Origin of the sequence: Collinsella sp. TM05-38 (genome assembly GCF_003466445.1) — a bacterium.
GTDB lineage: Bacteria > Actinomycetota > Coriobacteriia > Coriobacteriales > Coriobacteriaceae > Collinsella.
In genome coordinates, this window is the sequence record NZ_QSPM01000003.1 from 1 (window position 1) to 115,343 (window position 115,343).

The 115,343-nt window shown below is 59.1% G+C and carries 96 protein-coding genes (1 of these 96 running past the window's edge); 28 read left to right on the top strand and 68 right to left on the bottom strand.

Features of this window, described 5'->3' with window-relative positions:
* Nucleotides 1–225: 225 nt before the first annotated feature.
* The 6 genes from DXD49_RS01800 to fdrA form a co-directional block, all read right to left on the bottom strand.
* Nucleotides 226–414: a hypothetical protein gene (locus tag DXD49_RS01800; RefSeq protein WP_147347820.1), complete on the bottom strand. Its 189-nt coding sequence runs from the start codon at nt 412–414 to the stop codon at nt 226–228.
* 56 nt (nt 415–470) lie between these two features.
* Nucleotides 471–1,523, bottom strand: a complete 1,053-nt coding sequence (gene allD / locus DXD49_RS01805; protein ID WP_117794050.1) for an ureidoglycolate dehydrogenase — start codon at nt 1,521–1,523, stop codon at nt 471–473.
* A gap of 58 nt (nt 1,524–1,581) precedes the next feature.
* Nucleotides 1,582–2,943 carry a dicarboxylate/amino acid:cation symporter gene (locus DXD49_RS01810; RefSeq protein WP_233541720.1) on the bottom strand — a complete coding sequence of 454 codons (1,362 nt, stop codon included), beginning with the start codon at nt 2,941–2,943 and terminating at the stop codon, nt 1,582–1,584.
* A gap of 64 nt (nt 2,944–3,007) precedes the next feature.
* On the bottom strand, nt 3,008–4,258 hold the full coding sequence (locus tag DXD49_RS01815; RefSeq protein ID WP_117794052.1) for a dicarboxylate/amino acid:cation symporter: 1,251 nt from the start codon (nt 4,256–4,258) through the stop codon (nt 3,008–3,010).
* A gap of 40 nt (nt 4,259–4,298) precedes the next feature.
* A complete protein-coding gene (locus DXD49_RS01820) occupies nt 4,299–5,192 on the bottom strand; it encodes a DUF2877 domain-containing protein (protein ID WP_117794053.1) in 894 nt (297 codons plus the stop codon).
* A 9-nt stretch (nt 5,193–5,201) separates the two neighbouring features.
* Entirely contained in the window at nt 5,202–8,207 is a 3,006-nt protein-coding gene (gene fdrA, locus DXD49_RS01825; RefSeq protein WP_117794054.1) for a DUF1116 domain-containing protein, read from the bottom strand.
* A 235-nt stretch (nt 8,208–8,442) separates the two neighbouring features.
* Between fdrA and DXD49_RS01830 the strand changes: the two genes are divergently transcribed.
* The 3 genes from DXD49_RS01830 (at nt 8,443) to DXD49_RS01840 (ending at nt 12,615) form a co-directional block, all read left to right on the top strand.
* Nucleotides 8,443–10,068 carry a PucR family transcriptional regulator gene (locus DXD49_RS01830; RefSeq protein ID WP_117794055.1) on the top strand — a complete coding sequence of 542 codons (1,626 nt, stop codon included), beginning with the start codon at nt 8,443–8,445 and terminating at the stop codon, nt 10,066–10,068.
* Between the two features lie 14 nt (nt 10,069–10,082).
* Nucleotides 10,083–10,937: an alpha/beta hydrolase gene (locus DXD49_RS01835; RefSeq protein ID WP_117794056.1), complete on the top strand. Its 855-nt coding sequence runs from the start codon at nt 10,083–10,085 to the stop codon at nt 10,935–10,937.
* A 388-nt stretch (nt 10,938–11,325) separates the two neighbouring features.
* A complete protein-coding gene (locus DXD49_RS01840) occupies nt 11,326–12,615 on the top strand; it encodes an IS110 family transposase (protein WP_158564841.1) in 1,290 nt (429 codons plus the stop codon).
* Nucleotides 12,616–12,747: 132 nt separating this feature from the next.
* Here DXD49_RS01840 and groL read toward each other — a convergent pair whose 3' ends face one another.
* The 3 genes from groL to DXD49_RS01855 form a co-directional block, all read right to left on the bottom strand.
* Nucleotides 12,748–14,385 carry a chaperonin GroEL gene (groL, locus tag DXD49_RS01845; RefSeq protein ID WP_117734272.1) on the bottom strand — a complete coding sequence of 546 codons (1,638 nt, stop codon included), beginning with the start codon at nt 14,383–14,385 and terminating at the stop codon, nt 12,748–12,750.
* A 96-nt stretch (nt 14,386–14,481) separates the two neighbouring features.
* The gene (gene groES / locus DXD49_RS01850; RefSeq protein ID WP_022094351.1) at nt 14,482–14,775 is read right to left on the bottom strand and encodes a co-chaperone GroES; all 294 of its coding nucleotides are present in this window, start codon (nt 14,773–14,775) and stop codon (nt 14,482–14,484) included.
* Between the two features lie 380 nt (nt 14,776–15,155).
* Nucleotides 15,156–16,793, bottom strand: a complete 1,638-nt coding sequence (locus DXD49_RS01855) for an amidohydrolase (RefSeq protein ID WP_233502086.1) — start codon at nt 16,791–16,793, stop codon at nt 15,156–15,158.
* Nucleotides 16,794–16,961: 168 nt separating this feature from the next.
* On the opposite strand from DXD49_RS01855, the gene DXD49_RS01860 reads away from it, so the two are divergent.
* The gene (locus DXD49_RS01860) at nt 16,962–18,425 is read left to right on the top strand and encodes a M20 family metallopeptidase (protein ID WP_117734271.1); all 1,464 of its coding nucleotides are present in this window, start codon (nt 16,962–16,964) and stop codon (nt 18,423–18,425) included.
* 140 nt (nt 18,426–18,565) lie between these two features.
* Here DXD49_RS01860 and DXD49_RS01865 read toward each other — a convergent pair whose 3' ends face one another.
* From DXD49_RS01865 to DXD49_RS01915, 11 genes are all read right to left on the bottom strand, one after another.
* On the bottom strand, nt 18,566–19,804 hold the full coding sequence (locus DXD49_RS01865) for a zinc-ribbon domain-containing protein (protein WP_158550184.1): 1,239 nt from the start codon (nt 19,802–19,804) through the stop codon (nt 18,566–18,568).
* 149 nt (nt 19,805–19,953) lie between these two features.
* A complete protein-coding gene (locus DXD49_RS01870) occupies nt 19,954–20,976 on the bottom strand; it encodes a YitT family protein (protein WP_117734269.1) in 1,023 nt (340 codons plus the stop codon).
* Between the two features lie 207 nt (nt 20,977–21,183).
* Nucleotides 21,184–21,705 (bottom strand): Asp23/Gls24 family envelope stress response protein, encoded by a 522-nt coding sequence (locus DXD49_RS01875; RefSeq protein WP_117763490.1) that lies wholly within the window; start codon nt 21,703–21,705, stop codon nt 21,184–21,186.
* Between the two features lie 44 nt (nt 21,706–21,749).
* Nucleotides 21,750–22,127 (bottom strand): DUF2273 domain-containing protein, encoded by a 378-nt coding sequence (locus tag DXD49_RS09865; protein WP_233540326.1) that lies wholly within the window; start codon nt 22,125–22,127, stop codon nt 21,750–21,752.
* Entirely contained in the window at nt 22,120–22,665 is a 546-nt protein-coding gene (locus DXD49_RS01885) for a hypothetical protein (protein WP_147347821.1), read from the bottom strand. The genes DXD49_RS09865 and DXD49_RS01885 overlap by 8 nt, the downstream gene beginning before the upstream one ends.
* 166 nt (nt 22,666–22,831) lie before the next feature.
* Nucleotides 22,832–23,638, bottom strand: coding sequence for a YebC/PmpR family DNA-binding transcriptional regulator (locus DXD49_RS01890; protein WP_006234926.1), 807 nt, complete (start codon nt 23,636–23,638; stop codon nt 22,832–22,834).
* 165 nt (nt 23,639–23,803) lie between these two features.
* Complete coding sequence (locus DXD49_RS01895; protein ID WP_233541721.1) at nt 23,804–25,987, bottom strand: DUF6020 family protein; 2,184 nt, start codon at nt 25,985–25,987, stop codon at nt 23,804–23,806.
* Between the two features lie 85 nt (nt 25,988–26,072).
* Nucleotides 26,073–26,894, bottom strand: a complete 822-nt coding sequence (lgt, locus tag DXD49_RS01900; RefSeq protein WP_117794059.1) for a prolipoprotein diacylglyceryl transferase — start codon at nt 26,892–26,894, stop codon at nt 26,073–26,075.
* 109 nt (nt 26,895–27,003) lie between these two features.
* A complete protein-coding gene (locus tag DXD49_RS01905; protein ID WP_099432127.1) occupies nt 27,004–27,282 on the bottom strand; it encodes a NifU family protein in 279 nt (92 codons plus the stop codon).
* Between the two features lie 172 nt (nt 27,283–27,454).
* Nucleotides 27,455–27,979 carry a dCMP deaminase family protein gene (locus DXD49_RS01910; protein WP_117763487.1) on the bottom strand — a complete coding sequence of 175 codons (525 nt, stop codon included), beginning with the start codon at nt 27,977–27,979 and terminating at the stop codon, nt 27,455–27,457.
* A gap of 83 nt (nt 27,980–28,062) precedes the next feature.
* Nucleotides 28,063–28,917, bottom strand: a complete 855-nt coding sequence (locus tag DXD49_RS01915; RefSeq protein WP_233541722.1) for a type III pantothenate kinase — start codon at nt 28,915–28,917, stop codon at nt 28,063–28,065.
* 303 nt (nt 28,918–29,220) lie between these two features.
* On the opposite strand from DXD49_RS01915, the gene DXD49_RS01920 reads away from it, so the two are divergent.
* Nucleotides 29,221–30,924: an OPT/YSL family transporter gene (locus DXD49_RS01920; protein ID WP_117794060.1), complete on the top strand. Its 1,704-nt coding sequence runs from the start codon at nt 29,221–29,223 to the stop codon at nt 30,922–30,924.
* Between the two features lie 201 nt (nt 30,925–31,125).
* Here DXD49_RS01920 and DXD49_RS01925 read toward each other — a convergent pair whose 3' ends face one another.
* The gene (locus DXD49_RS01925) at nt 31,126–34,581 is read right to left on the bottom strand and encodes a CAP domain-containing protein (protein WP_117794061.1); all 3,456 of its coding nucleotides are present in this window, start codon (nt 34,579–34,581) and stop codon (nt 31,126–31,128) included.
* Nucleotides 34,582–34,888: 307 nt separating this feature from the next.
* Here DXD49_RS01925 and DXD49_RS01930 point away from each other — a divergent pair, with 307 nt between their 5' ends.
* Entirely contained in the window at nt 34,889–36,028 is a 1,140-nt protein-coding gene (locus DXD49_RS01930; RefSeq protein WP_117794062.1) for a DUF389 domain-containing protein, read from the top strand.
* A 210-nt stretch (nt 36,029–36,238) separates the two neighbouring features.
* Here the strand turns inward: DXD49_RS01930 and DXD49_RS01935 are convergent, their stop codons facing one another.
* From DXD49_RS01935 to DXD49_RS01990, 13 genes are all read right to left on the bottom strand, one after another.
* Nucleotides 36,239–36,604 carry a hypothetical protein gene (locus DXD49_RS01935; RefSeq protein ID WP_117794063.1) on the bottom strand — a complete coding sequence of 122 codons (366 nt, stop codon included), beginning with the start codon at nt 36,602–36,604 and terminating at the stop codon, nt 36,239–36,241.
* Between the two features lie 263 nt (nt 36,605–36,867).
* A complete protein-coding gene (locus tag DXD49_RS01940) occupies nt 36,868–37,665 on the bottom strand; it encodes an aminoglycoside N(3)-acetyltransferase (RefSeq protein WP_117763482.1) in 798 nt (265 codons plus the stop codon).
* Nucleotides 37,666–37,789: 124 nt separating this feature from the next.
* Nucleotides 37,790–38,749 (bottom strand): 3-hydroxyacyl-CoA dehydrogenase, encoded by a 960-nt coding sequence (locus DXD49_RS01945; protein WP_117794064.1) that lies wholly within the window; start codon nt 38,747–38,749, stop codon nt 37,790–37,792.
* 415 nt (nt 38,750–39,164) lie between these two features.
* Nucleotides 39,165–43,952, bottom strand: a complete 4,788-nt coding sequence (locus DXD49_RS01950; protein ID WP_117794065.1) for a 2-hydroxyacyl-CoA dehydratase — start codon at nt 43,950–43,952, stop codon at nt 39,165–39,167.
* 12 nt (nt 43,953–43,964) lie between these two features.
* Nucleotides 43,965–44,675 carry a TetR/AcrR family transcriptional regulator gene (locus tag DXD49_RS01955; protein WP_117794066.1) on the bottom strand — a complete coding sequence of 237 codons (711 nt, stop codon included), beginning with the start codon at nt 44,673–44,675 and terminating at the stop codon, nt 43,965–43,967.
* 238 nt (nt 44,676–44,913) lie between these two features.
* Nucleotides 44,914–45,039 carry a hypothetical protein gene (locus tag DXD49_RS09975; RefSeq protein WP_255413633.1) on the bottom strand — a complete coding sequence of 42 codons (126 nt, stop codon included), beginning with the start codon at nt 45,037–45,039 and terminating at the stop codon, nt 44,914–44,916.
* A gap of 470 nt (nt 45,040–45,509) precedes the next feature.
* Nucleotides 45,510–46,367, bottom strand: a complete 858-nt coding sequence (locus DXD49_RS01960; protein ID WP_117794146.1) for an HAD family hydrolase — start codon at nt 46,365–46,367, stop codon at nt 45,510–45,512.
* A gap of 114 nt (nt 46,368–46,481) precedes the next feature.
* The gene (locus tag DXD49_RS01965; RefSeq protein WP_158564842.1) at nt 46,482–47,744 is read right to left on the bottom strand and encodes an MFS transporter; all 1,263 of its coding nucleotides are present in this window, start codon (nt 47,742–47,744) and stop codon (nt 46,482–46,484) included.
* 99 nt (nt 47,745–47,843) lie between these two features.
* The gene (locus DXD49_RS01970; RefSeq protein WP_158564843.1) at nt 47,844–48,506 is read right to left on the bottom strand and encodes a TetR/AcrR family transcriptional regulator; all 663 of its coding nucleotides are present in this window, start codon (nt 48,504–48,506) and stop codon (nt 47,844–47,846) included.
* A 74-nt stretch (nt 48,507–48,580) separates the two neighbouring features.
* Nucleotides 48,581–48,919, bottom strand: coding sequence for a P-II family nitrogen regulator (locus DXD49_RS01975; protein ID WP_117794069.1), 339 nt, complete (start codon nt 48,917–48,919; stop codon nt 48,581–48,583).
* A 192-nt stretch (nt 48,920–49,111) separates the two neighbouring features.
* Complete coding sequence (locus DXD49_RS01980) at nt 49,112–50,389, bottom strand: ammonium transporter (protein WP_117794147.1); 1,278 nt, start codon at nt 50,387–50,389, stop codon at nt 49,112–49,114.
* Nucleotides 50,390–50,587: 198 nt separating this feature from the next.
* Nucleotides 50,588–51,607: a putative ABC transporter permease gene (locus tag DXD49_RS01985; protein ID WP_233539417.1), complete on the bottom strand. Its 1,020-nt coding sequence runs from the start codon at nt 51,605–51,607 to the stop codon at nt 50,588–50,590.
* Nucleotides 51,608–51,610: 3 nt separating this feature from the next.
* Nucleotides 51,611–52,168, bottom strand: coding sequence for an HD domain-containing protein (locus DXD49_RS01990; protein WP_117794070.1), 558 nt, complete (start codon nt 52,166–52,168; stop codon nt 51,611–51,613).
* A 228-nt stretch (nt 52,169–52,396) separates the two neighbouring features.
* On the opposite strand from DXD49_RS01990, the gene DXD49_RS01995 reads away from it, so the two are divergent.
* The 6 genes from DXD49_RS01995 (at nt 52,397) to DXD49_RS02020 (ending at nt 59,048) form a co-directional block, all read left to right on the top strand.
* A complete protein-coding gene (locus tag DXD49_RS01995; protein WP_117794071.1) occupies nt 52,397–54,178 on the top strand; it encodes a 1-deoxy-D-xylulose-5-phosphate synthase in 1,782 nt (593 codons plus the stop codon).
* Nucleotides 54,179–54,726: 548 nt separating this feature from the next.
* A complete protein-coding gene (locus DXD49_RS02000; protein WP_117794072.1) occupies nt 54,727–55,722 on the top strand; it encodes a glutamate ABC transporter substrate-binding protein in 996 nt (331 codons plus the stop codon).
* Nucleotides 55,723–55,860: 138 nt separating this feature from the next.
* Nucleotides 55,861–56,520 (top strand): amino acid ABC transporter permease, encoded by a 660-nt coding sequence (locus DXD49_RS02005; protein ID WP_006234894.1) that lies wholly within the window; start codon nt 55,861–55,863, stop codon nt 56,518–56,520.
* On the top strand, nt 56,517–57,350 hold the full coding sequence (locus tag DXD49_RS02010; protein ID WP_117794073.1) for an amino acid ABC transporter permease: 834 nt from the start codon (nt 56,517–56,519) through the stop codon (nt 57,348–57,350). Before DXD49_RS02005 ends, DXD49_RS02010 begins: the two co-directional genes overlap by 4 nt.
* Nucleotides 57,351–57,386: 36 nt before the next feature.
* Nucleotides 57,387–58,151 (top strand): amino acid ABC transporter ATP-binding protein, encoded by a 765-nt coding sequence (locus tag DXD49_RS02015; RefSeq protein WP_117794074.1) that lies wholly within the window; start codon nt 57,387–57,389, stop codon nt 58,149–58,151.
* Between the two features lie 87 nt (nt 58,152–58,238).
* Nucleotides 58,239–59,048, top strand: coding sequence for a gamma-glutamyl-gamma-aminobutyrate hydrolase family protein (locus DXD49_RS02020; protein ID WP_117734249.1), 810 nt, complete (start codon nt 58,239–58,241; stop codon nt 59,046–59,048).
* A gap of 98 nt (nt 59,049–59,146) precedes the next feature.
* Here DXD49_RS02020 and DXD49_RS02025 read toward each other — a convergent pair whose 3' ends face one another.
* From DXD49_RS02025 to DXD49_RS02075, 12 genes are all read right to left on the bottom strand, one after another.
* A complete protein-coding gene (locus tag DXD49_RS02025) occupies nt 59,147–60,766 on the bottom strand; it encodes an ABC transporter ATP-binding protein (RefSeq protein WP_117794075.1) in 1,620 nt (539 codons plus the stop codon).
* The gene (locus DXD49_RS02030) at nt 60,759–62,051 is read right to left on the bottom strand and encodes a radical SAM protein (protein ID WP_117794076.1); all 1,293 of its coding nucleotides are present in this window, start codon (nt 62,049–62,051) and stop codon (nt 60,759–60,761) included. Before DXD49_RS02030 ends, DXD49_RS02025 begins: the two co-directional genes overlap by 8 nt.
* Nucleotides 62,052–62,072: 21 nt before the next feature.
* Nucleotides 62,073–62,891, bottom strand: coding sequence for a hypothetical protein (locus tag DXD49_RS02035; RefSeq protein WP_117794077.1), 819 nt, complete (start codon nt 62,889–62,891; stop codon nt 62,073–62,075).
* Entirely contained in the window at nt 62,875–63,699 is an 825-nt protein-coding gene (locus DXD49_RS02040; RefSeq protein ID WP_117794078.1) for a hypothetical protein, read from the bottom strand. The genes DXD49_RS02035 and DXD49_RS02040 overlap by 17 nt, the downstream gene beginning before the upstream one ends.
* Entirely contained in the window at nt 63,696–64,421 is a 726-nt protein-coding gene (locus DXD49_RS02045; protein ID WP_117794079.1) for an ABC transporter ATP-binding protein, read from the bottom strand. The genes DXD49_RS02040 and DXD49_RS02045 overlap by 4 nt, the downstream gene beginning before the upstream one ends.
* A gap of 342 nt (nt 64,422–64,763) precedes the next feature.
* Nucleotides 64,764–65,093, bottom strand: a complete 330-nt coding sequence (locus DXD49_RS02050; protein ID WP_117794080.1) for a helix-turn-helix transcriptional regulator — start codon at nt 65,091–65,093, stop codon at nt 64,764–64,766.
* 8 nt (nt 65,094–65,101) lie between these two features.
* Nucleotides 65,102–65,662, bottom strand: a complete 561-nt coding sequence (locus DXD49_RS02055; RefSeq protein WP_117794081.1) for a hypothetical protein — start codon at nt 65,660–65,662, stop codon at nt 65,102–65,104.
* A gap of 230 nt (nt 65,663–65,892) precedes the next feature.
* Entirely contained in the window at nt 65,893–66,240 is a 348-nt protein-coding gene (locus tag DXD49_RS02060) for an Hpt domain-containing protein (RefSeq protein WP_233541728.1), read from the bottom strand.
* Nucleotides 66,241–66,272: 32 nt separating this feature from the next.
* Complete coding sequence (locus DXD49_RS09725) at nt 66,273–66,473, bottom strand: hypothetical protein (RefSeq protein WP_199568924.1); 201 nt, start codon at nt 66,471–66,473, stop codon at nt 66,273–66,275.
* Nucleotides 66,449–67,195 (bottom strand): HD-GYP domain-containing protein, encoded by a 747-nt coding sequence (locus DXD49_RS02065; RefSeq protein WP_199568926.1) that lies wholly within the window; start codon nt 67,193–67,195, stop codon nt 66,449–66,451. The genes DXD49_RS09725 and DXD49_RS02065 overlap by 25 nt, the downstream gene beginning before the upstream one ends.
* Nucleotides 67,165–67,584 (bottom strand): hypothetical protein, encoded by a 420-nt coding sequence (locus tag DXD49_RS02070; protein ID WP_147347822.1) that lies wholly within the window; start codon nt 67,582–67,584, stop codon nt 67,165–67,167. Before DXD49_RS02070 ends, DXD49_RS02065 begins: the two co-directional genes overlap by 31 nt.
* 55 nt (nt 67,585–67,639) lie before the next feature.
* Nucleotides 67,640–68,437, bottom strand: a complete 798-nt coding sequence (locus DXD49_RS02075; RefSeq protein ID WP_158557544.1) for an alpha/beta fold hydrolase — start codon at nt 68,435–68,437, stop codon at nt 67,640–67,642.
* Between the two features lie 175 nt (nt 68,438–68,612).
* On the opposite strand from DXD49_RS02075, the gene DXD49_RS02080 reads away from it, so the two are divergent.
* The 3 genes from DXD49_RS02080 to DXD49_RS02090 all read left to right on the top strand — a co-directional run bounded on the left by DXD49_RS02080 (nt 68,613) and on the right by DXD49_RS02090 (nt 71,457).
* The gene (locus DXD49_RS02080; RefSeq protein ID WP_117794085.1) at nt 68,613–69,389 is read left to right on the top strand and encodes a radical SAM protein; all 777 of its coding nucleotides are present in this window, start codon (nt 68,613–68,615) and stop codon (nt 69,387–69,389) included.
* Between the two features lie 116 nt (nt 69,390–69,505).
* Complete coding sequence (map, locus tag DXD49_RS02085; protein WP_117794086.1) at nt 69,506–70,393, top strand: type I methionyl aminopeptidase; 888 nt, start codon at nt 69,506–69,508, stop codon at nt 70,391–70,393.
* Between the two features lie 128 nt (nt 70,394–70,521).
* A complete protein-coding gene (locus tag DXD49_RS02090; protein WP_117794087.1) occupies nt 70,522–71,457 on the top strand; it encodes a D-2-hydroxyacid dehydrogenase in 936 nt (311 codons plus the stop codon).
* 251 nt (nt 71,458–71,708) lie between these two features.
* On the opposite strand, the gene DXD49_RS02095 is transcribed toward DXD49_RS02090, so the two are convergent.
* A complete protein-coding gene (locus tag DXD49_RS02095; RefSeq protein ID WP_233541723.1) occupies nt 71,709–73,094 on the bottom strand; it encodes a M18 family aminopeptidase in 1,386 nt (461 codons plus the stop codon).
* A gap of 161 nt (nt 73,095–73,255) precedes the next feature.
* On the opposite strand from DXD49_RS02095, the gene DXD49_RS02100 reads away from it, so the two are divergent.
* The 4 genes from DXD49_RS02100 to DXD49_RS02115 all read left to right on the top strand — a co-directional run bounded on the left by DXD49_RS02100 (nt 73,256) and on the right by DXD49_RS02115 (nt 77,657).
* Nucleotides 73,256–74,341, top strand: coding sequence for a carcinine hydrolase/isopenicillin-N N-acyltransferase family protein (locus DXD49_RS02100; protein WP_117763460.1), 1,086 nt, complete (start codon nt 73,256–73,258; stop codon nt 74,339–74,341).
* A 140-nt stretch (nt 74,342–74,481) separates the two neighbouring features.
* Nucleotides 74,482–75,561, top strand: a complete 1,080-nt coding sequence (locus DXD49_RS02105; protein WP_117794088.1) for a 6-phosphofructokinase — start codon at nt 74,482–74,484, stop codon at nt 75,559–75,561.
* A 393-nt stretch (nt 75,562–75,954) separates the two neighbouring features.
* On the top strand, nt 75,955–76,782 hold the full coding sequence (locus DXD49_RS02110) for a helix-turn-helix domain-containing protein (RefSeq protein ID WP_117794089.1): 828 nt from the start codon (nt 75,955–75,957) through the stop codon (nt 76,780–76,782).
* A 554-nt stretch (nt 76,783–77,336) separates the two neighbouring features.
* Entirely contained in the window at nt 77,337–77,657 is a 321-nt protein-coding gene (locus DXD49_RS02115; RefSeq protein WP_117734238.1) for a multidrug transporter, read from the top strand.
* Between the two features lie 116 nt (nt 77,658–77,773).
* Here the strand turns inward: DXD49_RS02115 and DXD49_RS02120 are convergent, their stop codons facing one another.
* A complete protein-coding gene (locus DXD49_RS02120; RefSeq protein WP_233541724.1) occupies nt 77,774–80,539 on the bottom strand; it encodes an ABC transporter permease in 2,766 nt (921 codons plus the stop codon).
* Nucleotides 80,540–80,544: 5 nt separating this feature from the next.
* Nucleotides 80,545–81,246 carry an ABC transporter ATP-binding protein gene (locus DXD49_RS02125; RefSeq protein WP_117743716.1) on the bottom strand — a complete coding sequence of 234 codons (702 nt, stop codon included), beginning with the start codon at nt 81,244–81,246 and terminating at the stop codon, nt 80,545–80,547.
* A 317-nt stretch (nt 81,247–81,563) separates the two neighbouring features.
* On the opposite strand from DXD49_RS02125, the gene DXD49_RS02130 reads away from it, so the two are divergent.
* A complete protein-coding gene (locus DXD49_RS02130; RefSeq protein WP_199412286.1) occupies nt 81,564–82,799 on the top strand; it encodes a chloride channel protein in 1,236 nt (411 codons plus the stop codon).
* A gap of 206 nt (nt 82,800–83,005) precedes the next feature.
* Here DXD49_RS02130 and DXD49_RS02135 read toward each other — a convergent pair whose 3' ends face one another.
* From DXD49_RS02135 to DXD49_RS02145, 3 genes are all read right to left on the bottom strand, one after another.
* On the bottom strand, nt 83,006–83,584 hold the full coding sequence (locus DXD49_RS02135) for a methylated-DNA--[protein]-cysteine S-methyltransferase (RefSeq protein ID WP_233503857.1): 579 nt from the start codon (nt 83,582–83,584) through the stop codon (nt 83,006–83,008).
* Nucleotides 83,585–83,987: 403 nt separating this feature from the next.
* The gene (locus DXD49_RS02140) at nt 83,988–85,013 is read right to left on the bottom strand and encodes an aspartate-semialdehyde dehydrogenase (protein WP_117743715.1); all 1,026 of its coding nucleotides are present in this window, start codon (nt 85,011–85,013) and stop codon (nt 83,988–83,990) included.
* A gap of 173 nt (nt 85,014–85,186) precedes the next feature.
* The gene (locus DXD49_RS02145) at nt 85,187–86,575 is read right to left on the bottom strand and encodes an aspartate kinase (RefSeq protein WP_117743714.1); all 1,389 of its coding nucleotides are present in this window, start codon (nt 86,573–86,575) and stop codon (nt 85,187–85,189) included.
* A 104-nt stretch (nt 86,576–86,679) separates the two neighbouring features.
* Here DXD49_RS02145 and thrC point away from each other — a divergent pair, with 104 nt between their 5' ends.
* Nucleotides 86,680–88,197, top strand: a complete 1,518-nt coding sequence (gene thrC / locus DXD49_RS02150) for a threonine synthase (protein ID WP_117635681.1) — start codon at nt 86,680–86,682, stop codon at nt 88,195–88,197.
* A gap of 203 nt (nt 88,198–88,400) precedes the next feature.
* Nucleotides 88,401–89,282 (top strand): homoserine kinase, encoded by an 882-nt coding sequence (gene thrB / locus DXD49_RS02155; RefSeq protein ID WP_006234874.1) that lies wholly within the window; start codon nt 88,401–88,403, stop codon nt 89,280–89,282.
* Between the two features lie 282 nt (nt 89,283–89,564).
* On the opposite strand, the gene DXD49_RS02160 is transcribed toward thrB, so the two are convergent.
* The 11 genes from DXD49_RS02160 to DXD49_RS02210 form a co-directional block, all read right to left on the bottom strand.
* On the bottom strand, nt 89,565–90,197 hold the full coding sequence (locus DXD49_RS02160; RefSeq protein WP_117635680.1) for a helix-turn-helix transcriptional regulator: 633 nt from the start codon (nt 90,195–90,197) through the stop codon (nt 89,565–89,567).
* Nucleotides 90,198–90,228: 31 nt separating this feature from the next.
* The gene (locus DXD49_RS02165; protein WP_117635679.1) at nt 90,229–90,912 is read right to left on the bottom strand and encodes a DUF3990 domain-containing protein; all 684 of its coding nucleotides are present in this window, start codon (nt 90,910–90,912) and stop codon (nt 90,229–90,231) included.
* Nucleotides 90,913–91,005: 93 nt separating this feature from the next.
* Nucleotides 91,006–91,596, bottom strand: a complete 591-nt coding sequence (gene yihA / locus DXD49_RS02170; protein ID WP_006234871.1) for a ribosome biogenesis GTP-binding protein YihA/YsxC — start codon at nt 91,594–91,596, stop codon at nt 91,006–91,008.
* A 39-nt stretch (nt 91,597–91,635) separates the two neighbouring features.
* Nucleotides 91,636–92,376, bottom strand: coding sequence for a 5'-methylthioadenosine/S-adenosylhomocysteine nucleosidase (mtnN, locus tag DXD49_RS02175; RefSeq protein ID WP_117635678.1), 741 nt, complete (start codon nt 92,374–92,376; stop codon nt 91,636–91,638).
* 78 nt (nt 92,377–92,454) lie between these two features.
* A complete protein-coding gene (locus DXD49_RS02180) occupies nt 92,455–93,573 on the bottom strand; it encodes a serine hydrolase (RefSeq protein WP_117794090.1) in 1,119 nt (372 codons plus the stop codon).
* A gap of 316 nt (nt 93,574–93,889) precedes the next feature.
* Nucleotides 93,890–94,708: a pyruvate formate-lyase-activating protein gene (gene pflA / locus DXD49_RS02185; RefSeq protein ID WP_117635676.1), complete on the bottom strand. Its 819-nt coding sequence runs from the start codon at nt 94,706–94,708 to the stop codon at nt 93,890–93,892.
* 188 nt (nt 94,709–94,896) lie between these two features.
* Nucleotides 94,897–95,751 (bottom strand): DegV family protein, encoded by an 855-nt coding sequence (locus DXD49_RS02190; protein WP_117743234.1) that lies wholly within the window; start codon nt 95,749–95,751, stop codon nt 94,897–94,899.
* A 445-nt stretch (nt 95,752–96,196) separates the two neighbouring features.
* Entirely contained in the window at nt 96,197–96,448 is a 252-nt protein-coding gene (gene grcA3 / locus DXD49_RS02195) for an autonomous glycyl radical cofactor GrcA3 (RefSeq protein ID WP_055252439.1), read from the bottom strand.
* Between the two features lie 85 nt (nt 96,449–96,533).
* Nucleotides 96,534–98,585 carry a formate C-acetyltransferase gene (gene pflB, locus DXD49_RS02200; RefSeq protein WP_117794091.1) on the bottom strand — a complete coding sequence of 684 codons (2,052 nt, stop codon included), beginning with the start codon at nt 98,583–98,585 and terminating at the stop codon, nt 96,534–96,536.
* Between the two features lie 468 nt (nt 98,586–99,053).
* Nucleotides 99,054–100,070 (bottom strand): 2-keto-3-deoxygluconate permease, encoded by a 1,017-nt coding sequence (locus tag DXD49_RS02205; RefSeq protein ID WP_117743238.1) that lies wholly within the window; start codon nt 100,068–100,070, stop codon nt 99,054–99,056.
* Between the two features lie 108 nt (nt 100,071–100,178).
* On the bottom strand, nt 100,179–100,928 hold the full coding sequence (locus DXD49_RS02210) for an SDR family NAD(P)-dependent oxidoreductase (RefSeq protein ID WP_117735728.1): 750 nt from the start codon (nt 100,926–100,928) through the stop codon (nt 100,179–100,181).
* Between the two features lie 250 nt (nt 100,929–101,178).
* On the opposite strand from DXD49_RS02210, the gene DXD49_RS02215 reads away from it, so the two are divergent.
* The 6 genes from DXD49_RS02215 (at nt 101,179) to DXD49_RS02240 (ending at nt 109,527) form a co-directional block, all read left to right on the top strand.
* Nucleotides 101,179–101,628, top strand: a complete 450-nt coding sequence (locus tag DXD49_RS02215; RefSeq protein WP_117735729.1) for a MarR family winged helix-turn-helix transcriptional regulator — start codon at nt 101,179–101,181, stop codon at nt 101,626–101,628.
* Nucleotides 101,625–103,991 carry an ABC transporter ATP-binding protein gene (locus DXD49_RS02220; RefSeq protein ID WP_117735730.1) on the top strand — a complete coding sequence of 789 codons (2,367 nt, stop codon included), beginning with the start codon at nt 101,625–101,627 and terminating at the stop codon, nt 103,989–103,991. Before DXD49_RS02215 ends, DXD49_RS02220 begins: the two co-directional genes overlap by 4 nt.
* Complete coding sequence (locus DXD49_RS02225) at nt 103,991–105,847, top strand: ABC transporter ATP-binding protein (protein WP_117735731.1); 1,857 nt, start codon at nt 103,991–103,993, stop codon at nt 105,845–105,847. The genes DXD49_RS02220 and DXD49_RS02225 overlap by 1 nt, the downstream gene beginning before the upstream one ends.
* A 567-nt stretch (nt 105,848–106,414) precedes the next feature.
* Nucleotides 106,415–107,446, top strand: a complete 1,032-nt coding sequence (locus DXD49_RS02230) for a 3-deoxy-7-phosphoheptulonate synthase (protein ID WP_117794092.1) — start codon at nt 106,415–106,417, stop codon at nt 107,444–107,446.
* A gap of 481 nt (nt 107,447–107,927) precedes the next feature.
* Entirely contained in the window at nt 107,928–108,578 is a 651-nt protein-coding gene (locus tag DXD49_RS02235) for a GNAT family N-acetyltransferase (protein ID WP_117794093.1), read from the top strand.
* A 757-nt stretch (nt 108,579–109,335) separates the two neighbouring features.
* A complete protein-coding gene (locus DXD49_RS02240; RefSeq protein ID WP_117743244.1) occupies nt 109,336–109,527 on the top strand; it encodes a hypothetical protein in 192 nt (63 codons plus the stop codon).
* A 36-nt stretch (nt 109,528–109,563) separates the two neighbouring features.
* On the opposite strand, the gene DXD49_RS02245 is transcribed toward DXD49_RS02240, so the two are convergent.
* From DXD49_RS02245 to ptcA, 5 genes are all read right to left on the bottom strand, one after another.
* A complete protein-coding gene (locus DXD49_RS02245; RefSeq protein WP_117743245.1) occupies nt 109,564–110,973 on the bottom strand; it encodes an APC family permease in 1,410 nt (469 codons plus the stop codon).
* On the bottom strand, nt 110,963–111,145 hold the full coding sequence (locus DXD49_RS09580; RefSeq protein WP_055252462.1) for a hypothetical protein: 183 nt from the start codon (nt 111,143–111,145) through the stop codon (nt 110,963–110,965). The genes DXD49_RS02245 and DXD49_RS09580 overlap by 11 nt, the downstream gene beginning before the upstream one ends.
* 467 nt (nt 111,146–111,612) lie before the next feature.
* Nucleotides 111,613–112,818: an agmatine deiminase family protein gene (locus DXD49_RS02260; RefSeq protein WP_117794095.1), complete on the bottom strand. Its 1,206-nt coding sequence runs from the start codon at nt 112,816–112,818 to the stop codon at nt 111,613–111,615.
* Between the two features lie 370 nt (nt 112,819–113,188).
* Complete coding sequence (locus DXD49_RS02265; protein ID WP_117794096.1) at nt 113,189–114,628, bottom strand: APC family permease; 1,440 nt, start codon at nt 114,626–114,628, stop codon at nt 113,189–113,191.
* A gap of 133 nt (nt 114,629–114,761) precedes the next feature.
* Nucleotides 114,762–115,343 carry the 3' portion of a putrescine carbamoyltransferase gene (gene ptcA, locus DXD49_RS02270; RefSeq protein WP_117794097.1) on the bottom strand. The gene runs 492 nt beyond the window's last position, so only the last 582 of its 1,074 coding nucleotides appear in the window; the start codon falls outside the window, past its right edge; the stop codon is at nt 114,762–114,764.

The following is a 115,343-nucleotide window of genomic DNA, read 5'->3' on the forward strand; positions in this document are numbered from 1 at the left end:
ACGGGGTTGTTGCCGAGGGCGTTGCCGCCGAGGGCGACGACGATGCGGTCGGGCTTACCGTACGGTTTACTCATATTATTTTCCTTTCGCTTAAGGGGTTTCTTAACCAGGGATTCAATGCAATTAATGCATTTACCATCCAAATGGTGACGGAGATTATCGGCATCGATATCGATCATACGAACGTGTGTCTCATAGGGGCACCAAGCGATATAGGGCGAAGGATTACAGCCCTCGATCAATTTCAGCTTTACTTGAGATTACGATGTTCACGCCTCCGATACGCTCGGCAATAAACTCCAGGGGCATCCTGTCGTAGATAGCCAAATTCCCCATCTGCATAATCGCGTCCTTGGAAATGTCGTTTGGAGCAGTCGCGCACGTATCCAGGATGACGATCTTTTTGTTATTCATAGCAAGAACCCCAAACAAGAGGCGGCGAGCACCGGAACCCGCCGCCTGCATTAAACCTACTCGGCAAAGCGGTTCTTATGGTCCCAGCTGTTGATATAGAGCTTGTCAGACACCAGATAATCGTAGATATCGTCGACGATCTCGATACCGCCTGCCTCTTGAGTTGCCTTGATGCGGAGCTGCGCGCGCTCGCCAGGGTAATAGACCTTGTCGAAACCGACGCCGGGCTTAACAGCGCCAAGCTCATCGAGCACTTCAGACATGTGCTCGCGGAAATTCTTATCGCCGCAGAAGAACTCGGGGTTGATGGCAACGTTAAGGTGACCGAGGCGGCGACCCTCTGAAAGGTCATGGTACATGGAGGACACATTCTTGCCTGCGGGAACGCCGAGCAACACGCCGGACAGAATATCGACCATCATCATGAGGCCGTAGCCCTTGGGACCCGCGATGGCGACGAGGGCGTTAACGAGATGCGGATCGGTCACGGGGCGACCGTCCTCGTCAACAGCCCAGCCCTCGGGAATGGAGCGCCCAGCGCTCTTGGCGTCAAGAATCTTACCCCACGCCTGGACCGTCGTAGCCATATCAAACTCTACGATGCGATCATCTGCCGTAGGGCACGCAAGAGCAATGGGATTCGTACCATAAAACGGCTCGGCGCCGCCATACGGGATGACCATGGGGTCAGACTGCGTGCAGCTCAGGCCGATCATGCCCGCCTTGGCAGCCATCTCGGTGTAGTATCCGATGGCGCCGGTATGCGAAACGTTGGCAACACCGACGAAGCCAATGCCATTCTCCTTTGCAAGCTCAATGGCTTTCTCCATACCCTGAATGGCAAACGGGTAACCGCAACCATTGTCGGCGTCCAGGATGCCTGTGCAGGGACCCGTCTGTTCCCAGGTCCACTTCGGGTCGATCGTCATGCCGCCCTTGGAGATGCGTTCGGTATAGTACTCAACACGCACCTCGCCGTGGCTATGCAGTCCACGCTCGGAGGACCAGGCGAGGACCTCTGCCTGAGCGTCTGCATGATCCTCGTGCATGCCTGCCGCCATAAACTTCTTCTTCATAAGGCCTTTGAGTTCTTCACGTGATACGAGCATGGGTAAAACCTCCTAAGAAAATGATTAATAGACGTTGATAGAAATTGATACGAACCAGTTATGCAGCCTGCTTAACGCCGTCAAAAATATCGCGATCGATACCGCCTTCTTCTTTTGCCGCAACAAGCAAGGCGCAGAAGACATCGGAGTTGACGTTGAGCGTGGTGCGGATGGCAGCAACGATATACTCGAGGCCACCGAGGATTGCCACTGCCTGCAAGGGCAGGCCAAGCGCCGGGATGAGCATCGTGAGCGAGATGAGGGTTGCGCCTGGGGCAACGGCGTTGGCAAGCGAAAGCAACCAGGAGATAACGCAGACCATAATCAGCGCGCTGCCCACAAACTCCATGTCATACATCTGGGAAACGAACACTGCCGTAACCGCCATATGCAAGGCGGAACCGTTGGAGTTCAAAGGGACGCCCAGAGGAAGAACGAGGTCGGCAATGTCGCGGCGCAGGCCGATCTTGTTCTTCGCATCCTCCATCTCCATGGGCAACGTCACTGCCGAAGAGATGGTGGCGGCTGCCATAACAGACATCGGAACCATCTTTTTCATCAAGGTCACGATGTTGAGCTTGCAGCGCACGCTCACGACGATGAACCAGGCAATCGTGAATACGAGGGTTGCCCCCGCAAGCACCAAGATGTACTTGCCGATTGCAAGGAGAACGTCGAATCCAAGAGCGCCCACCGACGAAGAGACATAGGCGAAGATTCCGATTGGTGCGATATTCATGACGATCTTGATGATCTGGAGCAAAATCTCATTGAGATTGAGCACCCAGCCGTAGACCGGACAAGATCCGTCACCGTTCTCGCGGACAAGAATGATCGCAATGCCAAAGAAAATGGAGAAGACGATGCAAGGAACCATGGAGCCCGATGCAATGGCACCGATGATATTGGATGGGACGAAATCGGTAATGGTCTGCGAGATGCTTACAGAAGTTGCCTCGAGGTCAGTCGTCGCAGATTGCACGAGGGCGGTCTGCGCAAGACCTGCGCCGGGCTTGAACACCACCGTGCAGAAAATGCCGAATGTCGCTGCAAGCAAAGACGAGACCAAAAAAGCGATCGTCGCGCGCAAACCGATGCCCGCAAGCTCTCTCTTGGACAAAGAGCCGATGGCGCCGATAATCTCGCACATCACAAAGGGAACGATGCCCATTTGAATCAGGCGGAAGAAGATGTTGCCGATAAACTGGATGTTTTGCATGGCCGGGCCGACAACAAGTCCCGCAACCACACCGGCAACCATAGAGACAACCATAGCCGCCGTAGGATTGTATTTAAATCGTTTGGTTTGACTCGATGTTTCACTTGCCATTGTTATCACTGTCCCTTGGGAAACCGCTCTTCCCCGTATAGGTGGATGGGATATGCTCAGAAGCAGGACGTTCTCATAGCGTTCTAGCAACCAGGCCTTTTAGGTCCGAGTGGGGACCGGAGCGCCTGCAGAACAGGTGCTCCATATGTACGAGTTAGTCCGTAGTGTCGAAAATCTCATGGTCGATGCCATCGGGGCCGGCAACGAGCATCGCAGCAAAGACGTCACCGTCGACGTTAAGCGGCGTGCGGGAGGCACCGGTGGGATACTCAAGGCCACCGAAGATACCGATAGCAGCCATAGGCAGATTGAGGGCAGGGACCATCATGGTAAGGGAAACCAGCGATGCGCCAGGAGTGGCTGCGTTCACGAACGCAATCATGGTGCAGATAACCCAAACGGTCAGAAGCTCATTGGGGCCAAAGTGAACGCCATACATCTGGGCGATGCACAGGGCGTCGACAGCCATATGGATGGCAACGCCGTTGGAATTCAGGGGCACACCGAGGGGCAGGAGAACGTCAACGATGTCCTCGCGGATACCGATGCGGTTCTTAGCATCTTCCATAGCGGTGGGCAGCGTAATGGCAGAAGAGATGGTGGTGAATGCCGTCACGGTCATGCGCAGCATCTTCTTCATGAGCTTGAACGGGCTCACGCGGCAATAGATCGGAACGACGATAAAGTAGATCGCGAACATGATGGCCATGCCGAGGAGCATGACGAGGAAGTACTTGCCCAGGGGCAGCAGAATGTCCATACCGAGCGTGCCGATCATAGCGGACACGTAGCAGAAGATACCGATGGGAGCAATCTTCATGACGGCGCGAATGATGTTGAGCAGCAGGTCGGAGACCTCACAGCACAGGTCATATGCCATGCACTCACCATCATGGGAGTGACGCCAGAAGCTGATAACCAGGCCAAAGGCAACGGCGAAAATGATGATCTGAATCATAGAACCGTTGGAAAGCGATGCCACGATGTTGTTACCAAAGAAGCCCGTGATGGTGTCCTGGATGGACATCATAGCGGTCGCCTCGCCGTCAAAGCTGGCGTTGGCAACAATCGAGGAGTTCTCGAGACCGGAACCAGGCTGCAGGGTAACGCCCAGGCTGACGCCGATTGCGGCGGCAATACCGGTCGTAACAATAAAGACGATGATTCCCTTGAGACCGATGCCCGAAAGTGTCTGCGGCGTCAAACCACCGACGGACTTGACGATCGTGCAGAGAATGAAGATGGGAATCGTCATCTGAATCAGGCGGAAGAAGATGTCACCGATAAACTGGACATTCTTCATCGGCTCTCCGACAACAAGACCCACGACAACAGCGGCGATCATAGAGATCAACAGCCAGACTGTAATGTCGATGCCCTTCTTTTTCTTAGTTTCAGCTGCCATTTCAGTTTCCTTTCTGTGATGGAACAACTACTTTCATGTATTAAAGCAGGCAACAAAACGCTGCCGCGAAGCCCAAAAGGCTGTCGGCTCCCGACGTATGGCCGACGTTCAGTACCGTTTCGATAAGCGCGGGCAAATCGTCCGACTTATCAGACTGAATCGCGTCAAGCAAATCGAGGTAATCCGCGTTCGTGTATCCCTCGCACATAGCCTCGAGGTACGCCTCGCTTACTCGCGTGGTCTTAGCGGGGGCCACATCGCGAACAGTGCGCACGTATAGATTCCAAGCATCCGGATACGTTGCCGAACATAGGAATCTCAGACCGGTACCGTAGCCACACAGAACGTCATCACCCGAAGGAGTGAGCCCCAGTCCTCTACCAACGAGGTAGTCAACCGCGGCCGTCATGGCGCGGCGGGCGGCACATGCTCGCGTCGACGAGGCAGCTTGCGCATCACCCGCCGCGCCGCACGAGCAGATCGCCGAATAGCGCGCGAGCTCAGCGAGCACGCGGCGCGATCTCGGTTCGTCGGGAAGGCCGCAACGCGCAGGAAGGTCGAGGGGTTCGAGCGCGTAGAAGAGAAGAGAATCGATACCCGCGAGTTCGCCCGAAGCAAACGCAGGCACATTGCATACTCGAGCGGGGGCAGCGCAGATATCGATCTCCCCTATTCCGCAGCACCCGTAGATACGGAGGACGCCATCGTGGAGCACGACGCGATCGCCGGGCTCCACCGATGTGCGAAGTCCTTCCATCTCATCGGAGGCGATCGAAAGGCCCAAGCACGAAAGCGGAGCATCGACAGACCCGACGTGAAGTAGAAAGCCGTCCATGTCGATGTTGAAGCTCGTCGCAAACGTGCTGTGCACGCTGCCCATCCGGCACCCTTCCAGACGCCTCAGGGCATAATCGCTCACCAGGGATGGAATCATGGGTGCCGCCTACTCGATACCGAGCTTGGCGCAATAGGCCTCAAGAGCCTGCTCGAAGCAAGCGAGCGGGGCACGAACCGTACCGGCGCCAACCTGGCCGATACCTGCCTTCTTGTGAGCGATACCGGTGTTGATGATCGGGGTGATGCCGGTGGCGACAACCTTGCGGATATCGATGCCCAGACAGGTACCCTTGAAGTCCCACGTGGGGATAGCCCAGTTGGAATTATGGGTCACGCAGATCTTCTCCATCTCGTTGGAGATGTTGAGAGCGTCCTCGAACCCACCAGCGCCGACAAAGCGGGTAACGCCGGGCGCTGCAACCATAGCCATGCCGCCAACACCGACCGTCTCGCAGATTGCGGAGTCGCCGTTATCCGGGCAGCCATCTTCTGCCGTGAAACCCGTGAAGTAGAGACCGATCGGGGTGTTGACAGGAGCGGTGAACCACTGGTCGCCTAGGCCAGAGACTCGCACGCCAAACTCATAACCGTTACGGGTCATCGTGGAGACAACGCAACCCTCCTGATCCTTGCGAACATAGTCGACGATCGACTTGCCCGTAGCCATCATCACGTTGAGGAAGAACTGGTCGGTATCGCACAGGAACTGGATAACGCGCCGCTTGGCATCCTCGGGAACATCGGTCTGGACGATGAGCGGAGCCATCTCCTTCACGAAGTTGAGCGTGGCGGCCATGTTGCGCTGGTGGAACTCGTCACCCTGGGTGATGGCGCGAGCCATAAGGACGTTAAGGTTGATGCCACCGTCGGAAAGCTTGAGGGCCTTTGCGAGGACCGGGCCGAGCTCATCAGCCATCCAGTGCAGGCGATCGACGACCTCCTGGCTATAGGCACCGAAGCGCAGAACCTTGCCGATACCCTCGTTCATGGTGCAGTAAGCGACCGTATTGTCGACCGTGTTCACAACCTCGAGGACGGCCATGTTGGCAGAGGTGATGCCGCCCATGGGGCCCACCGCATGGCAGTGATGGCACGGGATGAATTCGACCTCGCCGGACTCGAGCAGGGCAAGCGCCTCTTCCTCGGTCTCCGCCCAGCCCTCAAAGAGCGCGGCACCGATGCACGAACCCCTCATCGGGCCCTGCATGTTCTCCCAGGTGATGGGAGGACCAGCGTGCAGCAGCGTCTTTTTTGCGCGATTGAGCTCGGGGATAACGTCCTTGGCGACCTTCACATCCACAAGCTGCGGCTGCGACTCCTTAAAGCGCTGGCAGATGCGCTCGTTTGCTTCATCGATACCGTCGATCTTGTCGAGCTCGTTGAGCAGATGGATCATGCGCTTGTTGCCGCCAGCCTTGGGCTTCCAGGTGTACTGGACGCTCTGGGCGCCGTACTTGCGCAGCGGCTCGTTGAAGCTCTCCACGCCAACGTTGATAACGCGCGGCTTGGTGGTCAAAAGCTCCATGACGGCCTCGGAAGGCTCGGGCAGTGGGCTGTTGTCCTTGATCTCGTAAGGAACGACCTCGCGGTCTTCCTCGGCATAGTCGATGCCCTTGAAAGCGAGCGCGGCACGGACGGCGCGAGCGTTGCTGGATTCGACGATGGCGCCGGCCTCGCGAAGAATCTCGACGGAGCGGTCGTAATCCTGAGGATCGTGCTTGGTACCCACAACAGTTCCGACGAATTTGACATCGCGGCCCTCCGCCTTGGCAGAGGCAATGCACTCGGAGATAACCGGAGCGAGCTCGGAAGCCATATCGGGATGGCACCCATAGCCCAAAACGCAGTCAAACACGATGACACCGGTGGTGTCCTTGGCAGCGTAATCGCGCATCATCTTGATGCGGACCTCGGGGTCGATCATGGGATGCGGGCGACCCTGGGTATACACGTCGTCGCCGAGGTCGATAACGTCATAGCCACCATGGCGCAGCATGTAGCCGTCTTCCTTGATGATGTGGCCAAGATTCAGGGCCTCGGTGATCATCATGGCAGCCTCGCCAGCGAGGGTACCGCCGGAATACAGGCCGATGACGGTCTTGTCCTCGCCAAGCGGAGTATCGACGGTGATGTCGAGCGGCTCGGTGTAGTTCTTCTTGACGGCCTCGCCGCGAGCAAGGTCGACGGCGATGCGAGCGGTTTCCTCAAGGGTGTGTGCAAGGTAGACCTTGCCCTGATGCGCCTCGGGCTTCTCGCCGATGAAAATGGCGACGACAGGCTTGGTGCACTTCTCCAGAAGATCGACAACCTCATCGCGGACCTCGGGCGCAGGCGGCTTGGAGATGACGCAGATGACATCGGTCGGGTCATGGTGCTCGAGTGCGACGATGGCGTCCTTAACGGTGACGGCGCCGACCTTCTCATTAAGATCGCGGCCACCCGTGCCGATTGCGTGCACGCAGCCCTCTCCCAGGCGGTCGATCACGCACGTAACCTCCTGGATGCCGGTTCCAGAAGCACCGACGATACCGATATTGCCGGGATTGATGACATTAGTAAATGCCACAGGGACACTCGAAACGACGCCGGTGCCGCAGTCAGGTCCCATGAAGAGCAGCCCCTTTTCATGAGCCTTCTTCTTCAGACGAACCTCGTCCTCCAGGGGAACATTGTCCGTGAAAGAAAAGACATTGAGCCCCAGGTCAAGTGCGCGCTCAAGCTCGGGAGCGGCATACTCACCAGGGATGGAGAAGAGAGCCATGTTAGCATCGGGAAGCATCGCCACGGCCTCTTCCCAGCTCGTCGCCTCGGCGGGGACGCCCGCGACTTCCTTCTTTACCGAAAGGTCGTTCAAGAACGCCTCGGCCTCGGCAAGCACCGTATCGATGACGCTTTCGTCTTCGGTCTCGACAACGATAACCATATCGCTGGGGTTGGCAGCAGCAGCCTCATCGGTTAGAAGGCCTGCAGCTTTATAGATATCCTTATTTGCGTCAGTGCCCATCATGATTTGACTCTGGATAACACCGTCAAGCGTGTTGATCTTATTGGTCAGCAGCATCAGGTTGATGGAGTCTTGATACGCGTTTTGTTTGATTACGGTTTTGAGCATCGAACATCCTCCTTGGTTCAATAAGGTTGGCTCTCATTCGCTTCTTAAGAGCCAACAGTCCGATCGGCCATAAACCCGGGTTGCTGGCCGCCGCAGTGCATGATGAGATTCTTTCATCTATGCACTGTTGCTTCATGTCCCAGTTGTCTAATTTAGGATGTATTTCTTTATCCAAAAATGAAAAGATATAATCACCGATACCCCTTAAGCTCTCGGCTGACCAAAAGGAGCGCTGATGATCGTTCGCGAGATTTTGCATTTACCATCATTCGAATCGTCTCAGGTCATCGCCGGAATCAAGGGCCTTGATCACGAGATAAGTAGCGCGATGGTTCTCGAGGCTGCCGACATCGAGAACTGGGGAAAGCGCGGCCAGCTCATCATTTCAAGCTTCTATGCTCTTGAACATCTGAGCTCTGTAGAAATCGCAAAGTTCTTTACGAAGATGAGCTCTATCGGCATCGGAGCAATTGCCTTCAAGCCCGAACGTCTTCTGTCGGAGGCACCGAAGCAAATTGTCGATCTGTGCAACGATCTCGAAATGCCCCTCATTGAGCTTCAACCGGGCGTCAAATATGAATCCATTCTCATGGACGTGATGGGCCACATCCTCGATTCAAACCTTACGCTTCTTAACCGCTTCTACGATGTCCACAAGCACCTCATGGCGCTTGCACTCAAGCAGCCATCAATCCCCTATATTCTCAACACGGTCAAAAACACGCTAAAAGTCGATGTCACGTATCTAGACACCTCAAGAGATCGCCGCTTTTCGACTGATTCCGAGAAGGCAGCGTTCAGCGGCTTCTCGTTTCAAAGGCTCGATCCCAACCCTTACCAGACCCATGCGTACTATTCTGCGCGACTTATGTATAACGCGGAGAATGATTCCGGCCCGGACGCGAACTCCGATGCGCAAGCGCTCGCCATCCGTATACCAAGTTCAGACGGAACCGATTACTACCTGATTATCCATAACCTTGGCGTCAGCCTGTCCCCGCTTGATACCATGACGGTCGAGAACGTAGTCAGCCTTCTCCAGATGGAGATTCTCAAACAAAACGCTATCAAACAAAAAGTATTCTTTCAGAACAACAACGCAGTTCATGACTTGTTGCTTGGACGGTATACCTCTAAAAGCAAAGTCGATGGCGCGCTTGCACTTTTGGGGATTGATCAATACCCACTCTACGAGGCGCTCCTTATCCATATCGATATGGTCGACCCAACAGATGTCGACCGTCAAGATGAAATCCATCAAGCCATTAGGCGAAAGCTCCGTACTCTCTATCCTGGTATGGTGTACTTCATCAATGGTGACCGCGCCGTTTTTCTCCATAACTACCGAAGCCGCCTATCGTCCCTCGATAGCGATGTAATTCAAAATGCGCTCGACGATCTGCATAGCCAGTCCACGCTCCCCTTATTTACACATGTTGCAATTTTAAGCGGCGAGCACGACAGGTATTCGATTTCCAAAGCCAACGATGAGGTCCTGGACTCTTATCGTCTCTTCGATGGAGCAGCCTACCGCAACCGCTGTTTCAAATATGACGACCTCGGAGTCTATAAGCTATTGCTCGCCGTCGGAGACGCCAACGCGCTCGACGGGTTCATCGACCCCCGCATCTCTCGATTGTCGCAAGAGCAACCTGAACTCTTAAATACCCTTGTCAAATTGTGCGACAACGGCCTCGATTACGGAAAGACGGCAAAGGAGCTATTCGTTCACTCCAAAACCGTCCGATACCGCGTCGAAAGGATGCGCGAGATATATCAAATTGACATCAAAGACCCCGATGATTACTTACAGGTTGTGCTTGCCGAAAAAATCCTCCGTTTGACGGCAGGCCGAATATAGAAAGGAATTGATTGATGGACAGCTCATTGGTCACCATTGCCGCTCCAAAAGGGTCTTTGAACCGTCACATCGCCCTCTTCTACCTGCATGGAGGAGGGTTGTTGTACGGCGAGCGCGATGATTTGCCAACTCCATATGTCAACATGCTGCTCTCTGCGGGCTACACCATTGTCAGCGCCGACTATCCCCTTGCTCCCGAGAGTTGCTACAGCGAGATCATCGAATCGACGATGTCGATTTTTTCCTCAACCGTTGCACAATCAATTCGAGAAGGTAGTCTTGACAGTTACTTCCTGTTTGGAAGATCATCCGGAGCCAACCTCGTTCTCACACTCGCACGGGAAATACGCCGGAACCGTCACCTACCGCAACCTCTGGGCATTATCGATTTCTACGGCTACTATGATCTCTGCGACAGGGCAATCCGTTCTCCAGCAAAAGCGTACCTATCTCTCCCTGAAATCGACCAGAAGACTGTCAAATCCATAGTTGAAGGTTCAAACGGTAAACCAACAAATGGTCCAAAAAGCATGCGCTATGCGTTATACGTTTACGCCCGGCAACACGAAAACGCTTGGCTCGAGCTCATGGGGCTCGACGGATCAAAGCCGTATCGCTCTCCGGAATTCTGGTCGCTATCCGATGAGGATATTGCAAATCTGCCGCCGACGTTCATCGCGGCCAGTAGCGGTGACGAGGACATCCCCCTTCGCATGTCAAAGAGTCTCAGGTCAAAGGCGTCAAACGTATGCATGAAAACTGTCTACTACCTCCCCCATGACTTCGATCGGGACACCTCGAACCCTACAGGTGCAGAAGTCTATAAAGAAGTTCTGACCTGGATGCAACAGGTCATCTCGCAACAATAGCCCTCCCAAGCAAGCGCCCCTCTCTCCTTTTCCGCCCACGCCGACCTCAAGGCCGTAAACGCAGGGAATCCGGGGGCGTGACGGGGTTTCTCTCCGGAACATTCCGCACTGATATTTTCTGTATTGAAGACGTCGATGATGCACCCGTATACCATTGACGTCGACACCATCAGATGCGGACCGCGCGGTGACCCCACATTCCGCTGGCGCCCACAGGGCTGCCCTCGTTTCCTGACATGTCCCGCGCGGGCCGCGGCGAGCCGAGACCGCCGCATGACCTAATAGGAGCATGGAGCGATACCGCGGACCCGAACAACCGCATTCTATCGCGCCCCGTCAGTGTGCCGTCTGCCCGGTCCAGGCGAGCACGGAAAGAACGGAGCGAAACATGAGAACCGAATCGACACCCGGCGCCCGCGGGCCGGTCTTCTGCGGGGTCGACACCCACGCCGACTCGCACTGGCTGTGCGTCCTCGACTGGAGGGGCCGCAAGGTCCTGTCCCGCCAGTTCCCCGCCGACGCGGCGGGCTACGAGGCGCTCGCCGGGGCGATCGCGGCGGCCGGGGAGCCGGCCTGCGTCGCGATGGAGGGGACGTCGTCCTACGGGGCGGGCCTCACCAGGCACCTCGTGTCGCTGGGGATGCCCGTGCGCGAGGCGCTCTCCCCGGCGAGGATGCAGAGGAGGCGCCCGGGGCAGGGAAAGTGCGACGAGGCGGACGCGGAGAGGGCCGCCCGCGCGGCGATGTCCGGCTCGAAGCTCGGGACCCCCAAGAGCCAGGACGGGTGGGTCGACGGGGTGCGCTGCATGCTCGCGGCGCGCTCCGGGGCGGTGAAGGCGCGGACCTCGGCGATCAACACCGCGAGGTCGCTGCTCACCACCGCGTCGGAGGGGCTCAGGTCGAGGTTCCGCGGCATGGGAGGGCCTAGGCTGATGGAGGAGCTCCCCTCCGTGCGCGCCGAGGGCGCGCTGGGCGCCGCGCTGGGCGCGCTGGCGGACCTGTGGGCGGCGGCGCGCGACGCGGCGCTCGACATGGAGCGCGCGATCGAGGCGTCCCTGGAGGAGAACTGCCCCGCGCTGCTGGCGATGTACGGGTGCGGGCCCGTGAGCGCGGCCAAGCTCGCGGTCGCGGCCGGGGACAACCCGGGCAGGCTGCGCTCCGAGGCGTCGTTCGCGGCGATATGCGGGGCCTGCCCCATCCCCGCCTCGAGCGGCAAGACCGTGAGGCACAGGCTCAACAGGGGCGGCGACCGGCAGGCGAACAGCGCGCTGCACGAGATCGCGAGGCAGAGGGTCATGCGCGACCCCGAGACCGCCGAGTACGCCGAGAGGGCCAGGGGGCGGGGGAAGAGCGACAGGGAGGTCATGAGGTGCCTCAAGCGCTACGTGGCCAGGGAGGCGTACCGGGCGCTGATGCACCCGCACGAGATCAGGAGGCCCGAGGACGCCTCGGGGCTCGTGGCGGCCAGGCGCGCGGCGAAGGTCAGCCAGGTGAGGGCGGCGTCCATATTGGGCACCAGCGAGAAGTACATCTCGATGCTGGAGAGGGGCCAAAGGGAGCTCAAGCCCATAAGGAGGGCCTACGAGGCATGGGTCGAGGCCGGACTTCCGCTCGATTGGGACAGGCGGGCCTTCGAGGCCGAGCGCAAAATGGATTCTAAAAAACACCTTGCCAAATAGGAGCGTCAGGACGCAAAGAGGCTCCGCAGCGCGAAGCGCGATGCGGAGCCTCTTTGCATGTCCGAGGACGTTCCGGAGAGAAACCCCGTCACGCCCCCGGATTCCCGGTGGGAGTTCTAGACCTTGTCGGCCTTAGTACATACCGCCGCCCTGCTGACCAGCGGTGGCAGCAGCGATAGCATCCTCAAGCTGAGTGTTCTTGGGCACATCGGAGACGGTGGCCTCGGTGATGAGGATCAGGCTGGCGACAGAAGCAGCGTTCTGCAGGGTGACGCGGCTGACCTTGACGGGGTCGAGGACGCCCATCTCGATCATGTCGCCCCACTCGCCGTTGGCAGAATTTAGACCCTGGCCAGCGGGCAGCTCGGCAACCTTGTCGACCACGACAGCGCCCTCAAAGCCAGCGTTCTTGGCGATGGTGGCGACCGGAGCGGTCAGAGCCTTCTTGACGATGTCGACGCCGATCTTCTCCTCGGGGTCGTCAATCTCGACAGCATCGAGCGCGGGCACAGCGTCCATGAAGGCGACGCCGCCGCCGGCGACGATGCCCTCCTCGACAGCAGCGCGGGTAGCCTGAAGGGCGTCCTCGACGCGATGCTTGATCTCCTTGAGCTCGGACTCGGTAGCAGCGCCGACCTTGATGACGGCAACGCCACCGGAGAGCTTGGCCAGGCGCTCCTGGAGCTTCTCGCGGTCGAAGTCAGAGGTAGTGTTCTCCATCTCACCCTTGATCTGAGCGATACGGGCGTCGATGGCCTCCTTGGAGCCAGCGCCGCCGACGATGACGGTGTTGTCCTTGGAGATGGTGACGGACTTAGCGGTACCGAGCATATCGGCGGTGATATCAGCGACCTTCACGCCCAGCTCGTCCAGAGCGGCCTGGCCACCGGTGAGGACGGCGATGTCCTCGAGGATGCGCTTGCGGCGATCGCCGTAGCCCGGGGCCTTGACGGCGCAGACGTTGAGGGCGCCACGGATCTTGTTGAGGACCAGGGTAGGCAGAGCCTCGCCGTCGATGTCCTCAGCGATGATGAGCAGGCCGCGGCCAGCGCGCTGGACAGCCTCGAGAACGGGCATGATGTCCTGAACGCTGGAGATCTTCTGGTCGGTGATGAGGATGAACGGATCCTTCATCACGGCCTCCATGCGGTCGTTGTCCGTGACGAAGTAAGCGGAGACGTAGCCCTTGTCGAACTGCATGCCCTCGACGGTGTCGATGGTGATGTCGAACGTCTGGGAATCCTCGACGGTGATGACGCCGTCCTTGCCCACGACCTCCATGGCCTCGGCGATCTTCTCGCCGACCTCGGGGTCACCGGCAGAGATGGTACCGACGGAAGCAATCTGCTCCTTGGTCTCGACCGGCTTGGCCTGCTTCTTCATCTCGGCAACGGCGGCGTTGACGGCCTTGTCGATGCCGCGACGGATGGCCAGCGGGTTGGCGCCGGCGGCGACGTTGCGCAGACCGTCGTTGACGATGGCCTGGGCGAGCAGGGTTGCGGTGGTGGTACCGTCACCCACGGTGTCGTTGGTCTTGGTGGCGACCTCCTTCACCAGCTGAGCACCCATGTTCTCGATGTTGTCCTCGAGCTCGATCTCCTTGGCGACGGAAACGCCGTCGTTGGTGATGGTCGGGGCACCGAACGTGCGCTGCAGCGCAACATAGCGACCCTTGGGGCCCATGGTGACGGTAACGGCGTCGGCCAGAGTGTTGACGCCCTTGGCAAGCTTAGCGCGGGCATCGGTGTTAAACGTAATGTTCTTTGCCATGGTAGGTAATCCTCCAAAAGAAATGCGACTCGCGTCGCCGCTTCCGAGTCCTATGCGGCGGGCGCGTTCAAAGACGAATCAGAGATTCTGACGAGACTAGGCCTCGACGACGGCGTAGATGTCGTCGGCGCGCATCAGCAGATACTTCTCGCCGTCGACCTTGACCTCGTTGCCACCGAACTTGCCGTAGATGACAACGTCACCGACCTTGACGTCCATGGGGATGCGCTCACCCTTGTCGTTGACCTTGCCGGCGCCAACGGCAACGATGGTGCCGCGCTGCGGCTTCTCCTGAGCGTTGCTGGCGATATACAGACCAGAAGCGGTCTTCTGCTCGGCCTCGTCGGGCTTGACCAGAACACGATCTGCAAGCGGCTTCAAAGACGACATGCTTGTCTCCTCCTTTTTGGGCCGCGCGGTTATACCACGCGAATTAACCCTTTTTGTTTGCGTACGCGTTGAATGGTACCCACGAATGGCGGGTTATACAACACGGAGTCAAAAAATCTTATTTTTTGGCACTTAGATTTTCTGAATGCCGGGGGATAACTTAGCGGTTGCTCCCGTGTGGCGCCGGAGGGGCGGGGCATAAGGTTTCCTGCTCGGGCAGTCCTGCTCGCACGAAGGCCACATTAAGTGGCCTTCGGCTCGTGCGGAACTCGCGATAAACCTTATGCCCCGCCCCTCCGGCGCCACACGGGAGCTGAGTCAACGTTATCGGGCACGGCATTCAGAAAAGTCAGTGCAGCAAAATGGCGATGCGGATGGGGTTAGCGCTCGTAAATCAAGTTGCCTGCCAGGTAGGTGGCCTGAACCTTGGTGGCTTGGAGTTCTTGGGGGTCGATGGTGAGCGGGTTTTGGTCCAGGACTACCAGGTCGGCATACTTGCCGGGCTCCAAGCTGCCGAGGTTTTGCTCGTCGCCCGCTGCATAGGCGCTGCCCAGGGTGTAGTTGCGCAGAGCCGTGGCCGCATCGATGCGCTCGCTCGGCAGCCAGCCACCCTCGGGCCAGTGGCTTTTGGGGTCCTGGCGCGTGATAGCCGTGTAGAGCACGTTCATGCTGGTAACGGGCGTGATAGGGCTGTCGGTACCGAAGGCTTGGCGAATACCGCGCTGCTTATAGGTCGCGAACGGCCACATGATGCGGCTGCGTTCCAGGCCCAGGTCGCGCTCCGGACCACCTGGGTCGAGCGTGATGTGGCAGGGTTGGCTCGAGGCAATGATGTTGAGCTTGCGCAGGCGATCGATGTCCTGAGGCAGCAAATTCTCCAGATGCTCGAGCGTGTTATGACCGTGCTGGGGCAGGCCGTACAGTTCCGCGGCCTCCTCAAAGATATCGAGCGCGGCATGGATGGCACCGTCGCCGATGACGTGGATGCGCACGGTGTGACCGCGCTCCGCGGCAGCGAGGACCAGCTTGCGCATACGCTCGGCAGGAACCGTCAGACGGCCCTGGTCGCCTGGGAAGCGCGGGTTGGTATAGGGCTCGGTGAGATAGGCCGTGTGTTCGCTCGACACGCCGTCGAAAAACTGCTTAAAACCCGGCGCCGAGAGCAGCGCGTTGTTCGCGTAGCGGGTCTGCAGCTCTTCCAAGCGCGACTGGTCATCCAGCAGCGTGGGGAACAGATGGGCTCGGATGCCCAGCTTGCCGGCTGCCTGCAGTTTGTCGTAGACGTCGTCGCGGATAAAATCGCAGCCCGGCATGGGCATGAGCGACATATCGCAGATTGAGGTGATGCCTTGCTCTGCCATACGCTTCATTTGGTCGGCGTAAGCGCTCGCGATGCGGTCCTCGCCCAGCCACTCCAGGCAGCGCGGCAGCAGCTGCATGGCAGCCGCCTCGTGCGCAATGCCCGTGAGTTCGCCGTTTGCGTCCTTGTCGTAGTTGCCGCCCGCTGGCGGCTCGCTGTCGCGCGAGACGCCGAGCGCCTCGAGCGCGCGGCTGTTGAGCCACAGCGTGTGCCCGTCGCCCGAATACATAACGCAGGGGCGATCGGGGAATGCCGCATCGAGCGACGCCTTGGTAGGATGCTCGGTCGGGTCCCAACGGTAGTCGCGCCAGCCCTGCGTCACAACCCAAGCGTCATCGGGCAGGTCCTGGGAAAACTCGAGCGCGTGCTGTACCAGTGCTGCCTCGGACGTGCCCATATCCATGAGCATGTACGGCGAGGCGCCAACCGAGGTATGGAAGAAGTGCAAGTGCGCATCGTGGAAACCGGGGCAAACAAACTGCTCGCCGTAATCGATAACCGGCGTGACGGCGGGAGCCGCGGCGATCACATCGTCGGGCTTGCCGACCGCGACGATACGGTCGCCCGCGATGGCAATCGCCAGCTCACGGGCATCATCGATGCCGTCTTGTGCGGTAAAGACGTTCTTGGAGCGGATTATCCGATCGATATGTTGCATGGGCATCCCCATCTCTGGCAGGAAATTCAACACCCCCGAGTGTACTCCCCCACTCTTGTTACTAAACCCCAAGCGGCAAACGGCTGCTTTGCCACGCCAAGTGGCAGGTGGCATACTGGAGGCAGCCTGTACGATTTTGCGATCAACCCAGCAAGGAGCAAATCGATCATGACGAAGACCAAGGCACAGCAGATTATGGCAGCGACCGGGGTGCGAGCGGCTGACGACATCACCGCAGCCATCCAAGATATCGCTGCCGAGTTTGAGCCCTACATCATCAAGCAGCGCCGCCACTTCCATAAGCACCCAGAGCTGAGCCTCGCCGAGGAGCGCACGACTTCTGACATCGCCAATCAGCTCGATGCCATGAATATCCCCTATGAGCGCCCCCTTAAGACGGGCCTGGTGGCAACCCTTCGCGGCACCGCGCCCGATGCCTACCGCGAGGACGGCACGCCGCGCCGCCGCATCCTGCTGCGCGCCGACATCGACGCCCTGCCCGTTACCGAGCAGACCGGCGAGGAGTTTGCTAGCGTCAACGAGGGCTGCATGCACGCCTGCGGCCACGACTGCCACATCGCCATGATGCTCGGCACGCTGCAGATTCTGCGCCATATGACCGACGACATCCACGGCGAGATCCGCATCGTCTTCCAGCCCAGTGAGGAAAACGGCCAGGGCGCCAAGCTCATGATCGGCACAGGTGTGCTCGACGGCGTCGATGGCGCCTACGCCGCGCATATCTGGAGCGAGGTCGATGCCGGCACCGTAAGCTGCGAGCCCGGTCCACGCATGGCCAACACCGACTGGTTCCGCATCGACGTACGCGGCACCTCATGCCACGGCGCCATGCCCCAGCGCGGCCACGACGCCGTTATGGTTGCCGCCGAGATTGTCAACGCCTTGCAGACTATCGTTTCGCGCGAGATTAGCCCCTACGAGCCGGCGGTCATCACCGTCGGCGAGCTGCACGGCGGCACCGCGCGCAACGTTATTGCCGGCACGGCCTACCTCGCCGGCACGGTGCGCACCTACGGCGATTCGACCCACGAGGAAATGCCGGAGCTTATGCGCCGCATCGTGGAGCATACTGCGGCAGCCTTGGGCGCCGAGGCAGAGCTCACCGACTACACCATCGCCAACTACAAGGTCGAAAATGACGCGGCCTCGAGCGAGCGCTGCCGTCAGGCTGTAATTAAATGTCTCGGCCCCGCCGGCCAAGGCCATTATCGCGGCACGCTCTCGGGCGAGGATTTTTCGGAGTACCTGCGCCGCGTACCGGGTGTGCTCGCCTTTGTAGGTACGCGCAACCCCAAGATTGGCGCCACGTACGCCCAACATTCCTGCTTTTACAAGATTGACGAGACCGTACTGGCCAAGGGTTCCATGGTGGCCGCCCAGTATGCCATCGACTTTTTGGCCGAGCCCACGCAAGAGGAGCTCGACGGCCCCACGATCGCCGCGGTTGCCGAGACCAACCCCGACTTGGCCGCCAGGCTGCGCTCTGCCAAGGCGACTGCCGCTGAGGCGCGCGACGCCATGCACGATGCTCGCACCGCCCGCCATGCCGCGATCAAGGGCATCCACGAAGCTCGCGCCGCCGCTCGCCGCGAGGAGAAGCACGACGAGTAGTCGATTCGCGACTATCTCGCAGTCATAGCCGCATCGCGATGTCAAAGCGGGGGCGAACGCTATCTCAACGTTCGCCCCCGCTCATTTGTCAGGCTCTATTTCTACCATTTCTCCCCGTCCCCAAATGGCAGGCGGCAGGGCTACTCGTCCTGCAGGTCCTCGTCGGAACTCGACTCGGGTTCGGGTTCGGGCTCAGGTTCAGGCGTTGGCTCGGGCTCGGACTCGGGCGCCGGCTCTGGTGCAGGCGCCGGCTCGGGCGCGGGCGCAGCATCCGGAGCGCTATAGCCCGAAGGAGCGGCCTTCTTCTCAAACGGCAGCACAAACGTCAGGACGTCGTCCTTGTCTTCGTCGGCCCACTCGCTTGCGTAACGCGCCACCCAGTAGCCAACGGCACGATGCTTGAGCATGCTGCCAAAGACCGTAAGAAATACGGTGACGAATGCGATCAGCACCAGAAACGGCACGAGCGTGACGCCGCCGCCGGAAACGATTGCCTCAATAACCGTGGGGCGGTAGTAGTAGCTATACATACCAACAGAGGCAATGGCGCCAAAGACGGCCGTCAAGATCCATGTGATGACGTTGGCGATCAGGCCCGTCAAAAACTCGGGAATAAACGAAGCGCAGAACAGCTTAGTCTTATTGTTCTTAAAGGCCGCCCAGACCTTATCGAGCGAAAACGCGCTCTCAACGCGACCGGTCACCGCAAAGTGCATCACGGCAATGTCGGCGAACATCTTAAAGAAGACGCCCAGGACCGCCGAAGCGATCAGAGCCAGGACAAGCAGGCCCAGCGAGCCAAACAGCGCGGCCTCGAGCGCATAGGAGCCGTAGTAAGAGTACGAACCTGCGGCGCCGAGCGCAACGCCCTCAATTACCGAGAGCACTACACCAATAACGGGAATGGCAGCAATGACCTTGAGCACGCTCGAGATGACGCCCGAAAAGACTCCGAGACCAAACGACGTGGAGCGCATCAACGGACGGTCGATGCCGTCATCGACCTTGAGCGACAGGTCGCGGCCCCATTCGATGCCAAAGCCAGAACCGCACGCGCTTGCCACACAGGCTGCCAAAAAGCCGATAGCAGCCGCGATACCGCCGATAACGGGAATGAACAGCACGAGCACCGACACGACGCAGATAAGCGCCGGCAAAAAGGCGATCTGGCACACGCGCTGTAGTACGCCCGGCATCTTGGTCATATCCTCAAACGCTTGAGCCACACAGCCCTTGGGCACGTTGACCACGGGCGGCTGCGTCATGACCTGCTGAGGCTGCCCCTGAGGAGCCGCACCGGCCGCTGCATTAGGAGCACCACACGCGCCACAGAACTTGTCGTTATCGCCCATGGGAGCGCCACACTGCGAACAGAACATCGAAATCATCCCTTCGAATCTTGAGCGAATCACCTGGATCGCAAACGATGTCTTGTCATCATTATCACCCAGTGTGAGGACAAATTCTCCTAGATGACGTTTTTGCAACGCGCAGGGCGTTATTTGATTGTTAGACGAGCGCGCTCGCGTTAGTTCGTTCCGCGGAAGCCCTTGCCGACGATCTCGGAGCTGTCAACGATCGTGATAAAGGCACCAGGATCGACCTCGCGCGCGTAGCGACGCAGCTGCACGGCCTCGCGGCGGCTTAGCACGCTCATGATCACCGTCACGCACTTGCCCGAGAAGGCGCCGTAGCCGCGGCTGATGGTCGCCGTACGGTTGAGATGCTTGACGATGAACTCCTCGACCTTAAGGGGTTCGGAGCAAATGATCGTGCAGACCTTACGAAGGTGAATGCTCTCGATGGCCTTGTCGACCACAAGCGTCTTGGCAAACAGGCCGAGCACGCAATACAGGCCGACGCGCGGGCCATACAAAAAGGCCGCGATAGTTACGATGCCGATATCGACCAGCAGCAACGCGCGGCCAATCTCGAGCGTGGTGCGGCGTTTGAGGATCATGGCCAGAATGTCCGTGCCACCCGTCGAGGCGCCAATATCGAAGACGATGGCGCTGCCGAGGGCCGGCAGAATCACGGCAAAGCACAGGTCGAGCCACATATCGCCCGTCATCGAGACATCAGTCGGGATAAAGAGCTCAAACAGCGAGACGTAGGCCGAAAGCGCAAAGGAGGCAAAGACGCTCCACAGGATTGCCTTACGCTCCAAAAAGATAAAGCCCAAGATGACCAGGACCGCGTTGATAATCCACATAAAGACGCCGACGGGCAGAGTCGGGAACAGCGTAGAAAGAATGACCGACACACCCGAGGTGCCGCCGAAGGCAAAGTGATTGGGCGTTTTGAAAGCCACGATGGCAAAGGCCGTGAGGATCAGGCCCAGGTTGAGCTCGGCAAAAAAGCGCGGAAAGCCTGGTTCCTGGCTGCGCTTGCGGCCGGCGCGTTCGCCTTGCTCAATAACATCGCGATCGACAACGCGCTCCATCGGCACCACCGGAGGACGATGCACCTCCTCGGCAGCACGCGATGCCGCCTCTGCCGCAGCGGCCTCAATCGCCCATGCCTTGCTTTCTGTTTCGTGCTCGTCAGCCATTACGGCAACTCCTCGTTAACAATTTGGAAACAATGCGCCCATTAGGGTAACGCGGAACGCGGCAATTGCAACCCTTAGTTAGACGAGCGGTATGCCCGCATCGGGGGCATACAAAGAACGGCCGGCCGCGCATGTTCCTGCGCGGCCGGCCGTTTGACGTTTTCGCAGATAAAACCTGCCAAAATAAACCTGTCCCTTTTTGGCAGGTTACTCGTGCTGGTTGGTGCGGCGTTCGTACTCCTCGGGGGTGATGACATCCTCGATGCGTAGGTTGACGCCCGCCACCTCAAGGCCGGTCATCGCGGCGAGGCGCTCGGACACACGCGCCTTAACGTCGTCGAAAATCGCGGGCGCGTAGGCGCCATACTCGATAATGACGGAAATGTTGACGACCACGCGGTTGTCATCGGTGACCTCGACCGTCACGCCCTTGGTCAGGTTCTCGGCACCAAACTGCTCCTGTACAAAGTGCATGAGGTTGCCCTTCATGCCCAAGACGTGCGGCACCTCGCGAGTGGCCATGGCGACGATCTTCTCGATCACGCCGTTAGAATAGGTCAGCGAGTCCTCGGACTCGTCTGCTTCCTCATCATCCTCGTCCGCATCATCGGCGGACTCGGCCTCGACGAGCGCCTCATCCTCGAGCGTTACGTCCTCGGCCTCGGCGGTGACGGTCTCGTCTGCCTCGAGCTCGGTATCGGCCACATCGACCTTCGTATTAAAAGCCATGGTTCCTCCTTATGCCTGCCGCGGATGCGACAGTCGAATACATATTAGCGGCCGCTAAACAGACGGCCGAAGAAGTTGACGATCCCGTTCTCGCCGTCGCGAATTTGGCCGATCACGGCGCCGATCAGCACGAAGAATGCAATGACAAGTGTGTCCCACAGGCCGAGCGTGAGCACCAACACGGCGAGGATAAAGCCAGCGACGGCGCCAAGCGTGGTGTTGGGATGACGCACAGCATAGCTCCAGATGGCAGCGCCCGTACCCTTGATGAGACCCATAGCCTCGTCAAAATCCGCGGCTGCCGCGTCTTGTAACTCGGTTGCCTCTGCTTTGGAATCAACAGGTTCGTTCGCCGGCGTGGCGCTCTGGTCAATCGTCAGGCGCGGCGTACGAGCGGTCTTATCTTGATTGGTATCACTCACCGGAAACCTCCACGGTCTGGACGGTAGTCTTGGACGGCAAAAAACGGACGCGTGCGGTCGTGCCCGGCGTGCCGAGCATGGTGTCGCAGGCCTCCTCGATACGTTGCTGCATCGCGGCTGCAAGGGAGGCCACGTCCCGGTCGTCAAGCGCGATAGCCTCGACCTTAAAACGGACGTGCGAATCGTCGGAGCCTTGGACGCGGGCCTCGACATGCTCGACCATCACGCGGTCGTCGCGCTCGGCAGCGGCCCTGGCGCACGAAGAAAGCGCCGCAAGGGTAACCTCGATATTGCGCTCCCCCGCCGGATGCACGCAGGACGGTTCGCGACGGGCGAACATCAGGCGGAAGAAGCTTACCAGCACGCCGATCGCCACGACGCCGGCGCACGCCGTGACGACGATGCGCGGCATGGGGTCGCGCATCAGCAACATAAAGCGATACGTATACGGCCCCCAAAACTGGCAGACAAGCGTACCCAGCGCCACGATGGTGGCGGCAAGGTACACGATCGCTAGGGCTCGTTTGAGTACGCGCACGCGGCGCTCCCTTCAAATCTCGGCTCTCGAAATGCAAAACGGTTCGCATCATTATAAAAGAGCCGGGTCCGGTGCTCTACGCACGCGGATCCGGCTCATCTATTCCACGAGACTTGCATGCTCGCTTCATTATGCCCAGATATGCACGGCTTAACCCGTGCGAGCGCTACTCCTCCTCGAGGGCAGCGATGACCTCGTCGGTCATGTCCATGGTGCTGTAAACATCCTGGACGTCGTCGAGCTCCTCAAGACGGTCGATGAGGCGCTGAACCTTCTTGGCGTCGGCGCCGGAGACCTCGGTCGGGGTGGTCGGGACCATGGTGGTCTCGGAGCCCTTGACCTGGACGCCCTGCTCCTCGAGCGCCTTGGAGACAGCCATGACCTCGTTGGCAGTAGTCCAGACGATCCACTCCTCGCCGGCATCCTCGTAGTCTTCGCCACCGGCCTCGGCGATGGCCATCATGAACTCATCCTCGTCACCAGCAGCACCGTTGGCGATCATGGTCTCCTTCTTGGCGTTCTCGTCCAGGATCTCCTTGGCGACGACGATCTGGCCCTTGCGCTCAAACTGGAAGGCGACGGAGCCGGAGGTGCCCAGGTTGCCACCAGCGTGGGAGAAGGCGGAACGGACATCAGCGGCAGTACGGTTGCGGTTGTCGGTCAGGCAGTCGACGTAGACGGCGACACCGGCGGGACCGTAGCCCTCGTACACGATGTTCTCGTAGACGGCAGCATCGGCGCCCGAACCAAAAGCCTTGTCGATAGCGGACTTGATCTTGTCCTTAGGCATGGACTGAGCCTTGGCCTTGGCAACGGCAGCGGCGAGGCTGGCGTTGTTCTCGGGCAGCGGGTCACCGCCGAGACGGGCAGCAACGGTGATGTTGCGGCTGAGCTTGGAGAAAAGGGCGGAACGCTTGGCGTCCTGCGCGCCCTTACGATGCTTGGTTGTGGCCCACTTAGAGTGTCCGGACATACGTGTCTCCTATCGGTTTCGACCTAAAGCCCAGCGCAGATGCTCGGGCAATATAAACAAACGTCGTTATGATATACCTACTGGCCTGCGAGATAAACCCCAAAATGAAGGCGTCGTGATGATGCCACCCTTTGGTGCAAAGTAACCTGACCCCAATGCACCAAGTTAGGACCAGAGGAAGTCGCTGCGGGTGACGGTGGCGCCGATGGCGAAGGGCATGCAGGCGATGGCCGGATACAGGTAGCGCATGTAGGTCGAGCCATTGCACGGGCCAATCAGGCACACAGCGAGCACGCCCAACAGCGGCACCCAGATTGCCAGCGCACGCCATGAATGACGACGCAGCAGGTAGACCACCACGGCGATCATGATCCACACATAGGTGGCCGAGCTCATGGTGAGCGAGATAAACGGGATGCGCTGCACCGCCACGCGATACAGGTTGATCAGGTGGTCGCACCAGCGCACCACCTTGCTATCGACCGGATGGAAGTCGAAGTACTTGAGATTGTCGGGACGCGCCATAATCTCGGCACTGCGCGCCGTGCTGTAGACCCACGCATCGCGGGCACTCGGATAAAAGTAGCCGTAATAGTTATTGATGAGCGCCGAGATATAGCACTCGGGATCCTTTTTGAACATCTGGGCCCACACCTCAAAATAGGCCTTGATGTCCTCCTGCGAGGCGTATTCGTTAAAGCAATTTTTGACGGCATCCGACTTATCCGGGTTATAGCGGCGGCCCAGATTCTCGTACTTGAGCACACGGTCGATCACGGCACGCTCTTCGTCGGTCACCAAGCCGTCGCAAGGAGCCTCCACGATGGTGCCGTCCTCCTTAACCGTGGGGTTGACGCCCGAGTTGAGGCCGTCGTGCTTTTGGACGAAACGAGCCGTCTGCTGGAACGGAATCGAGAGGATTTCGCGCTTGGAACCAGGCGTGATGTCGTGCGCCGGCATAAAGACCTTGGTGAAGTACATATTAGAGGCAAGGCAGAGCGCGAGCACCGCGAGAACGCCAACCCAGCGGAAACGCGGGATGGCGCCCGAAGGCGCAGCACCAGTCTGCTTGGCTGCACGACGAGCCACATGCACGTCCCATACGCAAAACGCCGCCGCGATTACGCATGCCGCCAGGGGAAACACCAGACCTCCATTGCGCAGAAACGTGGAACCCATGGCACCCAGAGCGAGCAGCAGCCAGTCGTGGCGCGCAAAGAGCACGGGGGCTTTCTCGCCCGCTCGCTCGACATTGGCATCACGACGGGGCAAGCCACACGCAACGAGCTTGACGGTCTGTACCAGCAGCACCAAGAACGCGTCGGCAAACAGCACGTCTTTGGTGAGCAGCGCCGCGTAGTTAGAGAACATCGGCATAAACGCAAAGAACAGCAGGATCGCACCGCGAACCGGCAGGCTCACGCCCAGTTTGCGCAGCGACGAAATGGAATAGGCCATGCAGGCAGCCGTGATGACAAATTGAGTGCAGGTATAGATGATGAGGCCCGCGTTAGCGCTGTTGAACAGCGAAAGCCCCAGCTGAACGCACGAGCCGATAATGGCCGTGTGCACCACGGGGTGATGTCCGTTGAGCAGCACGTTGGGGTTGAGTAGGCGCAGGTAGTCGCTCGTGCCGTTGGGATAGTTGAACCACTGGCGAATCTGCGCACCCGTATCTCCCATAAAAAGGCCGGGCAGCGAAGCGATGAGCGTGGGCGCCCAGGCGATCATAAGCACCAGGAAGGGCCCGGCAAAGGGATGGACCGAGAGTACGGCGTGAGCCACACGCCATATGCGGCCAAAGTGCGCTTCGGAAAACGGAATGCGCCGAGAGCTCAGCCAATCTAGACACTCAAAGGCAAGGTAGAAGGCAACGATCGCCAGGAGCATCCAGCCCGCGCCGCCAATCCAGGCGCAGATGATGCGAGCTTTGTCGCCAAGGACGATCTCGGCCGAGTCGGTGAGGTCGTAGCTGCGGCCGAACACCATGCAGATGGCGAAAAACAGCGACGGCAGAATGATTGATGGGCGCCAGGTGTCGCCGCGGCCAAAGAACACGTAGCGAAACGGCAGCGTGAGCAGGCAGGCAAGTGCAAGCAGCATGACCGCGTCGGTATGGCCGGCAAACGAGAGGAGTACCTCGTAGCACACGTACAGCATGCCCGAGGCTTTGGGGTCAATCGCCAAGACTGCGTTGCTCGACACCGGCGCGGGATCGATGGAAAACGCCGTGGTCGCCAACAGCGCGAGCAAAAATGCGATGAGCGTCTGCTTGGCGGGGTAGCGCTTAAACCAGACGATGCGAGCGGCATCGCGCGCAGCCGTTGTGGAGAGGTCGGAATCCTTCACAGTCCAAAGAGCCTTTCTAGAAACCTATCAAACTCGGCAAAACCACCACAAAGGTGCCTGTCCCCTTTGTGGTGGTATGTGGTGGTTAGGCGTCGAGGTAGATGCGCTGGGGGCGATTGCGGTGTCGGGCGAAGATAATGAGCGCCAGGCCGGCGATCACGAGCGGCAAACTCAGCAGCTGACCCATGGTGATAACGCCACCCAGCAGATAGCCCAACTGCGCATCGGGCACGCGCACGAACTCGACGAGGAAGCGGACGATGCCGTAACCCATCACAAACACGCCCATAAACGTGCCTTGGGGCAGTAGCGGCTTTTTGCGGCTGAGCACCTGCAGAATGCAAAAAAGCACGATGCCCTCAAGAAATGCCTCGTAGAGCTGGGAGGGGTGACGAGGCATATCCCCCGCGGTGCCACCGAAGACCACGCCCCAGGGCAGATCGGTCGGCTTGCCCCACAGCTCTCCGTTGACAAAGTTGGCACAACGGCCCAGGCACAGCGCCAGCGGAGCACCGATAACTGCAAGGTCGGCAATGGTCCAGGCGTCGAGCTTATACATGCGGCACACGATGATGCCGCCGATAATGCCGCCGACCAGGCCACCGTGGAAACTCATGCCGCCCTCGTTGGTGGCAAAGATCTCGAGCGGGTGCGCCCAGTAGTAGCCATCACCGTAAAAGACGACGTAGAACAGGCGCGCACCGATAATGAGGCCAAAGACCACGCCGACCACGACACTCGTCAGGTCATCAATCGTGATGTCAAAGCCCCAGCGACGCTGCGTGCGGTACATGACGACCGCCGTGAGCAGGGCGCCGACCACATAGGCCAGACCATACCAGTAAATCGTGATAGGCCCCGCCGAAATCGCGACGGGATCAAGCATATGGTAGAAGTCGTTGAGCATGTCGACCCTCCTACTCCCTACATACAAATGCGGCCGCGGGCCTTGCGCTCGCAGCCGCATATCTGGGCGTAACGTCTATGCGGAGCATGCCGTCCGCAGCTTTCGCAGCTTAGAACGGCGCGTACTCGTCGTACAGGTCGTCGGTCTCGCCAGAAGCATTGACCTGCTCGACACGGGTGACGCCGGGCACGTGCTCCTTCAGGATGCGCTCGATGCCCATAGACAGGGTCAGCGAGCTCATGGGGCAGCCGGCGCAGGCGCCCTGCAGCTCCAGCTTGACAACGCCCTCGTCGTCGACGCCCACATACTCCATATCGCCGCCATCGGCCTGCAGGTTGGGGCGAATCTCTTCAAGAACCTTCTTAAGCAGCTCTTCGTTAACAGCCACAGGGGCTCCTTTCTCACAATAACGCGGGCACGCCCGCGGACAGGGGCTATGTTACTACAGCCATGTACCCGCTTAGGCGCCAGCCATGCGTGCGGACACGACTTTCACGAGCAGTCAATTTAGGACGGGGCTCTTTTAGCTGCTTTTTGTTGCCAGCTGGCGTTGCCACGCGCTACTGCCGAGCCTGCCCCTCGGTGCCGATGTGAACATCGACGATAACCTGGCGGTAGCTGATGCCGCAGGAGTCGAGAATACGGCGGCTGATGCGTCCATCATCGGTGTCGGCGTACTTGTTGTCCAGGTAGACAACCTCGCCCACGCCCACCTGCGCCAAAATCTTGGCGCAGTCGTGGCACGGGAACAGTGTGACGTAGACCGTGGAACCCTCGAGGTCCTTGAGCGAGCCACGGTAGTTGAGCACGGCGTTGGCCTCGGCATGGACCACGTAGTTGTGCTTGTCCTGCAGCGGGTCGTCGCTCGTACCCCACGGGAAAAAGTCGTCGTTGAGCGCCGAGGGTGTACCGTTGTAGCCCACCGAAAGGATGCGGTGGTTGGTGCTGGCGATGCACGCACCCACCTGTGTGTTGGGGTCCTTGCTGCGGCGCTGCGCGGCGATGGCCACGCTCATAAAGAACTCGTCCCAGCTAATGACGTCCAGGCGCTTGCCTGACGAAGTTTGATGAAGATCGTCCGACATGGCAGACACCTCCGTAATCGCAATAGTTTGACCCATTGTAGCAGGTGAAAGGTAGGGCGTTTGTCCCACCGGCGCCCTCACATTTACACGCGGCGGGGCTTTTGGTTGATGCGGTACAGCTCGGCGAGACCCCGCAGCGTCAACGCGTCGTCGACCGTCAGGCTGTGGCCGACCAACGCCGCGAGCGGGTCGGCATCGTCGCCGGTGATGACGATGGGCACGTCGCCCTCCCCCGCGGCCTTGGTCGCGCGCATCTCGGCGAGCACCATGTCGAGCATGCCGTCGATGCGGGCCACCTCGCCCAGAACCACGCCCGAACGCATGGCCTCGCGCGTGTTGCGACCGATCACATGCGTCGGCGCCGAGGGCTCAACCTGCGGCAGGCGCGCCGCAGCTGCCGAGAGCGAACGGGCGCCGAGCGCCAGCCCCGGCGCGATAACGCCGCCGACAAAGGTGCCGTGCGCGTCGATGACCTCGATATTGGTCGTGGTGCCCAGGTCGATCACGATGCACGGAGAGCCGTAGACGGCACGGGCCGCCACGGCGTCGGCGATGCGGTCGGGACCGATCTCGGCCGGGTCATCGTAGTGCACAGGCATGCCGGTCTTGAGGCCCGGTCCCACAGTGAGCACGCGCCCCGTACAGGTGCGAGAAAGCGCCGTCTTCCACGGGCGCTCGAGCGCCGGCACCACGCAGCTCAGCACGGCAGCCGTGGGCACAAGTGTGCCCGGCATGCCCGCATCGGCCGCCAGCGCGGCCATGACTTGAGCGAGACGCATACGCGCTTCATCGGCCGTAATACGGGTCGGCGTCGTGATCTCGCACGTCGCAAGCGGGCATTCCTGCGCCGCAGCCGAATCCTCGGCAAACAGACCAAAGCGAATGAACGTGTTGCCCACGTCGACCGTCAATATGTATGCGCACCCATTAAGCATCATCGGCGCTCCTTTCGTCTGCCCAGCAGTATATCGCCTACCCGAACCAGCCATCCCAGGTAGTCATTTTGGGACGGGGCAATTTTAGCTACCCCAATATGTCGGTTGATATTTGCCCCAATCCCAGATAATTCGTCGACTGTCAAAGGGTAGCTAAAATAGCCCCGTCCCAAAATGACTACCTTGCGGCTATACTGATGCGCGGTCGCGCGCGGGCTCACGCGGCGGCCCTTGGTAACCCGACTTCCCGCGCCGTATCCGTAGCGGCGCTCCCGGGGGAAGCGGATATACGCAAAGGAGTTTTATATGAGCAATCCCTCGAACCGCGCTTCGATGCGCGGGCAACTCACGCTGCGCGGCGTCGTCATCGGCGTCCTTGGCTGCGTGATCATCACGGCAAGCTCGGCCTATACCGCCCTCAAGATGGGTGCGCTCCCCTGGCCGATTATTTTCGCTGCCGTCATTTCGCTGTTCTTCCTTAAGCTCATGGGCAACGCCAGCCTCAACGAGGCAAACGTCACCCACACCATCATGTCCGCAGGCGCCATGGTCGCCGGCGGTCTGGCGTTTACCATCCCGGGCGCCTGGATGCTGGGCTATGCCGACCAGATCAGCTGGCTCGACATGTTTATCGTGGCACTCGCCGGCACCATCTTGGGCCTTCTGGCGACAGCACTCATCCACCGTCACTTTATCGTGGACGCCGCGCTTGAGTTCCCAACCGGCAACGCCGCAGCTCAAACCCTGCGTGCTACCGAGGCCGGCGGCAAGACCGGCAAGCAGCTCTTTGGCTCCATGGCCATCGCCGGCATATACAGCGTGCTGCGCGACGCCCTGGGCGTGGTTCCCAGCATGCTGTGCACGCTCAATATCCCCGGCGTGACCTTTGCCATCTACAACTCGCCCATGTTGCTGTCCATCGGCTTTTTGGTGGGCTTCGCCCCCGTCGCGTTCTGGTTTGCCGGCGCGCTGCTGGGCAACTTTGGCATCATTGTCGGCGGCACCGCTGCCGGTCTGTTTGACGTTATGACCGCACAGGGCATTGTTAAGTCCCTGGGTATGGGCCTCATGATGGGCTTTGGCGTCGCCGTCGTCCTCAAGGACATCCTGCCGCAGGTCGCCGGTATCGTCCGCGGCCTCGCCGCCGACAGCTCCACCGACACCGACGAGCAGTCGCTCATCTCGGGCTCCCTTAAGCTCGACGCCGGCATCATCGGCCTGGGCGCTGCCGCCATCGCCGTGAGCGTTGCCATCGTACTCGATCTTGGCCCTGTTCCAGCCGTCATCGTCACGCTGTTCACCTTTGTCACCACCATCATGAGCGCGCAGAGCTGCGGCCAGACGGGTATCGACCCCATGGAGATCTTTGGCCTCATCGTCATGCTCATCGTGGCTGCCTTCGCGCAGCTCGCGCAGGTCAAGCTGTTCTTCATCGCCGGCATCGTGGCCGTGGCGTGCGGCCTTGCGGGCGACGTCATGAACGACTTTAAGGCCGGCGCCGTGCTGGGCACCAACCCGCGTGCGCAGTGGATCGGCCAGGCCATCGGCGGCATCGTGGGCGCCGTGGTCGCTGCCGCCGTCATGGTCGCGCTCGTCACTGCCTATGGTCCGGACGCCTTTGGCCCCGACAAGAGCTTCGTTGCCGCGCAGGCAAGCGTGGTCGCCACCATGGTCTCGGGCATCCCGAGCGTGCCGTGGTTCGCAGGCGGCTTTATCGCCGGCATCGTCATGTACTGGCTCGGCATTCCGGCCATGATGATCGGCCTGGGCGTGTACCTGCCGTTCTATATGTCGCTCACGGCTTTCCTGGGCTCCTGCGTTAAGCTCGCCTACGACAAGTGGGCCGCTCACCGCGACGCCGAGGCCGGTCTTTCGGACGAGGAGAAGGCCGCCAAGGATGCCGCCTTCCAGGAGCAGGGCCTGGTCGTTGCCAGCGGCCTGCTGGGCGGCGAGTCCATCGTCGGCGTTATCCTGGCGTTTGTCTCCGTGGGCTTGAGCCTGCTGGGCTAAGCTGAGCAGCTGCTCGACAGCAACCATATTGCCTACGGCTTGCCCGGCCGGTAGCTTCTGCGGCTGCTGACCGGGCTTTTTGATATCGAAACAAAGAAAGGTCGGCGCGCTGCGTTTAACAGCGCGCCGGCCTTATCGGTTAAGCTATCGAAGCGTTCCTGCTATGAACCGAAGTTCGTTGCAGAATCTACGCTCGAAACGCTACATCTGCTTGCGACGACGATCGCTCAGCGTCACACCAGCGGCCACGAGGGTGATACCGCCGATGACGAACACCTCGCCCGCAAGAGCGGAGTCATCGCCAGTCTGGGCGAGCGCGGCCGACGTGGCCTTCTTCTTGGCGACAGGAGCCTTTGCAGCAGCCTGCGCAACCTGAGGCTTGGCCTGCGGCTCGGCCTTGGGATGATACTTGTCGTACTCGGCCTGCGCGGCAGCCAGGGCATCCTTGGCATCGCCAAGCTCGGCAAGCGCGGCGGCATAGGCGTCGTTGGCATCGGACAGTTTGGCATCGGCATCGCTCAGAGCAGCCTTGAGACCAGCAGCGGCATCGACGGCGGTCTTATAGCGAGCGTAGGCAGCGTTCAGCTTGACCAGCTTCTCGTTGCCCGTCGTGCCCGCGGCAAGGGATGCCTTGTGGTCGACAGCCTCAAGATCGGCCTTGAGTGCCTCATCGCTGGCAAGCTCGGCCTTGGCCTTGACGATCTCGAAGTTCGCATCGACGACGGCTTCGTTGGCGGCCTCGAGCTGCTTCTGGGCATCGGCGACGCCGGCGACGGCGGCGTCATAGGCGACCTTGGCGTCGTCGACCGCTTTCTGGGCTCCAGCGAAGCGCTCAAAGGCCTTGTTCGCGGTGGCCAGCTCGCCCTCGGCGGCCTTGACCTTCTCCTGTGCGTCGGACAGGGCCTGCTTCTTGGCGGCAACTGCCTGCTTGGCGTCCGAAAGAGCGGTCGCGGCGTGCACGTCTGCGGCCTGAGCCTTGTCAACGCCAGCCTGGGCAGCGCCGTCAGCCTTCTTGGCATCGTTAAGCGTGCCCTGCTTGTTCGCAAGGTCCGTCTTGGCGGCATCGCGCTTGGCGGTAAGGTCCTTGACCGAAGCCGTGGCATTGTCATACGCCTCATTGGCCTGTTCGGACTTTGCCTTGGCGGCATCGCGGGCGCTGCGAGCCTTCGCCTTGTGAGCAGCGGCGTCGGCTGCCTTCGTCTTGCTGTCAGCAAGCGTGGCGTTTGCCTTATCGAGAGCCGCCTGGGCAGTAGCGGCCTCGGCCTTGGCGGCATCGAGGTTCTGCTTGAGGGACTCGATGTCGATTCCGCCGAGTGCGTCCTTCGCGGCGTCGTATGCCGTCTTCGCGGCGGCGGTACCGGACTTAGCCTTCTCGTACTCACCCTTGGCGGTGTTCATGTTCACATCTGCTGCGGTGAAAGCGTCCTGGGCGGCATCCTGCCCGTTTACAGCTGCGAAGTAAGCTTCCCTAGTAGTTCCAAAGTTCTTCTGCGCCTCGGCGAGCTTGCCCTGAAGCTCCTTGAGCTGCGCCTTCTGCGCCTGCGTGCCGCCAGCGTTATAGGCAGAGTCGATGTAGTCGTTCACGAGCTTCTTGAACTCGGAGACAGTGAAATCCTTCTGCCCCGTGCTCCCGCTATAGTCGAAAACGGTTACCTCGGAATCGGTATTCTTACCGCTACCGGTCGCGATGCCGATAGCCTTCGCGCCGGCATCGATGATGTTTAGATAGTGCCCGCACTCATGGTAGATGCTGTTGTAGTGCTGGTAGATATAGTAGGAATCATATCGATGGCTTCCAAGTGCGTCACCATACTGCTCGACGTACTTATCGAACGCCTTTTTCTCCTGGGTGTAGAGACCGGTATATGGCCAGCCGAGGGTATCCTCGGTCTCGCCTCCGGTGTATGCCCCGCCGCCGCCTGCAAGATTCTCACCTTGATCGAAATAGCAGTTCGAGTGTCCCCAGATGTTCGATGAATATGATGTATTGAGGGCGGCTGCCGCAGTCATGCGGAGGCTGACGCTAAGCTCAGACTGGCCGTTCGCCTTGCGGAGGTTGTTCTGGGTATCGAGGTAGGTCAGGGCGTTACGCATCTGCTCCAAGGAGAGCGGATTGGTGTCGCGAGACATGTCCTGATCGACGTACTTGTCATACCAGTCCTGTTTCTCTGTCGTCCCCATGAGCATCGACGCGGCGGTACTTGCATTCGACTTCTGCTGGGCGGTGAAATCGCTGCTGTTGCTGATGTAGGCCATAAAGCCGAGCATGCCCTTATTGATGACTTCCTGGTCAACGGTCATGTTGGACTTTAGGTCTGCAATCTGCTGCTCAAGAGCCTCAACCTGGGCATTAGCAGCGTCATAAGCCTTTTCCGCGGCGTTCGAAGCAGCGCAGGCTGCCTCCCACTCACTGCGCTTCTGCTTGCGAACTTCGACAAGCTTATCGTACGCGGTCTTCTTGTCTGCTTCGGCCTGCTGTGCCTTCTCGTATGCGGCCTTGGCGGCGTCGCGCTTGCTGACGGCGGCGTTGTACTCCTTGCTTACCGCATCATATGCAGACTGGGCAGATGCCATGGCAGCGTTGGCGGCGTTGGCCTTCTCCTGTGCGGCGGTGGCGGCAGTCTGCGCGGCCTGCAGGTTCGCCTGTGCGGTGGCGTCTGCAGTCGTCGCGGCTTCGAGCGCGGCCTGCGCGGTCGCGAGCTCGCTGGCGGCAGTGTTCTTGGCGGCCTCAAGCGCACTCAGGTCAACACCCGTACCCGAGACGGCAGCATCGAGCGCGGCCTGCGCCTGGTTGAACTTCTGCTGGGCGTTATCGCGCGCGGTGGTTGCGGCTGCGAGAGCAGCAGCAGTCTCCTGCTTCTTGGCCTGGGCAGTCGTCAAAGCTGCCTCGGTATTCTGCTTTTCCTGCTGGGCGCTGGCCTCGGCAGCCTTGGCCTGGTCCAGATTGGCCTGTGCAGTAGTAACGGCCTTATTGGCGTCATCGAGCTTTGCCTGCGCGTCCTCGACGGCCTTCTTGGCGGCCTCGTACTCGTCCATACCCATGGCCTCGAGCTTAGCCTGGGCATCGTCGAGGGCCTTCTTGGCCTCATCCTGCTTTGCCTTGGCGTCCTTGAGCGCCTGGGTCTTATCCTCGACACTCTTGTTGGCCTGTTCGAGCCGATCGTTCAGGTCGCCCAGCTTCTTCTGCTGCTGCTCGGTCTTTTCGACGGCGGCTTTGAGCTCGTCAATCTTCTCCTGGAGCGCGGCGACTTCTGCTGCGTTCTGCTCGATTTCGTTGTCGCTCACAGCCTGCGAGGCCTGATTCTTTTGCTGCTGCGCCTGCTTTTGAGACTGGCCCGCCGCATCGGCGTTCTTCTGGGCGGCATCGTAGGCGGCCTTAGCGTCCTTGAGCTGCTTTGCCGACTCCTCGGCCAGCTGGGCAGCCGTCTTTACGACCGCTTGGTTACCGGCGGCAACGGTGTTCTCTACAGAACTACCCCCCCCCTGAACAGAATCGCCGTTACCGGTTGACGGTGCGGCGATTGCCGCCAGCGGCGACATGAGCGGCTGAGCGATGAGGCCCGCCGTCAAAACGGTTGCGACGGCGCGGTTGGCAACGCCCTTGACATTGACGGCCTTAGCCCGAGGCTCAAAGTGTTGTGGGCTGTAGTTTGCCATGGCTTTCTCCCTTTGACACGGATGTATCCATACGCTTCAAAATGTAGGAGCTGATTTTTGAATTCTGTTGCGCAACATTGGTCACCGGCGGATTTTTTGAAATTCGCGCTCTCGTGCTTCACAATTTCGTCACATATGTAGGAGCTGGTGCATCATATTCTTGCGGGATCGAATTGAGCCTGTAATTTGCATTTGCTCCCGCGTCATCCGCCCTATCGGATTCCGCATCCAACAGACACCTCGCCTGCCACGGTGTAGAGTTAGGACAACGGGCGCGTTGCGCGGACCGCGCTGGAACGAGGTGAAAATGGAACTCGATAGACAACAACTCAAGCGACTGCGTGAGCGTCATCATCGGCGTCACGGCATCCGCCCTGCCCATAGTGAGGCTGCCGAACAGGCTGGTCGCTTTTTAAAGCGCGCATTCAACATTCGCGAGGGACGCGCGCCCTATCACGTGATCCGCAAGCGTTTTGTAAACGGGGCGCGTCTGACTGGCTCCCACCTATGCATCCTCATCATCGCCATGCTCATCGCAAGCATCGGCCTCGATATCGACTCGGACATCGCCATCGTGGGTGCCATGCTCATCTGCCCGCTCATGGGATCGGTCCTTGCCATGGCATATGGCATCGCCACGCTCGACCGTGAGATTACCGTCGAAGCCATCGCCAGCCTTGCGCTGCAGATGGCCTTTTGCCTGGTCACGTCCACGTTGTACTTTAAGCTCTCGCCCCTTGGCACCACCACAGCTGCCATCATCGACAATTCGACACCGACTGTGTGGGACCTTGCCGTCGCGCTCGCGGGCGGCTTTGCGGGCGGGCTGGGCAACTCGCGCGATCAGGAGCCCGCCACGCTCATCGCCGGCGTGGCCGTGGCGACCGCACTCATGCCGCCCCTGTGCGCAGCTGGTTACGGCATCGCCATCGCGAGCGGGTCGCTGTTTCTCTCGGCGCTCTACGAATTTGGCATCAACGTAGTCTTTATCGCGCTGGCTGCCGAAGCCGTGCTGCTTCTTTTGCGTGTACCGCTCAAGCGTGATCTCAACGGCGACGGCATTGTGACCGCCGAAGAAGATGCCGAGGTCGACGAGCTGTCACGCAAGGTGCGCCGCCGCATTATTGTGGGCACGGTGATCTTTGCCATCCCCTGCATCGTTATGACCGCGGGGTCTATTGGCTCGGCGCAGGCCGGCGTGCAGGACGGCTACGGCGTCACCGAGACCACACGCGAGCTTGCCGCGGTGCTGCCGGGCTTTAAGGATTACACCGTCGCCGTCGAGACCTCGGCCACCGAAGGCGACGAGGAGGGCATCGTCGAGCGCGAGATTGTCGCCCATGTGACAACGAGCGAGGCGCTCGGGGCGCACGACCGCCACGTCGCCCGCAAGCTCATCGACCTCAATGTGCCCGAGCTCGATCGCGTGGAGTTCGATGTGAAGTGATGCCGGCGCGGGATGAATGCTCGCACGGACGCAAGTTACGACGAGGCGCAGACGCGATACGGACACGAGCAAATTGCGGGGTGCAGTTCACACCCGAGCCCCGCTCGCTGTTTTATTGCCGTGAATCAGACGTCCGCATCGACATCGCCAGACTCCACCGTAAACGCCGGACCGGTGCTCACAAGATAAAATCGGGTCACCTTAGTATTTCTAATATAGGTAAATCTGCCCCTGATTGCGTCGGCGCGATATATACGCCACGTGGACCGTACCGATTTTTTCGCCGTATTCCCTCGTTAATACCACAATATTGGGGTCGTCCGTACGCTTAAACTGCCCGTCAACGCAGCTGCCGTCTTTGTCGACCAGTTGCCAACGATGGTTATCCTCTTCATGAAAGGCCAGAGTTTCCAGACTTGTTTTGTCATCCCGATAGTAACCATCAATGGCAAAGCCTTCGGAAACGCATTCCTGCATATAGGATGTTTCTCGATTTATAGCAAACTGCCCTGCAGCGCCCAGGAGCACAGCCAGGCAGACCACTGCAAGGGCTATCGAGATAGCACGGCGGCTCATGTTAACCAGCCCGATACTTGTTTAACGGAGTGCAAAACATACTTGGTACCTCCGATATCAAAGCAAACGTCACCCGCGGCCCGCCGGAAACTATGTGTTTCTAACATCAAACCATATGGCAACCACTCGCGAGAGGAGTATCGGCGAACGGTGCATTTTTTTGCGTTCTATTGGGCAAACGTCAACGCGCGCCACAGCTCTTGCTCGACCTATTCAGATCTTGTCGCATACTACCGTAAACCCCCAATGCTTCCGCCCCCGAACTATTCAAGGCAGCCGCGATGCCGCTCAATCCAGTCCACGGCAAAATCGACAAGCTCGCGTTGGCGCATAAAGCGAATCATTCCGTTACCGAGAGGCGCCGTACGCACCGGGCATTCACGCTCAAAAGCAGCGCCGATCTCGTCGAAGTCCTCGCCGTCGACAAAAAGTGTGCGGTACTCCTTCCACACGCGCTGGCCGTTTTCCATGATCGCGCTGTGTTCCACGCAGTCGTGCTTGCCGGGGTACTGCGCACGGGCGTCTGCCAAATGCAGTGACGTATTCTTGTCATAGCCAACGCCCACCAGCAGAACATAGCCGTCCAAATCGTACAGACGCGCGATGGGCGATCCATCGCCAAAGATGTTGCTCAGGTCGTGGTTCTCCGTCAGGAATTGCGCATGCTGGCCGTTTGCCGCCACTGAACGCGCTGGGTGATCGCTGCGAAACGTGCCCGGCCACGTCCGGAACATCTCAGCCACGGCACCCATCGTGTTGGTGGGCGTAATGCGCTTGTCATAGACAGGCCAGTTATCGCGAATCAGCTGCCACCATTCTTGCGGCTCTTGCCAATGGACACCACTCTCGGGGTCCAAGTTTTTCCATGATTGCGTCGGCATCATGATGGTACCGGCCTCGCCCACCATCTGGAGCAGCGCCTCGATCACCGGCTGCGCGCCGCCGCACACATATCCAAGCGCGCTGAGCGAGCAATGGACCATAACCGTCTGCCCTGCGCACATACCGACGGCGGAAAGCGCGTCGAGGATATCCTGCTTAAGCACGATTTGCCGATTCATTACCGTTTCCTCTCTATCCCCACACATCAGTTTCTTTTACGTCATGCGCCGAAATAGCACACGGGCCATGCGGCGCATGACGCTGCAAATGATACGTTTCCCAATGTTGCCGAGGGATCATTTTTTAGTACTTGAAGAAGCCCTCGCCCGAGCTTTCGCCCAGCTTGCCTTCGTCGAGCATCTTCTTGAGGACGGACGCCATAGCCTTAAAGTTGTAGGGCATCATCATCTTCTTGAGCAGCGGGCTCACCAGGCCCGGGACCTTCTGATACTGCATAACGATGTTGTACGCCGTCTGGATGCCCACGGTGTCGAATACGCGGAACGGGCCCTTGGGAGCGCCGGTGCCGCGCGTCCATGCGAGGTCGATGCTCTTGGGATCGCTCACGCCCGAGACATACAGGTCGAGGCCCGAAAGCAGCCATGGCACCAGCATGGAATTGAGCAGATAGCCGTTCTTTTCCTTGTTGACGGGCAGGGCAAGCATGCGAATATCGTTGGCAAAGTCGACGAGTTCATCGAAATAGCGCTTGTCGGTTTGGCTTTGGGCCATGACCTCGGTCATGTTGTTCTTCCAGATAGAGTTGGCAAAGTGTAGCGATAGGTACTTCTCGGGGCGGCCGGTGTACTTGGCAAAGGTGCTCGGCAGCAGCGTGGAGGAGTTGGTGACGATGACGGTCTTTTGCGGGAGAACCGGGGCGAGCTTCTTGTAGAAGTCGATCTTTGCCTGGGTGTCCTCGGCCATAGATTCGATGATCAGGTCGGCGTCGGCCACTGCCTTGGCAAGATCGAGCTCCAGCTTGAGTGTGGAGTAGGCGCGCTCAACGGCGGCGAGTGCCGCCTCCCTGTCGAAGGTCTGGTCGCTATCGGCGATACCGGCGCACCACTCGCCCGTGCCGTCCGCCATGCCCTCGATAGCAGCGATGTACTCCTCGCGCACATGATCGATCTTGGGCTGGGTGCGGCCGATGCTGCCCTCGCTGCGCAGCCAAATCGTTACATCAAAGCCGCAGTAGGCAGCCTGAAAGGCAATCTGGCTTCCCAGCACGCCGCCGCCGGCAACGCAAACGGTCTTGTAGCTCATGAAACGGTCCTCTCTTACGTAATTCCATAGATGTGTTTTTATTCAACCGTATGGAGGCTACGAGCCGGGGGCTGGTTCTACAAACGGACGCTTTTACGCGGTGAACGGCTACACCTGTTCATTAACTCAGGGCTCCGAGGGCGATTTTTTGTGCCACCGGGACGTCGTTTTCGAAAGTGCGGTGAAAAATTGAGTTTCGTCGACCAGACCGACTTTTTTAACAACAAAACCGCAGGTAACGAGAGCCCAAAAGAGGAGTGTGCTCGGGAGGTTCGCGTTTTTCCCCGCACTTCCGAAATCCGAGTCCGCTGAAGGCGTCAACAAGCCCATTTACGCAACATATGTCCAGCAAAAACGGGTGGTAGCCGGCACGGCTGCCACCCGTTTGTCTCATATCCAGCCCAAAGCGGGCCGTTTACTTCTTAATGCCGCGTCCCAGGCGCTCAGCGACCGATGCCACGGCCTCCTCGCTGGCCGGTCCGCAGTTCGCGCAGCCGTCGTGGGCACGCATCTGGCCGGTGACCTCGTCCATCGCGAGCGGCGCCACCTTCTCGAGCTTAAAGCCCTTGCCGGCGCGCATGTTCTCCTTTGCCACGCTGATCATGAGCTTGATGCGATTGAGCTGGTTCACCTCCGACGCACCCGGGTCGTAATCGACCGCTACGATGTTGCTCTCGGGATGCTGGCGGCGAAGCTCCTTGATCACGGCCTTGCCCACCACATGGTTGGGCAGGCACGCAAAGGGCTGCGTGCAGATGATGTTGGGCGCACCATGGTCGATCAGGTCGAGCATCTCGGCCGTGAGCAGCCAGCCCTCGCCCATGTTGTTGCACACCGAAAGCACCGTGCGGGCCTTGTCGGCCATGGTGCCGATGCGCTCGGGCGCCTCAAAGCGGCGAGACTTCTCGAGCAGCTCTTCCACCGGCGTACGCATCCAGTCCACGAGCTTGATGAGCGCCTGCATGCCCGCGCGCGTGGTAGCAGAGCTTCCCAGCTCGTCCTTCTGCAGCTCGGCATTACTCATGGAGTACAGGAAGAAGTCGAGCAGGCCCGGCACCACGGCCTCGCAGCCCTCGCGCTCGATGACATCTACCACGTGGTTGTTGGCTGTGGGGTGGAACTTGACCAAGATCTCGCCGACCACGCCCACGCGCGGCTTGGTACCCTCGCCCACGAGCGGCATAGTATCGAACGCGCGGATGGCCTCGCGGCACAGCTTGGTGTAGTTGTGGCGGTTGAACTTGGGTGCCAGCTTGCGGGCGCGCGCCATGTACTCCTCGTAGAGCGCGTTGGCAGCACCGGGCGTGGCCTCGTACGGGCGGCAGCGGTAGAGCATCTGCATCATCACGTCACCAAAGAGCACCGCGTACACAGCCTGCTTAAGCAGGGCCGGCGTCAGCTTAAAGCCGGGGTTGTCCTCGCCCAGCGCCACGGCCGAAAGCGAGATCACCGGGATCTCGGGGTGGCCGCTCTCGCGCAGGGCCTTGCGGATGAGCGCGATGTAGTTGGTGGCACGGCAGCCGCCGCCGGTCTGGCTGATGACTGCGGCGGTCTTGGACAGGTCGTATCGGCCGCTCTCGATGGCCTCCATAATCTGACCGGTCACCAAAATGGACGGGTAGCAGATGTCGTTGTTTACGTAGCGCAGGCCGGCCTCGACGGCGTCGTGATCGGTCGAGGGCAGCAGCTCCAGGTTGTAGCCGGCACCACGGAACACCTCTTTGACCAGGTCAAAGTGGATCGGCGCCATCTGCGGGCACAGAATGGTGTAGCCCTCGTCGCGCATCTGCTCGGTAAAGGGCACCTTGGGCCATGCAGTCGAGGCGCTCTCACGCTGCGCTTCGAACGTGTACTTGCGGCTCGCGAACGCAGGGGCATCCGTGGAGGGTGCCACCGGCGCGGCATCGCCCTGCTCGTAGGCCTCACCCGCAGCGGTTGCCTCGGCCAGACGCTCGGCCTCCTGGTCCTTGAGCGCCGCCATGAGCGAGCGGATGCGGATGCGCGCGGCGCCCAGGTTGGACACCTCGTCGATCTTGAGCACGGTGTAAATCTTGCCGCTGGCCTCCAGAATCTCCTGCACCTGATCGGTGGTCAGGGCATCGAGGCCGCAGCCAAAGGAATTGAGCTGGATCAGGTCCAGATCGTTGCGCATCGTCACAAAACGGGCCACGGCGTAGAGGCGCGAGTGGTACATCCACTGGTCAACGACGCGGATTGGGCGCTCGGGCTTCACCAGGTGCGCGAGCGAATCCTCGGTAAAGACCGCAAAGCCAAAGCTCGAGATAAGCTCGGGCAGGGCGTGGTTGATCTCGGGGTCGTTGTGGTAGGGACGGCCGGCGAGCACAATGCCGTGGCCGCCGTGGTCCTCGACCCACTTAAGGGCCTCCTCGCCCATGGTCTGGATATCCTCGTGGAAACGGGCGTCGGCCTCATAGGCGGCATTGACGGCGGCATCGATCTCGGAGCGGGTGATCTTGGGTCCGCGCACGCGACCGCGACCGGCCTCGGCGTCGGCCACGCGGTCGACGGCGAGCACCTGGTACAAGCGGCGCTTGAGCTCGGTCTTATCGTGATAGGGCACAAACGGATACAGGAACTCGATGTTCTGTTCGCGGATCTCGTCGATGTTGAGCGCCAGCGCCGTGGGGTAACTCATGACGATGGGGCAGTTGTAGCAGTTACCAGCCGTCGGGTCCTCCTTGCGCTCCCAGCGCACGCACGGCATCCAGATAAAGTCGACGTCACGGTCGATGAGGTTCATCACATGGCCGTGGCTCATCTTGGCCGGATAGCACACGCTCTCGGACGGCATGGACTCGATGCCCGCCTGGTAGGTCTTCTTGCTCGACTGGTCGGACAGCTGCACGCTAAAGCCCAGGCGCGTAAAGAACGCATGCCAGAAGGGGTAGTTCTCGTACATGTTGAGCGCACGCGGGATACCGACGGTGCCGCGCGGGGCCTCGTCGGGACTCAGGACCTCGCGGCCAAAGAGCAGCTCGTTTTTCTTTTTGAAGAGGTTGGGAGCCTCGGTCTTCTGCTTTTTGTGGCCGGCGCCCTTTTCGCAGCGGTTGCCGGTGATAAAGCGCCTACCGCCGCCAAAGTCGTTGATGGTGAGCTGGCAGTTGTTGGAGCAGCGGCCGCAGCGGACGTGCTTTTGCGTCACAGTGAGGTGCGCGATGTCCTCGGCCGAAAGGATGGTAGAGGTGCCGTCGGCGCCGGCGCGATCGCGGGCGAGCAGGGCCGCACCATAGGCGCCCATGCAGCCGGCAATGTCGGGACGCACGGCGTGAACACCGGTGAGCTGCTCAAATGCACGCAGCGTGGCGTCGGACATAAAGGTGCCGCCCTGGACGATCACCTGACTGCCAATCTCCTTGGGATCGCGCAGCTTAATGACCTTGAACAAGGCGTTCTTGATGACGGAATAGGACAGGCCGGCGGCGATGTCGCCCACCGTGGCGCCTTCCTTTTGCGCCTGCTTAACGCGCGAGTTCATAAAGACCGTGCAGCGGCTGCCCAGGTCGACCGGAGCCTTGGCATGGATGGCGGCATCGGCAAACGCGCGCACGTCCATGTCCATGGAGACGGCGAAGCTCTCGATAAAGCTGCCGCAGCCCGACGAGCAAGCCTCGTTGAGCATGATGTGCTCGATGACGCCGTCCTTCACGCGCAGGCACTTCATGTCCTGGCCGCCAATGTCCAGGATGAACTCGACCCCAGGCAAAAACGCCTTGGCGCCACGCAGGTGCGCGACGGTCTCGATCTCGCCGGAGTCGGCCTTGAGCGCCTCGATGAGCAGCGCCTCGCCGTAGCCCGTGGTAGTCACGTGGCCGATGGTGCAGCCGGCGGGGATGTGGTTGTAGAAATCTGCCATGATGACCTTGGCCGTGCCCAGGATGTCGCCGTTGTTGTTGCCGTACCAGGTGTGCAACAGCTGGCCGTCCTCGCCCACGAGCGCGGCCTTCATGGTGGTTGAGCCGGCGTCGATGCCGATGAACACGCGGCCGGTGTAGCCGTCGAGCTTGCCCTTGGGGACGACCTCAGTGTCGTGGCGACCCTTGAACTCGGCAAAATCATCGTCGCTGGCAAAGAGCGGATCCAGGCGCTCGACCTCGGCACCCTGCGTGTCGCCGAGGCTATCGATGGCCTCGATGAGCTGCGGGAACGTGCTGAGCTTGCTGGACTCGTGCGCCATGGCGGCGCCGCTCGCCACAAACAGGTGGGCGTTTTGGGGCACGATGCGGTGCTCCTCGTCCAGGTTGAGTGTGAGGTAGAAGCGGTGGCGCAGCTCGGAGAGATACTGCAGCGGGCCGCCCAGGAAGGCGACGTTACCGCGGATGGGGCGGCCGCACGCCAGGCCCGAGATGGTCTGAGTCACGACAGCCTGGAAGATGGAAGCGGCCACATCCTCGGGGCGGGCGCCCTCGTTGAGCAGCGGCTGCACGTCGGTCTTGGCAAAGACGCCGCAGCGGCTGGCGATGGGATAGATGGTGGTGGCGTTGGCCGCGAGCTCGTTGAGGCCGCTCGCGTCGGTGTGCAGCAGGGTTGCCATCTGGTCGATGAAGGCGCCCGTACCGCCGGCGCAGGTGCCGTTCATGCGCTGCTCGATGCCGTTGTCAAAGTAGATGATCTTGGCGTCCTCGCCGCCAAGCTCGATGGCGACGTCGGTAGCGGGGATGAGGGTCTCGACGGCACGCTTGCTGGCGATGACCTCTTGGACAAACTCCAGGTCGAGCCATTGGGAGAGCAGAAGACCACCCGAACCGGTAATGGCGCAGGTCATCTGGGCCGTCGGCAGCACGGTCGCAGCGCCCTCGAACAGGTCGCGGGCGCAGGCGCGGACGTCGGTGTGATGGCGCTGGTACTTGGCGTAGACGATCTGGTTGTCGTCGTTGAGCACGGCGAGCTTGACGGTAGTGGAGCCCACGTCGATGCCCAGGTGCAGGTTGCCGCGGGCGGCCTCGGGGTTGAAGATCGCGCCTTCGGGGGCTTGGGCGGCGGTGGCGGCTGCGGGCTCAGCGGCGGTGGCGGGCTCGCTAGCGATGGACGTCTCCCCTGCCGTGTTCTTGGCATCGGCAACTGCCTCGGCGACCTTCTCGGCAGCGGCGGTCGCGGCCTTCTGCGCAGCGTCCACCACGGCGGGCGCGGCCTCGCGTGCGGCAGCGACCACACGGTCTTTAATGCCCTCGACGAGTTTGCTCATCTGTTTCTCCTCTTAGTTGTTGGACTTGACGGTTGCGGCGGTGTCGGCCGCGTCCTCGAGCTGCAGGTTCAATAACTTCATGCCGTATTCCGGCACGTTGATATCGATGGGTTGGCCATACAGGTCGCCGGGGCGCACAAAGGCGATAACCGTCATGATGCGCGCCATGGTCTCGGGCGATTCGGAAAGGTCACGCTCAAACCAGCGCTGAATCATGCCGACCTCGGCACTCACGACGTAGGTGACGTAGTAGTCAAAGAACGTGCCCAGCGCCAGGCCCAAAATGCCCGTCTGCGCACGCGGCGCCACGGCCTCACGTGCGGTGTCGATAATCCTTTTAATGAAGGCCTGGTCGCCGCCCGGACCCAGCAGCGCACCGATTAAGTCGCGGTTGGCCGCAAGATAGCGCAGCAGTTCAACCGAACCGGGCGCCGGCTCGAGCTCATCGATGTTGTGATAGAGATCGGGCAGCTGAGCTGCAGTGATGAGCTCAATGCGCTCACGAATCTCGGCCAGCAAACCGTCCTCGATTTGATTGATAAAGTCGGGAATATCGCGGTAGTGCGAATAGAACGTGCGACGCGTAAGGCCAGCGCGCTCGGTGAGCGACGCAACATTAATGCGCGAAAGGTCGCCGCTTTCGGCAAGCTCGCTAGCAAGTGCCTGGCGAAGGGCACGCTGCGAGCGAAGGGACCGGCGATCACATTTCTCGAGCTGGGACAAGCGTCCTCCTTGTTACTCATCCTGTGCGCTATTGCACAGTGCGAGTATTATTGCACACCGTGTGCATCAACACGTAAAGGCAATATTTGGAATGTGGCAGAGGGACTGTCCCTTTGTCACATCCCGGGGCGGCATTACCGTTTGTCCAAAATGGCATTCGTGGGTAGAATAGTGTCGACGGCAGCCCAAGTTGTAGCTAGCTGGGCAGCGCCGTTGTTTGCATTAGGGGGTCAACGCCTTAGCGGCGGCGACCCCTTCTGTTGCGCTTCGAACGTTGCTTAAGTGCCTCGGAAAGTCCGATGAGCGTCGTGAGGAGCGAGGCCAAAGCGGTCAGAAGCCTCACAAAATCAATCAAATCGGTCATGGGCATCACCTCCCATCAAATGGAGGGCGCTGCCCGGCACAAGGAGCTGCCGCCAACAGCATCAATTCTATCAAAGCGCAGTTAGATATGCGAATGTTTGTTCGCATATCTAAAGATCGGAGCTCGGGTATGGCGAAGGAACAGTTCCTTTGCCATACCCGAGCTTGTCGCCGAACTGCTACCTACATTTTTCGAGTTATTCGGCCACGCTGCTGGTTCTGTATAAATGCACCGCCGGGATTATCTGAGAGTTTTTGTCCTTATTTGAGCGCTTGCATGCCCATTTGCTCACTTACGTCACCGAATCAAACACCATTAGAGGTATGAATGTTCCTGAAAGGGCATCTTTAGTCATTTAACGACCTCCGACAGGCCGAATAACTCGAAATTTGTTGGTGGCGAAAGCGTAACAGTCCTATACGCCAAAAGCCGGCATCTCCCATGTGACAGAGGGGCTGTCCCTTTGTCCCTTATTCAATGATGGTGTGGGAGTTTTGCTTGCGCATGGTGGAGAGCATGTGTTTGGGGACGGCGTGGACCATGCAGCTGCCGATGGTCGCGCTAGCGGCGGCCTTAGCTGCATCGCTAGCGTTTTTGGTCGCGTAGCTGTGGCGGAAACGCTTGAGCATGGCGATGTCGTTTCCGCCGTCGCCATAAACCGCAACCTCGTCCTCGGCAATGCCGTAGTAGCCCGCCAGCCAGGCCACACTCTCGCCCTTGTTGCATGCCACGTCCGTGATCTCGAACATCACCGGATCGAACGGCGCGTTGACCACGCGGTCCGAACGCTCGGCAAGATACGCCTTAAGGTCGCGCTCCAACTCGGGCGAGATCACGCGACAATTGATCTTGCATACATCGTGACGCAAGATATCGCCGATCGACTGGTCGAAATACTGTTCCTCGTGATACCCGCCACGCGCACGCATACCGCGCATCACGATGCGCTTGATAGGACTGTCCTTTTTAAAGCCCGCCTGGTGCATCTCGAACGAGCCGCTCGAGAACATGCCATCGGGCGTGGAGCAATCAAAGCAAATGTCCGGAAACTCCTTGAGCAGCTCCTCGGTAATCTGCGGATCGATAGTCCAGGTCTTGAGCACCTCTCCATGGCTGTCGCGCACGATGGAGCCGTTAGAGCAGCAGGCGTCAAGCGCCAGCCCCGTAAAGCCATGCTCGCCGATTGGCAACGTCGAGCGTCCGGTCGCGGGAACCACGTGCAAGCCAGCCTCGGTCAGCTCGCGAATGGCACGGCGGATGGTCCCGTCTGCCTCGTGCAGGGCGTTCAGCAGCGTTCCGTCTAAGTCACTCGCAAACATCTTGATCATGGGCATGCCTCTCCTTCGTCTGCAAGATATTGTAGACGAGAACGGGCGTACCCAAACAATGCCGTCCCGGCGCAGCGTACCACCGCCTCCACAAATTCACGGTGCCCCAGCATGTTAAGACAATCGCCACAAGCGACTTTTCAGCCGATAAAACAGCGCCGTCGTCAACGTCAGCACCGCCAACATTCCTGCGAATACAATCGCCGGAGTCCATCGATCATATGCGAGCCCGTAGACCAATTGGCCAATAGGCGTTGCGCAGGAAAGGACCATGTAAACGACCGAAAGCACTTTTCCGCAGAGCTCAGTCGGCGCTGCCCGCTGAACAAACGCGATGATTTCAACCGACGCAATGGCTGCCCACACCATGACCCATGCCGAACCAACCGTAAACACGGTGAACACGCATACATCTGCGCCGAACAGTAGCGTAACAAAAATCGGTACGACTCCAAAACAGATCATCGCAACATATCGACATATGCCATTGAGAGAAAAGCGATGCGGCCAAATGCTGACCAAGCCACTGCCGGTAAGACCACCCAAGCCCAGAGCAACCTCAACTATCCCAACGCAGGACGATTGCATGCCGAGATGCTTTGTAACAATAATGGGAGCGCCAATCGTTAGCCCAACCAACGCAAGGTTCAAAACGGCCGCAAGCAAAATCACAGCGACCAATGATGCATTTTGCAACAGATACCGAATCGACTCCCGAAAATCATTTCGGCATGTCGTACGAGTCGCGCAGTCTCCCATCGTTTCAGATGAGGCATTTTGCTTGAGTGCGCCCCCAAACAGCAGGGCTGAAATCGCAAACGTCACCGACGCGGTCGCGCAAAGAGCATCGATACCAAAACACCCATAGACTGCCGTCCCGACCACAGGGCCCAAGATATTGCTCGCCATGGTCATCTGCGAAACCAATGCAGTGGCCCACTCAACCTTCTCTTCACCCGCCATGCGCACCGTCTCAATTTGGAGCATTGGCTTTAGCAGCGATTGAACGCCATATTGAACACAAAGTATCGCTGCTACGACGACCACAAGAGGCAATGAGCGCTTCATGGGGATAGACAGCAGCGATGCAGTCATCAGAGCAATACCGAGGGCCACGAGGACCTCGCGCTGTCTCCCGCGATCCGCCAAGATTCCGCCAACCGGAGTCGCGAGCACACCTGGTATGAACGCTATCGCCGCGACAGCGCCATATAACGTTGACGAGCCGCTGTAATCGAACAAGTAAAGCGGATACGCAAAGCACAGCGCCGACAGCATCGAATACGTGCACAGCTGCGCAACAAGAAGGCCAAAAAGTCTGATAGATCGTACTGTTTTTTGCGTCAACGAGACGCTACTCCTCCACATTCCAGCCATAAGCCTACCCCTATACATACCGGTAGTATGTATTTAATGACTTGAATAGGGCAGCCGTGGCTACCCTCACAAATCAATTACATACCGTTGGTATCTATATTACCACCCGGCGCGGTCCCATACGTCCCAAATCTGCGCCGTTGTCTGAAGCACTTCATTACCCAAATCGAGCCCCACCGCGGCCGCCATCTGCGCCAAACATTGTGCGCGAGCGAGCATTCGCTCCTTGGGCTCGAGCGGACGGAACAATGGCAGCAGCCAAAGATTCGCCAACAACGATACGGCCTCTGCCGCTTCGCGCGGGCATTCGCACGCAATGGAGCCGTCGGCGATGCCCTCCTCGATCACTGGCAAGAAACAGCCATCGGCCGCATCGTCAAATGAGCCCTGGTACTGCATCGCCAGTAGACGCGAGCTTTTTACCGGATCTGCCGCAGGATGTATGCGTGCCCATAGTTCAATTTGCGGAACGACGGACTCGGGAGCGTAAAGCCTTTTTAGCTTTTGGGCGCCGGTCATATTACCGACGCCAAGCATCGAGCGGCGGTGCTCAACAATCGGAGTCATCGCCCGATCAAACGCGGCGTTGAAAATCTCTTCTTTGCTCTTGAAGTGATGATAGACAGCGCCCTTGGTCATGCCATCGAGGCGGTCGACGATATCTTGAATGCTCGTCCCCTCATAACCCTGTGCGCAGAATAACTCCAGCGCCGCGTCGAGAATCTTCGCGACCGTCTCCTCGGGATATTTATTACGACCCATAATCCGCCCATCCGCAACGCAAGCCTTATGCCTCATTGCAGTATTTTAACGTTGCGGATGGTAAGCGGTCGATTCTACACCGCGGCGGGGCCGTGCTCGCCGGTGCGGATGCGGACAACTTCTTCGACCGGCTCGACCCAAATCTTGCCGTCGCCGACGGCACCGGTGCGAGCGGCGTTGCAGATGATTTCAACGATACCGTCGACATGCTCATCGGCGCAGATGAGGGTGAACTGCACCTTGGGAATCGTGTTGACGAGCAGCTCGTTGCCGCGCACGTATTCCTTCCAGCCATGTTGCGCGCCGCAGCCCTGCACCTGGTTGATAGTCATGCCGCGAACATCAGCAGCAAACAGCGCGTCTTTGAGAACCTCAAGCTTCTCAGCACGAACAATCGCCGTAATCTTCTTCATAGTGAATTCCTCTCTTCAATAAAAGAAATGAATTGCCATTCAATGAGGCGGGTTTTCGAGGTGCCCGAGATTGCCCCGAAAGAGGAGCGCCGCGTACTTCGGTACGCAAGCGACGGTTTGAGGGGCAAGGTCGGGCGCCTGGGAAAGCCGCGCGACGGTTTGAACGGCAAGGTGCGGTGCTTGGGGAAGCTGCTAATCGAGTCCGGAGAAAGAAGGATATGCGCTCTCGCCGTGCTGGCTCGCATCCAAGCCCAGCGCCTCGTCGGCCTCGTCCACACGCAGGCTGCCGTGGAACAGCGCCTTGACCACCGCGGCGATCACCAAGTCGAGCACCAGCACAATAACGACCGTCACCACAATGCCCAAAATCTGCGAGATAAGCAGCGACGCGTCGCCCGTATAGAACAGACCGCCTTTACCGGTCCACGAGAGTTCCGGCACGCAAAACAGACCCGTGAGCACGCCGCCCAAAATGCCGCCGATGCCATGGCAGCCAAACGCATCAAGCGCATCGTCGTAGCCGAACTTGGTCTTAAGATGGCTGATAGCCAAGTAGCAGACGGGCGATACAATCAGGCCCATGACCAGCGCCGCCCACGGCTCGACAAAGCCCGCGCCGGGCGTGACCACCACGAGGCCCGCAACCAGACCGGTGCTGGCGCCCACCAGCGTGGGGCGACCGGTGTGCACGCGCTCGACGGCGAGCCACGAGACCATACCCGCCGCGCTGGCCGTCACGGTGTTGAGGATAGCAAGCGCCGCAACGGCATCGGCCTTGAACTCGCTGCCGCCGTTAAAGCCAAACCAACCAAACCAAAGCAGGCCGGCGCCGAGCGCCACAAACGGCACGTTATGCGGGCGATAGCTCACCATGCCAAAACCGCGACGACGGCCGAGCATTAAGCAGAGAATCAGGCCGGTAAGACCAGACGAAATGTGCACCACGTCGCCGCCGGCAAAGTCGAGCGCGCCGATGATGTCGCCGATAAAAGAGCCATCGCCGCCCCAGACCATGTGGGCGAGTGGCGCATAGACCACGAGCAGCCAAATGCCCAGGAAAGCCGTCATGGCGCCAAACTTAACGCGGCCGGCCAGGCTGCCCGTGACGATGGCGGCCGTGATCATGGCAAACGCCATCTGGAAGGCGATGTTGATGATCTGAGGGTAGACGGCACCGTCCGCGGCATTGCCCTCGGCCGCCTGCAGTACCTGGTTGAGCACCGGCAGGCACAGCAGCTGGTCAAGGCCTCCAATAAACGGACTCGAGCCGTCGCCGCCATAGGCCAGCGACCAGCCGGCAACAATCCACAGCACACCAACCAGGCCAATGGCGCCAAAGCACATAAGCATGGTGTTGATGACATTTTTGCGCCTGGACAGGCCGCCATAGAAAAACGCCAGACCCGGTGTCATTAAAAACACGAGCATGGTGCAGATGAGCATAAACGTTGTCGATCCTGTATCGTACATTCGCTCCCCCTTGGTCGCATGAACGTTGTCGGCGCCCATAATGCGGCCGAGGAGCAACTGGTGTAGACCAGATACGGCGTTGTTAAACGCGGCGTTGTCGAATGGAAACGGCGCCGCAATCTTGGAAACGGCGCGGCAACGGACGCGAAACGAACGGGAAATACGCAAGCAAGGGAGCCGTGAGCGCATCCGTCCCGGCTAGCGCCGGAACAGCTCGCGGGCTCGGTCGCGAAGGTCAGTGGCTCGGATGACGCCCTCGTAGCGGTTGATGCGCAAGCGCGGGAAGGCATTGAAGAAGCGCAGGTCGCGTCGGCTGAGCGACACGCTTGGCACCGGACGGCTCATGCGCTTGCCGGCAAGGCGACGACTGAGCGACGGACGCGGCATGCTCGGCGCGGCACCGGCCACGCGGCGGGCGGCAAGCGCCAGGCCGCGAGCACCATCCGCGATAAACGTCGGCATCGAAGCCTTCTCGCGCAGGGCATCGAGCGCGGCGTCACCCAGCTCGGCCAGCCACGCGTTAACGGCACGGCTACGAATGTGCGTCTGTGCCACCGAGTCAATCGTAGAATCGGGAATACGTTCGAGCATTGAATCCGAGGCATCGGCAAGCGACTCATTGATGCGGTCGGCAAGGTCGGCCCGGACGCGCTCCAGCTGATCAGACAGGCGCCGCCAGCTCGCCAACGAGCACACCGCGTCGACCATCATCGCGACCGCGACGATAAAGGCGGACAGCCGCACAATCAGCACCGGCAGATGGCCGAGCAGCCCCAGCAATGCCGGCTCCACTAAACGGCAAATGCACAGCGCACCCAAGCCAAACGCGCAGGCCCAGTACAGACAGATGCGTCCGTGCAGGTTAAACGGCAGGTGCGAGTAATCCCAAAAGCGAGCGCCCGTTGTTTTTTCCAACAGCACGCCCACGCTGTACTCAATCACGCTGCATACGAGCGCTGCAGCGACAAACTGGCTCGACGCGTCAGGAATTCCGCGCAACAGCAGCCAGCAGGCAATGCCGCCCGCGCCATAGATGGGGCAGCACGGCCCCAGCAAAAAGCCACTGTTGGCAAATCGTCCGTGGTTGAGCATGGCGCAGACTGTCGACTCCCACACCCAGCCGCAAAAACCGTAGAAGGCAAACGAGAGCACCAGCGCCGAGAGCGGACAGGCGGCAAGCGTCGCGCCGTCAAATGCCATGTCGATCGCGGTCCCCACCGTCTACTCTCTCCTCTTTTCGCTCGAATCTTTGCTCGAGCCGTCACTCGAGCCCTCGTTCAAATCGTTCGCGCCGCCTTTGCGCGGCAGACGGCCGGCGATCGTCTCGCGCAGAGCGCACCATTTATCGGCCAGGCACACAATCCATGCCTCGCGACACGTCGGTGGAACCGGTACCAGCGGAAACATATGGCGCACGATGATATTCCGCTCGCGCGGCGTCAGCTCAAAATCCTCTTCGGCACGCGCCAGGGCAAAAAATGGATGCCGAAATCCGTGCAGTCGATGGCTCGGGTCGGGGTCGTGCCAATCGTAGAGAAAGTAGTCGTGTAACAGGGCTCCGCGCAGCAGCGAGGCACGGTCGACCGAAATGCCAGCACGGCCAAGGCGTTCGGCAAAAGACAGGCTCGCCCGCGCCACCGAGGTCACATGTGCATAAACCGTCACGTCACCATGCTGAATAAACTCGTGCGTCAGGCCCAAGCGGCCCGCCTGGGCCAGCTGACGGGCGGCATCGTCGACCTCGCGCGCGATGCTCTTGGCACCAACGGTATCGGACATGCGGCCTCCTTCCAGCGGCTCTCGGCGGCAAGCCACAGCCTGCACGCAATGAATAAAATCATCATGGAACTTATCAGTATGGCATCGGGCAAAACGTTTTGCCCCGCCAGTTGGCGAATTACCGCGCCGCCGTCACATATCAAACGCCAAAATGTGCGAGACTGTCTTGTGCAATTGTGCCGGCCGAGGGAGCGCCGGCGCTCGATTCGCATGGAGTAACCCACAACGATGCTGCTTACGCAAACGACAACGCCCGAGGACGTCAAGGCTCTTAATCGCGCCGAGCTCCCGCAGCTCTGCGGCGAGATTCGCCACGCCATCCTCGAAAGCTCCGCCGCCGTCGGCGGGCACGTTGCCCCCAACCTGGGCGTCGTTGAGCTCACGGTTGCGCTTCATCGCGTGTTTAACTCCCCCATCGACAAGATTGTCTTTGATGTTTCGCACCAGACCTACGCCCACAAGGCGCTGACTGGGCGCGCGTACACTTATATCGATCCGGAGCGTTATGGTGAGGCTTCTGGCTTTGCCAATCCCGACGAGTCCGAGCACGACCTGTTCGCCATGGGCCACACCTCGACCTCGGTGAGCCTGGGCTGCGGCCTGGCGCACGCTCGTGACCTGGCGGGCGATGCGTACAACGTCATCACCATCATTGGCGACGGCTCGCTTTCGGGCGGCCTGGCGTTTGAGGGCTTTAACAATGCCGCCGAACTCGATAGCAACCTGATCATCATCGTCAACGATAACGACCAGTCCATTGCCGAAAACCACGGCGGCCTGTATCGCAATCTGGCCGAGCTGCGCGCCAGCAACGGCACCTGTGAGCGCAACGTTTTCCGCGCGATGGGACTCGACTACCGCTATCTGGATGCCGGTAACGATGTGTTGGCCCTGGTCGACACGCTGCAGGAGCTGCGCGATATCGATCATCCCATCGTGCTGCACGTCTCCACCGCCAAGGGCAAGGGCTTTGAGCCAGCCCAGAACGACCCCGAGCGCTGGCACCACGTGGGTCCGTTTGACATGGCGACTGGGCGCAAGCTCTGCCCGGGCCATCCGAGCGAGCCTGCGCCGCGCACCTATGCCGACATTACGGGCGAGGCGCTCAGCGCCGCCATCGAGCACGATCCGCAGGTCGTGGGCATCACGGCCGCCACGCCCTACATCATGGGCTTTACACCCGAGCTTCGCGCTGCCGCCGGCAAACAGTTCGTCGATGTGGGCATTGCCGAGGAGCATGCCGTAACCTTTGCCACCGCGCTTGCGCGCTCGGGCGCCAAGCCAGTCTTTGGTGTGTACGGCACGTTTTTGCAGCGCGCCTACGACGAGCTGTGGCACGACCTGTGCCTCAACGACGCCCCCGCAACCATCCTGGTGTTCGGTGCGTCAATCTTTGGCACCACGTCCGAGACGCACCTTTCGTTCTTTGATATTTCCATGCTGGGCGGTCTTCCCAATATGCGTTACCTGGCGCCTTCCTGCATGGAGGAATACCTGTCCATGCTGAGTTGGTCGCTCGATCACCGCGAGCATCCCGTGGCGATTCGCGTGCCGGGCATTGGCCTGGTAAGCCGTCCCGATCTGGCGCCCGCCGAAGACGCCGACTACAGCGCCGTTCGCTACAACATGGTGCGCCAGGGCCGCGATGTGGCCGTGCTCGCGCTTGGCGATTTCTTTGAGCTGGGCGAGCGCGTGGCAAACCGCCTGGCCGCCGAGTATGGCATCGAGGCGACGCTCGTCAACCCGCGCTTCGCAACCGAACTCGACCGCGAGTTCCTCGACAGCCTTGCCGCCAAGCATCGCGTTGTCGTCACCCTCGAGGACGGAATCTTGGACGGCGGCTGGGGCGAACGCGTGGCATGTTATTTGGCCTGTACGCCGCTGCGCACGCGCACCTTTGGCATCGCCAAGGGCTTCCCCGACCGCTACGATCCCAACGAGCTGCTCGCGCAGAACGGCATGACGGTCGAGAACATGGCCGCCGAGGCCGTGAAGCTGCTGAACGAGTAAGAAAACCTCCGCAAGGGAAGCACCCCTGTGGAGGTTTTTATTTCCCCCAACTCAATTATCTCGATCTGTAACATCTAGGACCCGAATTCCCGTCTAACTGTTACAGGTCGAGACAAACCGTCTTTGCCCCTGACCTTTGTCTCAATCTGTAACAGATAGAGACCTTTTGGCCGTCCAACTGTTACAGATCGAGACAAAACAGCGGGGCACGCCGCCACATCTGCAAGAACCACCACAAAGGTGCCTGTCCCCTTTGTGGTGGTTTTAGGTCATGGTCGATGCGAAGAATGAATAGCCGTTCATACGCGATCTCCTTACTTATATAACGACCACCATGAGCGACCGCGCCGCCCACAAGGCGGCGTCTCAGCTGCAATAACCGACGTTTTCCCAGATAAAACCTGCCAAAATAAACCTGTCCCTTTTTGGTAGGTAGAATAACCTATAAGGTAAGTATGTTTCTGAGTTATTTCGTGTTGACCCATTTGAGCGCAATAGGGTATAACTCTACTCAACCACTAGGATTTTTTTGAGAAAGGTGTTCTCCCATGAGCAAGAACCTCTCCCAGCAGGTCGTTCTCGACCGCCGCGGCTTTGTCGCCGCTACCTTCGCAACCGTCGCCGGCCTTGGTCTTGCCGGCTGCTCCGACACCAGCACCGAGACCGACAAGGGTTCCGCCGCCGCCTCTTCCAAGAACTCCGGGGATACCGAGGTTTCCACCACGCTCGATGCCAAGGCATTCGACAAGCTCGTCAACGACGGCCCCAAGGCCGATGACGACGCCATCGCCGCCAGCACCTGGGCCACGGCCGTCAAGGATGCCGGTGTCTTTAAGATCGGCGGCGTTCAGACCTCCACGCTCTTCTCCCTCCTCAACGAGAAGGACGGTCAGACCCGCGGCTTCGACGCCGGTATCGCACAGCTTCTGTCCAACTACATTCTGGGCGAGAACAAGGTCGAGATCACCCAGGTGACCTCGGACACGCGTGAGTCCGTCCTGCAGAACGGCCAGGTCGACGCCGTCTTTGCCACCTACACCATCACCGACGAGCGCAAGAAGCTCATCTCCTTTGCCGGTCCCTACTACTACACCCAGCAGGCCATCCTGGTGCTCGCCGACAACGACGACATCAAGAGCGTCGATGACCTGGCCGATAAGAACGTCGCCGTCCAGTCCGGCTCCAACGGCCCTGCCATCCTAGAGGAGTTCGCTCCCAAGGCCAGCCAGCAGGAGTTCAAGACCGACGAGGAGGCCCGCCAGGCACTCCAGCAAGGTCGCGTTGACGCCTACGTCATCGACAACAACATGCAGCAGAGCGCCCTGGTCCGCGAGCCCGGTAAGTACAAGATCGCCGGCAAGCCCTTCGGCAGCAAGGAGCCCTATGGCATCGGTCTGCCGCTCGATTCCGACGGCGTCGCCTTTGTCAACGACTTCCTTAAGAAAATCGAGGACGACGGCACCTGGACCGAGCTGTGGCAGATCTGCATCGGAGACCGCACGGGCGACACCAATGTTCCCGAGCTGCCCGAGATCGGCGCCTAGGCAACGCGCCTAGTAACGGCCGCAACGAAACCATACGGAAACGCACGGTGCGCTTTATTGCGCTAAACTGTTTCTTCACTGAGTTGTCGGGGCTTCCGTACACACGGGAGCCCCTTTCCTTATCGGCAGGAGGTCCGCATGAGTCTCTCCGAGCTCTGGTCGCTCTATGGCCAGAACTACATTGACGCGCTGCTAGCAACCTGGGGCATGACGCTTGAGTCGTTTGCCATCGCCATGGTGCTGGCCGTCGCCGTCACTGTGATGCGCGTGTCGCCGCTCAAGCCGCTGCGCGTCTTTGGCGACCTGTATGTCCAGGTCTTCCGTAACATACCCGGCATCGCGCTGCTCATCATCGTCGTCTATGCGCTGCCGCCGCTCAAGGTCGTCCTGCCCTACCGCACCTGCGTTATCGTCGCCACGGTGTTGCTGGGCTCGGCCTTTGGCTCCGAGAACTTTATGAGTGGCATCAACACCGTCGGCGTCGGTCAGGTAGAAGCCGCCCGCTCGCTGGGCATGAGCTTCAACCGCATCCTCGCCAAGATCGTGATCCCGCAGGCACTGCGCTCGAGCGTGCTGCCCATGACGAACCTCTTTATCGCCGTCATGCTCACCACGGCGCTCGGCAGTCAGGTGCCGCTTAAACCCCAGGAACTCACCGGCGTGGTGAGCTATATCAACACGCGCTCGCTCGGCGGCGTCGCCGCTTTCTTTATCTCGGCACTCGGCTACCTGGGCACGGCCTTTGTGGTGAGCCACATTGGCAACTACATCGATAAGAAGGTGAGGATCCTCCGATGAGCAAGCACTCCTCCCCCGCGCTCACCATGCGCGATGCGCTCTACGAGGCTCCCGGCCCCAAGATGCGCGCCAAGATTCGCATCGGCACCGCCATCTCGCTTGTTGCTGTCACCGCGCTCGCCGTCCTGGTACTGCAGCGCTTTTATGTGACCGGTCAGCTTTCGGTCCACTATTGGTATTTCTTTACGCACCTCACCACCTGGAAGTTCCTGCTTGCCGGCTTTGAGGGCACCGTTAAGGTCGCACTCACCGCCGGCGCCATCGCGCTGGTGCTGGGTCTTGCCCTTATGCTCGGTCGCACCAGCGACATTAAGCCGCTGCAGCTGGTCTGCCGCGTGCTCACCGATTTCTTCCGCGGCGTGCCGAGCCTGCTGTTCATCTACTTCTTCTTTTTGGTGCTGCCCCAGTACAAGATTGCGCTGCCGTCGTTTTGGATGCTCACACTTCCCGTCGCGCTCGCCGCAGCCGGCGTACTGGCCGAGATCTTCCGTGCCGGCGTTAACGCCGTGCCGCGCGGCCAGGTCGAGGCTGCCCAGGCGCTCGGTCTCTCTAAAGCTAAAATCACCTTTAAAATCGTGCTGCCGCAGGCTATTCGATTTATCATCCCGTCGTTGATTTCACAGCTTGTGGTCGTCGTCAAAGACACCACCGTCGCCTATGTGGTGAGCTACCCCGACCTCATGCAAAATGCCCGCGTGCTCATTACCAACTACGATGCACTCGTATCGGTTTACCTGGTGATCGCGGTCATCTATATCCTCATCAACGTCGCGATCAACAAGGCCGCTGTCTACGTTTCGCACAAGACCGGCGCGACCATCATCCGCTAACGATTTACCATTTCGAGTCATAAGGAGCCGAGCATCATGGCACAGAGCACTTCTACTACCGACAACCGGCCGTTGATTGAGCTCAGGCACGTCGATAAGCACTATGGCGATCTGCACGTCCTCGACGACATCAACCTCTCGGTCGACCGCGGCGAGGTCGTCGTGGTGATCGGTCCCTCGGGCTCGGGCAAGTCGACCATGTGCCGAACCATCAACCGCCTGGAAACCATCGACTCGGGCGAGATCCTCATCGAGGGCGAGCCCCTGCCGCAGGAAGGCAAGGACCTTGCCCGCATGCGCGCCGAGCTGGGCATGGTGTTTCAGCAGTTCAACCTGTTCGCACATATGACGGTGCTGCAAAACGTCATGCTGGGACCGGTCGACGTGCTGGGCATCTCCAAGGACGAGGCCCGCGAGCGCGCCATGGACCTGCTGAGCCGCGTAGGCGTGGCCGAGCAGGCCGATAAGGTGCCCGCACAGCTCTCGGGCGGCCAGCAACAGCGCGTCGCCATCGCCCGCTCGCTTGCCATGCAGCCCAAGGCCATGCTCTTCGACGAGCCCACGAGCGCTCTTGACCCCGAGATGATCAACGAGGTGCTCGAGGTCATGGTCCGTCTGGCCCAGCAGGGCATGACGATGATCGTGATTACGCATGAGATGAACTTTGCCCGCCGTGTAGCCGACCGCGTCGTGTTTATGGCCGACGGCCAGATCGTGGAGACCGGCACGCCCGATGAGTTCTTTGACCATCCCAAGACCCAACGCGCCCAAGAGTTCCTCAACTCCATCAAGGGCCACTAACCCCATTGCCACGCGGGCAAATTCGTCAACAGCGTTTGTCCCGCGTCACCCCTGTGCTATGTCCACCCGGATTCGAAAGCCACACCCATGATCGGAACTCGCACCTCATCGTCCTATACCCCGCACGTCGACGTTGCCCCCGCCGACCGTCCTCTCATCCTCGTCGCGCCGCGTTGGGAAGAGGCAAAGCCGTTTTTAAGCGAGATGCTCTCCCCCAACGAGGAAATCGCAAGCGTCTTTGTCGATGCCATCCTTGCCGCCGGTGGCCTGCCGCTGCAGATGTCTATTACCGAAGACATCGATGTTATCCGTCATTACGTGGAAATCGCCGACGGCATTGCCATTCCTGGCGGCCCGGACGTCAACCCCAAACGCTGGGGCGACGAGCGTCCTTACGACCCCACGCTGTGCTGCGAGATTCGCGACCGTTTTGAGTTTAAGCTGGTTAACGAGGTGCTTCGCGCCAAGAAGCCGCTCTTTACCACCTGCCGAGGCACGCAGCTGCTCAATGTCGCCACCGGCGGCACCCTGTGCATGGACGTGCCGAGCCTGGGCGCGCGCGAGGGCCGCACGCAGTGGCGCCATACCCACGTGCTCAACGACCCTGTGCATCCTGTCGAGGTCGTGCCGGGCTCGCTGCTGGAGCGCGCGGTTGGCGGGCACAGGTTGATCCAGACCAACTCCGCACACCACTGCTGCGTCGATCGTCTGGGTAAAAGCACGCGCTTGGTCGCCAAGGCAACCGACGGCGTTCCCGAGTGCATCGAGGTCGAGGGCCAGCCGTTCTGCCTGGGCGTGCAATGGCATCCCGAGTACACCTGGCAGACGCTCGAGACCGACTTTAACCTGTGGAAGTCGTTTGTCGAGGCAGCGGCCAAGGTAAAGCAGGCCCGTTAGCTCACGAACCACACAGGCTAAAGCCTTTCATGCCAGGGGGGCGGGCACCAGCTACAGTGCCCGCCCCCTGAATTTGATATGCTAGGCCCACTAACCCGTCAGGCAATTTCAATCACCTCATCGCATGCCGAAATAAGCACAGGGTCGTGCGTAGCGATGACCGTGATATGTCGCCCCTTTCTTTCCTTAAGGATTTCGATAAACGCCTGCTTGCTTTGACTGTCAAGTGCAGATGTCGGCTCATCAAACATCATCACGTCCGGGTTTTTCAGCAGCTGGCGAATTATCGCTATTTTTTGCTTCTCCCCTCCTGAAATGTTGTTCTGCTTATCGTCCAGCTCGACATCAAGTCCACCACTTGAATCGACCATCTTTTTAAGCCCCATTCTCTCAATGAGGCTCTCAAGGTCACGCTCTTCAGTGCTTCTGCAGCAAAGAGTTAAATTGTCCCGTATCGACCCCTCGGTCAGGGGCGGCTCCTGCTCAGTAATCCCGATATTGCGCTTCCGCAGCGCATAGCGGTCCAGAGAGCTCAGAGGCTTGTCGTTAATCCAAATATCACCCTTGCAGTTTTCTGGATCGCAACCGCTTATCACATCCAGCAGCGTGCTCTTACCGGAACCGTTCGGCCCAACGATTCCGTATACCTTTCCTTTTTCCAAAGAAGCTCGAATGTCTCTGAACGCGGTTTTTTCAGACTCAGGATAGCTATACGCCAGCTCGGAACAGCTCACCTCGAAAACATCGGCGAGGATAATGGCCCCGTTTGAGTCCTCTGGCATGTCCAGCAAGCGCCGTAAACGCTCGTAGGATACTTTTGACGTTTGATAGTCCTTGCCCAGCGCAAGGAAGAATTCAATAGCCGAAGAATAATAGGAGTAATAGCTAAGCGCCGTCATAAGATAGCCGGGCAGCAAATTGCCGTCGAGAACTTCCTTTGCGCCCAGGATCAAGATTCCACCCTGTGCCAAAGATGTGACGACAGTGTTGGCAAATGTAAAGGTCGCATTAATTTGCTGGTTCTGATAAACGCAACGATATAGCTCTGCAAAAGAGTGCTCAAGCCTTTGCTTGAAAACCTCGAATAGAACATGTCTGCGGATAAATTGTGCGTTGCTAAGCTGCTTCTCCAGATCGGAAAAGAATCGAGCCTCCTGCTCTTGAGCCTCGAAACTTCTTGCGAACAAACACTTTTTGAAAAGCGAATAGACCGCGCCACCTATTATGCCAAGAGCCATACACAGCATTGCCAGGTGACCGTTTATGGTCGCCAGGACAACAAACACCACAAGCAACGTCACTATATTGCTCACGCTTTGGACACTTGCGTTTATAACAAATATCACCAAATCGTTAGCGTCATGATTAATCTGTTGGTTGTAATATGAGGCATCAAAATTAGAAAAGAAGACCCGTGGTAGCCTTTGAACGTGACTTATCACCTCTTCATTCAATGCAAATCCCACATGTGTTTGCAGATCGACATAGACCAGCTCACTGACGCAATTCAAACCGGCTCGCACAATACCCAGCGCTGCTATCTCAGCGCCGATGGCGATTGCGCTTTCCCCATCTCGCGCGACACCGACAAAGTTGTTGACCAGTTGTCCCGTCAGAAAAGGAATTGCGAGACCAACCACAAGCGAGAGCAGGCACATTAGAAGATAGGTTATATACTTTGGATTCTTAATTATTGTTCTTGCGCAGAGATTAAACATGAGCTGAATCCAGTTCCGAAAGCAATCGCTGAGCCTTCTCGGTCAAAATCATTCGTTGGCGCACCTGATACCTTTGAGATACGCACTGTTTTGACCCTCCATGAAGAGCGTGATTAGGGCAACCTCCCATGCATGAGGGATAGGCAAAACACTCTTCACACTCATGATCGCTCGGCTCATAGTTTAGCCATTGGACCAGCTGAGCATTCATCCTCGGCCCTTCGGCAAGCGTGCCGACGCAGCGTTCACGCATCCCGATTTCGTCCCAACATTTATAAAGATAGCCCTCCGGATCCACTACAAACGACCCTGCACAAACGGCGCCACATATAGCCGGATTAAAGCGCACCGTCAGGTCAACGTAGAGCCCCCTATCAACTGCATGACTATAAAAGTCCAGCTCTTCCTGAGAAAACGCCTCCATCGAAAAACAACTACTGTCACTTGGGCACGTATCGTTAATATTGTCGACAGGCGCCAGATAGAATCCAACCTTGTTTTTAAGGCCCTTTTCCTCGAGTGCATCCAGCAAATCGCCAGCACCGACAATGTTATGGGCATCGACATTGCACCTGATGGAAATATCCAACAGATGCGTGACTTTAGAAACGTTGTCTAGAATCGCATCGTACGTCGGCTGTCCGTTCCGCAAGAACCGCCGAGAATCGTGGTCCTTTCGAGACCCGTCCAAGGTTATTTGAGCCATCTTGACGTCACAAGCCGCGAGAGTCTCGGCCACTTCTGGCGTCAGAAGATATCCATTTGTAACGATGGATGCCGAATAGGAGCACTCTGGATTAAGGATCGCCTTTATACGCTCTGTAAGCCGCTGAATTCTATCGACTTGCAGCAACGGCTCTCCACCATACCAACCGATCTCAAGCTCGCTCAGCCCCCGTGAACGCTCCTTTACGAATGAGACAAGCCGGTCTTCAACCTCCGGAGTCATTGTCGTTTTGCGTTGTCCTTTTTCATAACAGTATGGGCAACAGAAGTTGCACTCCAATGTCGGGGCTATCGTCATGCCTAGAGAGCGATTGGAAAATCGAGCAAGATGGCCCATCGCCTTCATTTCCTCTTTTTCGTCACGATCATCTTCTAACAGCATTCCTCCTTGAAGCAACGCTTCGCGCAATTCATCTGGCTCACATTCGGTTCCCGATACCATGCGGCACATACTTTCTGCATGTTGTTTATCCAACGAAAGGATTGCGCCAGTCTTTGAATTCATCACCAGCGTTCTTTCGCTGTGGTTTTCAATCAAGTTGTATTGAGACGGCTTCATATGGTTATCCCTCACAAACAATCAAAGAAATTTCGACCGTAATCGGTCGACGGTAAAGCAAATGGCAAAAACGCTTGCTACGTTTATTAGGCAGTCAATTAAAATCGAGATGCATTGACCATTCCCCAACGGGGTCACGCCGCAAATCCACATGAGCATCGAGGCTGGAAGCGGAAGCATGGAATTGGCCCCGAGCTGTATGTAGATCGCTACGACGTTGACAAGTAACAGCATGCCAATCGGACCGAAGCCGGACCCAAAATAGGAAACAACGATTACGCAAGAAACCACGCATGCAAGGCAGGCAGCGGCAGCAAGAACAAGTCGATAGCAAAATACATACAGGTTGAAATACTGCTGAGCATCCAAAACGATCGCGCAGTTAAGACAGTACAAAACGACACTCGACAGGATAAACGCGCCCAAAAGGGCAAAAGAAGACAGCACCACTCGCGCAACGATAGCGCACGCCCGCTTCCCTCCTCGTGCCTCCGACAGCCCCCATGGTTCCTCGACAAAGCCCGAGCTGACAAAGCGCGGCACAATGCAAGCCGCGATGAACGGAAAGAACAATGCATGAGCCAACGGGGCTACGTTGAACAGCAGACCGCGAAAAACCTCTGCATTACCAAATAGAACGACATCCTCTGCCGATAGCCGAAGCGTCGGGTCTGGGAAAAAGCCCAAGAAACTGTTCTCACGGAGGCTACAGAACCACATCGGGAAAGAATTAAGCTGCAATACCACCATGTACGCATAAATTATCAGAATTAAGGCGTATGCCCATTTGCTCACATGCTTCAATTCTGACTGGAGAAGTCTTTTAATCTGACGAGCCATTGAGCACACCCCCAGCGCGAAAGCTCAAGAGAGCGTAAATCAATACCGATAGACAGCTGGCTGCCACGCCATATCCCAGAAGCGTCAGCTGCCCCATATCGCTATACCCAAGGGCACATCCGACTCCAAGGTACGGCCCCGGAAGAAAGAAGATCCATCGCAAGGACGGTATGGGCGTCTGAAGGTAAGTTCCGTAGAGCGTCAAGCTCATGACAAATCCGATTATTACCACAGCCCCGCTCAATACGGCGCTGCTTGTAATCCGATAGATGGTCACCGTCTCCAGCGCAACCGATATCACCAATACGGCGTTGACTATCATTGCAGGCAAAAATGCAGCCAGCATGCCATGCACGTAGTTTTGCCCTCCACGTGTTATCGCTATTGCAAAAAGAAGAAGGCAAAGCGCACTATATGCTGCGCCAATTATGAAAGCAGACGAAAATGCATGTGCTAGAGCGCCATTAAAGCGGGCGAGACCTCTTGCCATAGAAATTCGGTATCCCTCTTCATAGCCGCGCTCCTGTAAAATCACCAGGCAAACGATGAGCGGTACGAACAGAGACGTACCGGCAAAAGCGCTGCGCACAAGGGACTCATCGGGTGCAGAAGGATCGATTACATTCCAGCAGAAGCCAATATCCTCCCCAAAAACGCTATTGCCAAAGGCGAGCAATGTTGTTCCGTTTTTTAGAAAGATGCCGAAGAGAAGGCCGAACGCCAGCATAAGTGCAAGACCAGACTTCGCCGGAAATATCCTGTACAAACGCATCATATCTGCTTTTATGGGATGGATCGCCCGCTTCATAGCGAGACCGCCTTCATCAAGCGCCTGTAATACTCTTTTAGGGACGACGCCTCATCCCTTATGACGTCCATCGATTCCTTTTTTAGCAGTTCGCCGTCATGAATAAACAGGCAGCTTGTTGCAACCGATGCCAACTCATCCAAATCATGACTAGAGATGAGCATGGTCTTACCCTGCTCTCGATTCAATCGACCGATAAGGGCCCATATACTCTCGATGCCCAACGGATCCAATCCATTTGCCGGCTCATCGAAAATTAGTACGTCGGTGTCGCCCAATAAAGCCGTAGCTATATCCAGTCGCCGTTTCATTCCCAGAGAAAAACTGCTCACACTCTTTTTCTCATCGACGTCCAGCCCGACTAGGCCCAAGACGCGAGGAACCTCACGTTTCTCATCGAGCCCCCATTCCGCACATCGGATCCGAAGATTCTCAGCCGCACTGAGGGATTGGTATGCTCCGCTGGAATCTGGCACATAGCCGACACGCGTCCGCATCAGGCTCAGCTCTTTTTTCGACTTGCCTCCAAAGAGCTCCACGCTCCCCGACGATTGCTCACAGAGGCCCAGCACTATTTTAATAAGCGTGCTTTTGCCCGACCCGTTTGCACCAACAAGGGCGCAAAGCTCAGACTGATCCACCTCGAAGGAAACGTCATGCAACACACGCCGTTTTCCATAGCGCTTTGACACCTTTGATAGCTTTATCGCTGATGCGTTCATTGGCCCCCCGTTCTGCTTGATAGGAAAACCGCTGCTGCCAGACTGTCGCCTGGCAGCAGCCGCAACTGCTAGAGATTAACAAAACAGAAGTTTTTGCTGCAGTTATTGACGCAAGTGCGTGCTCCACAGAATGTCTTGCAGTAACCGTTACACCCACCACCGGGGTCCACATAACTCGGTTTAACAATCCAGCTCATATCGTTCCTCCCTTCTTTTATCGTTCGTTCTTGTTGTTATTGTTTGCCGATAACTTATATTTGTCAAGATAATTAATAAACAAAGAACCCATGTTAGACACGGGTTCCGTTACACTGATATTTCGTTATAGTTGTTCGCTTTATGCTACTCGTCGCTCAAATCTACAGCGAAGACTGATGTCGGAAGCGACGCCTCACTGCCTCCACCGCCCCGCATCTGCCTCACGACATTTTTTGCGCGCTCGACAATAAGCTCCTCAAGCTCCTTCTCGCTCACGCGCCGAATAATATCTCCCGGTTGACAATCAAGTTCATCGCAGATATCGAGAAGCGTCTTAAGACGAATAGCTTTAATTTTTCCGTTTCTTAGCTTTGAAATATTGGCCGGGGTATGCCCCGTGGCGCGAATCAGATCAGCGCTGGTCTTTCCGGTCTTAAGCAGCTGCGTCTCAAGCTCAATGATGAGATAGCTCATGTTTCCTCCTACACAAGCTCGTCAGACTGCTCTTGGAGCAGCGAGGCATAGCTCCAGATCACCGAGACAAACAAACAGACAGCCGCGCCGATAAGCGACCCCGCGTCAAAGGCAACGCCCTGGCAAATCGCGATAACGAAGGAATGGGGCACGACGCAAAGCTCCAGGCCGCCAATGGTGAGATTGACCGATCCATAGGCACCAACAAGCGAAACCGCGGCGTTAACAGCAAAGGCAAGCGCGAGAACACGGATAAGCCGCACATGCGCCCTGGTAAAGGGCGATACGCCCCGCGAAATGTCACGGCTGATTCCGCACAAAACGACAAGCGAAATACCCATGACAAGCGCCATGCACAGTCCGCTTGGGATAACGATGCACCCGCCATTGAGAAGCGTCACAACACCGAAAGAATCGACAGAAGCAACGTTTGCAACCGCATACCAGATCACGTAAACAACCAACGCGGCAAAAGCGACGAGCATTCCCGCAGAAACGACCGTCATGCAAAAACCGAGCTTCCTGATATTTTCGCGCGCCTTGGCCATACGCTGAACGCTATTGGACATACACTCACCCTCGTCGACTCTATCGTTATCGGAATAGTTTATCGAACAACGATATGGATTGCATGTGGGAAGCTCAGCCGGTGCGTATAGGCCATTTACTAATCCGAAGGAGTGAGCGTGGATTTTAGGACACTTACCGAACGAGAGTGGATAATCTCCCACTTTGAGGCCACCACGGGGCCAAAAACGGAAGATTATCCACTCTCATAGTCATCAAAGCTCGGAAGCTCTTATTCTGCTGCCTCGCGCAGGGCCGACATCGTAGCTGTATATTGCTGCTGCAGCGCATGCATCCCCTCGCGAGCGCCGTCAAATGCATCGGCACCGCGCAGCGCTTCGGTCACCACGACCGCCGGCTCGTACAGATTATCGAATCCCAGGTTCTGGCTCATGCCCTTGAGTGTGTGCGCTGCCATAAACGCTCCCTTAGCGTCTCCTGCCGCCATGGCAGCCTCCAGCTTGTCCATGCTCTCGTCATCCAAGAACTTGAGGGCAAAGCGGGCAAGCATCCCCTCGCCCATCAGCCGAGCGTAAGCGTCATCATAATTGGCGCCGATCTTCTCATACGTCTCGCGCATGGAAATCACGGATTCAAACTCCTTTGGTCAAACTAAATCGTAGGAAGCGCAACGACTTCGGCAGGACGCGCCAATGTTTCGGCAATACGGTCTTGCACCTCGACCAGGCAGTCGAGCGGCAGCGGGTTAAAGGCACCGCACTTACCGTCCAGAATCATCTGGATCGCCTCCTCGTGCGGAATAGCATCCTTGTACACGCGCACGCTCGTCAGCGCATCGTACACGTCAGCCACCGAAACCACCTGTGCGGCGAGGGGATATCGTCGCCCTTAAGGCCGTCGGGATAACCCTTGCCGTCCCAGCGCTCGTGGTGCCAACGCGCAATCTGGTACGCATATTCCATAAGCGCATTGCCGGCGTGATGGCGGCCCAGCTCATGCAGCATGTCGGCGCCGATCGTGGTATGCGTCTTCATAATCTCGAACTCCTCGGGCGTGAGGCGCCCGGGCTTGTTGAGAATCGCATCGTCAATCGACATCTTGCCGATATCGTGCAGCGCCGAAGCCAGGGCAATCATGGAGCGCTCCTCGTTGTCGAGGGAGATGTTGTCGCTACGGTGGGCCAGGCAGCCGAGCAGTAGCTCGGTCAGCTTCTCGATGTTCGTAACGTGCCCGCCGCTCTCGCCATTGCGAAGCTCCATGACGCCGGCCATGATGTCGATGAGCATGCGGCTGTTCTTGACGCGCTCGTTGTACTGTTGGGACAGCAGGCTCGTCAGACGACGCTGTTTGGCGTACAGGCGGATGGTGTTGCTTACACGGCGGCGCACGACACGGGAGTCAAACGGGCGGTTGACATAGTCCGAGGCGCCCAACTCGTACGCGCGCAGCACCACATCGTCGGAATCTTCGCTCGAGATCATGATGACAGGCAGATTGTCAATAATCGACCGGCGCGACAGATCGCCCAACACCTCAAAGCCATTCATGCCCGGCATGACAATGTCCAGCAGCACGAGCGACAGCTCATCGCCACACAGGCCTGCATGCGGGCGCTGCGAAGCTTTTCCTCGTAATATCGGCGATTGCGCACACTCGTCAGCACGTCGGTGTAGACAAGGTCCTCTTCTGCGGCCTCCTGTTCATCAATCGGACGCACCATCAGCAGGACGTGAGGCTCGCCCTCGACCTTCAGAGGGCGCAGGCGAGCGCGGTATTCAACGCCATCGTTGAGCAGCCGTTCCGACACCTCATCGGAGCCTGCCAAGACCTCCAGACCTGACTGGCGCAGACAGGGACACCGATCGCCGGCGAGCAGGCAGTTGGGATCGCCCTTAATCTGGTCGGCCGACAGCAAACGCACCACGGGGTAGGGCTGAAGCCGCAGACGTTGGGTTTTGAGCACCCTTGTTAACACAGCCGAAACGTCTACGAAAGAAGCCCGTTTGATGATTCGGCCGCTAGAGCCCCAAGATGCCGCGGACAGCCTGGGCGGCCGCTGTCGGGCGATCGCGCAGCCCGTTGTGCGCGCCGGGAACTACTACGAGCGGACAATTCAAAAGCTCAGCCGCCGTTCTCGTGCCCGCCTCGCGGGGCGTGCCAATCGAGAGCTCGCCCAGAAACACGGAGGCCACCGTTTTCGATACGCGGACGCCATCCCAATCGGGAACGCAGGTCATAGTGATCTCGTATTCGTTTGCCATGAAACTGCGGCCGTTGCGCAGGGCATGCTTGGCTTCTGCCTCGGTTAACTTGGGGGCTTGAGGGTCCGAATCGCCGATGGCGCCCAGGAAGGCCCTTAGCGCCCTCGAGACCTTTCCCGCAGCAATCATCTCGAGTAAAACCGGGGCCGCACCCAGGCCGGCGCCTTCGTTTGTCACGGCGGGTTCATGCAGAATCGCACGCGAGACAATGGTCGGGTTTGTACGGAGAAGCTCCAGGGTCACCAGCGTACCGGCACTGTGCGCGAGCACGTTTGCCGGAGCGCCGATATGCTCGATGACGGCCTGCAGGTCGTCGGCCTGGGCGGCGAGGTCGTAGCGCCCGTCCGCGGCGTCGCCGCTCTCGCCGCAGCCGCGGCGGTCGTAGGCAACTACGCGGCACACTTGGCTGAGCTCGCGGGCGATGCCCTCAAAAAATGTGCCATCGACGCAGGCACCGTGCACGCATATCAAGGCAGGCGCATCCGACGGCACGCCCGACTCGGCAAACTCGCGACAGGCAATCGTAGTGCCCGCATTCTCGACCGTAAAATCCATGTTATGCCCCATCGTCTTGTGCCTTGTTAACACATGAACTGTACCCGACCCGAAACCTTTCATATCGCAGGCATCGAGGGCAGAATGAAAAAACGAAACCTAAGAGCACAAGCCCAAACCAGACTTTGGCGCCGATGCTATGCTTAGGCACAACTGTCCCAAGGAGCATATGCCTATGTCTACGTTTTTAAATGCCAGCCCCATCTTTGGACCGGTGCGCAGCCGCCGTCTGGGCCTTTCTCTCGGTGTCAACATGATGCCGGCATCGGGCAAGATCTGTACGTTTGACTGCATCTACTGCGAGAACGGCCTCAACGCCGAGCGCCCCTGCCATGAGCCGTACAACACAGCTGCCGTGGTACTCGACGCGCTCGAGGCAAAGCTGCGCGAGATGGCAGCCGAGGGCGAGCTCCCCGATGTGATCACCTTCGCAGGCAACGGCGAGCCCACCGCCGCACCGGAGTTTCCGCAGGCCATCGCCGGCGCCGTCGCGCTGCGCGACCAGCTGGCCCCGAACTCCAAGATCGCCGTGCTCTCCAACGGCACGCGCGCCGATCGCCCCGAGGTGCACGATGCGCTCATGATGGTCGACGACAACATCCTCAAGCTCGATACCGTCGACCCGACATTTATCCAGCTGCTCGACCAGCCTGTTGGCCCCTACGACGTCGAGCACCAGATCGAGACGTTCGCGAGCTTTGACGGTCACGTTATTATCCAGACGATCTTTTTGACCGGCGAGTATCAGGGCAAGTCCCTCGATAACACCGGCGAAGCGTATGTCGGCCCTTGGCTCGCGGCGCTCGAGCGCATTCGCCCACAGGAGGCGACCATCTACACGGTAGCGCGCGAAACACCGATCGCCGGCCTTGCCAAAGCAGCGCCCGAGGCGCTCGATGCGATCGCCGCACGTGTGCGCGCCCTCGGCATTCCCTGCCAGGTGAGCTACTAGCGCGCGGCCACCCGCCAGCAAATCATCCTCAACTGACAGGGTAGCTAAAAAGCCCCGTCCCAAATGAGCTGGTCTGCGGGTGAGCTATACTAGCTGCGAATGAAAGGAAGTTAGACATGTTTGACAATGGACCCGTGCCCGGCCGCAACGACGCTTGCTGGTGCGGCAGCGGCAAAAAATATAAGAAATGTCACAGCGCCTTCGACGAGCGCCTCGAGCGCTTGTGGGAAGAGGGCTGGGAGGTTCTGCCTCGCACGCTCTACAAAACTCCCGCCGATATCGAGGGCATCAAGCGCTCGGCAGCCATCAACGTGGGCGTGCTCGATTACGTGGGCGAGCATATCGCCGCAGGCATGACCACCAACCAGATCGACCAGATGATCTACGACTACACCGTCGAGCACGGTGGCACGCCAGCCGATCTCAACTACGAGGGCTATCCCAAGAGCGTGTGCACCTCGATCAACGACGTCGTCTGCCACGGTATCCCCTGCGATGCGGATGTGCTGCACGAGGGCGACATCATCAACGTGGACTGCTCCACGATCTTGGACGGTTACTTTAGTGATTCGAGCCGCATGTTCTGCATCGGCGAGGTCTCGGCCGAGCGTCAGCGCCTGGTCGACGTCACCCGTGCCAGCGTGGAGGCGGGCCTGGCGGCCGTCAAGCCATGGCTGCCGTTGTCCGTTATGGCCGAGGCCGTGCAAAAGACCGTCGAGGATGCCAGCTTTAGCGTGGTGCGCGAGTACGGCGGACACGGCATCGGTAAGGAGTTCCACGAGGACCCGTTTGTGGGCTTTACCACCGAAGCGCCCGACGTGGACACCATCATGGCCCCGGGCATGGTCTTTACCATCGAACCCATGGTCAACGCCGGAGCGCCCGACATCAAGATTAGCAAGGGTGACGGCTGGTGTGTGCGCACCAAAGACGGTAGCGATTCGGCCCAGTGCGAGGTGCAGCTCGTGGTGACCGAGGACGGTTACGAGCTGCTGAGCTGGTAGCCGTGGATGCGCCGGATGCTGACGGGCACGCTCGTCTTGCATCCGGCGTTTTTTTGAACGTTTTGACTGATAAAACCTGACAAAATAAACCTGTCCCTTTTTGGTAGGTCAAGCGGAGAGGACTGCTTGTGAACATCCTAGTTTTGCTGCCCGTCAACGACCGTCATCGCGCAATTCTCGAGTCGAGCGCTCCGGGCGAGGACTTTATCTACACGAGCGCCGACGCCGCCACGCGCGAGCAGGTCGCCGATGCCGACGTGATCCTGGGCAACATCGACCCTGCCTTGCTTACCGCATGCGAGCATCTCCAGCTGTTGCAATTGCAGACCGCCGGCTATGACGACTACCTTGCCGCCGGCACCGTGCCGGCTGAAGCCAAGCTGTCTTGCTCAATCGGCGCCTACGGTCAGACCGTGAGCGAGCATATGTTTGCCATGGTGCTGTCGATGATGAAGCGCCTGCCCGGCTATCACGACTTGCAGCGCGAGCATCGCTGGGAGGATTTGGGGCAGGTTACCTCGCTCAAAAATGCCAACGTGCTGGTGCTGGGCGCGGGCGATATCGGCGGCCACTTTGCCACGCTCTGCCGCAGCATGGGCGCACACGTCCGCGGCATCAAGCGCCATCCGCTCGTCTACCCCATTGTGTTTGAGGACATGGACGGCATGGATGCCCTGTCTGAGCGCCTGACGGAGGCCGACATCGTCGCATCCTTTATGCCCAGCACGCCCGAGACCCGCGGACTGGCGAACGCCAAGTTCTTTGCCGCGATGAAGCCGGGCGCCTTCTTTGCCAACGGCGGCCGCGGTGACCTTGTGGTCGCCGACGACTTGGTTGCCGCCCTGGAGTCGGGACATCTTGCCGGCGCCGCGGTCGACGTCACCGACCCCGAGCCCCTGCCCGCGACAAGCCCGCTGTGGGACGCTCCCAACATGCTCATCACGCCGCATATCTCGGGCTGGTTCCACCTAGAGGCCACGCTCAACAACGTGGTCGACATCGCCGCGGAGAATCTACGCCATCTTCTGGCTGGCGAGACGCTACGCTGCTGGATTGAGCACTAGGTATTACGCCGTTCTAACGAACGGCGTAATGAGCCGACGCTACGAGCCCGTCTGGACGGCAATCTGCCTTTCAATCGTCGGGCATGGCCAGAAGGCCAATGCCCTCCTCTTTCAAGGCACCTTGCTCGCCCAGACGGGCTCTCGCTGACTTTTTCTCTACCCGCAAAGCTTTAGGGACTCAGCGGCTTGTAATGCCGCTGGCATATGCCCAGATAAAACCTGCCAAAATTAACATCCCTTTTTGGCAGGTTTTAGAGCTCCACGCTTTCGGCGCCGTTGATATGGAGGTCACGCTCGTAGAAAGCGGTGAGGGCGCGGATGGCGTACATCACGTCGCGCACGCCGCCGGTCTCGTAGCTCGAGTGCATGGCCAGCTGCGGCAGGCCCACGTCCACGGCGTGCATACTCGCCTGCATGTTCGACAGGTTGCCCAGGGTGGAGCCGCCGGCCATATCGCTCTTGTTGGCGAAGGCCTGCGTGGGTACGTCGGCGTCATCGCAAATAGCCTGGAACACCGCGCGGCTAAAGGCATCGGTGCAGTAGTGCTGGTTGGCGGCCTCCTTGATGACGATGCCGCCGTTGAGCACAACCTGATTGCGGGCGTCGCACTTCTCGGCGTGATTGGGGTGCACAGCATGCGCGTTGTCGCAGCTCACGAGCATCGAAGCGGCAAGCGCACGGTGGTACGACTCGTCGTCGAAGCCCAGCGATCCGTTAATGCGGCGCAGCGCGTCGGCCAAGAACGTCGACATGGCGCCTTGCTTGGTCTCGGAGCCAACCTCCTCGTTATCAAAGCAGCAGAAGACCGAAACGTCGTGCGCGTTCTCAGCACCCAAAAATGCCTGCAGCGAGGTGTAGGCGCAGGCCAGGTCGTCGAGCTTGGGCGTCGAGATAAACTCGTCGGCCCAGCCCCAAATGCGCGCATCCTGGCGGTTGACCAGGAACAAATCGCGGCCCAGAATCTGCTCGGGCTCAACATCCAGCTCGTCGGCGATCAGGGCGTCAAAGTCGCCCTGCTTAAGGTCACCAGCACTAATGAGAGGACACAGGTCAACGGCTCGGTTGGGCGCAAAGCCCTCGTTAACGCCGCGGTTCATATGGATGGCAAGGCTCGGGATGATGGCGACTTCGCGCTCGGTAGCGAGCAAACGACTCTCGATACGGTCGCCCTCGCGTACCAACACGCGGCCCGCGAGTGCCAGCGGACGGTCGAACCAGGTGTAGTCGATCATGCCGCCGTAGGCCTCGGTGTTCAGGCGCAGCGTCTCGCCCGCGCCGTCGAGCTCGGGCACGGCCTTGACCTTAAACGTCGGCGAGTCGCTGTGCGACGCCGTCAGCTGAAAATGATAGTCACCGGCAACACCGTCCTCGCCCCACGTAGCGGCCAGGTCCTCGCCCACTTTAAAGGCAACAACGCTCGAGGTATTGCGCTGCGTGTAATAACGCCCGCCCGGCTCGATGTCCCACGCCGCATTCTCGGGCAGGTAGGTAAAGCCCGCCTCGTCGAGCTCGGCCATAATGGTCGCCGCCGTATGGAACATGCTGGGGCATGCCTCGATAAAGTCGATGAGGTCGTTGGCGGCCTCGATATCGTCGGCCGTCACATGCGCGCGCTCGGGCGTTTCCTGATCCGTCATGCTCTCCCCTTTCACTGGGCTGATGGTCCCCTCCAGCATACCCCGCCGCGCCAGTGCCGTGCCTTTCATTCCATGTTTAATCCCGTGCCGCTCGCCAAGTTGAGCCATCATGCCCGCACTCCTTTTGCGACAATTACGCTAACAGGACGAAAGGAGCCGTCATGAAGCCACGTAACATTGCCATCGCCTGCGGTGTCGCAGGAGTCGCCGTCGGCCTTGCCGCTGCCACCGGCATCGTTTATCACAAACAAATCAAGTCTGCCGCGTCACTCAAACGCTTGACCGGCTACGCGGATGGCTATGACCTGTACGCAATCGACATTGCCTACGACTACGATCTTGATCGCATCATCGCCACTGGCGTGCGCGACGACCAGGCCTACATCGATGCCGTGGTGGCACAGGTGCTGCCCGGTGTGCCGGCACATGTCCAGGCGCCCCAGTTTGCCTGCAGCGCTTTTGTCGCCGTAGATGCCGAAGGCCGCGTGCGCACCGGTCGCAATTACGACTTTAAGGACGACACCTCGGCGCTGCTGGTGCGTAATCACCCGTGCGACGGCTATGCCTCCATCGGGTTTGCCGCCCTTAACAACCTGGGCGATAACACTCCGCTTGACTCCGTCGGCGGACGCGCTGCGGCGTTGATAGGCCCGTTTGCCCAGCTCGACGGCGTCAACGAATGTGGCGTGTCCATTGCCGTGCTCACCCTGGATTCCAAACCCTGTGACCAGGACACGCAACGCCCCGTCATCAATACCTCGCTCGCCATCCGTCTGGTGCTCGACCGTGCCGCCACCACGCAAGAGGCCGTCAACCTGCTTTCCGCCTACGACATGCACGCCATGGCAGGACGCGATTACCACTTCTTTATCAACGACGCCGCCGGTGACGCGCGGGTGGTGGAGTGGGATCCGCGCGATCCCGACCGTGCATGCAAGGCGACGCCCGTACGCCAGGTCACGAACTTCTACGCCTGCTATGGTGACGAGGTGCTCCCCAACCAAAAGAACGGCGAGCTGGGCCATGGTAAAGAGCGCGCCGTCGCAATCGCCGATGTCCTCGACGCCCGTGCCGGCGCCCAAGACGAGGCAATCGCTTGGAAGGCCCTACGCGCTGCGGCGCAAGAGCCCAATCCGGAAGACATCACCAGCAACACGCAGTGGTCGGTCGTCTTTGACAACACCGAGCCCGCTGCCGCCATCACGCTGCGCCGCCACTGGGGCGACGTCGACGCCTTCGCGCTGTAAGGAGCCAGGCCCGTCGACCTTACGCTCGCCTGACGTTGCTTACATTTCTATACGCTTGAGCTAACACGTTTTACCCCTGTATCAACAGTGTGCGGGGGTAAACTTATGCGCATGTTATAACTTGCCCGGAAGGATTCATCATGCTTAGGATCGGTCTTCTTACCAGTGGCGGCGACTGCCAGGCGCTCAACGCCACCATGCGCGGCATTGTCAAAACGCTCATGACCAATAGCGAAGAGCCTATCGAGATCTATGGTTTTGAGGACGGCTACCAGGGCCTTATCTACAGCAGGTTCCGCGTTATGACTCCCGCCGATTTTAGCGGCATCCTCACCCGCGGCGGCACCATTCTAGGCACGAGCCGCACGCCGTTCAAGCGCTTGGACATTCCCGAGGCTGACGGCGTCGAAAAGGTGCCCGCGATGGTCCACACCTATCACAAGCTGCAGCTCGACTGCCTGTTTATGCTGGGCGGCAACGGCTCCACCAAGACCGCCAACCGTCTACGCCAAGAAGGCCTCAACGTTATCGCTCTGCCCAAGACCATCGATAATGACACCTGGGGCACCGAGATGACGTTTGGCTTTACGAGCGCCATCGACGTTGCCACCAAGTGCATCGACGACATCCACACCACCGCCTCGAGCCACGGCCGCGTGTTCGTCATCGAGATCATGGGCCACAAGGTTGGCTGGATCCCGCTGTACGCTGGCGTCGCGGGCGGCGCGGATGTCATCTTGATTCCCGAGATCCCCTACGACATGGATAACGTCATCAAGACCATTGAGCATCGCATGGAGACTGGCAGCCGCTTTACCATCGTGGCCGTCGCCGAGGGCGCTATCTCCAAGGAGGACGCGGCGCTGTCCAAGAAGGAGTACAAGAAGAAGCTCGCCGAGCGTACGAGCCCGTCGATTGTCTACGACATCGCCAAGGAGATCGAGGCCAAGACCGGTCGCGAGACCCGCGTCGCCATCCCCGGTCACACGCAGCGCGGCGGTCAGCCCGACGCCCAGGACCGCATCTTTGCGACCCAGTGCGGCGTCGAGGCGGCACTGGGCTGCCTACGCGGCGAGTTTGGCTACATGATTGCCCTGTGTGACGGCAAGATGTGCCACATGCCGCTCGAGGAGGTCGCCGGCAAGCTCAAGTTTGTCGACCCCCAGAGCGACATGGTGCGCGAGGCCAAGGCATTGGGCATCAGCTTCGGCGACGAATAGCCTCGGCCGAAACTGCTCTCATCGGAGGCCCCAGGGCTTACCTCCCAAATCGTCCTCGGACATGTCAGGATCCCGCCGTGCGCTCCGCGCGGCGGGATCCTTCCGTCCTGCGGAAAGATTTGGGAGGTAAGCCCTGGGGCCTCCTGCGGTAACTAGGGAGGTCGAGGCTATTCGTCTTCTTGCTGCAAGTGCGTGGGCTGAGATTTTGGGATGTTGCAGGCTCTTAGCTGAGAGTAGCACTGACATTTGTCCTGAAATGGCTGGTCGTTAGGAGTTGCTACCGGTAGTTGCGGTAGGGTTGGAGCAGATTCTAACTAGAAATGGTGGTCGCTACTGGTTGTTCTCGGCATACTCGGCTCATTCGATTACGGTCACCACATGAAAGGAACTGTTATGGATCTTGCGATGGCGCAGCAGCTCGTTGATCGCCGCAAGGCTGCCGGGCTTTCTCAGGAGGCGCTTGCCGCCCAGCTGGGTGTGAGTCGTCAGGCTGTCAGTAAATGGGAGCGCAGCGAATCCTCACCCGATACCGATAACCTTATTGCGCTCGCCGCGCTGTATGGCGTGTCGCTGGATGAACTGCTGTATGGAGAGGCGGTGGATAGCACTGATGACTCGCAGACTGATGATGAGGCACAGAACAGCAACGCCGGCACCAAAGCTCCAGATGGGGCTGAAGAGGCTGAAGCTTCTACTGAGCACGCTGATTGCAGCGATAAGCCACTTGTCGATATTTCCCTCGCGCGCGGCATCCACGTTATTGATCCCAACAAAGGCGAAGAGGTCCATGTTGGCTGGAGTGGCATCCATGTGGCTAACGAGCGCAAGGGTGAAGAGGTCCATGTGGGGCCAGGCGGATTGCATATCGATACGCTAGAGGACGATGGACATAACGTGCATACCAATGACGATGGCACCGTCACCATCGACGGCGAGACGTTTTCCAGCTGGAAGGAAGCACACGACAAGCTCGACCATCATGGCAAGCATTTCCACACCAAGGTCGGTCGTGCGTGGAACAAGTTTCCCTTCCCCGCACTTGTCGCTCTCGCCTATCTGGTGCTCGGCATTGTCTACGGCACATGGGACATGGGGCTTTTCCTCGTCTTTCTGGTTCCCGTCTACTACGCGATTGGTGACTTCATCGATCGGCGCCACCTGTCTAAGCTGATCGAGGCCATCTACCCGGCAGCCGCCATCGCTTGGTTCCTCTACATGTGACTCTGTTTGGGACAGCCCCATCCTGCATGGATCATCCTCATCACGATTCCCGTCATAAAGGCGCTCATGCGCTGGTGCCGCAAACAATGGAAGCACCGCAAACAGGCCTAACACGCTCCGACCCACCAGCACCCAACCACCCCCGCCCTTCTCCTAAGTTGCGGTGAGATAGGGACTGTTTCGAAGTTCCAAAGCGCCAAACAGTCCGTATATCACCACAACTTACAAACAACTGGGTCAGTTCCGGCACGGAGATTAGCATTGAGCTGACCGCGCGCCAAGAAAAGGGCCTATTTACTACGTTTAACTCGAGAGGGCCGACCATACCCGCCTTTTCCGAAAAATGGCAAGCCCTCTACCTGCGGTTTTAATTTCATAATCTTTGTCATGGTCGAGGGTGTGGTAGCAAACGTAGTAGATAGGCCCGTTTTGTGGCATACGACCCATTCAAGCCCAATCTCGAAGGCTAAAGAGAGCCTCTCATCCACGCCTGGGAGCGAAAACCAAATAGAATGAAAGGCAAATGGAAAGCCCGTTTGACGAGCGGAGGACATATGCGCGACGTAGCCGAAAGCGACTGGAAGCTGTTTAAGAAAATGCTTCCTCAATGGCAAGAACGTTATATGGAAAAGCTCATCGCCCAGTACGTTGAGATGCTGAACGGCGACAGCGAAGCGTCCAGTAGATTTTGGGCATTAGAAGAGCGCCTCAATAGAGACAAGCTGTCCTCAGGCGTAATCGCAAACAACATTCGCCGCAGCACAATGCACCGCGAGATAGCCAATTTGCTTATCGACAGCGTGATCACCCTTGACGACCTTGACGGTTTTACCGAGGACATTAAGAGCTATGCGCAACGCTGGATTGGGCAGTAAGAGCACTGAACGACAGACCTCCCCAGCAAAACGGGGCAAACGCTGGGCCACCTAATGGTTGTCCGGCGTTCGCCCAGATAAAACCTGCCAAAATAACCCTGTCCCTTTTTGGCAGGTTACTCGGCGCTCTTGAGGGCGCCGACCATGTCGATCTTGTTGAGCGTTCGGTTGGTGGCGAGGTTGACGATGATCGTAAAGCCGAAGGAAAGCACCACGGCAAGCACGTAGCTCAGCGGCTCGACTTCGACGTCAAAGTACAGCGACGGCATCTGCAGGATGTACGTAAAGCTCTCGGCAAGCAGGCCACCCAGCGGCACGCCCAGCGCGGCACCAATCGCCGTCAAAATCAGCGTCTCCTTGTTAACGTAGTGGTGCACCTCGCCACGACGGAAGCCCAGCACCTTGATAGTCGCCAGCTCGCGTTCGCGCTCCGAGATGTTGGTATTAGACAACGTAAATACCACCACAAACGACAGGCACGCCGCCATAAAGGTCACAAGCACCACGACCGAATTGATAATCGTAAAGTTTGCCTCATAGTTTTCCCAATGCTCGGCGGTACTCGACAGCGTAATCCAACCATCGCTCTTAAGACGGTTGGTAAACGCAATCTGATCGGCCGACGAACCCTTAAGCAGCGCAAGGATGCCGTTGAGGCGCGCGCTTCGACCGAACGCGCTCTCATAGGTGCTCTGCGTCATATAGAGCGTGTTGCCCAGATAGTTAAGCGAAATGTCGCTGACCTTGACCTTGGCGACGTTGAGTGACGAATCCTGGACATGTGCTGTGTCACCCGGCTTGATCCCCAGCACCAGCTGAGAGCTCTTGCTCAAATACACATCCCCGTCGCGCAGGGCGAGCGGTTCTTCGGACTCGTCCTCGAGACACACGTAGTCGTCCAGGTCGTTCGTGCGGTCATCGGGCACCACGATCAGTTGCACGGTCTCGCTCTTGCCGCCAAATGTAAAGGTGACGTTGTCGGTCATAATCGGCAGCGTCGAAGTCACGGTCACGTCGGAATCCTTGGCTGCGCTTCGCTCGTCGAGCGCCGCGCACGTCTGCGAAAAATCGTCGGGATTGGCGACCGCTAGCAGGTCATAGCGCGTGATATGCCCGTACTGCTTGGGCGAAAGCGCCACCGATGTATCGCGGATGCCCATACCGCAGATCACGAGCGCCGTGCAGCCCGCGATGCCAAAGATGGTCATAAAGGCGCGCTTTTTGTAGCGGAATAGGTTACGTGCAGCGACCTTATTTAAGAAGCCCATGCGGCGCCAGATAAAGCCTATGCGCTCGAGCAAGATGCGCGAGCCGGCGCGCGGGGCCTTGGGGCGCATGAGCGAGGCCGGGGTCTCGGCCATCTCGTGGCGGCAGGCGATAATCGTGGCGCCCACCACGCCCACGGCAAACAGCGCCACCGAAACGATCGAGGACACGATGTCGTACGAAAGCAGCATCTGGGGCAGCGAGTACATGTCGTCGAATACCGTAAACAAGAACAGCGGCAGGCCCACAAATCCAATGATGTTGCCCAGCACGCCGCCAATCAGGCAAGCCCACAGCGCATAGTCCACGTATTTGGACAGGATACGCCCGCGTGAATAGCCGAGTGCCTTGTACAGACCGATGAGCGTGCGCTCCTCCTCGACCATACGCGTGGCGGTGGTGAGACTGATGAGCACAGCGACGATAAAGAAGATGAACGGGAAAACCGTGGCGATGGCCTCAATCGAGGAGCTATCGCTCTCGACGCTCGAGTAGCTCGCGATGTTGCCGCGGTCCTGGATGTACCAGGTGCATTCGCCAAGGTCGGAAATCTCGGCGCGGGCATCGGCAAACTGCTGGTCGGCGGCGGCACGGCGCTGGTCCAGGTCGGCTTGCGCCTGCGCGCGCTCCTCGCTGCCCTCGGCCATACGATCGATGTTGTCCTGTTCAATCCCAAAGAGCATATTCGCTTGGCGCTCGGCCGCATCCAAACTTGCCGGCGTATCGACCGTCAACTCTTGAGCACGTGCCTTTTCGCGTCCGTCGCGGATCTTATCGATATTGCCCTTGACCTCATTAATCTTTGTCGTGTAGGCATCCGAATAGGAATTGAGGCTCTTAGTCCCCTCGACGGTCACGTGAACCGCGGAGTAGGAAGAAGATGTCGCGGCATCCTCGCTCACATAGAACTTATAGTCCGCAGCCGAAGCAGCGCGAAAGGCATTGACGGTCGAGTCGGAACTCACATCGGTGGGGTCGAGGACCTCAGCCGTAATGGTGTAATCGCCTGCGGCGAACTGGTCCTTGGCACTTTGATTGGACGAGCTCGCGTCATTGGCGGCAAAACTCACGGTATCGCCGAGCTTTTTGCCCGAAGCCTTCAAAAAACGCGAGGTCACCGCGACCTCGCCGGCACGCTCGGGCAAATCGCCGCTCACCAGCACCGGCTGATCGATATTCTCCCTGGAAAGGCTCTGGACGACCACGCGCTCGCGCGTTGTACCCACGGCGGTGTAGGCGGTCTCGGTGTAGATGCCCTCGGCTGTCTCGACGCCGTCGACCTCTTGAATGGCCGCAAGATCGTCGCGCGTAAGGCCATAGGTCGACTGCACGTTAATGTCATAGACATTCTGCTGGTCAAAGTAGGCGTCAACCGAATCGCACAGGTCCTCGCAGCCCGCCTTAAGGCCACACATCACGCTCACGCCAAGCGCCGTGATGACCACGATGGACAAGAAGCGCTTAAGACTGCCTCGGATTGTGCGGTAGATGCCACGGCGAAACACCGTCGGCACCATGTCGTTTGAACTTTGGGCAGTGCGGTAGGTCGCGAACTCTCGGTCGCGACCGACGTGCTCCGTATCACGGTTTTGGCTGTTTTGGCGATCCTGGTCCATGGGCGCTACCACTCGATCGTCTCGATAGGTACAGGATTTTGCTGGACCGTCTCGCTCTCCACGCGGCCGCTCTTAAAGCGGATCAGGCGATCGGCCATGGGCGCCAGCGCGGAGTTGTGGGTGATGATAATGACCGTAATGCCTTGCTTGCGACAGGTGTCCTGCAACAGCTGCAGAATCTGCTTGCCGGTTTTGTAGTCGAGCGCGCCCGTGGGCTCGTCGCAAAGGAGCAGCTTAGGGTTCTTGGCCAGCGCGCGGGCAATGGACACGCGCTGCTGCTCTCCTCCCGAAAGCTGCGCGGGAAAGTTGGCGAGGCGCTCGCCCAGGCCGACCTGGCAAAGCGTTTGCTCGGCATCGAGCGAATCGGGGCAGATTTGCGCCGCGAGCTCGACGTTTTCGAGTGCCGTCAGGTTGGGGACCAGATTGTAGAACTGGAAAACAAAGCCGACGTCGGCGCGGCGGTATTCCACGAGCTGCGCCTCGTTGGCGGAGCTCACGTCGCGCCCGTCCACCGTCACGGTGCCGGAGGTCGCCGTATCCATGCCGCCCAGAATGTTGAGCGCCGTGGTCTTGCCGGCACCCGAAGCACCAAGAATGATGGCGAGCTCGCCGCGCTCGACCGTAAAGCTCGCGCCGTCGAGCGCGTGGATGCGGGCGTCGCCCTCGCCGTATGCCTTGATGACGTCTTTGAATTCAATATAGGCCATCGATTAATTCCCATCTGGTCGGATAACTCTTTAGTATTACCCATTTCCCACCCACCAAAAAGGGACAGGCTCATTTTGGCAGGTTTTATACGGGGGAATGGCGGGTGTGGGCGAGGCATTGAGGCTACCCAAGTCAACCATTTGACCCAAGCCTCGCCCACCGCTATGATGCCGCTTCGGAATGAATGTCTCCGCTGGGTGCGCTAGCTAAGCTGTCGCGTCACCCTAAACCGCCTTGTTGCTGATGACTTCTGCTGTTACGTGGTGCCTCCTAGGTATCACGCCGCGGCAGGAGTCTTTTTTGTTTTGGAGGAGAAGTGTCAGAAAGCAGCACATCGAGCAGGATTAAACGCCTGGTCAACACCTATAGCGGCCTCGTGCTTATGGGCGCTGTCGGAATCCCCGTCGGCATTATCGTTGGCGCCATCTGCGCGCTCTTTGGTCGCGTGCTTCTGGCGATTGGCACCTTCCGTGACGAGCACATCACTCTGCTCCTTCCCCTCCTCGCCCTCGCGGGCCTTGCCATCGTGTTTGCCTACCGCACTTGGGGCAAAGGCACCGAACGCGGCATGAACTTAGTATTCGACGTAGGCCACGGGCGCGAAGACGCTATCTCCCCGCGCTTGGTGCCGCTCATTATGCTGAGCACGTGGGGAACGCACCTCTTTGGCGGCAGCGCGGGACGCGAGGGCGTGGCCGTGCAGATCGGTGCAACCGTCTCACATTGGATCGGCCGACGTTTGCCTTTCCGCGACCCCGGCAACACGTTTTTGCTTATCGGCATGGCTGCCGGCTTTGCCGGACTCTTTCGAACGCCACTTGCAGCCACGGTCTTTGCTATCGAAGTGCTGGTCGCAGGACGCATGGAATACCGCGCGCTGTTTCCCGCGCTTACGGCCTCACTCGCAGCAAGTATGACCTCCGGCGCCCTAGGACTCGAGAAGTTCGAGGTCGCCGTTACCGCCTCGCATGCGCTCGACATCCCCGGTCTTGGACGGCTAGCGCTGTTGGGTATCGCGTTTGGTATGGTAGGCGGCGCTTTTGCCTGGTGCCTTGCCCATGCCAAGACCCTTGCAGCGCGGCTGTTCCCCAACCCTTACATACGCGTTGCCGTTATGGGCCTTGCACTGTCGGCGATTCTGTTCGTACTGTGGCAGGGGCGATACTGCGGCCTTGGCACAAACCTGATATCGGCAGCGCTGGACGACAACGGCAAGATTGCCATCATGCCTTGGGACTGGGCGCTTAAATTCGCACTCACCATCGCCACGCTTGCCGCAGGATATCAAGGTGGTGAGGTAACGCCGCTGTTCTCCATCGGAGCAAGCCTGGGTGTCGTGCTCGCCGGAATTCTCGGCATGCCCGTCGAGTTCTGCGCCGCGCTGGGCTACGCCGCCGTCTTTGGCGGCGCCACCAACACGCTGCTCGCGCCAATCCTTATCGGTTGCGAGGTCTTCGGTTTCGGTAATCTGCCGGCGTTCTTCATCGTCTGCGTTGTGGCTTACCTATTCAACATGGATAAGTCCATCTACGCCCTGCAGGAGCGGGCGTAGATCGATGTCCAGGCAGGTGGTCTCAACCGGAAACGGCGTCCCACTCTGAGGCTGTATTCCGGGGCACGGTTTCCGCTCGGGACGCCATTCGGAAAGCGCATCCCGCTTTATAACAGAATTCCGGAACGTGGTTTCCGTCTGAGCCTCCATTCGGAAAGCGTGTCCCGTTCTTTCACGGCATCTTGGCTATGCAAAGTGCTCGAGCGTTACTCCTCGTACGCGCCCTCAAGCCGCAGCAGCCACTCCTTGCGGTCAAGGCCGCCAGCATATCCGTTGAGCGAACCATCGGCGGCAACCACGCGATGGCACGGCACAATAATCGAAATGGGATTACGCGCGACCGCGGCCCCCACGGCACGGGGAGACACAACGGGTGCCTCATTTCCCGGCACACGATGTCGAGCCGCAACACGCTGGGCGATCTCGCCATACGTAGCGACCTCGCCACGCGGAATTGAAAGCAGCTCGTACCAAACTTCACGCTGAAACGCCGTGCCAATCATATGCAACGGCGGCGTAAACCGAGGCTCCTGCCCCGCAAAATAAGCATTCAGCCAAGCCCAGGAACGCTCAAGCACCGAAGAAGCCGCACCATTTGCCGGACTCACCGAAGACATCCCACCGGCACCAGAAACCGCATCGGCACCTACGACATACTCCGCATCCTCTTTGAGCAGCGTAGAGCCAAAGTGCTCCTGCCTCTCAAACCAAAGCCCCGTCAAACCGCGGCCATCAGCGGCAAGCAGGATTTCGCCCAAAGGCGAAGCAAACGTCGTCGTGACCACCAGCGGCTCCTTTCAAAACTCCGCAACATAATACCGCGAATTGTGCAGACAACCCCAATCGACCCCAAAGTCACCCAAGGCAGCAGGCGCGAACGCGCCGCAGCTGCCGGCCGAGCCCCACAGTCCCCAAAGGCGGCAGGCGCGAAGCGCCAAGGCCGCCGCCGGGACCAGGGCCCGCAACAACCACGTGCCCCCACATCAGCCCAACGGCCCCAACCAACAACGGCCCCATCGCAGGCCGCGCGCAGCAGCGTCACCGCAGGCGGGGGCCGGGTTTAGTTTTCAGAACACTCCGCAGACCAGTGTGGCGCCTTGTCCGCGGCTCCGAAGGAGCAGGACAAGGCGCCACACATGGTCGAGGACGTTCTGAAAACTAAACCCGGCCCCCGCCGGACAGGTCAACCTACTCGCAGAGCAGCTTAGCGATCTGGACGGCGTTGGTTGCCGCGCCCTTACGGATTTGGTCGCCGCAGCACCAGAAGGTGATGCCACGTGCGGCCTCGGGGTTCGAGATATCACGGCGCACGCGACCGACCCAGATCAGGTCCTGGTCGGAGGTGTCCATCGGCATGGGGAAGCGATCGTGTGCATCCTCGGCACCCAGATCGTCAACCAGCTTGACGCCCGGAGCGGCGGCAAGCGCAGCACGGGCCTCTTCCACCGTGATGTCGCGCTCGAACTCGAGCGTAATGCTCTCGGAGTGCGAGCGCAGCACGGGCACGCGCACGCAGGTGCAGTTCACGCGCAGCTCGGGCAGGTGCATGATCTTGCGGCCCTCGTTTTGCAGCTTCATCTCCTCGGAGGTAAAGCCCTCTTCCTTGACGCCGCCAATCTGCGGAATCAGGTTGCTCGCCAGCTGGGCGGCAAATGCACGCGGCTCGGGAATCTCCTCGCCACGGCCCAGAGCGGCCAGCTGAGCCTCGAGCTCGGCCATACCGGGAGCGCCAGCACCCGAAGCTGCCTGATACGTGGACACGATCATGCGCTTCACGCCGGCGAGCTGATGTAGCGGCCACGTAGGAACCAGACCGATGATGGTCGCGCAGTTGGGGTTGGCGATCAGGCCGTGGTGCCACTTAATGTCATCGGCGTTAATCTCGGGCACGACCAGCGGCACCTCGGGATCCAGACGGAAGGCGTGGCTGTTGTCGACCACAACGGCACCGCGCTTGACGGCCTCGGGCAGCAGCTCCTTGGCGATATCGTCGCCGGCAGCGCCGAGTACGATGTCGCAGCCCTCAAAGGCCTCGGGGCAAGCCTCTTCGATCACAACCTGCTCGCCGCGGAACTCAACGGTCTTGCCCGCAGAGCGCGCGCTCGCCAGCAGCTTGAGCTTACCGACCGGAAACTCCTGCTCGTTGAGGCACTCGAGCATCTGGGTGCCCACAGCTCCCGTCGCGCCCAAAATAGCAACCGTGTACTGTTTCATGCTTCCCCCTTTAAAGGTTGTAGCTATCGCCCGCACGCCAAGCAGGCCGGATATTCTTGCCCAGTTTATACAAGAACGGGGCGGATACAAAACCCGCCCCGTCGAAACGAAACCGAAACGAAACGCCCGGCAGTAGATTTTTGGGACATCCTAAAAATCTACCGGGACGGAAACTACTTGTGGAGTGCGGCCAGAGCGGGATCGACCGGCGCAGGAGCCTCCAGATCGGAGACCTTCACAATGCCGTTCTCGTCGGAGAAGGCTCGGTAGATGGTCTGAATCGCCAGGTCAAAGTCCTTCTCCTCGACACCGATAATGATATTGATCTCGTCACAGCTCTGCGAAATCATGCGCACGCTCACGCCGGCCTGGCCGAGCATGCCAAACAGATGGCCCGAGATACCTGCACGACCGCGCAGGTTACGACCGACGGTAGCAATAAGTGCCAGACCCTCAACCACCTCGATCTCGAGCGGCTCGACTTCCTGTTGAATGTCGCCCACAAGCGAGTACAGCGAATCGTGCACATCCTGCTCCTGCACCACGGCGCCAAAGCGATCGACGCCGGTGGGCATGTGCTCAACGGAAACGTCATAGCGCTCGAACACCGAAAGCGCGCGGCGCATAAAGCCGACGCGGGGCTTGGTGCGGTCGCGGGCCACATTGATGGCGACAAAGCCGCGCTTGCCGGTCACGCCGGTAATGATGGGCTCTGCCTCGCCCTCGTCAGCCGTCTCGCTAATGATGGTGCCGGGGTCCTGCGGCGCATTGGTGTTCTTGATGACCAGCGGAATACCCGCCTCACGCACAGGAAACACGGCCTCCTCGTGCAGGACGCTTGCGCCCATGTACGAAAGCTCACGCAGCTCCTCGTAGGTAACGCGGGCGATGGGCTGCGCCTCGGGCACAATACGCGGATCGGCAGAATAGAAGCCCGAAACGTCGGTCCAGTTCTCGTACAGATCGGCGCCCAGGCACTTGGCCAGAATCGAGCCGGAAATATCGCCGCCGCCACGATCGAGCAGCTTGATCTGACCCTCACGCGTCGCGCCATAGAAACCGGGCATAACAAAGCCGCCCTGCTGACCGTACTCCTGCACCAACTCGGAGGTGCGGTTCATGCTGAGCGTACCATCGTGATGGAATGCAACGACCGTCGCGGCGTCCAGGAACGGCAGGCCCAGGTACTCGGCCATCAGGCGAGCGGTGAAGTACTCGCCGCGGCTCACAAGCTCCTCAGTGGAGTAGCCACCGGAGCGAGCACGCTCGGCAAAGGCCGCAAACTCTTCGCGGATGGGATAGGTGAGCTCCAGCTCGTCAGCGATATCAAAGTAGCGCTGGCCAATGTCCTCGAGCAGTTCCTCGCACGACACGTGGTACTTAACGTGCGCGTTAACCAGGTAAAGCAGGTCGGTCACCTTGGTGTCGCCCTTAAAACGGCGACCGCAGGCAGAAACCACCACAAAACGGCGGGCAGGGTCGGCATCGACGATGGCCTTGATCTTCTTAAAGTGTTCGGCGTCGGCGACCGACGAGCCGCCAAACTTGGCAATCTTAATCATGGGCTGGAGGTTACCTTTCTAAAAAGCCTCTGCGAACCTATTTTGCGCGCTCTGATACCATGGTTTCACCGATTGGGACCAAGGCATCCGAGGAGCAGTGTTATATGGGAACTTATCATAGTACACGAGGACGCACTTTATCGTGCTCAAGTAAGGTGGCAATCCGTACTGGCATCGCTCCCGACGGGGGTTTGTTTGTCTCGGACGAGCTCGGCACCCAGCAGGTCGATATCAGCTCGCTTGCAGATAAATCGTACTTTGAAATCGCTCAAGATGTGTTGGGAATGTTACTGAATGATTACACGGCCGAAGAAATTTCGGCGTGTGTCGACGAAGCATACCGCGGCACGTTCGCGAGCGAAGAGGTTACGCCGCTCGTCAAACTCGATGCCGCACCGGGCGCCGACGCCCCTCAGACCTATGTGATGGAGCTCTTTGGCGGCCCCACGAGCGCCTTTAAGGACGTCGCCCTGCAGATGCTCCCCCGCCTGATGGCCCGCACCTCCGCCAAAGAAGGCGGCGCCGAGCGCATCATGATCGTCACCGCCACGTCAGGCGACACGGGCAAGGCCGCACTCGCTGGTTTTGCCGATGCTCCGGGCACGGGCATTACCGTCTTTTATCCCGAGGGCAAGGTCAGCCGCGTCCAGAATCTGCAGATGTCCACACAGGAGGGCGACAACGTCGCCGTCTGCGGTATCCGCGGCAACTTTGACGACGCCCAGAGCGCCGTCAAACGCATCTTTGCCGATAAGGAGCTGGCCGAGCGCCTGGAGGCCGCCGGCACGGTGCTTTCGAGCGCCAACTCCATCAACGTCGGCCGCCTGGTGCCGCAGGTCGTCTACTACTTTGCCGCCTATGCGCAGCTGCTGCGCGCCGCCGCTATCGAGGCTGGCGACGCCGTAGAGTTCTGTGTGCCCACCGGCAACTTTGGCGATATCTTGGCCGGCTACTACGCCAAGCGCATGGGTCTGCCCGTCGCCAAGCTCGTCGTGGCGAGCGACAAGAACAACGTGCTGGCCGACTTCCTGACCACCGGCGTCTACGACCGCAACCGTCCGTTCTTCACGACCATCTCGCCGTCGATGGACATCCTTATCAGCTCCAACCTGGAGCGTATGCTCTACTTCCTGTCCGACGGCGACTGCGAGCTCGTTGCCGGCCTTATGGAGCAGCTTGCCCAGACCGGCCGCTACGAGGTGCCCGCCGAGCTGCTGGCCAAGATCCAAAGTGTGTTTGGCTGCGGTTGGGCCAGCGAGGACGAGGTCCGCACTGCCATCAAGAGCTGCTGGGACGCCAACGGCTACGTGATCGACCCGCACACCGCTTGCGGCTATCACGTCTTTGAGCAGGTCGCCCCCGCCGAGGGCGCCAAGGTCCGCGTGCTGCTTTCGACCGCCAGCCCCTACAAGTTCCCGCGCGCCTGCTGCGACGCCCTGGGCCTCGACGTTCCCGAGGACGACTTTGAGGCCATGCGTGTGCTCGAGCAGGCCACCAACACGGTCGCCCCGACCCAGCTCGCCGAACTCGAATCCAAACCCGTCCGCTTCGAAGACGTCTGTGACGTCGATGAGATGGCCAACTACGTAGAGTCTGCAGCAAAAAAGATGACTACCAACTAAAACCCCTTATAAGGCGCCGGCGAAAGCCGGCGCGCCTTCTTCCATCAGATAGCCCCGGGATGATGACGAACGCGCACAGCGTGCCTGGTTGTTTAGTTCGTCGCGAGTTCCGCACGCAAAGGAAAGCACTTTATGTGCTTTCCGTCTTGCGCAGGACTGCCCGAGCAGCGAACTAAACAGCCAGGCACGCCAGGAGGACTCACATGATCAAAATCACCGTCCCAGCAACAAGCGCCAACCTAGGCATCGGCTACGACACCCTCGGCATGGCCGTCAGCCTCTACTCGCACTTCACCTTCGAGCGCGCCGACAAACTCACCATCACGGGCTGCCCCGAGGAGTTCCAAAACGAGAATAACCTGGTCTATGTGAGCTTTGTCGATGCTCTGGCCGCCTGGGGCGAGCCGGCATTCCCCGTCGCTATCGACATTCAGACCGACGTGCCCGTCGCCCGCGGCCTGGGTTCCAGCTCCACCTGCGTCGTCGCTGGCATCATGGCTGCCGCCGCGCTGACAGGCCACACCGTCGACCGCGCCGAGCTCGTCCGCATCGCCACCGAGGTCGAAGGCCATCCCGATAACGTCGCCCCCGCTATCCTGGGCGGCGCCGTCTGCTCCTTTACGCCAACCGATTCGCTTCCCCAGTGCCTGCGCTATGAGGTGAGCGATCGCTTGCGTTTTATTACCGTGATTCCGCCCTACGAGGTGCACACGAGCGAGGCGCGCAAAGTCGTGCCGCAGGAGATTCCGCTCTCCACCGCCGTGTGGCAAATGGGCCGCATCGCCGGCATGACGCGCGGCCTGGAGACCGGCGACCTGGACCTTATTGCCGCCGCCAATGACGACCGCATCCAGGAGCCCTATCGTCGCCGCTTGATCCCCGATTACAACGCCGTGCGCGACACCTGCCTGAACGGCGGTGCCAAGACCATCTGGATCAGCGGTTCGGGCTCAACCCTCATGGCCGTAACCGATGACACCATCGTAGCCAAGTTCCTGCAGGTCAAGCTGCGCGAGCAGTTCCCCAAGTGTGATACGCATATTCTGACGTGCGACACGGAAGGCGCCCAGATCGAATACCTGTAGTCGCCGTCCCGTATACTCGCCGGGGAGGCCAGGGGCTTTGCCCCCAAATCGTCCTCGGACATGGCAGGACCCCCGCTGCGCACTTCGTGCGGCGGGGGTCCTGCCGTCCTGCGGAAAGATTTGGGGGCAAAGCCCCTGGCCTCCCCTACGTTCACTTCGCTGGCGGCGGCTACAGGGACCTACACTCTGTAAAAGCGCCGGGCTGATAGTTGCTTTTTATTGGTAGGGGCTCTTGCTAGGTAGGGACACTTACTAGTGACAGGCTTCGCCTGTGCGCTTGGTTTACGCTGCGCTGGTTTCTTTGTATTCGAAGACTGGTTCTAGGAGGTCTTCGATGTTGCAGTGGAGGGCTTTTGCTATGGCTCTTACGCTTGTTACCGAAGCTTCATTGATGTTTCTCTGGCGCTGCTCGTACATTTGGATTGAGCGGAGTGACACACCCGATTCGTATGCCAGATCTTGTTGGGTTTTCTTGAGCCTCTTTCTTGCTAACGCAAGTTTGGTTTGCCTGGACGCTTTTTTCGCCATATCGCAGACGAGGCGAGTCACGCGTTCCTCCGAGGCTTCGTGCCAGGGGTAGTACAGACTGCGTAGCACATCGAATGGAACGACATGCAGCAAATCTTCGAAAGACTCCCCTAGGCGCCACTGAAGGTATGCCAATATCCAGCCTGTCCAATATTCCGGTGTCTTTTCGAATCGGTAGGTTCGATTTGGCATCGGCCTTGATTGATAGCCGGACCTTTCGGCAATGAGCGCGAACAGCTCAACGCCCGATTTTCCCGACACTACCCATGCGTTGCCGCGTTCGAACTCGCGGGCTACGCCGCTCAGGCAAAAGAGTTCAGCAACTTCCGATCCTTCTGCCCCATAATCGTTAACGGCATAGTCAAAGCAGTCGCCGAGGTTGTTCATTGCATCCTCGAGGTAGTAGACGGGGTATGTCCTACTCGGCCCACAATCCGTTAACTCTTGGATCATTCAAATCAACCCTCCCTGCCATCAAATCCCTAATGTCGACACCCTCGGTGTCAAATCCGTTTACCGTATCCAGGTACTTACGTCGAGCGTTCTGTTCTCGCTCAAATCGTTTGGGATAAAACTCAGCTCCCGAGGCCTGCTTCCAATCGCGAAACCTGATCGCCGAGAACGCGCGCTCACTCATAAGCGCATATTGAATGCCCAAATCCCCCAAAAACATAATGCGCTGCAATTGCCTGAGCGAAATCATGCCGTTAACGAACTGTCTTGCAAACGAAAAGTAGGAATCGTCAGCGCGATAGCCTCGAATAACGTCATAGGGAGAAATATCAATCAGACAGTTGTCCAGCAAATACCGAAGTCCTTCGCGTGCCAGCGGCGTCGAGACATTAAACTCCCGGTTGTCGGCCAAAATCGCAAGCCAATTGAGGATTGAGAACTCCCCAGACTCTAAATCCAAGACCGAAAGGCCATCTAAATCAAGCTCATATCGATTGGCAATGCCATCAGACTCGGTCCGGCATGCCCATTCCATTGCCATTTCCTCATGTGGTGTGCAATAAAACCCGCGCCCATAGTCATTGAATTGCCTGCATTTATCCAACGATGGATGCTCGACAACAACCTCCGACCCGTGCCAAAGCTCCATATCGACCTCCTAAAAATATCACCCCAGTGATAGTTTACCAATAACTATCACTGGGGTGATATAGATGAGAGCTTTTGAGGGGCTGCAGCCTTACTAGAGGCAAGCCTCGGCGATGCGCTTTTTTAGTTCGTCGATGCCGGTGCCGGTCTGGGAGCTCGTGATGATTACGTTCTCGGCCGGGACGTTGAGCTGCTTCTTGATGGCCGCTGCCTGACGGGCCTGCTGGGTACGGCTGAGCTTGTCGGCCTTGGTGAGACAGACGATAAAGTTGAACTCGTTGCCCTGCAGGTAGTCGATCATATCGTGATCGAGCTTGCTGGGGTCGTGGCGAATGTCCACCAGCGACACAACCAGGTTAAAGCTGCGCTCGGAGTCGAAGAAGTCGCCGATAAGCTCGGCCCAGCGGTCGCGCTCGGCCTTGGAGCGACGGGCGAAACCGTAACCCGGCAGGTCCACAAAGTGTACGTCGTCGGCCTCGAAGAAGTTGATGTTGCTCGTCTTGCCCGGCGTGCTGGAAACCTTGACCAGGTTCTTGCGGCCAAAGAGCTTGTTCATAATCGACGACTTGCCCACATTTGAGCGGCCAACGAAGCTCACCTCGGGACAGGTGGACTCGGGGATCTGCGAAACCTTGCCGTAGCTGGCGACGAACTTGGCAAGCTGATAGTTAATGGAATCGGCCATGGACACTCCTTGGTCGTAGGTTTTTACAAAACGGGCGTGCTATTGCGCGGCGGCGATACGACGAACGATGTCAAGCGTGATGCCGCTCGCGGTGCGAGCGTACTCATCCAGATCGAACTCGCGCTCGCAAAACGCGTCATATGCCTCGTCGCAATTATCGCTGATAGCGCGCAGCACCAGGCAATCGACACCATTCTTGGCCGCGATGTGCGCAATTGCCGCGCCCTCCATCTCGACGCAATCGGCATGCGTGGCCTCAATCGCAGCGTTACGCATGGCGTCACCCGTAACAAAGCGGTCACCCGTGGCGATAGTGCCACACAGGAACTGCTTGGGGTCCTTCTCCGCAGCCGCCACATCCAGCGATACGTCCACAAACCCATGCTCGGCAAGCACGGCGGCGGCAACATCAGCCAACGCCGGCGTCGAGACAAACTCCTCGAGCCCCGGCGCCGACTCGGCGATGAGCGCCGTGTCGGTATCGAGATAGCGCAGGCACTTGCCTATAACCACGTCGTTAATATGGAGCTTAGGATTTAGGCCGCCCGCAATGCCCGAAAACACAACGGCCTGCGGGGCATATTTGCTGATGAGATGCTGCGTTGCCGCCGCGGCGTTCACCGTGCCCATGCCCGCCGTTGTGGCGACAACTGTCAGGTCGTCGAGCTCACCGCTCACAACGGTCAAGCCCGCCTCCCGTGCCTCGCAAACGTCGCTCAGCTCTTCCTTAATCTGCATGATCTCTTTTTCGAGCGCACCGATAATCGCGATGGTAGCCATACCATTCCCCAAACCTATACGAAATTCTCAACCAAGGTATGGTACCAGCATTTTGTTTGACCTCGCCAAACGAACACGCTAAGCCAGTGCAGCTCGCGTATCAAACAGAGCCTTTGCAATCGCGGCCGTAACCTCGCTCGAACGGTCACTCCATGGCATCGATGTCATGACGCTCATGACATAGGTACGGCCATCGATGTCGATGAGGCCTGCATCGCATGTCGAATAGTAACCATCCTCGCTAATCCAGCCTGCCTTGTTGCGCACCAAAACCTGCTCGTCCGCAATGCCATCGCGAATAAACGAGCGCGATGTTGATGTCAGAAGGCCCGACAACCACTGTGAAGTCTCGGTATCCATGCTCAGATACTCGCTCATCTCACGCCATAACCTCGCAGAAGTGCGCGGGCAGTAGGTCGGAAAATCACTCATCGGATCCAGTGCCGTATCGTAATCGATGCCAAGACCGACAATCCAATCCTCGTAACCGACACGGTCAAACGCCGCACGTAACGCAATAAACGAATCGTTGTCTGAATAAACGACCGCAGCCTCGATCAAGTCGCGTACCGTCTGCCAACCCATGTTGTAGCCACCATAGGTGCCAAGGGAGTCATCGAGTGAAACCTGGCCCGTCTCGACCAGAGATTCGCAAATGTACAACGCATAGAGTGCCTTGTAGCTACTCGCACCGTACACCTCGACATCAGCGTTATACGTCACGCCCTTACCGCTCGACAGGTCGTAAAACACCACGCCCACATCGCCCAGCTCCTGCGCCTGGTCAAGCGCATTCTGGAGTGCGGCGAGGTTCTCATCCTCCAGGGCGAGGATCTGGTCATCAACCAGCGAGAAGGTCTGCACGGTATCGCCTGAGGGAATATCGTTAAAGTCCGCCTTCGAAAGCCCCGTCTTGAGGTTCGCTGTCGACAGGGCTTGACTTGCGGTGACTTTAGATTCAGAGACCTTTTTGTTTTGCGTCTGTACCGTTGACGCATCTGAGTGTGCCATTCGCTCCGACGCGTAGGTTTTGGCGGTAATTCCGAGGATAATAACCGCCGACGTTAGCATCCCAATGGCGGCAATCTTCCTCACGCGGATGCGAGTGTCGGCAAGGCCACGCGAAGACGTGTCCTTCGTCTTATATCTGCTGCCATGCTGCGGCACATACTCGTCCCGCGATGCGATGTTTCGCACGTGGTCTCCTGACTGCTACCGTTTATATACGAGCAGCATGATACCGAGCAGGCATTTCTTTCCAAAGATATTCAGTGGCGTTTAAGGTGTCTTTAAAGAAACCACAAGCGTTTCTATGCATTTTTGCCAATTCTGTTGCACATCTCTACCCAAAACGCAGTTGCGGTGAAATAGTTCCTGTTTGGACGGCATAAGCCGAAAAACAAGAACTATTCCACCGCAACTTGACGGGGCTCTTTGGCAATCAACTTGGTGCCCAGGGGTACTCATTTAAGTCTGTCCCCAATGAGTGCCTTTGGGGAGCGAAAATGGCTCGCTAGCCGATGGCGTTTTTGAGTTCGGCGCGGCGCTTTTTCATGCCCGTCATGACGGCGTTGCGCAGCTCGGGCATGCGCGCGGTATCCATCTGGGGCACGCCCTCAAGCTTATAGGGAATGCCCAGTTGCTCGTACTTGGCGACACCCATGGTGTGATACGGCAGCATTTCCAGGCCCACCACGTTGTGCCATGGAGCGATCAGACGACCGAGCGCCTCGCACTCCTCCACCGTGTCGGTAATGCCGGGCACCACCACGTGGCGGATAACGACCTTGATCTTGCGACGTGCAAGCTCATCACCAAACGCCAAGATGCGTGCGGGATCGCAACCGGTCAGCTTTTTATGCTCAGCCGGATCGGCATGCTTGATGTCGAGCAGCACCATGTCGGTCTCGTTGAGAACGGCATCGAACTTCTCGGGGTGGTTGGGATCGAACGCATAGCCGCAGCTGTCCAAGCAGGTATGCACGCGGCCATCGGGGTTGTTGTGCATTGCACGGAACAGGTCGGCCAAAAACTCAGGCTGTAGGAGCGGCTCGCCGCCGGACACCGTAATTCCGCCGCTGCGATAGAACTCGTGGTTACTCTGGAACTCATCCATGAGGTGCTCGACGGTCACCATCGTGCCGCCGTTGACCGACCAGGTATCGGGATTGTGGCAATACGCGCAGCGCATGGGACAGCCTTGGACAAACACCACAAAGCGGATGCCGGGTCCGTCGACCGTTCCCATCGTCTCGATTGAATGCACGCGGCCAAGGGCAAACGCAGAGTCCTCGGGACGAGCGTCCACACCCTCAAGCGTCATTTCTGCCATTCGCGCTACCTTGCCTCTCCTTGGGTGCAACCAATTAAAATGCCAGAGCCATTCTAGCCCATACGCATGATGGTGAAATGGTTTAGCGGTCAATTGGATTGTTCTATTTGACCCCACGCAAGAGCGGCGGGAGGGTTATCGCAACCCGCCCGCCGCCGTGGCAATAGAAATCGATAGACGCCAGGCCTTTACGCCTTGAGTGTGAGCACCGCGCCGAAGGCGGTCGGGCCGCAATGGCTCGAGATGACGCCGCCGACCTGAGTCCAGGTAACGTCCTTAAAGCCCAGGCCGTGCGCGTAGACTTCCATGTCGTCGCGCAATTCCTCGGAAAGGCCTACCGAATACGCCAGGCCAATATGCGAGTAGTCGATCTCGCCCTTCTCTACCATGTGATCAATAAAGGCACGGGCGCACTTGAGCATAGAGCCGCGGAACTTCTTGGTCGCCACGAACTTACCACCCGTCACCTCAATGCAGGGCTTAATCTTGAGCAGATGGGCGCCCAGGAACGCGACGTTGGACAAGCGACCGCCCGCCTTAAGGAAGGCAAGGTCCGTAGGAACAAAGCCCAGCAGCACGCGGTCCATGACGGAGTTCGTAAATGCAAAGATTTCGTCGACGGTGACATCGGGGTGAGCCTCGATGTATTTGGCGGTCTCGACGACAACGAGCGACTGGCCCACCGAGACAAAGCGCGTGTCCATGGAGAACACGTAGTCGCGCCCCTGAGCCGCAATCTTAGAGGACTGATGCGAACAGGTCGTGGCCTCGGAATATGCAAGATGCAAAATAGTCGCGTCGGGTTGCTCGGCATGGATGCGGTCGTACACATACGCAAAATCCGCTGGCGAACAGCCACTGGTCTTGGGCATCACACCAAACTCGTTGCAGCGCGAATAAATCTCGAGCGGATCGATCGAGCCGTCCTCGACGGTCTCGTCACCAATCGTGACATGCATGGGCACGCGCACGATGCCGTAGCGCTCGCAGAGCTCTGGCGTCACATCCGACCCAGACTCAACCACGATTACATACTTGCCCATTCTTATCACGACCCATCTCGACGTTGGTTTTTTAATATATGACGCACGTCCACCGTCCTGCTGTAGAACGGCCTCCAAGCGCCAAAGAGACGCCGTCCCTTGCACACAACAAAGGACAGCGTCTCCCTGGAAAACTCCGTGCTTATCTGAGATTCTACACGGTTTATTAAGGAGTGTTACTTATTCCGCAAACGGTCGCTATACGCGATAAGCGGTAGCTGCCAAGAAAGTATCTCGTGCGTCCAGTCCATCAGGAGAGTTCCGCCTAAAGGGTGACTACACAGGACCCCAGCCGGGCCGCTTTGGGTTACTTTCCAAAACATTCCGCACTGGACGCAAAGAGGCCCCGCCGCGCGAAGCGCGTAGCGGAGCCTCTTTGCATGTCCGAGGACGTTTTGGAGAGTAACCCAAAGCGGCCCGGCGATCCTGCGGGAGTTTAACCCCTTTAGAACTTGTTGTGGAAGGTACGCGAAATGACCTCGTCCTGCTGCTCCTTGGTGAGCGTGTGGAAGTTCACGGCGTAGCCGGAAACGCGGATGGTCAGCTGCGGATACTTCTCGGGGTGAGCCTGAGCGTCGAGCAGCGTCTCACGGTTAAAGACGTTGATGTTCAGGTGGTGGCCACCCTTCTCGGCGTAAGCGTCGAGCATGTGGACCAGGTTATCGGCCTGAGTCTCGGAAACTTCAGAAACCTTCATAATGTGTCTCCTTCGATTGATAGGCGCCGGCCGAAACCGGCGCTCCAATCAGTAATCGTTATTGTTAGTATAGCATTAACAATAGTTACTCGCCCAGCTGATCAAGGTCGATATCGCCAAAGAACACCTGGTCCTCCTTGCCGAGCGCACCCGGGATGATGGAGAAGGTGTTGGAGATGCCGTCCTGAGCATCGCGGAACGGGAGCTTGGAAACCGAAGACAGCGAGGCGATGGCGCCGAGGCTATCGCGCTTGTGCATGGGGTTAGCACCCGGGGCGAAGGGCTGGCCAGCCTTGCGGCCATCAGGCGTAGAACCGGTCTTCTTGCCGTACACGACGTTGGAGGTAATGGTCAGAACCGAGGTCGTGGGCACGGAGTTGCGGTAGGTGTCGTTCATGCGGATGTACTCCATGAACTGGTGCACAACGTCGTGAGCGATCTGGTCGACGCGGTCGTCGTCGTTACCGTACTTGGGGAACTCGCCCTCGGTCTCGAAGTCGACGATGATGCCATTCTCGTCACGGACGGGGTGGACCTTGGCGTACTTGATGGCAGACAGGGAGTCAGCCACGACGGAAAGGCCAGCAATGCCCGTAGCGAACCAACGGTGCACGTGCTTGTCGTGCAGAGCCATCTGGATGCGCTCGTAGCAGTACTTATCGTGCATGTAGTGAATGATGTTCAGCGAGTTGACATACACGCCAGCGAGCCACTTCATCATGTCGTTGTACTTTGCCACGACGTCGTCGTAATCGAGCGTGTCGCCCTCGACGGCGCGGTACTTGGGGCCGACCTGCTTCTTGGAGACCTCGTCAACACCGCCGTTGAGTGCGTACAGCAGGCACTTGGCCAGGTTGGCGCGGGCGCCGAAGAACTGCATCTCCTTGCCAATGCGCATGGAGGACACGCAGCAGGCAATGCCGTAGTCGTCGCCGTGGTAAACACGCATGAGGTCATCGTTCTCGTACTGGATCGAGGAGCTGGCGACGGAAGTCTTGGCGCAGAACTTCTTGAAGTTCTCGGGCAGACGGGTCGACCACAGAACGGTCATGTTGGGCTCGGGGCTGGTGCCCATGTTCTCAAGCGTGTGCAGGTAGCGGTAGCTCATCTTGGTAACGAGCGTACGGCCGTCGACGCCCATGCCGCCGATGGACTCGGTGACCCACTGCGGATCGCCGGTGAACAGGGCCTGGTACTCGGGGGTACGGGCAAACTTGACCATGCGGAGCTTCATGATGAAGTGATCCACGAACTCCTGGATTTGCTCCTCGGTGAAGGTGCCGTTGGCAAGGTCGCGCTCAGCGTAGATGTCGATGAACGTAGAGGTACGGCCGATGGACATAGCGGCGCCGTTCTGCTCCTTGACGGCAGCGAGGTAGGCGAAGTACATCCACTGGATGGCCTCCTGCGTGTTGGTAGCAGGGTTGGAAATGTCGAAACCATAGGTCTCGGCCATCATCTTGAGCTCGCCGAGGGCACGGATCTGCTCCTGCAGCTCCTCACGATCGCGGATGTTGTCGGCAGTCATGACCGTCGGGGTGGAAGCCTTCTGGGCCTCCTTGTCCTTGATCAGGTAGTCGACACCGTACAGGGCGACACGACGGTAGTCGCCGATGATGCGGCCGCGGCCATAGCCATCGGGCAGACCGGTGATGATGTGGGCCGAACGGCAAGCGCGCATCTCGGGGGTGTAGACATCGAAGACGCCCGCGTTGTGGGTCTTGCGCTCGAAGGTGTAGCGCTCGACAACGTTCTCGTCGATCTTGTAGCCGTGCTGGCTAGCAGCCTGGCAAGCGATGCGGATACCGCCGTTGACGTGCAGCGCGCGCTTGAGCGGCTTGTCGGTCTGGAGGCCGACGATGGTCTCCTTCTCACGATGGGCGTTATCGATGTAGCCAGCGGGATGGCTCACGATACCCGTGACGGTCTTGGTGTCCATATCGAGGACGCCGCCCTGCTCGCGCTCCTTGAGCAGCAGGTCGAGAACCTCGCCCCACAGCTCCTTGGTACGCTCGGTCGGGCCGGCGAGGAACGACTCGTCGCCCTCGTAGGGGGTGTAGTTCTTCTGGATGAAGTCTCGGACGTCAACCTCTCCCGTCCAGATGCCTTCCTTGAAGCCTTCCCATGCCTCCTGCATTGTGTAACCACGCTCCTAGTTACGTATTATGCGGCGCTCTCACACCGCTGCTTATTGAATTCTTGAATATTGGACCTGCATGACCGGCTTCATTCGCCTTTCATCGCGCGTTAGCGCAGGGAAAAACGTTTATTCACCTTGGTCTTGCAACCCTAAACCCAAGATTTCACCCGTCTGTGAAGGATAACATAGCCACCCCCTTCATCAGGGCTGTTATATGTTCCTTTTTTTATACCATTAGTCCTTTTTTGACAAATCCGCAGGAAACGCACGCGTCATCAGCTACCGTTCACCGAATTGTTTGATATTTCCCCTTGCCTTTATACGTCCTTCACTCTAGCTGTTATGCCAGCTTTAGCAGGGTAAAGTGTCCTAGAGACCCTTCAGAAACTGAAGGGCGGCCACGGGATTTTCCCCGCGGCCGCCCTGTGGCGTGGCTAGTTTTTTAGCTTTGATTGCCGCTTGGCATTAAGCGGCTGAGGCGGCGCTGCCGGTCGCTGCCTTGCTGTTGCTCTGCTGGCCCTGAAAATGCTTGTAGCACCAGCTGGTGACCAGCGGGGTCAAAATGGCCGTCACGATAGCGCAGGCTGCAACCTGAGCCGTAGCCGTCGCGAGCACCGCACCGCCGTACATGGCCTCGTTGACGCTTGCCATAGCGGCAGGCGTTGCCACATTGGCTCCGGCGCAGCTGGAGATTGCCGCACCTGCGACACCGGTGCCACCGGTGAGCTTATCGACCGCAACAACGGGGATAGCGAAGACCACCGAGCAGATCACGCCGAGCAGAATGCCGGGAAGACCGCCGTTGATAAGCTGACCAAAAGTCATGGTCGAGCCCATGGCAAAGAAGACGAGCACGATGATGGCGGAAAGTGCCGGTGCCATCATCTTCTTAAAGCTCGGGAAGAGGTTACCCAGAATAATGCCGACGACGATCGGCAGGATGGCGCCCACGAGCGACCAGCCGATCGGAGCCTGGCCGGCGGCGCCGAGCACGATCATCGTGACCGGAGGGCCGACAACCAGCGTGGTGATGGCGACGGCGCCACGCTCGGCCTCGTTGCCCATGGTGCCCATCAGTCCAGCGTACATAGCGTTGTTGGCACCCGTGCAAGCGGCCAGCATCACCATGGCCGAGATGCCAAACAGGTTGTCGTTGAACACATAAAGGATGAGTAGCGACACGGCGACAACCACGATCTGCTTGACGGCAATGATAATGGCACCGCGGGCAGCGGCAGCAGGAGCGCTCTTAAACGAAATCGTCGTACCGACGATGAGCAAAAAAGCGCCCACAAGCGGGCCGGCGCCCTGCTGGGTCATACCGAGCGTAAAGCTGCCGAGCGTTTTAAACAGGTCGGGGAACAGCGTGTTGAGCAGGCAACCCAAAAAAAGCGGCACCAGGATATTGGCGCCCGGGATGGAGGACATCTTAAAGAACGGCTCTTTTGTTGCCGGCGCCTCCACCGCAGTCGATTCACTCATTTATATCTCCTTTTGATGCGTGTGACACGCGGCCACACGCTCCTGAGTCAGAAAGAAGGCGACGGTCCCGAGTCGCAGGAGCCGTCGCCGAATTATCGCCGCGGGGTATTACCCGTCCAGGACGATGCCGCCGTCGCAGTCGCCGATCTCGCCGTTCACGAAGCTGGCGAGGTCGGAAGCAAAGAACAGCACCATCTGTGCAGGCTCGCTAGCCTGGGCAGCGCGGCCCAAGGGAATTCCGTTGATGATGCGCTGAGAGTTCTCATCAGAGAGAATCGAGGTCATGTCGGTAAGGGTAAGCGACGGGCACACGGCGTTGCAGCGGATGCCGAACTTACCGCCTTCCTTGGCGACCGCCTTGGTTAGGCCGTTGACACCGGCCTTGGAGCTCGCGTAGGCAGCAGTGCCGAGCAGGCCGCCGCCGATCTTGCCGGCCACAGAGCTCACGTTGACGATGGTGCCGGCGTGGGCCGCCTTAAAGTGCGGGTACACGGCATTCATCATGGTAAAGGTGCCGTTGAGGTTGATGTCGATGGTGCGGCGCCATTCGGTGTCGTCGATCTCGTCGAACTTCTTGGTGCTGATGACACCGGCGCAGTTGATCAGAATGTTGGTCTGGGGCAGATCCGCGAAGATCTGCTCGACGGTCTCGCGCGCCTTGGACGCATCGGCGACATCGAGCTGGTAGAACTTGTTGCCCTCGCCAAGCTCTGCCACCGCGGCCTCGCCCTTGGCAGCGTTCCTTGCGATGAGCGCGACGTGTCCGCCGCCCGCAACGATACCCTTGGCAATCTCGAGGCCAATGCCCTGAGTGCCGCCGGTAACGATCGCGGTTTTGCCCGTGAAGTCAAATGCCATGACTCCAACCCCCTTGATTCAGGTGTCTCCTTGCGGGAAGTTGGAGCATCGCGCGTGGCGTTACTTGAGTCCCAATCGTCATGGTGGTGACAACCCCTCGCCTAACCGCGTGCATGATAATTCTTTGAAACGCTTCATCAATTGAATGATTTTAAGTCTTTATGCGCTCTTTATATTGCTCACCGCATGAGGCATGCGTATGTGGGTATCATCTTTCACCGAAAATAGTTTCTAGTGTTAGGGGTTTTCGGTGGAAGATACCGATTTCCATGAGCTTGGGCGTCAGCTCTTTACCGAGTTTGGCAGCATGCATCAGCGCATTTCGCGCTTTGCCGACCAGGCCCTGAGCGGCGAGATGGCCGTCATGCGCGCCCTCATGCTCGCTGGTGGTTCGCTCACACCGAGCGAACTCGCTGATCGTGCCTGGGTCTCGAGTGCCCGCATCGCCAATATCCTGCGCGCTCTCGAAGCCAAGGGCTGGGTCGAGCGCGAGCACTCAAAGACCGACCGTCGTCGCGTACACGTCACGGTGACCGACAAGGGATTCCAGGATCTCGCAATCAAACGTCGGGAATTCGAGAACCGCACCGCGGCTTTCCTCGAGCAGCTCGGCGAAACAGATACCCAAGAGATGGTGCGCCTTCTTAGACGCGCCAACGAAATTATCGACCGCAATCAAGAAAGGAGAGATGCCGAGTGAGGATTCTCAAGCTCTTTAAAGAGCATATTCTGGCACTGTTCACAGCTATCGTACTTATCGTAATCAGCTGCAATGCCGACCTAGCGCTACCTACGTATATGAGTGACATCGTCGATGTGGGCGTGCAGCAAGGCGGCATCGCCTCGCCCGTACCCGACACCATTCGCGCCGAATCGCTCGATGACCTCAAGCTCTTCATGAGCGCCAAGGATGCCAAGGCTGTGGAGGCCGTGTTTAGCAAGGCGAACAAGAACGGCATTCGAACGTACAAGGGAACAGAAGATGAGCGCGCCGACGGCAGCAAGCTCGCCGATATCATGAGCCTGCCCGAGACCGTCGTCCTTTCGCTCAACCAGGGCATCGATGCCAGCTCCATGGGCGACATGATGGGCACGTCCAGTGAGAAAGATAACAGCGCCGCCCAGGCCATGCCCTCCCCCGAGCAGATGGCGGCGATGACGCCCGAGCAGCTCGCCGAAATGCAGCAGAAGGCCGCAGCGGCACAGAACATGCAAAAGCAGATTGATGCCGACGGCGGTAAGATCACCATGAAGAGCCTACGTCTGGGCATCGAGGGCGGTCTGGTAGACCAAAGCAAGCTCGTCGAAGGTGCCAACGAGATGGCGGACAAAATGGGCTCCATGTCGGGTTCCATCGTCACGCAGCGCGCCGTGACCTACGTGCAGGACGAGTACAAGGCGCAGGGTATCGACCCCGCCGACGTGCAGAACTCCTACCTGGGCCGTATGGCGACCACGATGTTTGGCCTGTGCCTGGTGTCGCTTGTCGCCACCATCCTGACCGGCGCCGTGGCCTCGCGCACTGCTTGCTCCATCGCCCGCGACCTGCGCCGCGAGACCTTCAACAAGGTTATGCACTTTTCGCCGGCCGAGGTGGGCAAGTTTAGCCAGGCCTCGCTCATCACCCGCTGCACCAACGACATTCAGCAGATCCAGATGGCAGCGACCCTGTTCATCCGCATGTGCCTCATGGCGCCCGTCATGGGCATCGTCGCGGTCATGCGCGTCCTGGCCAACCACACCGGCCTGGAATGGACCATCGCCGTGGCCATCATCGCGGTCTCGGCCGTCGTCGGCGTGCTCATGGGCCTCACCATGCCCAAGTTCAAAAAGATGCAGAGCTTTGTGGACCGCGTGAACCTTACCGCGCGCGAGCTGCTCGACGGCCTTATGCCCATCCGCTCGTTTAACCGCGAGGAGCACGAGCTCGAGCGTTTTGACAAGGCATCGCTCGATCTGATGACCACGCAGCTCTACACCAACCGCGCCATGAGCTTTATGATGCCGCTCATGATGCTCGTCATGAACTGCATCACCGTGCTTATCGTCTGGTTTGGCGCACAAGGCGTGTCCGACGGCGTGATGCAGGTCGGCAACATGATGGCGTTTATCTCCTACACCATGCAGATCGTCATGGCGTTTATGATCCTCACCATGGTTTCGGTCATCCTGCCCCGCGCCGAGGTCGCAGCCGAGCGCGTGGAAGAGGTCATCACCTGCCCCACAAGCATCAACGACCCCGTCTCGCCCAAGCTGCCCGCGGCAAGCGCGCCGCGCGGTGAGCTCACCTTCCGCGACGTGAGCTTCCAGTACCCCGATGCCCGCGCCGATGTCATCAGCGGCGTGAACTTCACCACGCACGCCGGCCAGATGCTCGGCATCATTGGCTCCACGGGCTCGGGCAAGTCCACGCTCGTGCAGCTGATTCCGCGCCTGTACGACGTGACGGGCGGCAGCATTTCGCTCGACGGTATCGACGTGCGCGATATGACCCTTTCCGAGCTGCGCCGTCGCATCGGTTACATCCCGCAGCAGGGTCGTCTGTTCTCGGGCACCGTCGAGAGCAACCTCAAGTTTGCCGGCGATATGGTTAGTGACGAGGATATGCGCCAGGCAGCGCGCATCGCACAGGCCGAGGACTTTATCGCCGAGCGCGAGGGCGGTTACGACTCCCCCATCAGCCAGGGCGGCTCCAATGTCTCGGGCGGTCAGCGCCAGCGTCTGGCCATCGCCCGCGCCCTGGCCAAAAAGCCCGAGGTCCTAGTGTTCGATGATTCGTTTAGCGCCCTCGACTACAAGACCGACGCGCGCCTGCGCGAGGAGCTTGCCAAAAACGTCACTGACGCTGCGCTCGTGGTCGTGGCCCAGCGCATCGCGACCATCATGCACGCCGACCAGATCATCGTGCTCGATGACGGCCACGTAGTGGGCACCGGCACGCACGAGGAGCTGTTGCACAACTGCCCGGCGTACTTGGAGATCGCACAGTCGCAGCTTTCTGCCGAGGAACTGGGGCTTACCCAAGAAGAGATTGCAGCTGTTATGGAAGGAGGCGAGCGATAATGGCAGACGAGACCAAGACTCAGATTCCCAAACCCACCCGCCAGCGTGGCCCCATGGGTCGTATGGGCGGCATGGGCCGCGGCGAAAAGGCCAAGGACTTTAAGGGCACCATGAGGCAGCTGCTCGGCTATATCGGCCAGCACAAGATTGCCGTGTTTGCCGCCGTCGCCTTTGCCGTATGCTCGGTCATCTTTAACATTGTGGGGCCCAAGGTACTCGGCCAGGTAACCACCAAACTGTTCGAGGGCCTGGTTGCCAAGGTCAACGGCACCGGCGATGTCGACTTTAACTGGATCGCCAAGACGCTCGGCTTTTTGCTCTGCCTGTACCTGGCGAGCTCTGCCTGCAGTCTGATCCAGGGCTGGCTCATGACCGGCGTCACGCAAAAGATCTGCTACCGCATGCGCAAGGAGATCGCCGCCAAGATCGCCGTCGTACCGATGAGCTACTTCAACGGCCACAGCAAGGGCGACGTGCTCAGCCGCATTACCAACGACGTCGATACGCTCGGCCAGTCGCTCAACCAGAGCGTGACGCAGCTCATCACGTCCATCACGCAGATTATCGGCGTGCTCGTCATGATGCTGTCGATCAGCCTGCCGCTCACCGGCGTCACCGTGCTCACGCTGCCGGCCGCCGCGATTATCTTGATGGTGATGATTCACTTCTCGCAGCCGTACTTCCGCGAGCAGCAGCAGGTCCTGGGCACCGTCAACGGCATTATCGAGGAGGACTTTGCCGGCCAGAACGTCATTCAGGTGTTCGACCGCGCCGAGGCCTCGATCGAGGAGTTCGATAAGGAGAACGACCGTCTCTTTATTAGCGGCTGGCGCTCGCAGTTCCTGTCGGGCCTGATGATGCCGCTTATGAGCTTGGTGGGCAACATGGGCTACGTGGGCGTTGTCGTGGTAGGCGCACAGCTCGCACTGACCGGCAATGCCACGCCCGGTGACATCCAGAGCTTTATCCAGTACGTGCGTAACTTTACGCAACCCGTGCAGCAGCTGGGCAACGTGAGCAACACGATGCAGTCGATGGCCGCCGCCACCGAGCGCGTCTTTGAGTTCTTGGCAGCGCCCGAGGAGGAGCAGAAGGTCGACGCACAGATCCCCGAGAAGCGCCCTGGCCACGTGGAGTTTGACCATGTCAAGTTTGGCTACACGCCCGACAAGACCATCATCCACGACTTTAGCTGCGAGGCGCAACCCGGCCAGACCATAGCCATCGTCGGTCCCACCGGCGCTGGAAAGACCACGCTCATCAAGCTGCTGCAGCGTTTCTACGATGTGGACGACGGTTCGCTACGCGTCGAGGGCATCGACGTGCGCGACTGGGACCGCGCGGCACTTCGCGGCGAGTTTGCCATGGTGCTGCAGGATACCTGGCTGTTTAACGGCACCATCCGCGAGAACATCCGCTACGGACGCCCCGACGCGAGCGATGCCGAAGTCGAGGCCGCTGCGCGCGCCGCACGCTGCGATCACTTTATCCATACGCTCGCCGGCGGCTACGACTTTATGATCAATGAGGAAGGCACGAACCTGTCGCAGGGCCAGCGCCAGCTCGTGACCATCGCCCGCGCCATTTTGGCCGACCGCCCGGCGCTGATTCTGGACGAGGCGACCTCCAACGTGGATACCCGCACCGAGGAGCTCATTCAGCGCGCCATGGATGCGCTGATGCAGGGCCGCACCAGCTTTGTCATCGCGCACCGCCTGTCCACGATCCGAAACGCCGACGTCATCCTGGTGATCCGCGACGGCGACATCGTCGAGAAGGGCACGCACGACGAGCTGCTCGCCCAAGGCGGCTTCTACGCCGACCTGTACAACTCGCAGTTTGACGAGGCGGCGTAAATTCTGCCGCAGGGAACGAATAACGCCCGAGAACGGGGGCGCAGGACAACCTGCGCCCCCGTTTTGTGTCCTTTGGGCCTCGAAACGCCTCCGCTGAGACCTGATTGACGGCGCCATCCAGACCCCGTGGACAAAAAATGGCAAATATGAGTACTGTAACCTTTTTAGTAACAGCCAAAACCGCCCCAAACGACGTCTTTGCGGCCTAGATATGCCTTCAAATTGATCAAAACGCCCGGTAGCATGCTTCTGCGTGCCAACGTTAATGAACATATTTACTGTTGTGTCTAATATCTTATAAGGTCGATATGATACTAAGATAGCGACAGTACTCATATTTGCCATTTTTTGTCCACGGGGTATGCCGCAGAAGATCCAACTTGCTCCAGCATGTCGTACGCCGGTCCCCCCTTCCGGCGAGTGCCGACATTTCCCCAGATAAAACCGACCAAAATAAACCTGTCCCTTTTCGGCAGGTTTCGCTTGCACTTTAGCGTGCGACAGCGGATAATGCCGAGCATTCGAGAATTCGCCAATTGTTGCCGTTAATTGATAAAGGAGGCCCCTATGGCCATGGAATTCAAACGCAGGCTGCCGATCCCCATGGAGATTCGCGAAGAAATGCCGCTTTCCGCCGAGCTTACCGCCAAAAAGCAGGCATTTGACGCCGAGGTCGCCAAAGTCTTTAGCGGCGAGGACGCACGCAAGGTGCTCATCATCGGCCCGTGCTCTGCCGACCGCGAGGATTCGGTTCTCGAGTATATGAATCGTCTGGCCAAGACCGCCGAGGAGGTCAAGGACAAGCTCATCATCATTCCGCGCGTCTACACCAATAAGCCGCGTACCAAGGGCACCGGTTACAAGGGCCTTCTGCACAACCCCAACCCCGAGGCTCCCGACGACCTGCTCGAGGGCGTCAAGGCCATCCGCCACATGCACCTGCGTGTCATCGAGGAGACCGGCTTCTTTACCGCCGATGAGATGCTCTACCCGTCGAACTACCAGTACCTCGTCGACCTGCTGAGCTATGTCGCCGTGGGTGCGCGCTCGGTTGAGAACCAGGAGCATCGCTTGGTGTCGAGCGGCATTTCGGTGCCGGTAGGCATGAAGAACCCCACCGCCGGCTCCACCACCGTCATGCTCAACTCCATCTACGCCGCCCAGGCGCATCAGAGCTTTATCTTCCGTAACTGGGAAGTCGAGTGCGACGGCAACCCGCTCGCGCACGCCGTTATGCGCGGCTACATCGGCCTCGACGGTCGCACCTACCCCAATTACCACTACGAGCACCTGGAGCGTCTGGCCGAGCGCTACACCGAGCACGCCGGCTACGCCAACCCGGCGGCGATTATCGACTGCAACCATGACAACTCGGGCAAGCGTCCGCTGGAGCAGCATCGCATTTGCAAGGAAGTGCTCGACAGCTGCCGCCGCAACGAACCCATCTCCAAGCTGGTCAAGGGCTTTATGATCGAGTCCTACCTTGAGGACGGCAACCAGCCGGTTGACGGCGGCGTCTTTGGCAAGTCGATCACCGACCCGTGCCTGGGCTGGGAAAAGACCGACTACCTCATCCACGAGATCGCGGACCGTATTTAGTTACGCGGGCCGCATTTGGACAATCTGACGTTCAACTTCAAGGGCGCGACCAGAAGGTCAGCGCCCTTTCGTTTCACGTCACCTTGCCTCAAATGCGACCCGCTCGCTCATATGACCCAATCCACTGTCAAGGGCCACAATGGCCCCGCCGACCGCTTGCAATCGGTCGGCGGGGCCTGCCGTTAAACCCGTCCCGGTCCGCCCCCGGCATGTCATCGACGCCTTCGGCTCAGTCTCATATCCGCGGAGATGCGGCAGTTGGGGACGTTCCTTTCCTGCCGGCAGTCTGGGACATTCCTTGGTAGTCGTTGGGGACGCTCTTGTTTGACTAGTCGTTTAAGAACGTCCCCAATGACTATCCTCGTGATCCCTTTTCCTCCGTCCCCGAGGGATCGAGGGTCGTCTGCCGAATGGTCGATACGGCAGTCCTGCGTCCATGTCACACTCAGAGATGGCCTGACCCAACCTGGAAGGAGCCTCCATGAGCCTTGACAACGTAACTCTGCGCGCCGCCACGCTCGATGACCTGACCGGCATCGCCGCCATTTACAACCAGCTGTGGTGCAACACACTACGCAACCGCGGCGACGTCGAAGCCGCTGATTTCTGCGCGCGCTTTAACATCGCTATGCAGCTGCAGCGCTCCCCCATCGCACTCGTCGCCGAGGCCGAGGGCCGCACTATCGCCGCCTGCTGTATCGGCATCTTCGAGGACGGCAAGCCGCGCACCAATCCCACGTGGGAGCCCTGCTACGACGAGATGCTCGCCCAGGCAACCGAGATGGCAAAGACTGCCGACGCCAAGCTCGAGGGCTCGCTCTTTGGCGACAGCCGTGAGAAGGCAACGGCCGACCGCTTTGCCGCCACGGGCAATGAGTATGCCCAGGGCCAGCTCAACCTGATCATCATTGTGCCCAAGTGGCAGGGCAAGGGACTCGGCCGCGAGCTCATCGACCTTGCGCGCGCCGAACTCGCCAAAGACGGGTGCACCAAATTCTTCCTGATGAGCGACTGCAACTCTGACTGGCAGTTCTACGAGCACCTCAACATGAAGCGCATCCTGGAGGATCACAGCCAAGACACCGGCGACGGCTTTATCGTCTACATGTACGGAGGCGACACGCAGGATTAGCCTGAGTGCCGCCTCATGGCTTTCTCCAAAACAGCCCAAACCAATCAGCCACGCCAAAAGGGACATGCCAAAAAGGGACAGGTTTATTTTGGCAGGTTTTATCTGGGCAAACGCCAACCGCCGCGAGGAAGTTGCCTTCCTTCGCGGCGGTCTTCTAGCAGCCAAAACCAAGTGAGTAGACTTTGTGCAGGAAGCCGAGCACACCCCAAATCGCCACAGCGCTGACCTGCGGTTTTATTGAGCACTTGTCGTGATGTGCTCGGCAGATCCAAAAAAGCCTACTCACTTGGTTTTGAGGCGCTCCAGATAGGCAAAAAACGCCGCGAAAGGGGTCCGATCCTCTTCGCGGCGGTTGTTCGCGCTGGTTTTGAGGCGGTTTTGCCCGCTTGCTACTCGCTGTAGCGGGCAGCGATGGCAGTTCGCACCATGCCGGCGCTCATAAGGCAGGCCCCCGACGACTACAGCAGCACACGCCATAATCTGACAGTATCATTTGCCATAATCTTGCAGTAGTGTTTTCCATAATCTAATAGTAGCCCAGTTCAGAGGCGTTATTGGATAGTAACCTATAACCGTTTTAGAACGTCCCCGACGACTGCCTGGGAGCGATAACAGGTATTATCTGGTCAAACCCCAAATCCACCACAAAGGTGCCTGTCCCCTTTGTGGTGGTTTGGAGCTCTCCGCGGCGGGATGTTAGACTTGCGGCGTACACATTCGCGCTAAAACACGGGTCGCATGCAGGAAAGGAGATGCCATGGCGCCTATCGCACTGCTCAAAATACTCGTTGCCCCTGCCGCCAAGGCCATCGTCCACCTGAGCGACTCACTTACCTACAATGACGTCCCCTGTGTCGTCGAGGAGCGTTCGGACGGCTGCCCCTACCTGGGCCACGTCCCCTACTTTGCGCCTAAGCTCGTTTCCGATCCCGAGCACCGCGAACAGTAATCCAAGATGCACCAAGCGCTGCGCAACTCGCGGCGCTTACTGTTTTGGTGCAAAGTAACCTGACCCCCGTGCACCAACGCCGGGATTGTCGACGCTTCGGCCGCGGCGCGATATGAGGCGCGAAACCTCGCCCAGCAACACACCAATCACCACGCCCACGAGGATCGGCAACTTTGCCATCTCGGCAGGTGAGCTGTTGAGCGGCACAATCGTAGCAACAATCGAAAGCACAAGCTCCACCACGGGAATCGCAAGTGCCACCGCAAGCACCTTGCCCTCGAAGGGCGCGCGGAACACGCGCGGGCGATCGTCGTATTTGCGCAGGCGCCAAAACGCTGGGAACATCGGGATATAGCTCATGAGCAGAAAGACGACGTTCATCGAGAAGAAGACCCAAAAGACGTCGGAACCCTCACCCAGCGGAATCTGGAGCAGCAGCACCAGGCTGGCAAAACAGCCGTTAATGAGCGCCGAGCCGTTGGGCATGCCGGTCTTTTTGGACACCAACGCAAAGGGACGCGGCATGTTGCCATGGCGCGCGGCATAGCTCGCTACGTTGTTGACGCCAAAGCTCCAGCAGATCATATTGGCGAACAGCGTCACCAAAAAGGCCACGCCCACGACCATCGTCAGCGGGTGGGTGCGCCCCACCATAGCGGCGACTGCGTCCACAATGCCCGAATCGAGTGAAAGCTGCTCGGTGGGAACCGCGGCTCCAATGCCAATGCCGCAAATGATGTAAATTGCCGCAATGGCCACGCCACCGGCAATAACCGCCTTGGGGATATCGCGCGACGGGTTCTTCATCGTGCTGGCAAAAGTCGCGACCACTTCGAAGCCCATAAAGTTGAACAGGATAATCGATAGGTACGTCAACGAATTGGTGTCGCCCAGATCTGGAATGAAGGTCTTAAATGACATGTCGTTGGCAAAGCCGTTATTGCAGGCAAACCAAATGCCGACGATTCCCACCACAGCGGTAATGAGCACCTTGATGACGGCGCCGCCGTCCATAACCCAATCGGCCTCGGCCACCGGCTGCATTGCCATGACCGTGACGCCCCACACAAAGGCAATCTCGATGGCAATTCGGATCCCGAGTGAGAACTCGATACCCCACACCGCATTAATGACACTGGGGAACATGCAGGCGATACTTGCCGCCCACAGCGGAAAGTTAACCCAGTAGCACCAAGAGCAACGGGCGCCCCAACGGTCGCCCAGACCCAAGCGAACCCAATCGTACAGGCCGCCCTCGGAATCAAACGCCGTACCCAGCTCGGCCACCACCAGACCATAGGGAAGCAAAAACGTAATGATAAGGAAGATCCACCAGAAGAACTGCACGTTGCCCATGGCAGATGCCGGAGCCGCCGCCTCGATGGTAAACACAACGCAGATAACCGAAAGGATGACCTCGATCAGGGAGAACTTTTTACCTGCCATGGCGCGCGCCCCCTACAGCAAAAAGGATGGCATCTGTACCGAAGGCGCAGCCCAAGGTAGGGTTACAGGCCGCGTCACCGGTACAGGTGCCATCCCAAAGAGAGGAGAGGATGCAGTTGTTGGACCAACGCTCGCGGAACAGACGCGTGTAGATGACGATACGCTGGTACATAGATACTCCGATCAAAACGGCCGCGTTCGCGACCGGGAACTTTCGGCAATTGAAGACGCGTCTGACCTGGGAAATTCAAGCGAACAATTGGCCTAACCCGCAAAAAATCCCAGGCCAGACGCGTATTCAATCAAAGAAAAAAGGCACTCCGATGTGGAGGCAACGGAGTGCCCAAAGACAACCCAACCGACCAAGACATCAAGCAGCAGCCCATCAATGCCCCGAGATGGGACGACACGCCACCTGTCCGATTGATCGACTGGGTTTTCGAGGTGCCCCAGGTCGCCGCGAAAGAGGAGCGAAGCGTACTTTGGTACGCGAGCGACGGTTTGAGCGGCGAGATGGGGTGCCTCGGAAAGCCAGACGTTTACTCGGCGTGCTCAGGTGCGCCAGATTGGCGCGAACGAGGAGCGAAGCGTACTGACGCTACGTAAGCGACGAGTGAACGCCAAGGTGGCGTGCCTGAGTTACGCCGAGGGCTCCTGCTGCGTAATGCAGTGGATATTGCCGCCGCCGAAGACGACCTGCTCGGACTGAACGCCGACGCACTTGTAGACGCCCTCGCCCCAGACCTCGTCATAGATCTTCTGGAGCGTGTCAACGGCCAACTGGTCGTTCTCGTCGCCGTACTGCGGGACGATAACGCCGTGGTTGGTGACCAGGTAGTTCATGTAGGAGGCGATCAGCGGCTCGTCGGGAACGCGCGGCTCGGCGTTCTCGTCGGCGTCGATGGTGTCGCAGGAAGCCTGGTCCATGAACAGCGGGTTCACGGGCATGCAGAGCTTGTAGACCTTCATCTTGCGGCCCTTGGCGTCAACGGCGTTGGAGAGGGTCTCGTAGGCAGCGTGGCACTGCTCGTAGAACGGATACTCGGGATCGTCGGTCCAGATGCAGGCCATGACGCCCGGGGCGATGAACGTGGCGACGTCATCGATGTGGCCGTTGGTCTCCTCGGGGTCGATGCCCTCCTTGACCCAGATGACCTTCTCGACACCCAGGTAATCCTTGAGGTGCTCGTCCATGTAGGCGCGAAGCTCCTCGCTCCAGGGCTCGAACTTCTTGTGGTACTTGGGCCAGATGGACTCGGGGTCCTCTTCCTCCTCCAGAACCGCAGAGCAGGTGCGGCCCGGGGAAAGCAGGCACTGGTCGGTCACGACGAGGGTGCCCTCGCCGTCGACGGTGATGGACCCGCCCTCGAGGATCATGTCATCGGGACGATAGCGACGGCAGCCGGAGAGCTCAGCCATCTTAAGGGCGATCTGCTCGTCCTTGTCCCACGGGAAATAAAGGCCGTCGACGAGACCGCCGTAGGCGTTGAAGTGCCAGTGGTTGGCGCGCTTCTCGCCCTTGCCGTTGATGACGTAGGTGGCGGCGGTGTCGCGGAACCAGGCGTCGTCGGTGGTCATCTCGATGACGGTGACGTTCTCGTCGTTCTCGAAGACGGCCTTGCAGTTGGCGTAGTCGGCCTGGTTGGCGCACATGGTGACCGGGGTGAACTCGGCGATGGCGCGGGCGATGGCGGCATACTGCTTCTGGGCCGGCTTGGCGCCGTGGGCCCAGGTGTCGGTGCGGTGGGGCCAGCCCATCCACACGCGATCCTGCGGGGCGAACTCGGCGGGCATGAAGAAGCCGTCGGCCCTGGGGGTGGACTCGGACTCGGTGATCGTACGCATAAGATTTCCTCCAAACCGTAGCGATCGCTTGCCGCGGGCGGGTTACCCGCGGCCTAAAACCAAGAGATAGTGGGCGCCCGTCCCCCGGCAAAGGTCGGGGCGCCCGGTACCGGTTTTCACGGAGTCGCACCGGCGAGCGACGACGTAGCCAAGTGCGCGGAGACATACGCACGAAGGATACGAAAGAGAGAGGTTGGGGCGGGCGGTGGTTACCGGAGCTATCGCTCGCACCCGCCCCAGGAAATAGTGAGCAAATTTGCCGCTTTGGGCACGCCTCCAAAGAGGCCGGAGTGCCCAGAGTCGGGAGCGACAAGCCCGACGAAGCGCACGTTGGTACGCGAGGAGGGTCGGAGTCCCAGAACCGGGTGCTCTAGTTCTCCTCGGCCTCGGCGGCCTCCTCAGCGAGTCGCTGAGCAGCCAGCTCAGGGGTGAGACCCTTGTACTCGGTCTCGCGGCCCTTGGCGCTGACGACGCGGACGACCTCGCCGATGAGCACGAGCACGATGAAGATAACGATCATCGGGACCTTGTCGCCAATTTCATCGACGGAGAACGGAGCCAGCGTTGCAACGATGGCCAGGATCAGCTCGATGCAGGGGATGGCCAGCATAACCTTCATCATGGCGCCCTTAAACGGGAACGTGAAGATGCGCTCACGGTTCGGGTCGTTCTTACGAAGGTTGAGGAACGCCGGGAACATCGGGATGTAGGTGAGCAGCAGGAAGACGACGGAGGTGCCGAAGAGCATCCAGAAGACACCGTTGGAGATGGCGTCGATGGGAACCAGCTGCAGGCACAACACCAAGGAGGCAACGATAGCGTTGACCAGGTTGGCGCCGTTGGGCATATCGTCGTCAGAGATCATCGAGGCGAAGACCTTGGGCATGTTGCCGTGCTCGGCAGCGTAGCGAGCAACGGAGTTAACGCCGAAGGACCAAGCGGCCATGTTGGCGAACAGGGTGATCAGGAAGGCGATGCAGATGACCTTAAAGATCATGGAGTCGCCCACCATGGTCTGGACTGCGACAATCATGCCATAGTCGGGGTCGATGGAATCGGCCGGCACAGCAGCGCCGATGCCAAAGCCAGCGAACAGGTAGATCACAGCGATGGACAGGCCACCGACGATGATAGCCTTGGGGATATCGCGAGCGGGATCGGCCATGTCGTCGGTCATGGTGCAGATGACCTCGAAGCCCATGAAGTTAAAGATGATGATCGACAGGTAACCGAGAGCGTTGGTGTTGGTGAGCTCGGGCAGGAAGGTGGCAGCGGACATGTCGTTCGCAAAACCGTTCTCCATGGCATACCAAATGCCCAGAGCGCCAACGATAACCGCGACGGCGACCTTGATGATGGCGCCACCGTTAAGGACCCACTCGGAGTCGGACGCCTTGGAGCGGCCCATGAGGTAGACGATCCACACAAAGGCAAGATCGATACCCATCTTGGCGATCAAATTGAACTCGACGCCAAAGACCATGCCCAAAATGTCGGGGAACATGGTTGCCAGCGAGGCGATCCACAGCGGGTAGTTAATCCAGTAGTAGTACGAGATGCGGGCGCCCCACTTGTCGCCCAGGCCATCGCGTACCCAGTCGTAAATGCCGCCCTCGCCGTCATAGGTGGTGCCGAGCTCGGCGACGACCATGCCGTAAGGGATCAGGAAGGTCAGGATCAGGAAGATCCACCAGAAGAACTGCTGGTTGCCGATAGCGGCAGCAGGTGCGGCGGCCTCGCAAACGAAGACGACGCAGATGATGGTCGAAATGACCGTAAAGAAGGAAAGCTTTTTCTTTCCGTCGCTCATGATGAGCTCCTTCGCTCAGTCTTGGACAGATCCGAGGCCCTAAGGCATTAAGGCAATTGCTTGGGCCTCGGTGAGCGGGCGGCAGGAGACGAGCATCCACCGCCCGCAAACGTGCTTTTAGAAGCCTTGAGGCTTAGAGCTGCTCGAGAGCCTCGAGAGCGGCGTGGAGCTCAGCCTTGGCGGAGTACTCGACACCCTCGTCGTTGAGCGGAGTGCGCTTGCCCAGGGCGGCAAGGAGAGCACGGATGGAGTGCTTGCGGTTCTCGGCCTCGACCCAGCACAGGGAGCGCTCGGGATCGTCCATGACCTCGTCGACGACTTCCTCGTTGCGGGTGGCCGGCAGGCAGTGCATGAACTTGGAGCCTGCGCCGGCGAAGTTCATCATGTCCATGGTGACCTGATACTTGGGATAGAACACGTCCATGTAGTTCTCGCCCGAGACCTCCTCGTCGTACAGGCCATACCACACGTCGGTGTAGATGAAGTCGGCGCCCTTGATGCACTCGATGTCGTCGGAGATGACGATGGAGCCACCGGAGACCTTGCAGTTCTCCTCGGCGATGGCCATCATCTGCTTGCCGAACTCGGCGCGCTCCTCAACGGTGCCAACGTGCAGGCCGCCGTCGGGGACCTGGTGGCCCTTAGGTCCAAACTGGACAAACTTCATGCCGACCTTGGAGGCGATGAACATGAGGGAGACGCAGACCTGGGTGGC

What these genes read in the sequence shown, in the direction of transcription:
- DXD49_RS02105 (WP_117794088.1), top strand. Translation starts at nt 74,482, where the DNA reads ATGCTTAGGATCGGTCTTCTTACCAGTGGCGGCGACTGCCAGGCGCTC.
- DXD49_RS01930 (WP_117794062.1), top strand. Translation starts at nt 34,889, where the DNA reads ATGGAACTCGATAGACAACAACTCAAGCGACTGCGTGAGCGTCATCAT.
- DXD49_RS01975 (WP_117794069.1), bottom strand. Translation starts at nt 48,919, where the DNA reads ATGAAGAAGATTACGGCGATTGTTCGTGCTGAGAAGCTTGAGGTTCTC.
- DXD49_RS02005 (WP_006234894.1), top strand. Translation starts at nt 55,861, where the DNA reads ATGAGTCTCTCCGAGCTCTGGTCGCTCTATGGCCAGAACTACATTGAC.
- fdrA (WP_117794054.1), bottom strand. Translation starts at nt 8,207, where the DNA reads ATGCTCAAAACCGTAATCAAACAAAACGCGTATCAAGACTCCATCAAC.
- DXD49_RS02100 (WP_117763460.1), top strand. Translation starts at nt 73,256, where the DNA reads ATGAAGCCACGTAACATTGCCATCGCCTGCGGTGTCGCAGGAGTCGCC.
- DXD49_RS02140 (WP_117743715.1), bottom strand. Translation starts at nt 85,013, where the DNA reads ATGAAACAGTACACGGTTGCTATTTTGGGCGCGACGGGAGCTGTGGGC.
- DXD49_RS02045 (WP_117794079.1), bottom strand. Translation starts at nt 64,421, where the DNA reads ATGAACGCATCAGCGATAAAGCTATCAAAGGTGTCAAAGCGCTATGGA.
- DXD49_RS01940 (WP_117763482.1), bottom strand. Translation starts at nt 37,665, where the DNA reads ATGAATCGGCAAATCGTGCTTAAGCAGGATATCCTCGACGCGCTTTCC.
- DXD49_RS02205 (WP_117743238.1), bottom strand. Translation starts at nt 100,070, where the DNA reads ATGAGTGAATCGACTGCGGTGGAGGCGCCGGCAACAAAAGAGCCGTTC.
- DXD49_RS02095 (WP_233541723.1), bottom strand. Translation starts at nt 73,094, where the DNA reads ATGACGGATCAGGAAACGCCCGAGCGCGCGCATGTGACGGCCGACGAT.
- DXD49_RS02225 (WP_117735731.1), top strand. Translation starts at nt 103,991, where the DNA reads ATGGCAGACGAGACCAAGACTCAGATTCCCAAACCCACCCGCCAGCGT.
- thrB (WP_006234874.1), top strand. Translation starts at nt 88,401, where the DNA reads ATGATCAAAATCACCGTCCCAGCAACAAGCGCCAACCTAGGCATCGGC.
- DXD49_RS02260 (WP_117794095.1), bottom strand. Translation starts at nt 112,818, where the DNA reads ATGCGTACGATCACCGAGTCCGAGTCCACCCCCAGGGCCGACGGCTTC.
- yihA (WP_006234871.1), bottom strand. Translation starts at nt 91,596, where the DNA reads ATGGCCGATTCCATTAACTATCAGCTTGCCAAGTTCGTCGCCAGCTAC.
- DXD49_RS02125 (WP_117743716.1), bottom strand. Translation starts at nt 81,246, where the DNA reads ATGGCCTATATTGAATTCAAAGACGTCATCAAGGCATACGGCGAGGGC.
- groL (WP_117734272.1), bottom strand. Translation starts at nt 14,385, where the DNA reads ATGGCAAAGAACATTACGTTTAACACCGATGCCCGCGCTAAGCTTGCC.
- DXD49_RS01965 (WP_158564842.1), bottom strand. Translation starts at nt 47,744, where the DNA reads ATGGCTGGAATGTGGAGGAGTAGCGTCTCGTTGACGCAAAAAACAGTA.
- allD (WP_117794050.1), bottom strand. Translation starts at nt 1,523, where the DNA reads ATGCTCGTATCACGTGAAGAACTCAAAGGCCTTATGAAGAAGAAGTTT.
- DXD49_RS02055 (WP_117794081.1), bottom strand. Translation starts at nt 65,662, where the DNA reads ATGTCCAATAGCGTTCAGCGTATGGCCAAGGCGCGCGAAAATATCAGG.
- DXD49_RS02035 (WP_117794077.1), bottom strand. Translation starts at nt 62,891, where the DNA reads ATGGCTCGTCAGATTAAAAGACTTCTCCAGTCAGAATTGAAGCATGTG.
- DXD49_RS02245 (WP_117743245.1), bottom strand. Translation starts at nt 110,973, where the DNA reads ATGGCAGGTAAAAAGTTCTCCCTGATCGAGGTCATCCTTTCGGTTATC.
- DXD49_RS02060 (WP_233541728.1), bottom strand. Translation starts at nt 66,240, where the DNA reads ATGCGCGAGACGTATGAGAAGATCGGCGCCAATTATGATGACGCTTAC.
- DXD49_RS02020 (WP_117734249.1), top strand. Translation starts at nt 58,239, where the DNA reads ATGATCGGAACTCGCACCTCATCGTCCTATACCCCGCACGTCGACGTT.
- DXD49_RS02040 (WP_117794078.1), bottom strand. Translation starts at nt 63,699, where the DNA reads ATGAAGCGGGCGATCCATCCCATAAAAGCAGATATGATGCGTTTGTAC.
- DXD49_RS01820 (WP_117794053.1), bottom strand. Translation starts at nt 5,192, where the DNA reads ATGATTCCATCCCTGGTGAGCGATTATGCCCTGAGGCGTCTGGAAGGG.
- DXD49_RS01990 (WP_117794070.1), bottom strand. Translation starts at nt 52,168, where the DNA reads ATGTCCGATACCGTTGGTGCCAAGAGCATCGCGCGCGAGGTCGACGAT.
- DXD49_RS01890 (WP_006234926.1), bottom strand. Translation starts at nt 23,638, where the DNA reads ATGTCCGGACACTCTAAGTGGGCCACAACCAAGCATCGTAAGGGCGCG.
- DXD49_RS02145 (WP_117743714.1), bottom strand. Translation starts at nt 86,575, where the DNA reads ATGATTAAGATTGCCAAGTTTGGCGGCTCGTCGGTCGCCGACGCCGAA.
- DXD49_RS01860 (WP_117734271.1), top strand. Translation starts at nt 16,962, where the DNA reads ATGACGAAGACCAAGGCACAGCAGATTATGGCAGCGACCGGGGTGCGA.
- DXD49_RS01800 (WP_147347820.1), bottom strand. Translation starts at nt 414, where the DNA reads ATGAATAACAAAAAGATCGTCATCCTGGATACGTGCGCGACTGCTCCA.
- groES (WP_022094351.1), bottom strand. Translation starts at nt 14,775, where the DNA reads ATGTCGTCTTTGAAGCCGCTTGCAGATCGTGTTCTGGTCAAGCCCGAC.
- DXD49_RS02235 (WP_117794093.1), top strand. Translation starts at nt 107,928, where the DNA reads ATGAGCCTTGACAACGTAACTCTGCGCGCCGCCACGCTCGATGACCTG.
- DXD49_RS02000 (WP_117794072.1), top strand. Translation starts at nt 54,727, where the DNA reads ATGAGCAAGAACCTCTCCCAGCAGGTCGTTCTCGACCGCCGCGGCTTT.
- DXD49_RS02120 (WP_233541724.1), bottom strand. Translation starts at nt 80,539, where the DNA reads ATGGACCAGGATCGCCAAAACAGCCAAAACCGTGATACGGAGCACGTC.
- DXD49_RS02025 (WP_117794075.1), bottom strand. Translation starts at nt 60,766, where the DNA reads ATGTTTAATCTCTGCGCAAGAACAATAATTAAGAATCCAAAGTATATA.
- DXD49_RS01865 (WP_158550184.1), bottom strand. Translation starts at nt 19,804, where the DNA reads ATGTTCTGTTCGCAGTGTGGCGCTCCCATGGGCGATAACGACAAGTTC.
- DXD49_RS01830 (WP_117794055.1), top strand. Translation starts at nt 8,443, where the DNA reads ATGATCGTTCGCGAGATTTTGCATTTACCATCATTCGAATCGTCTCAG.
- map (WP_117794086.1), top strand. Translation starts at nt 69,506, where the DNA reads ATGTTTGACAATGGACCCGTGCCCGGCCGCAACGACGCTTGCTGGTGC.
- DXD49_RS01920 (WP_117794060.1), top strand. Translation starts at nt 29,221, where the DNA reads ATGAGCAATCCCTCGAACCGCGCTTCGATGCGCGGGCAACTCACGCTG.
- DXD49_RS01925 (WP_117794061.1), bottom strand. Translation starts at nt 34,581, where the DNA reads ATGGCAAACTACAGCCCACAACACTTTGAGCCTCGGGCTAAGGCCGTC.
- DXD49_RS01910 (WP_117763487.1), bottom strand. Translation starts at nt 27,979, where the DNA reads ATGTCGGACGATCTTCATCAAACTTCGTCAGGCAAGCGCCTGGACGTC.
- thrC (WP_117635681.1), top strand. Translation starts at nt 86,680, where the DNA reads ATGGGAACTTATCATAGTACACGAGGACGCACTTTATCGTGCTCAAGT.
- DXD49_RS02210 (WP_117735728.1), bottom strand. Translation starts at nt 100,928, where the DNA reads ATGGCATTTGACTTCACGGGCAAAACCGCGATCGTTACCGGCGGCACT.
- DXD49_RS01875 (WP_117763490.1), bottom strand. Translation starts at nt 21,705, where the DNA reads ATGGCTTTTAATACGAAGGTCGATGTGGCCGATACCGAGCTCGAGGCA.
- DXD49_RS01915 (WP_233541722.1), bottom strand. Translation starts at nt 28,917, where the DNA reads ATGATGCTTAATGGGTGCGCATACATATTGACGGTCGACGTGGGCAAC.
- pflB (WP_117794091.1), bottom strand. Translation starts at nt 98,585, where the DNA reads ATGCAGGAGGCATGGGAAGGCTTCAAGGAAGGCATCTGGACGGGAGAG.
- DXD49_RS01935 (WP_117794063.1), bottom strand. Translation starts at nt 36,604, where the DNA reads ATGAGCCGCCGTGCTATCTCGATAGCCCTTGCAGTGGTCTGCCTGGCT.
- DXD49_RS01855 (WP_233502086.1), bottom strand. Translation starts at nt 16,793, where the DNA reads ATGCAACATATCGATCGGATAATCCGCTCCAAGAACGTCTTTACCGCA.
- DXD49_RS01870 (WP_117734269.1), bottom strand. Translation starts at nt 20,976, where the DNA reads ATGGCTGACGAGCACGAAACAGAAAGCAAGGCATGGGCGATTGAGGCC.
- DXD49_RS01970 (WP_158564843.1), bottom strand. Translation starts at nt 48,506, where the DNA reads ATGGGTCGTAATAAATATCCCGAGGAGACGGTCGCGAAGATTCTCGAC.
- DXD49_RS01950 (WP_117794065.1), bottom strand. Translation starts at nt 43,952, where the DNA reads ATGAGCAAACTCGTCGAGGGCATTAAAGACCGTGTGGTCGCTGCCGCA.
- pflA (WP_117635676.1), bottom strand. Translation starts at nt 94,708, where the DNA reads ATGGCAGAAATGACGCTTGAGGGTGTGGACGCTCGTCCCGAGGACTCT.
- DXD49_RS09975 (WP_255413633.1), bottom strand. Translation starts at nt 45,039, where the DNA reads ATGACCGATTTGATTGATTTTGTGAGGCTTCTGACCGCTTTGGCCTCG.
- mtnN (WP_117635678.1), bottom strand. Translation starts at nt 92,376, where the DNA reads ATGGCTACCATCGCGATTATCGGTGCGCTCGAAAAAGAGATCATGCAG.
- lgt (WP_117794059.1), bottom strand. Translation starts at nt 26,894, where the DNA reads ATGCTCAACGACTTCTACCATATGCTTGATCCCGTCGCGATTTCGGCG.
- DXD49_RS02190 (WP_117743234.1), bottom strand. Translation starts at nt 95,751, where the DNA reads ATGGGCAAGTATGTAATCGTGGTTGAGTCTGGGTCGGATGTGACGCCA.
- DXD49_RS02230 (WP_117794092.1), top strand. Translation starts at nt 106,415, where the DNA reads ATGGCCATGGAATTCAAACGCAGGCTGCCGATCCCCATGGAGATTCGC.
- DXD49_RS01980 (WP_117794147.1), bottom strand. Translation starts at nt 50,389, where the DNA reads ATGTACGATACAGGATCGACAACGTTTATGCTCATCTGCACCATGCTC.
- DXD49_RS02080 (WP_117794085.1), top strand. Translation starts at nt 68,613, where the DNA reads ATGTCTACGTTTTTAAATGCCAGCCCCATCTTTGGACCGGTGCGCAGC.
- DXD49_RS02160 (WP_117635680.1), bottom strand. Translation starts at nt 90,197, where the DNA reads ATGAACAACCTCGGCGACTGCTTTGACTATGCCGTTAACGATTATGGG.
- DXD49_RS01835 (WP_117794056.1), top strand. Translation starts at nt 10,083, where the DNA reads ATGGACAGCTCATTGGTCACCATTGCCGCTCCAAAAGGGTCTTTGAAC.
- DXD49_RS09580 (WP_055252462.1), bottom strand. Translation starts at nt 111,145, where the DNA reads ATGTACCAGCGTATCGTCATCTACACGCGTCTGTTCCGCGAGCGTTGG.
- DXD49_RS01995 (WP_117794071.1), top strand. Translation starts at nt 52,397, where the DNA reads ATGCTGCTTACGCAAACGACAACGCCCGAGGACGTCAAGGCTCTTAAT.
- DXD49_RS02110 (WP_117794089.1), top strand. Translation starts at nt 75,955, where the DNA reads ATGGATCTTGCGATGGCGCAGCAGCTCGTTGATCGCCGCAAGGCTGCC.
- DXD49_RS02015 (WP_117794074.1), top strand. Translation starts at nt 57,387, where the DNA reads ATGGCACAGAGCACTTCTACTACCGACAACCGGCCGTTGATTGAGCTC.
- DXD49_RS01960 (WP_117794146.1), bottom strand. Translation starts at nt 46,367, where the DNA reads ATGATCAAGATGTTTGCGAGTGACTTAGACGGAACGCTGCTGAACGCC.
- DXD49_RS02010 (WP_117794073.1), top strand. Translation starts at nt 56,517, where the DNA reads ATGAGCAAGCACTCCTCCCCCGCGCTCACCATGCGCGATGCGCTCTAC.
- DXD49_RS01840 (WP_158564841.1), top strand. Translation starts at nt 11,326, where the DNA reads ATGAGAACCGAATCGACACCCGGCGCCCGCGGGCCGGTCTTCTGCGGG.
- DXD49_RS02165 (WP_117635679.1), bottom strand. Translation starts at nt 90,912, where the DNA reads ATGGAGCTTTGGCACGGGTCGGAGGTTGTTGTCGAGCATCCATCGTTG.
- DXD49_RS01945 (WP_117794064.1), bottom strand. Translation starts at nt 38,749, where the DNA reads ATGAGCTACAAGACCGTTTGCGTTGCCGGCGGCGGCGTGCTGGGAAGC.
- DXD49_RS02240 (WP_117743244.1), top strand. Translation starts at nt 109,336, where the DNA reads ATGGCGCCTATCGCACTGCTCAAAATACTCGTTGCCCCTGCCGCCAAG.
- DXD49_RS01815 (WP_117794052.1), bottom strand. Translation starts at nt 4,258, where the DNA reads ATGGCAGCTGAAACTAAGAAAAAGAAGGGCATCGACATTACAGTCTGG.
- DXD49_RS02265 (WP_117794096.1), bottom strand. Translation starts at nt 114,628, where the DNA reads ATGAGCGACGGAAAGAAAAAGCTTTCCTTCTTTACGGTCATTTCGACC.
- DXD49_RS02050 (WP_117794080.1), bottom strand. Translation starts at nt 65,093, where the DNA reads ATGAGCTATCTCATCATTGAGCTTGAGACGCAGCTGCTTAAGACCGGA.
- DXD49_RS02115 (WP_117734238.1), top strand. Translation starts at nt 77,337, where the DNA reads ATGCGCGACGTAGCCGAAAGCGACTGGAAGCTGTTTAAGAAAATGCTT.
- DXD49_RS02075 (WP_158557544.1), bottom strand. Translation starts at nt 68,437, where the DNA reads ATGGATTTTACGGTCGAGAATGCGGGCACTACGATTGCCTGTCGCGAG.
- grcA3 (WP_055252439.1), bottom strand. Translation starts at nt 96,448, where the DNA reads ATGAAGGTTTCTGAAGTTTCCGAGACTCAGGCCGATAACCTGGTCCAC.
- DXD49_RS02030 (WP_117794076.1), bottom strand. Translation starts at nt 62,051, where the DNA reads ATGAAGCCGTCTCAATACAACTTGATTGAAAACCACAGCGAAAGAACG.